General features: G+C 72.4%; 105 protein-coding genes, 2 pseudogenes and 1 riboswitch (1 of these 108 running past the window's edge). Of the genes and pseudogenes, 36 read left to right on the top strand and 71 right to left on the bottom strand.

All coding sequences use genetic code 11. From position 1 onward, the window contains the following. The 9 genes from ACFW9Z_RS26620 to ACFW9Z_RS26580 form a co-directional block, all read right to left on the bottom strand. On the bottom strand, window positions 1–882 hold the 5' portion of the coding sequence (locus ACFW9Z_RS26620) for an FAD-dependent oxidoreductase (RefSeq protein ID WP_384645080.1). Its footprint begins 771 nt before the window's first position; only the first 882 of its 1,653 coding nucleotides appear in the window; it begins with the start codon at window positions 880–882; its stop codon lies beyond the left edge, outside the window. Between the two features lie 97 nt (window positions 883–979). Next, on the bottom strand, window positions 980–1,894 hold the full coding sequence (locus tag ACFW9Z_RS26615; RefSeq protein WP_384645079.1) for a diiron oxygenase: 915 nt from the start codon (window positions 1,892–1,894) through the stop codon (window positions 980–982). A 464-nt stretch (window positions 1,895–2,358) separates the two neighbouring features. Then, the gene (locus tag ACFW9Z_RS26610; protein ID WP_384645078.1) at window positions 2,359–3,507 is read right to left on the bottom strand and encodes an AI-2E family transporter; all 1,149 of its coding nucleotides are present in this window, start codon (window positions 3,505–3,507) and stop codon (window positions 2,359–2,361) included. A gap of 149 nt (window positions 3,508–3,656) precedes the next feature. Then, on the bottom strand, window positions 3,657–3,734 hold the full coding sequence (locus tag ACFW9Z_RS26605; RefSeq protein WP_370454205.1) for a 50S ribosomal protein bL37: 78 nt from the start codon (window positions 3,732–3,734) through the stop codon (window positions 3,657–3,659). Between the two features lie 137 nt (window positions 3,735–3,871). Next, window positions 3,872–4,297: a DUF4190 domain-containing protein gene (locus ACFW9Z_RS26600; protein WP_384645077.1), complete on the bottom strand. Its 426-nt coding sequence runs from the start codon at window positions 4,295–4,297 to the stop codon at window positions 3,872–3,874. Between the two features lie 97 nt (window positions 4,298–4,394). Further along, window positions 4,395–4,943 carry an FABP family protein gene (locus tag ACFW9Z_RS26595; protein WP_384645076.1) on the bottom strand — a complete coding sequence of 183 codons (549 nt, stop codon included), beginning with the start codon at window positions 4,941–4,943 and terminating at the stop codon, window positions 4,395–4,397. A 125-nt stretch (window positions 4,944–5,068) separates the two neighbouring features. After that, window positions 5,069–6,784, bottom strand: a complete 1,716-nt coding sequence (locus tag ACFW9Z_RS26590) for an ABC transporter ATP-binding protein (RefSeq protein ID WP_384645075.1) — start codon at window positions 6,782–6,784, stop codon at window positions 5,069–5,071. Continuing rightward, complete coding sequence (locus ACFW9Z_RS26585; protein WP_384645074.1) at window positions 6,777–8,525, bottom strand: ABC transporter ATP-binding protein; 1,749 nt, start codon at window positions 8,523–8,525, stop codon at window positions 6,777–6,779. Before ACFW9Z_RS26585 ends, ACFW9Z_RS26590 begins: the two co-directional genes overlap by 8 nt. Then, entirely contained in the window at window positions 8,522–9,409 is an 888-nt protein-coding gene (locus ACFW9Z_RS26580; protein ID WP_384645073.1) for an alpha/beta fold hydrolase, read from the bottom strand. The genes ACFW9Z_RS26585 and ACFW9Z_RS26580 overlap by 4 nt, the downstream gene beginning before the upstream one ends. Before the next feature lie 250 nt (window positions 9,410–9,659). Here ACFW9Z_RS26580 and ACFW9Z_RS26575 point away from each other — a divergent pair, with 250 nt between their 5' ends. Next, window positions 9,660–10,649 (top strand): ABC transporter substrate-binding protein, encoded by a 990-nt coding sequence (locus ACFW9Z_RS26575; protein ID WP_384645072.1) that lies wholly within the window; start codon window positions 9,660–9,662, stop codon window positions 10,647–10,649. A 127-nt stretch (window positions 10,650–10,776) separates the two neighbouring features. On the opposite strand, the gene ACFW9Z_RS26570 is transcribed toward ACFW9Z_RS26575, so the two are convergent. The 6 genes from ACFW9Z_RS26570 to ACFW9Z_RS26545 all read right to left on the bottom strand — a co-directional run bounded on the left by ACFW9Z_RS26570 (window position 10,777) and on the right by ACFW9Z_RS26545 (window position 16,434). Beyond that, window positions 10,777–10,995: an MbtH family protein gene (locus ACFW9Z_RS26570; RefSeq protein WP_384645071.1), complete on the bottom strand. Its 219-nt coding sequence runs from the start codon at window positions 10,993–10,995 to the stop codon at window positions 10,777–10,779. Between the two features lie 118 nt (window positions 10,996–11,113). After that, complete coding sequence (locus ACFW9Z_RS26565) at window positions 11,114–12,265, bottom strand: FecCD family ABC transporter permease (protein ID WP_384645070.1); 1,152 nt, start codon at window positions 12,263–12,265, stop codon at window positions 11,114–11,116. Next, the gene (locus ACFW9Z_RS26560; RefSeq protein ID WP_384645069.1) at window positions 12,262–13,335 is read right to left on the bottom strand and encodes a FecCD family ABC transporter permease; all 1,074 of its coding nucleotides are present in this window, start codon (window positions 13,333–13,335) and stop codon (window positions 12,262–12,264) included. The genes ACFW9Z_RS26565 and ACFW9Z_RS26560 overlap by 4 nt, the downstream gene beginning before the upstream one ends. A gap of 95 nt (window positions 13,336–13,430) precedes the next feature. Next, a complete protein-coding gene (locus ACFW9Z_RS26555) occupies window positions 13,431–14,312 on the bottom strand; it encodes a siderophore-interacting protein (protein ID WP_384645068.1) in 882 nt (293 codons plus the stop codon). A gap of 137 nt (window positions 14,313–14,449) precedes the next feature. After that, window positions 14,450–15,133: a response regulator gene (locus tag ACFW9Z_RS26550; protein WP_384645067.1), complete on the bottom strand. Its 684-nt coding sequence runs from the start codon at window positions 15,131–15,133 to the stop codon at window positions 14,450–14,452. 98 nt (window positions 15,134–15,231) lie between these two features. Then, window positions 15,232–16,434 carry a sensor histidine kinase gene (locus ACFW9Z_RS26545; RefSeq protein ID WP_384645066.1) on the bottom strand — a complete coding sequence of 401 codons (1,203 nt, stop codon included), beginning with the start codon at window positions 16,432–16,434 and terminating at the stop codon, window positions 15,232–15,234. Window positions 16,435–16,633: 199 nt separating this feature from the next. Between ACFW9Z_RS26545 and ACFW9Z_RS26540 the strand changes: the two genes are divergently transcribed. Next, window positions 16,634–17,287, top strand: a complete 654-nt coding sequence (locus ACFW9Z_RS26540; RefSeq protein ID WP_384645065.1) for a hypothetical protein — start codon at window positions 16,634–16,636, stop codon at window positions 17,285–17,287. Window positions 17,288–17,479: 192 nt separating this feature from the next. Here the strand turns inward: ACFW9Z_RS26540 and hypE are convergent, their stop codons facing one another. From hypE to ACFW9Z_RS26510, 6 genes are read right to left on the bottom strand one after another with little or no spacing between them, the layout of a single operon-like run. Further along, window positions 17,480–18,571, bottom strand: a complete 1,092-nt coding sequence (hypE, locus tag ACFW9Z_RS26535) for a hydrogenase expression/formation protein HypE (RefSeq protein WP_384645064.1) — start codon at window positions 18,569–18,571, stop codon at window positions 17,480–17,482. Beyond that, the gene (gene hypD / locus ACFW9Z_RS26530; protein ID WP_384645063.1) at window positions 18,564–19,727 is read right to left on the bottom strand and encodes a hydrogenase formation protein HypD; all 1,164 of its coding nucleotides are present in this window, start codon (window positions 19,725–19,727) and stop codon (window positions 18,564–18,566) included. The genes hypE and hypD overlap by 8 nt, the downstream gene beginning before the upstream one ends. Next, the gene (locus ACFW9Z_RS26525; protein ID WP_384645062.1) at window positions 19,724–20,074 is read right to left on the bottom strand and encodes a HypC/HybG/HupF family hydrogenase formation chaperone; all 351 of its coding nucleotides are present in this window, start codon (window positions 20,072–20,074) and stop codon (window positions 19,724–19,726) included. Before ACFW9Z_RS26525 ends, hypD begins: the two co-directional genes overlap by 4 nt. Before the next feature lie 14 nt (window positions 20,075–20,088). Beyond that, the gene (gene hypF, locus ACFW9Z_RS26520; protein WP_384645061.1) at window positions 20,089–22,476 is read right to left on the bottom strand and encodes a carbamoyltransferase HypF; all 2,388 of its coding nucleotides are present in this window, start codon (window positions 22,474–22,476) and stop codon (window positions 20,089–20,091) included. Next, window positions 22,473–23,234: a hydrogenase nickel incorporation protein HypB gene (gene hypB / locus ACFW9Z_RS26515; protein WP_384645060.1), complete on the bottom strand. Its 762-nt coding sequence runs from the start codon at window positions 23,232–23,234 to the stop codon at window positions 22,473–22,475. The genes hypF and hypB overlap by 4 nt, the downstream gene beginning before the upstream one ends. Next, complete coding sequence (locus ACFW9Z_RS26510; RefSeq protein ID WP_384645059.1) at window positions 23,218–23,757, bottom strand: hydrogenase maturation nickel metallochaperone HypA; 540 nt, start codon at window positions 23,755–23,757, stop codon at window positions 23,218–23,220. The genes hypB and ACFW9Z_RS26510 overlap by 17 nt, the downstream gene beginning before the upstream one ends. A gap of 23 nt (window positions 23,758–23,780) precedes the next feature. Between ACFW9Z_RS26510 and ACFW9Z_RS26505 the strand changes: the two genes are divergently transcribed. After that, window positions 23,781–24,206, top strand: coding sequence for a helix-turn-helix transcriptional regulator (locus ACFW9Z_RS26505; RefSeq protein WP_384645058.1), 426 nt, complete (start codon window positions 23,781–23,783; stop codon window positions 24,204–24,206). On the opposite strand, the gene ACFW9Z_RS26500 is transcribed toward ACFW9Z_RS26505, so the two are convergent. The 11 genes from ACFW9Z_RS26500 to ACFW9Z_RS26450 form a co-directional block, all read right to left on the bottom strand. Beyond that, the gene (locus tag ACFW9Z_RS26500; RefSeq protein WP_384645057.1) at window positions 24,182–24,286 is read right to left on the bottom strand and encodes a DUF6893 family small protein; all 105 of its coding nucleotides are present in this window, start codon (window positions 24,284–24,286) and stop codon (window positions 24,182–24,184) included. The two genes, ACFW9Z_RS26505 and ACFW9Z_RS26500, sit on opposite strands and share 25 nt — an antisense overlap. 23 nt (window positions 24,287–24,309) lie before the next feature. After that, window positions 24,310–24,894, bottom strand: a complete 585-nt coding sequence (locus ACFW9Z_RS26495; RefSeq protein WP_384645056.1) for a hydrogenase maturation protease — start codon at window positions 24,892–24,894, stop codon at window positions 24,310–24,312. Continuing rightward, window positions 24,891–26,321: a hypothetical protein gene (locus ACFW9Z_RS26490; protein WP_384645055.1), complete on the bottom strand. Its 1,431-nt coding sequence runs from the start codon at window positions 26,319–26,321 to the stop codon at window positions 24,891–24,893. Before ACFW9Z_RS26490 ends, ACFW9Z_RS26495 begins: the two co-directional genes overlap by 4 nt. Window position 26,322: 1 nt before the next feature. Next, entirely contained in the window at window positions 26,323–27,003 is a 681-nt protein-coding gene (locus tag ACFW9Z_RS26485; protein ID WP_384645054.1) for a DUF6084 family protein, read from the bottom strand. Continuing rightward, entirely contained in the window at window positions 27,000–27,689 is a 690-nt protein-coding gene (locus tag ACFW9Z_RS26480) for a DUF5947 family protein (protein WP_384645053.1), read from the bottom strand. Before ACFW9Z_RS26480 ends, ACFW9Z_RS26485 begins: the two co-directional genes overlap by 4 nt. Next, window positions 27,686–28,597, bottom strand: coding sequence for a NifU family protein (locus tag ACFW9Z_RS26475; RefSeq protein WP_384645052.1), 912 nt, complete (start codon window positions 28,595–28,597; stop codon window positions 27,686–27,688). Before ACFW9Z_RS26475 ends, ACFW9Z_RS26480 begins: the two co-directional genes overlap by 4 nt. Before the next feature lie 39 nt (window positions 28,598–28,636). Further along, entirely contained in the window at window positions 28,637–30,427 is a 1,791-nt protein-coding gene (locus tag ACFW9Z_RS26470; protein WP_384645051.1) for a nickel-dependent hydrogenase large subunit, read from the bottom strand. A 94-nt stretch (window positions 30,428–30,521) separates the two neighbouring features. Continuing rightward, window positions 30,522–31,604: a hydrogenase expression protein HypE gene (locus tag ACFW9Z_RS26465; protein ID WP_384645050.1), complete on the bottom strand. Its 1,083-nt coding sequence runs from the start codon at window positions 31,602–31,604 to the stop codon at window positions 30,522–30,524. A 224-nt stretch (window positions 31,605–31,828) separates the two neighbouring features. Further along, window positions 31,829–32,392, bottom strand: a complete 564-nt coding sequence (locus ACFW9Z_RS26460) for a type 1 glutamine amidotransferase domain-containing protein (RefSeq protein WP_384645049.1) — start codon at window positions 32,390–32,392, stop codon at window positions 31,829–31,831. 114 nt (window positions 32,393–32,506) lie between these two features. Next, a complete protein-coding gene (locus tag ACFW9Z_RS26455; protein WP_384645048.1) occupies window positions 32,507–33,622 on the bottom strand; it encodes a glutamate--cysteine ligase in 1,116 nt (371 codons plus the stop codon). Between the two features lie 7 nt (window positions 33,623–33,629). After that, complete coding sequence (locus ACFW9Z_RS26450; RefSeq protein ID WP_384645113.1) at window positions 33,630–33,857, bottom strand: DUF5133 domain-containing protein; 228 nt, start codon at window positions 33,855–33,857, stop codon at window positions 33,630–33,632. 186 nt (window positions 33,858–34,043) lie between these two features. Here ACFW9Z_RS26450 and ACFW9Z_RS26445 point away from each other — a divergent pair, with 186 nt between their 5' ends. Beyond that, window positions 34,044–34,295 (top strand): hypothetical protein, encoded by a 252-nt coding sequence (locus ACFW9Z_RS26445; protein WP_384645047.1) that lies wholly within the window; start codon window positions 34,044–34,046, stop codon window positions 34,293–34,295. Between the two features lie 74 nt (window positions 34,296–34,369). Here the strand turns inward: ACFW9Z_RS26445 and ACFW9Z_RS26440 are convergent, their stop codons facing one another. The 8 genes from ACFW9Z_RS26440 to ACFW9Z_RS26405 form a co-directional block, all read right to left on the bottom strand. Continuing rightward, window positions 34,370–34,573, bottom strand: coding sequence for a cold-shock protein (locus ACFW9Z_RS26440; RefSeq protein ID WP_015613078.1), 204 nt, complete (start codon window positions 34,571–34,573; stop codon window positions 34,370–34,372). A gap of 222 nt (window positions 34,574–34,795) precedes the next feature. Continuing rightward, entirely contained in the window at window positions 34,796–35,191 is a 396-nt protein-coding gene (locus ACFW9Z_RS26435; protein WP_384645046.1) for a hypothetical protein, read from the bottom strand. 212 nt (window positions 35,192–35,403) lie between these two features. Further along, on the bottom strand, window positions 35,404–35,802 hold the full coding sequence (locus ACFW9Z_RS26430; RefSeq protein ID WP_384645045.1) for a DUF6221 family protein: 399 nt from the start codon (window positions 35,800–35,802) through the stop codon (window positions 35,404–35,406). A gap of 140 nt (window positions 35,803–35,942) precedes the next feature. Then, entirely contained in the window at window positions 35,943–36,398 is a 456-nt protein-coding gene (locus ACFW9Z_RS26425) for a VOC family protein (protein WP_384645044.1), read from the bottom strand. Next, window positions 36,340–37,992, bottom strand: a complete 1,653-nt coding sequence (locus ACFW9Z_RS26420; protein WP_384645043.1) for an MFS transporter — start codon at window positions 37,990–37,992, stop codon at window positions 36,340–36,342. Before ACFW9Z_RS26420 ends, ACFW9Z_RS26425 begins: the two co-directional genes overlap by 59 nt. A gap of 159 nt (window positions 37,993–38,151) precedes the next feature. Next, the gene (locus ACFW9Z_RS26415; RefSeq protein WP_384645042.1) at window positions 38,152–39,162 is read right to left on the bottom strand and encodes an NAD(P)/FAD-dependent oxidoreductase; all 1,011 of its coding nucleotides are present in this window, start codon (window positions 39,160–39,162) and stop codon (window positions 38,152–38,154) included. Next, window positions 39,159–39,686, bottom strand: coding sequence for an isoprenylcysteine carboxyl methyltransferase family protein (locus tag ACFW9Z_RS26410; RefSeq protein WP_384645041.1), 528 nt, complete (start codon window positions 39,684–39,686; stop codon window positions 39,159–39,161). Before ACFW9Z_RS26410 ends, ACFW9Z_RS26415 begins: the two co-directional genes overlap by 4 nt. 61 nt (window positions 39,687–39,747) lie before the next feature. Next, window positions 39,748–40,800 carry a type III polyketide synthase gene (locus ACFW9Z_RS26405; RefSeq protein ID WP_384645040.1) on the bottom strand — a complete coding sequence of 351 codons (1,053 nt, stop codon included), beginning with the start codon at window positions 40,798–40,800 and terminating at the stop codon, window positions 39,748–39,750. Window positions 40,801–40,927: 127 nt separating this feature from the next. Between ACFW9Z_RS26405 and ACFW9Z_RS26400 the strand changes: the two genes are divergently transcribed. From ACFW9Z_RS26400 to ACFW9Z_RS26385, 4 genes are all read left to right on the top strand, one after another. Further along, window positions 40,928–41,788 (top strand): UbiA family prenyltransferase, encoded by an 861-nt coding sequence (locus ACFW9Z_RS26400; protein ID WP_384645112.1) that lies wholly within the window; start codon window positions 40,928–40,930, stop codon window positions 41,786–41,788. Between the two features lie 177 nt (window positions 41,789–41,965). Then, window positions 41,966–44,917, top strand: a complete 2,952-nt coding sequence (locus ACFW9Z_RS26395) for a CARDB domain-containing protein (RefSeq protein ID WP_384645039.1) — start codon at window positions 41,966–41,968, stop codon at window positions 44,915–44,917. A gap of 122 nt (window positions 44,918–45,039) precedes the next feature. Next, the gene (locus tag ACFW9Z_RS26390) at window positions 45,040–46,119 is read left to right on the top strand and encodes a dihydrodipicolinate reductase (RefSeq protein WP_384645038.1); all 1,080 of its coding nucleotides are present in this window, start codon (window positions 45,040–45,042) and stop codon (window positions 46,117–46,119) included. Continuing rightward, window positions 46,116–46,595, top strand: a complete 480-nt coding sequence (locus ACFW9Z_RS26385; RefSeq protein ID WP_384645037.1) for a carboxymuconolactone decarboxylase family protein — start codon at window positions 46,116–46,118, stop codon at window positions 46,593–46,595. Before ACFW9Z_RS26390 ends, ACFW9Z_RS26385 begins: the two co-directional genes overlap by 4 nt. A gap of 66 nt (window positions 46,596–46,661) precedes the next feature. Here the strand turns inward: ACFW9Z_RS26385 and ACFW9Z_RS26380 are convergent, their stop codons facing one another. Together ACFW9Z_RS26380 and ACFW9Z_RS26375 are read right to left on the bottom strand one after the other, a co-directional pair. Continuing rightward, the gene (locus tag ACFW9Z_RS26380) at window positions 46,662–48,305 is read right to left on the bottom strand and encodes a GMC oxidoreductase (protein ID WP_384645036.1); all 1,644 of its coding nucleotides are present in this window, start codon (window positions 48,303–48,305) and stop codon (window positions 46,662–46,664) included. A gap of 157 nt (window positions 48,306–48,462) precedes the next feature. Continuing rightward, window positions 48,463–49,305 carry a transglycosylase SLT domain-containing protein gene (locus tag ACFW9Z_RS26375; protein WP_384645035.1) on the bottom strand — a complete coding sequence of 281 codons (843 nt, stop codon included), beginning with the start codon at window positions 49,303–49,305 and terminating at the stop codon, window positions 48,463–48,465. Between the two features lie 3 nt (window positions 49,306–49,308). Continuing rightward, a riboswitch (cyclic di-AMP (ydaO/yuaA leader) is annotated at window positions 49,309–49,499 on the bottom strand. A gap of 449 nt (window positions 49,500–49,948) precedes the next feature. On the opposite strand from ACFW9Z_RS26375, the gene ACFW9Z_RS26370 reads away from it, so the two are divergent. Beyond that, complete coding sequence (locus ACFW9Z_RS26370; RefSeq protein WP_384645034.1) at window positions 49,949–51,340, top strand: FAD-dependent oxidoreductase; 1,392 nt, start codon at window positions 49,949–49,951, stop codon at window positions 51,338–51,340. Between the two features lie 127 nt (window positions 51,341–51,467). Here ACFW9Z_RS26370 and ACFW9Z_RS26365 read toward each other — a convergent pair whose 3' ends face one another. Next, entirely contained in the window at window positions 51,468–54,083 is a 2,616-nt protein-coding gene (locus tag ACFW9Z_RS26365) for a SpoIIE family protein phosphatase (protein ID WP_384645033.1), read from the bottom strand. 238 nt (window positions 54,084–54,321) lie between these two features. Between ACFW9Z_RS26365 and ACFW9Z_RS26360 the strand changes: the two genes are divergently transcribed. Next, entirely contained in the window at window positions 54,322–55,329 is a 1,008-nt protein-coding gene (locus tag ACFW9Z_RS26360; protein ID WP_384645032.1) for a PHP domain-containing protein, read from the top strand. 152 nt (window positions 55,330–55,481) lie between these two features. On the opposite strand, the gene ACFW9Z_RS26355 is transcribed toward ACFW9Z_RS26360, so the two are convergent. Together ACFW9Z_RS26355 and ACFW9Z_RS26350 are read right to left on the bottom strand one after the other, a co-directional pair. Then, window positions 55,482–55,673: a DUF6381 family protein gene (locus tag ACFW9Z_RS26355; RefSeq protein ID WP_384645031.1), complete on the bottom strand. Its 192-nt coding sequence runs from the start codon at window positions 55,671–55,673 to the stop codon at window positions 55,482–55,484. 96 nt (window positions 55,674–55,769) lie between these two features. After that, on the bottom strand, window positions 55,770–56,975 hold the full coding sequence (locus ACFW9Z_RS26350) for an aromatic acid exporter family protein (protein WP_384645030.1): 1,206 nt from the start codon (window positions 56,973–56,975) through the stop codon (window positions 55,770–55,772). Window positions 56,976–57,112: 137 nt separating this feature from the next. On the opposite strand from ACFW9Z_RS26350, the gene ACFW9Z_RS26345 reads away from it, so the two are divergent. Both ACFW9Z_RS26345 and ACFW9Z_RS26340 read left to right on the top strand, forming a co-directional pair. Further along, a complete protein-coding gene (locus ACFW9Z_RS26345; RefSeq protein WP_093687876.1) occupies window positions 57,113–57,295 on the top strand; it encodes a DUF6480 family protein in 183 nt (60 codons plus the stop codon). Beyond that, the gene (locus ACFW9Z_RS26340; protein WP_384645029.1) at window positions 57,292–57,960 is read left to right on the top strand and encodes an endonuclease; all 669 of its coding nucleotides are present in this window, start codon (window positions 57,292–57,294) and stop codon (window positions 57,958–57,960) included. The genes ACFW9Z_RS26345 and ACFW9Z_RS26340 overlap by 4 nt, the downstream gene beginning before the upstream one ends. A gap of 148 nt (window positions 57,961–58,108) precedes the next feature. On the opposite strand, the gene ACFW9Z_RS26335 is transcribed toward ACFW9Z_RS26340, so the two are convergent. The 11 genes from ACFW9Z_RS26335 to ACFW9Z_RS26285 form a co-directional block, all read right to left on the bottom strand. Further along, on the bottom strand, window positions 58,109–58,288 hold the full coding sequence (locus ACFW9Z_RS26335) for a hypothetical protein (RefSeq protein ID WP_384645028.1): 180 nt from the start codon (window positions 58,286–58,288) through the stop codon (window positions 58,109–58,111). A gap of 89 nt (window positions 58,289–58,377) precedes the next feature. Next, window positions 58,378–58,770 (bottom strand): hypothetical protein, encoded by a 393-nt coding sequence (locus ACFW9Z_RS26330; protein ID WP_031124971.1) that lies wholly within the window; start codon window positions 58,768–58,770, stop codon window positions 58,378–58,380. 72 nt (window positions 58,771–58,842) lie between these two features. Next, the gene (locus ACFW9Z_RS26325; protein WP_384645027.1) at window positions 58,843–60,432 is read right to left on the bottom strand and encodes a hypothetical protein; all 1,590 of its coding nucleotides are present in this window, start codon (window positions 60,430–60,432) and stop codon (window positions 58,843–58,845) included. Between the two features lie 199 nt (window positions 60,433–60,631). Continuing rightward, window positions 60,632–61,375 (bottom strand): hypothetical protein, encoded by a 744-nt coding sequence (locus tag ACFW9Z_RS26320; RefSeq protein ID WP_384645026.1) that lies wholly within the window; start codon window positions 61,373–61,375, stop codon window positions 60,632–60,634. Window positions 61,376–61,463: 88 nt separating this feature from the next. Further along, the gene (locus ACFW9Z_RS26315; protein ID WP_384645025.1) at window positions 61,464–61,658 is read right to left on the bottom strand and encodes a hypothetical protein; all 195 of its coding nucleotides are present in this window, start codon (window positions 61,656–61,658) and stop codon (window positions 61,464–61,466) included. A gap of 117 nt (window positions 61,659–61,775) precedes the next feature. Further along, the gene (locus ACFW9Z_RS26310) at window positions 61,776–62,690 is read right to left on the bottom strand and encodes a phosphatidylinositol-specific phospholipase C/glycerophosphodiester phosphodiesterase family protein (RefSeq protein ID WP_384645024.1); all 915 of its coding nucleotides are present in this window, start codon (window positions 62,688–62,690) and stop codon (window positions 61,776–61,778) included. Between the two features lie 149 nt (window positions 62,691–62,839). Beyond that, a complete protein-coding gene (locus tag ACFW9Z_RS26305; RefSeq protein ID WP_384645023.1) occupies window positions 62,840–63,514 on the bottom strand; it encodes an ABC transporter ATP-binding protein in 675 nt (224 codons plus the stop codon). Next, on the bottom strand, window positions 63,507–64,442 hold the full coding sequence (locus ACFW9Z_RS26300; protein WP_384645111.1) for an ABC transporter ATP-binding protein: 936 nt from the start codon (window positions 64,440–64,442) through the stop codon (window positions 63,507–63,509). The genes ACFW9Z_RS26305 and ACFW9Z_RS26300 overlap by 8 nt, the downstream gene beginning before the upstream one ends. 128 nt (window positions 64,443–64,570) lie before the next feature. Further along, window positions 64,571–65,428, bottom strand: a complete 858-nt coding sequence (locus tag ACFW9Z_RS26295) for an ABC transporter permease (protein WP_384645022.1) — start codon at window positions 65,426–65,428, stop codon at window positions 64,571–64,573. Further along, the gene (locus ACFW9Z_RS26290) at window positions 65,421–66,386 is read right to left on the bottom strand and encodes an ABC transporter permease (RefSeq protein ID WP_384645021.1); all 966 of its coding nucleotides are present in this window, start codon (window positions 66,384–66,386) and stop codon (window positions 65,421–65,423) included. The genes ACFW9Z_RS26295 and ACFW9Z_RS26290 overlap by 8 nt, the downstream gene beginning before the upstream one ends. A 23-nt stretch (window positions 66,387–66,409) precedes the next feature. Further along, window positions 66,410–68,029 (bottom strand): ABC transporter substrate-binding protein, encoded by a 1,620-nt coding sequence (locus ACFW9Z_RS26285; RefSeq protein ID WP_384645020.1) that lies wholly within the window; start codon window positions 68,027–68,029, stop codon window positions 66,410–66,412. A 447-nt stretch (window positions 68,030–68,476) separates the two neighbouring features. On the opposite strand from ACFW9Z_RS26285, the gene ACFW9Z_RS26280 reads away from it, so the two are divergent. The 4 genes and pseudogenes from ACFW9Z_RS26280 to ACFW9Z_RS26265 all read left to right on the top strand — a co-directional run bounded on the left by ACFW9Z_RS26280 (window position 68,477) and on the right by ACFW9Z_RS26265 (window position 73,142). Continuing rightward, the gene (locus ACFW9Z_RS26280; RefSeq protein WP_384645110.1) at window positions 68,477–68,725 is read left to right on the top strand and encodes an aspartate 1-decarboxylase; all 249 of its coding nucleotides are present in this window, start codon (window positions 68,477–68,479) and stop codon (window positions 68,723–68,725) included. A gap of 470 nt (window positions 68,726–69,195) precedes the next feature. Beyond that, window positions 69,196–70,812: an ABC transporter transmembrane domain-containing protein gene (locus tag ACFW9Z_RS26275; RefSeq protein ID WP_384645019.1), complete on the top strand. Its 1,617-nt coding sequence runs from the start codon at window positions 69,196–69,198 to the stop codon at window positions 70,810–70,812. Continuing rightward, a complete protein-coding gene (locus tag ACFW9Z_RS26270; RefSeq protein WP_384645018.1) occupies window positions 70,809–72,569 on the top strand; it encodes an ABC transporter ATP-binding protein in 1,761 nt (586 codons plus the stop codon). The genes ACFW9Z_RS26275 and ACFW9Z_RS26270 overlap by 4 nt, the downstream gene beginning before the upstream one ends. 127 nt (window positions 72,570–72,696) lie before the next feature. Then, window positions 72,697–73,142, top strand: a pseudogene (locus ACFW9Z_RS26265) (transposase). A 27-nt stretch (window positions 73,143–73,169) separates the two neighbouring features. On the opposite strand, the gene ACFW9Z_RS26260 reads toward ACFW9Z_RS26265, so the two are convergent. The 6 genes from ACFW9Z_RS26260 to ACFW9Z_RS26235 form a co-directional block, all read right to left on the bottom strand. Beyond that, window positions 73,170–73,571: a hypothetical protein gene (locus ACFW9Z_RS26260; protein ID WP_384645017.1), complete on the bottom strand. Its 402-nt coding sequence runs from the start codon at window positions 73,569–73,571 to the stop codon at window positions 73,170–73,172. Between the two features lie 137 nt (window positions 73,572–73,708). Further along, window positions 73,709–74,854: an acyl-CoA dehydrogenase family protein gene (locus ACFW9Z_RS26255; RefSeq protein ID WP_384645016.1), complete on the bottom strand. Its 1,146-nt coding sequence runs from the start codon at window positions 74,852–74,854 to the stop codon at window positions 73,709–73,711. After that, window positions 74,851–76,041 (bottom strand): acyl-CoA dehydrogenase family protein, encoded by a 1,191-nt coding sequence (locus ACFW9Z_RS26250; RefSeq protein ID WP_384645015.1) that lies wholly within the window; start codon window positions 76,039–76,041, stop codon window positions 74,851–74,853. Before ACFW9Z_RS26250 ends, ACFW9Z_RS26255 begins: the two co-directional genes overlap by 4 nt. After that, window positions 76,038–77,003 (bottom strand): NADPH:quinone oxidoreductase family protein, encoded by a 966-nt coding sequence (locus tag ACFW9Z_RS26245; RefSeq protein WP_384645014.1) that lies wholly within the window; start codon window positions 77,001–77,003, stop codon window positions 76,038–76,040. Before ACFW9Z_RS26245 ends, ACFW9Z_RS26250 begins: the two co-directional genes overlap by 4 nt. Before the next feature lie 126 nt (window positions 77,004–77,129). Beyond that, entirely contained in the window at window positions 77,130–77,729 is a 600-nt protein-coding gene (locus ACFW9Z_RS26240) for a helix-turn-helix domain-containing protein (protein WP_384645013.1), read from the bottom strand. Between the two features lie 88 nt (window positions 77,730–77,817). After that, on the bottom strand, window positions 77,818–78,552 hold the full coding sequence (locus tag ACFW9Z_RS26235; RefSeq protein ID WP_384645012.1) for a PIG-L deacetylase family protein: 735 nt from the start codon (window positions 78,550–78,552) through the stop codon (window positions 77,818–77,820). A 302-nt stretch (window positions 78,553–78,854) separates the two neighbouring features. Here ACFW9Z_RS26235 and ACFW9Z_RS26230 point away from each other — a divergent pair, with 302 nt between their 5' ends. Further along, window positions 78,855–79,427 carry a rhodanese-like domain-containing protein gene (locus ACFW9Z_RS26230; protein ID WP_384645011.1) on the top strand — a complete coding sequence of 191 codons (573 nt, stop codon included), beginning with the start codon at window positions 78,855–78,857 and terminating at the stop codon, window positions 79,425–79,427. Window positions 79,428–79,465: 38 nt separating this feature from the next. Here ACFW9Z_RS26230 and ACFW9Z_RS26225 read toward each other — a convergent pair whose 3' ends face one another. Continuing rightward, entirely contained in the window at window positions 79,466–80,761 is a 1,296-nt protein-coding gene (locus ACFW9Z_RS26225) for an alpha/beta fold hydrolase (protein WP_384645010.1), read from the bottom strand. A 126-nt stretch (window positions 80,762–80,887) separates the two neighbouring features. Here ACFW9Z_RS26225 and ACFW9Z_RS26220 point away from each other — a divergent pair, with 126 nt between their 5' ends. Beyond that, window positions 80,888–82,051, top strand: coding sequence for a betaine/proline/choline family ABC transporter ATP-binding protein (locus tag ACFW9Z_RS26220; RefSeq protein ID WP_384645009.1), 1,164 nt, complete (start codon window positions 80,888–80,890; stop codon window positions 82,049–82,051). 143 nt (window positions 82,052–82,194) lie between these two features. Here the strand turns inward: ACFW9Z_RS26220 and ACFW9Z_RS26215 are convergent, their stop codons facing one another. Further along, the gene (locus ACFW9Z_RS26215) at window positions 82,195–82,398 is read right to left on the bottom strand and encodes a hypothetical protein (RefSeq protein WP_384645008.1); all 204 of its coding nucleotides are present in this window, start codon (window positions 82,396–82,398) and stop codon (window positions 82,195–82,197) included. A 61-nt stretch (window positions 82,399–82,459) separates the two neighbouring features. Beyond that, complete coding sequence (locus tag ACFW9Z_RS26210; RefSeq protein WP_384645007.1) at window positions 82,460–82,756, bottom strand: DUF2087 domain-containing protein; 297 nt, start codon at window positions 82,754–82,756, stop codon at window positions 82,460–82,462. A gap of 385 nt (window positions 82,757–83,141) precedes the next feature. On the opposite strand from ACFW9Z_RS26210, the gene ACFW9Z_RS26205 reads away from it, so the two are divergent. After that, window positions 83,142–84,068 carry a nitroreductase/quinone reductase family protein gene (locus ACFW9Z_RS26205; RefSeq protein ID WP_384645006.1) on the top strand — a complete coding sequence of 309 codons (927 nt, stop codon included), beginning with the start codon at window positions 83,142–83,144 and terminating at the stop codon, window positions 84,066–84,068. Window positions 84,069–84,075: 7 nt separating this feature from the next. On the opposite strand, the gene ACFW9Z_RS26200 is transcribed toward ACFW9Z_RS26205, so the two are convergent. The 3 genes from ACFW9Z_RS26200 to ACFW9Z_RS26190 form a co-directional block, all read right to left on the bottom strand. Beyond that, a complete protein-coding gene (locus ACFW9Z_RS26200) occupies window positions 84,076–85,032 on the bottom strand; it encodes an ABC transporter substrate-binding protein (RefSeq protein ID WP_384645005.1) in 957 nt (318 codons plus the stop codon). Continuing rightward, window positions 85,029–85,700: an ABC transporter permease gene (locus ACFW9Z_RS26195; RefSeq protein ID WP_384645004.1), complete on the bottom strand. Its 672-nt coding sequence runs from the start codon at window positions 85,698–85,700 to the stop codon at window positions 85,029–85,031. The genes ACFW9Z_RS26200 and ACFW9Z_RS26195 overlap by 4 nt, the downstream gene beginning before the upstream one ends. A gap of 85 nt (window positions 85,701–85,785) precedes the next feature. Continuing rightward, a complete protein-coding gene (locus ACFW9Z_RS26190) occupies window positions 85,786–86,463 on the bottom strand; it encodes an ABC transporter permease (protein WP_384645003.1) in 678 nt (225 codons plus the stop codon). A gap of 266 nt (window positions 86,464–86,729) precedes the next feature. Between ACFW9Z_RS26190 and ACFW9Z_RS26185 the strand changes: the two genes are divergently transcribed. The 14 genes from ACFW9Z_RS26185 (at window position 86,730) to ACFW9Z_RS26120 (ending at window position 101,602) form a co-directional block, all read left to right on the top strand. Beyond that, window positions 86,730–87,650 (top strand): thermonuclease family protein, encoded by a 921-nt coding sequence (locus ACFW9Z_RS26185; RefSeq protein ID WP_384645002.1) that lies wholly within the window; start codon window positions 86,730–86,732, stop codon window positions 87,648–87,650. A 123-nt stretch (window positions 87,651–87,773) separates the two neighbouring features. Continuing rightward, window positions 87,774–88,139 carry a VOC family protein gene (locus ACFW9Z_RS26180; RefSeq protein WP_384645109.1) on the top strand — a complete coding sequence of 122 codons (366 nt, stop codon included), beginning with the start codon at window positions 87,774–87,776 and terminating at the stop codon, window positions 88,137–88,139. A gap of 249 nt (window positions 88,140–88,388) precedes the next feature. Next, entirely contained in the window at window positions 88,389–89,525 is a 1,137-nt protein-coding gene (locus ACFW9Z_RS26175; RefSeq protein ID WP_384645001.1) for a hypothetical protein, read from the top strand. Then, window positions 89,522–90,571 carry a polyprenyl synthetase family protein gene (locus tag ACFW9Z_RS26170; RefSeq protein WP_384645000.1) on the top strand — a complete coding sequence of 350 codons (1,050 nt, stop codon included), beginning with the start codon at window positions 89,522–89,524 and terminating at the stop codon, window positions 90,569–90,571. The genes ACFW9Z_RS26175 and ACFW9Z_RS26170 overlap by 4 nt, the downstream gene beginning before the upstream one ends. Before the next feature lie 67 nt (window positions 90,572–90,638). After that, a complete protein-coding gene (locus tag ACFW9Z_RS26165; protein WP_384644999.1) occupies window positions 90,639–91,241 on the top strand; it encodes an isochorismatase family protein in 603 nt (200 codons plus the stop codon). A 329-nt stretch (window positions 91,242–91,570) separates the two neighbouring features. After that, window positions 91,571–92,746, top strand: a complete 1,176-nt coding sequence (locus ACFW9Z_RS26160; protein ID WP_384644998.1) for a glycosyltransferase — start codon at window positions 91,571–91,573, stop codon at window positions 92,744–92,746. After that, the gene (locus ACFW9Z_RS26155) at window positions 92,743–94,248 is read left to right on the top strand and encodes a sugar transferase (RefSeq protein ID WP_384644997.1); all 1,506 of its coding nucleotides are present in this window, start codon (window positions 92,743–92,745) and stop codon (window positions 94,246–94,248) included. Before ACFW9Z_RS26160 ends, ACFW9Z_RS26155 begins: the two co-directional genes overlap by 4 nt. Before the next feature lie 2 nt (window positions 94,249–94,250). After that, the gene (locus ACFW9Z_RS26150) at window positions 94,251–95,645 is read left to right on the top strand and encodes an O-antigen ligase family protein (protein WP_384644996.1); all 1,395 of its coding nucleotides are present in this window, start codon (window positions 94,251–94,253) and stop codon (window positions 95,643–95,645) included. Beyond that, entirely contained in the window at window positions 95,642–97,381 is a 1,740-nt protein-coding gene (murJ, locus tag ACFW9Z_RS26145) for a murein biosynthesis integral membrane protein MurJ (RefSeq protein WP_384644995.1), read from the top strand. The genes ACFW9Z_RS26150 and murJ overlap by 4 nt, the downstream gene beginning before the upstream one ends. Then, entirely contained in the window at window positions 97,371–98,183 is an 813-nt protein-coding gene (locus ACFW9Z_RS26140) for a polysaccharide deacetylase family protein (protein WP_384644994.1), read from the top strand. The genes murJ and ACFW9Z_RS26140 overlap by 11 nt, the downstream gene beginning before the upstream one ends. Next, window positions 98,180–99,316 (top strand): glycosyltransferase, encoded by a 1,137-nt coding sequence (locus ACFW9Z_RS26135; RefSeq protein WP_384644993.1) that lies wholly within the window; start codon window positions 98,180–98,182, stop codon window positions 99,314–99,316. The genes ACFW9Z_RS26140 and ACFW9Z_RS26135 overlap by 4 nt, the downstream gene beginning before the upstream one ends. Beyond that, window positions 99,313–100,038, top strand: coding sequence for a lipopolysaccharide biosynthesis protein (locus tag ACFW9Z_RS26130; RefSeq protein WP_384644992.1), 726 nt, complete (start codon window positions 99,313–99,315; stop codon window positions 100,036–100,038). Before ACFW9Z_RS26135 ends, ACFW9Z_RS26130 begins: the two co-directional genes overlap by 4 nt. Beyond that, the gene (locus ACFW9Z_RS26125; RefSeq protein WP_384644991.1) at window positions 100,035–101,180 is read left to right on the top strand and encodes a GNAT family N-acetyltransferase; all 1,146 of its coding nucleotides are present in this window, start codon (window positions 100,035–100,037) and stop codon (window positions 101,178–101,180) included. The genes ACFW9Z_RS26130 and ACFW9Z_RS26125 overlap by 4 nt, the downstream gene beginning before the upstream one ends. 140 nt (window positions 101,181–101,320) lie before the next feature. Continuing rightward, window positions 101,321–101,602: a chaplin gene (locus tag ACFW9Z_RS26120; protein ID WP_384644990.1), complete on the top strand. Its 282-nt coding sequence runs from the start codon at window positions 101,321–101,323 to the stop codon at window positions 101,600–101,602. A 67-nt stretch (window positions 101,603–101,669) separates the two neighbouring features. Here the strand turns inward: ACFW9Z_RS26120 and ACFW9Z_RS26115 are convergent, their stop codons facing one another. Further along, window positions 101,670–102,533: a tyrosinase family protein gene (locus ACFW9Z_RS26115; protein WP_384644989.1), complete on the bottom strand. Its 864-nt coding sequence runs from the start codon at window positions 102,531–102,533 to the stop codon at window positions 101,670–101,672. 37 nt (window positions 102,534–102,570) lie between these two features. Next, the gene (locus tag ACFW9Z_RS26110; protein WP_384644988.1) at window positions 102,571–103,041 is read right to left on the bottom strand and encodes a tyrosinase family oxidase copper chaperone; all 471 of its coding nucleotides are present in this window, start codon (window positions 103,039–103,041) and stop codon (window positions 102,571–102,573) included. A 212-nt stretch (window positions 103,042–103,253) separates the two neighbouring features. Here ACFW9Z_RS26110 and ACFW9Z_RS26105 point away from each other — a divergent pair, with 212 nt between their 5' ends. The 3 genes from ACFW9Z_RS26105 to ACFW9Z_RS26095 all read left to right on the top strand — a co-directional run bounded on the left by ACFW9Z_RS26105 (window position 103,254) and on the right by ACFW9Z_RS26095 (window position 108,831). Further along, window positions 103,254–104,534: a cytochrome P450 gene (locus tag ACFW9Z_RS26105; protein WP_384644987.1), complete on the top strand. Its 1,281-nt coding sequence runs from the start codon at window positions 103,254–103,256 to the stop codon at window positions 104,532–104,534. A gap of 123 nt (window positions 104,535–104,657) precedes the next feature. Beyond that, the gene (locus ACFW9Z_RS26100) at window positions 104,658–105,929 is read left to right on the top strand and encodes a glycoside hydrolase family 26 protein (RefSeq protein ID WP_384644986.1); all 1,272 of its coding nucleotides are present in this window, start codon (window positions 104,658–104,660) and stop codon (window positions 105,927–105,929) included. A 241-nt stretch (window positions 105,930–106,170) separates the two neighbouring features. Then, complete coding sequence (locus tag ACFW9Z_RS26095) at window positions 106,171–108,831, top strand: SpoIIE family protein phosphatase (RefSeq protein ID WP_384644985.1); 2,661 nt, start codon at window positions 106,171–106,173, stop codon at window positions 108,829–108,831. Here the strand turns inward: ACFW9Z_RS26095 and ACFW9Z_RS26090 are convergent. Then, window positions 108,820–109,724: pseudogene (locus ACFW9Z_RS26090) on the bottom strand (ABC transporter ATP-binding protein); the annotation flags it as partial. The gene ACFW9Z_RS26095 and the pseudogene ACFW9Z_RS26090 sit on opposite strands and share 12 nt — an antisense overlap.

Genomic DNA, 109,724 nt, shown 5'->3' with positions numbered 1-109,724 from the left:
CGACTCCCGCAGCGCCGCGAGCGCGTGGTCGGCGATGTCGGTGGCGGCCAGGGTGTCCGGGTCCGTGACGAGGATGCGCGCGACATCGAGGGCGACATTGCCGTTGCCGACGACGACCACGCGTTCCGCGCTCAGGCGCACGGAGTCGGGCGCCACTTCCGGGTGGGCGTTGTACCAGGAGACGAACGAGGTGGCCGAGCCGCTGCCGGGCAGCTCCTCACCCTCGATGCCGAGCCTGCGGTCGGTGGAGGCGCCGACCGCGTAGATCACCGCGTCGTGGTGCGCGGCGAGCTCCTGGGCCGTGATGTCCTTGCCGATCTCGACGCCCAGGTGCATCCGTACCCGGGGGTGGGAGTGGAACCGGGCGAAGGTCTCGCCGACCTTCTTCGTCGCGGGGTGGTCGGGCGCTACGCCGTAGCGGACCAGGCCGCCCGCCACCGGGAGCCGGTCGACCAGGGTCACTTCGGCGTTGGTGTGCAGCAGCAGGTCCTCGGCCGCGTACATGCCTGCGGGTCCGGTGCCGACGACCGCCACCCGGATGGGGGCGAAGTCAGCGGGCAGGCTGCGCTCGAAGGAGGGTTCGCCCCAGGCGTGGAAGTTCGGCCCGGCGGGGGCCAGTTCGGGCTCCCGGTCCGTGAAGTAGGCCGCGTTGATGGCCGCGTACTCCTTCTGCGCCCCGAAGAGGCTGTCCACCGGGAAGATCGCGTCGACCGGGCAGGCATCCGCGCAGGCGCCGCAGTCGATGCAGGTCTCCGGGTCGACGTACAGCATCTCCGTACTGCCGAACGCCCGCTCCTCGGGGGTCGGGTGGATGCAGTTGACGGGGCAGACGGCGACGCAGGTGGCGTCGGAGCAGCAGGTCTGGGTGATGGCGTAGGTCATCTCGTCGTCTCGGGTCGTGGTGAGGGACCGGGCCGGCCTCGGGGCCGTACCGGTGAAGGAGCGGGCGGGTCGGCCGGGCGCGGGCCGGCGGCCGCGGTCAGATCAGCGAGGCGCGCTTGTAGAAGAAGAGGGCCGGCCGGGTCAGCAGGCCCGCCGAGGCCAGGAACTCCATCAGTCCCGAACAGCTCGACCGCATCAGCGACTTGTGGTGCTCGTTGGTCCTCGCCTCGGCTCGGGCCCGCGCGGAGTCCAGACCGGCGTTGGCGTAGACGTCCCGGTTCACCATGCTGGTGACGATGTAGTACGAGGCGATGGCCACCACGACGGCGTTGAGCTGCCGCCGTACCGGGCCCGCGCCGCGCAGCCGCTTGCGGGTCTCGTCGCGGGCGAACTTCATGTGCCGCGACTCCTCCACGACATGGATGTTGTTGATGGTGCGGACGAAGGGCGCGACCCGCTCGTCCCGCATCCAGTCGCGCTGCATCACGTCGAGGACTTCCTCGGCCACAAGTATCGCCGCGTAGGCCGCCTCCCCGAAGGCCAGGGTCTTGAAGGCGCGCCCCAGCTCCACCACCGGGCGGCGCGGCCGGTAGGCGGGTGCGCCCAGTTTCGCGGCGCCCCGGGCGAACATGATCGAGTGGCGGCACTCGTCGGCCACCTCGGTCAGCGCCCACTGGAACCGGGGGTCGGTGGGGTCCTTGGCGTACATGTCGCGGAGCACCATCTGCTGGAGGATCATCTCGAACCAGATGCCGGTGCTGGCGACGGACGCCGCTTCCTGACGGGTGAGCGCCTTGCGCTGCGCCTCGCTCAACTCGGCCCAGTAGGCGGTGCCGTAGAGCGTGGACCACTCGGGGCTCGCGCCGTGGTGGTCCGGGTCGAGCGGGGTCTCCCAGTCGACCTGCGTGGCCGGGTCGTACGAGAGTTTGGCGGACGAGTCGAGCAGTCGCCGGGCGACGTCCTGCTCGGCGCGCCGGTCCTGGTCCTCCGGCCGAACGGTGCTGCTGGACATGGTGCGGCTCCTTGACTCGAGAGATCGGCCCGGCGCCACCCGAGCCGCCTCCCATCGCGTTCCCGCCCGATGAGATCGATGGCCGCCGAGCGCCGCCCTCGCTTGTTAGACGCGGTGTCTAGCAAGCTTATTAGACGCAAGGTATAGCAAGAGGGGAGTGCGGGCCTAGACCCGTGCGGGGAATCTGTACGAGCTCTCCACGATCCGGCGCGTCGGGGCCGGGAGCCGGGGGCGGGGGCGGGGGCGAGGGCAGAGAACCGGCCCGCCTCGGTGATACGAGACGGGCCGGGCGTGGTGCTATGCGCGCAAAGGGGCCAAGGAGCCCGCTGGGGAGGGTGGTTACGCCGTCACACCCGACGGCCGTACGGGGATCACACCGTCAGACCCACGACCGTACGGGGATCACCGCCGTCACACCCGACGACCGTACGGAGTCGTCGCCGTCCCCGCCCGGCCGTACGGCGTCACGCGGGAGCAGGCGCGTCCACGTGGGACCCGCCCGGGGCCGTTCCCGGCTCCGGCCCCTCGTCCTGCTGCTCCGGCGCCTCCCCCGGGTCGCTGAGCTGCTCGCGCAGATAGTTCCAGACCACGGCGACCAGGGCTGCCACCGGGACCGCGAGCAGGCTGCCCACGACTCCGGCCAGGCTGCCGCCGAGCGTCACGGCCAGCAGGACCACCGCCGCGTGCAGGCCGAGTCCACGGCTCTGGATCATGGGCTGGAAGACGTTGCCCTCCAGCTGCTGCACCGCGACGATGATCGCCAGGACGATCAGTGCGTCCGTCAGACCGTTCGAGACCAGCGCGATGAGCACCGCGACGAGACCGGCGAAGACCGCGCCCACGATCGGCACGAACGCGGACACGAAGGTCAGCACCGCCAGCGGAAGCACCAGGGGAACGCCCAGGATCCACAGGCCGATGCCGATGAAGACGGCGTCGAGCAGGCCGACGAAGGCCTGGGACCGCACGAACGAACCGAGCGTGTTCCAGCACCGCTCGGCCACGGCCGGGACATCGGTGGCGAGCCGGCCGGGCAGCTGACGGCCGAGCCAGGGAAGGAAGCGCGGGCCGTCCTTGAGGAAGAAGAACATCAGGAAGAGGGCCAGCACGGCGGTGATCAGGCCGCTGAAGACGGTGCTCACCCCGGTGACCGCCGTGGTGACCACGCTGCCGACGCTGTTCTCGATACGGTCCACGGCGGCGTCGAAGGCGCCCGTGATCTGGGCGTCGCTGATGTTGAGCGGCGGCCCGGCGGCCCATTCGCGCAGTCTCCCGATGCCCTGGATGACCCCGTCGGCCAACTGGCCGGACTGGGAGGCGACGGGGATCGCGATCAGCGCGACGATGCCGGTGCCGACGAGGAGGAACAGCACGGTCACCAGCGCCGCCGCCGGGGCGGGCCGCCATCCCCGGCGGCGCAGGAAGCGGGCGGGCGGCCAGGTCAGGGTGGTGAGCAGCAGACCGACTATCAGCGGCCAGACCACCGCCCACGTCCGGCCCAGCAGCCACAGGACGACGGCGGCCATCAGCAGGACCAGCAGCAGTTCGAGCGAGACGCGTGCCGATCTGCGGAGCGCGGCCGCGGTCTTTTCGGAGCTCAACGTGGCAGACATGGGGTCACCCTATGAGGGGCCCGGCCCCTCGCCCGCATCCGTGCGGGGGTGGCGGACCGGGCGGCGCCCCCTGAGCCCATGGCACCCGTCCGTAACGCACGCGAGGGGCAGCACCGTGCGGTGCTGCCCCTCGGACCCGCGGACCGGCCTCAGCTCTGCGGGCGCTTGCCGTGGTTGGCGCCGTTCTTGCGGCGGGCCTTCTTCTTACGACGTCGCTTCGAGGACATCGAACCCTCTTCCCTCTGCTTCGTTACGGACAGATGATCCGCAGGACCGTCGGATCCGGCGGTGAGGGAGACCACTCCCCACTTCCCACCGTCACAAACTCGCAGCGCGGTGGCAAACCGCCGAGCCGCCGTTCGGGTCAGCGGGACAGGTTCTTGCCGAAGTCCTCGGCGCAGCGGTCTTCCTCGGCCTTGCTGTTGGCGCTCTGCACGCACTCCCCGAAGTTCTTGAACTCCTCGGAGTTGAAGAGGGAGAAGCTGAGGAAGAGGACGAGGACGGAGCCGATCAGGCCGAGCCCGCCCAGCACGGCGCCGATGATCGCCATGACCCGGCGCGGAGCCCGCCCCTGCCGGGCGCGGAGCGCCCCGAGTATGCCGAACACGATCGCGAGCAGGCCGAGAAGAAGCCCTCCGATGACCGTCCAGAAGAAGACGCAGGCGAGCAGACCCAGAACAAGAGCGGTGACCGCGAAGCCGTTGCTCGCGGCGGGTGCCGGGGCGCCGTGCGGTGCTCCGTACGGGGCCTGACCCGCGTTCGGCTGCTGAGGATAGCTGGGCATGGACATCGGTCGAACTCCTTTTGCCAAAAGTTGTCCTGTCCATATGCACTGGAAGACCTCTGATATGCAAATCCGGCCGGATCGGCGCCTTCCGGCCAGCGGGCTACTCCCTGCCGTCCCGTCGAAGCTCCGCCGACAGGTGGTGCTGCAACTGCTGTCCGACCGCCGCGAGTTCATGGACGAACGCGAGCGTGTCCCCGTCGGTCAGGGTGTAATGGCGGCGGGTGGCGTCGACCTGCTTGGCCGTGGGCGCGAGAGCCACCTCGTGCGTGGCGAGATCCACCGTGCCCCCGTCGGCCCGCCCGACCGCGATCTCCGCGATGCCGGTGGGCTGGGTGATCAGCGCCTCCACGCGCCCCTCCGGCTGCAGCCGCCACCAGCCGCTCTCCCGGGCCGAGGGCCGCAGCGGGGCGCCGTCCGGGTCGAGCAGCCAGGCGCGCGAGGCGTAGTGGAGGAAGGGCCGCCCGTCGTGGCTGAAGGTGACCTCCTGCGCATAGGTGAACGCGTCGTCCAGCGTCGGGTACCCGCCCCGCCCCCGGCCGGTCCACCTCCCCAGGAGTCCGAGCACCGGCGTGAGGAGCGGGTGCGGGGCGGGGGCGTCGTCCGGCGCGAAGGCGTCGGGGTAGGGATGGTGCGGGGCGGGGTCGGACATGGGGTGTGCTCCAGGGTCGCTGCCGGTTCTCGTGTTCTCGTGCCGGGTCGCAGCCTAGGGGCATCGCTTCCCTCCGAGGGGCAGCCACGGGCCCGTTGGTGCGGCGGTTACGGAGCAGCCGCAGGTCAGTTGTGGGGCAGCAGGGTCTTCCCGTCCAGGCGGATGACGCGCGGGAGCCGTTCGATGGTGGCTTCCCGGTGGGCGATGACGATGAGGGTCCGGTCGGCCCGCAGGGTGTCGAGCGCGGCTTCCAGGGTCCGGGCCGTCCCGGGGTCGATGTCGGCGGTGGCTTCGTCGAGGACGAGGACGGCCGGGTCGAGGAGTGCGGCGCGCACCAGGCCGATCAGCTGGAGTTCACCGGCCGAGAGTCTGCCGCTGCCCCGGCCGAGGTCGGTGTGGAGCCCTTCGTCGAGCGAGCCGATCCAGCCGGTGAGGCCGAGGTCTCCGGCGGCCCGGGCGACGGTCTGCTCGTCGGGGTCGCCGGGGACGAGCCGGAGGTTGTCGAGCAGGGTCCCCTCGATCATGTGGACGCGTTGCGGGATCAGGACGATCCGGCGGCGCAGCTCGTCGGGCGGGAGGCTCGCCAGGTCGTGGCCGTCGTAGCGGACGGTGCCGCTGTCGGGGGCGTACAGACCGGTCATGAGCTTGGCGAGGGTGGTCTTGCCGGAGCCGGTGGGGCCGACGAGCCCTACGCGTTCGCCCGGTTCGACCCGTACGGAGAGACCGCGCAGGACCTCGTTCCCCGCCACGTACGCGTAGTGGACGTCCTCCAGGTCCAGCGGGCCGCGTTCAGCGGTGACCGGGTGCGGTCGGTCCCCGGACGCGGGGCGGGGCGGGCCGAGTGCGGGGCGGGGTGCGGTCGTGGTGAGCAGGTCGAGCAGGCGCGCGAGGCCGACGAGGGTGCTCTGTACCTGGCCGACCAGGTTCGATGCCTGGGTGGCGGAGTCGAAGAGCTGACGGGTGGCGAGGATGAAGACCACGACCGTGCCGACGCTGATGGAGCCCCGGGTGGTGAGCCAGCCGCCGACAAGGAGGAGCACGGCGGTCGTCACGCTCTGGACGATGCGGGAGAGGCTGATGAGGAAGAGGGTGCGCTGGCTGCGCCGGGCCGCGCGGTAGCGCCGTTCGTTGTCCGCGAGGAAGCGCGTCCGCCAGAAGCCGGTGCCGCCGCCGGTCCGGAGCATCTCGCGGGACTGGACCAGTTCGCGGTAGGTGGTCGCCACCTTCCCGGCCGCGGCGGCCTCGGCGGCGAAGGCCGGGTCGGCGGCCTTCTTGAAGAGCCGCAGCACTGCGACGACGGCGGGCACGAACACGGCGGCCAGGGCCAGGGTGAGCAGCGGCGAGTAGGTGAGCAGCAGCACGGTGGTGAGGACGAGGTACCCGGCGACGGTGAGGACGTCGGGGAGCTGGCTCCGGACGAAGGTGGCGAGGTCGGCGATCTCGGTGGTGGTCCGGCGCAGCAGATCCCCGGAGGGGTGGGCTTCGAGGAAGCGGAGGGGGGCGCGGGAGAGCCGGGTGACGGCCAGTTCGCGCAGGGCGCGGACGACCCGTTCGCCCACGGTGATGAGCAGGAGCTCCGACCGGCGGAACAGTACGAGTCTGAGCAGGGCCAGCACGGTGAGCGCGGCGACGGCGGCGAACAGGCCCGTACGGTCCCGCTCCAGGAGCTGGTCGACGCCCGCGCCGATGACGGCGGGGACGGCGACGGCGGTGGCGGTCGCGGCGGCGCTCGTGGCCAGGGCGAGGGCGATCCCGCGCCTCTCGGGGCGCAGATGGGGCCAGGCGCGGCGCAGCACGCGGCGCTGGTCGGGGGTGGCGGTCAGGAGCGGGTGTTCAGCCACCGGTGCTCACCCGCTCCGCCGTTACGTCGTCGGCTCCGGCCGGCCGGGCCGGTGTCAGGGCGAGGGTGCGGTCGGCCGCTTCGATGACGGTGGGACGGTGGGTGGCGCAGACGATCGTGGTCGTCCCCGGCCGGGCGCGGAGCCGTTCCAGCAGGGTGCGTTCGGTGGTGGCGTCGATGGCGGAGGTGATGTCGTCGAGCAGCAGGACGGCCGGTCGGCGCAGGAGGGCCCGGGCGAGGGCGAGGCGTTGGAGCTGGCCGCCGGAGAGGGTGTTCCCGCGTTCGCCGACGGGGGTGTCCAGGCCCTCGGGGGCGGAGGCGAGGGTGTCGTCGAGTGCGGCGGTGCGGCAGGCCTCGCGCAGTTCGTCGTCGGTGTAGGGGGCGCCCAGGCGGAGGTTGTCGGCGAGGGTGCCGCTGAGGGTGACGGGGCGCTGGGGCACGTAGCCGATCCGGGCGTGGAGTCCGGCGGTGTCGGCCGCCTCCAGCGGGAGACCGCCGAACCGTACGGTGCCGGTGGTGGGCGGCAGGAGTCCGGCGAGGATCCTGAGCAGGGTGGTCTTCCCGGAGCCGGTGGGTCCGGTGACGGCGATCAGCTCGCCGGGGCGGACGGTGAGGTCGACCGGGGCGAGGGTGAGGTGTCCGCCGGAGCGGTGGCTGACGCCCTCGGCGGTGAGGTCGCCGGTCGCGGGTAAGGGTTCCGTGCCCTCGGGGCGGTCGGTGGGCCGGGGCAGCAGGACGTCCTGGAGGCGGCGGGCTGCGGTGGTGGCCTGGCTGAGCTGGCTGATCCGCAGGGTGATGACGCCGACCCACAGCACGAGCATGCTCATCCAGCCGGTGAAGGCGACGATGCCGCCGACGGAGAGGGTGCCACGCAGGACCGCGACGCCGCCGAGGCCGAGTCCGGCGCCGATGGCGAGGGCCGGTACGAACGGTGAGAGCGCGGCCCAGTCGGCGGAGATCCGGCCGGTGGCAAGGGTGTGCTCGGTGACGGTGGCGCTGCGCTCGTGGTGCCGTCGTACGAGGGCGGGCTCGCCGCCGAGTCCGCGTACGGCGGCACTGGCCGAGAGCAGCTCCTCCACCGCGTCGGCGCGGCTGCCGTGGGCGGCGGAGAGCCGGGCGTTGGCGGCGCCGAACCGCCGGGGGAACCGGTAGGTGTTGATCCACACCAGAGGCGGGACGCAGAGCACGCAGAGGGCGGCGAGCAGCGGGTCGAGCCGCATGATGGCCCCGACCATGACGGCGAACCCGGCGACCCCGGTCACGAACGAGGCGAAGCCGGAGAGCCAGTTCCGCACCAGGTCCACGTCACGGGTGCCGCGCAGGGCGAGGTCCCCTTCGCCGAAGCGGGTGAGTGTACGGGTGTCGAGCCGGGAGACCCGGTCGGCGAGGGCGATGTAGAGGCGGTTGCCCTGGGTGGTGGCGAGCAGGGTGGAGTACCAGCCGAGGGCCATCTCGGCGAGGGCGGCGAGGAGGCCGGCCCCGACCACGACGAGGGCCCAGCGGTACAGGGCGGAGGTGTCGCCGTCCACGATGCCCTGGTCGACGGCGCGTTCGACGAGCCAGGGCAGGGCGATGAGCGCGAGCTGGTAGACGAGGCCGCCGAGTACGGCGAGTGCCGCGAGGGCGGGGCGGTCCCTCAGGCAGGACACCAGGAGCCGGAGGCCGTCCCGGGTCGTAGGGTCGGTGGGCTCGTCCGGACCGGCGGCCGGGGGCTTCGGGGCGATGGTGGTGCGGCGGATCATATGGCTCCTCGCCCGGCACCGATGAGCCCTTCGCCGCGGGCGGGTCGGTGGGGTTCGGCGGGCTGGGCGGACCGCTCCAGGCGCTCCGCGAAGAAGTCGAGCAGGGCCGCGTTGACCTCCGCCGGGCGTTCCAGATGGCCGAAGTGGCCGGCGCGTTCGATCTCGGTGTAGCGGGCGCCCGGAACGGCGTCGGCGATCTCCCGGGTGGCCGCCGCCGGCACCAGGACGTCGTCGGCGAACCCGATGCACAGGAGCGGGACGTCGATCGCGGCGTACCGGGACAGCCGGTCGGTGTCGCCCACGACGTCCCACTGGGCGCGGATGCCCGGCCCGCTCTCCCCCGGTGCGTAGGTGAAGACGTCGAGCCAGTCCTGCACCGCCCGCGGATCTCGCAGGGTGTGGGGCGAGAGGTAGGTCAGGGCCGCGAAGACGGCCCGGTGCGAGGCGGGGAGGTCGACCCCGCCGTCGTACAGGTCGCGGCGGGCCCGGCGGAGGGCGGAGCCGAACGGGTGGGGCCGGGCCCAGCCCGCCATCAGCACCGCCCGGCCGACGAGTTCGGGGCGGGCGAGGAGGAGTTCGGCGACGACGGAGGCGCCCATGGAGAAGCCGACGATCCGGCAGGGGCCGAGGGAGAGGTGGTCGATCAGGGCGGCCACATCGGCCGCCATGGCGTCCAGGGTGATGCCTCCGGGCGGTGACACGTTCGGCGCGAGGCCCCGGTTGTCCAGGGCGACGACCCGGTAGCCGGCCGCGTTGAGGGCGGAGGTCTGACGGGCCCGCCAGGTGGTGCGGCCGGCGGCGGCGCCGTTGACGAGCACGACGGGTTCGCCCTCGCCCGTGTCGTCGTAGGTCAGGCTGATGCCGTTGAGGGGTACGGAAGGCATGGCGGGGTCAGACCTCTCTGTCCTGGGATGCGCCCCCGGTCCGGTGGGCGGTGGGGCGGATGCCGGTCGTGAACGGCCTCGGGGCGCGGCGCCCTTCGGTCGTGGTCCTGCCCATCTTCCCTCTTCTCGCTGATCGTTGAGGTGGCCGGTTCCCCGCATCCCGTACGGAGACGATAGGTTAGGCATACCTTACTTCCCGGCCGCTCCGGCGCGTCCGGGAGATCTTCCATTCCTCGACGAAGGAGCGAACATGGCACGTTCACGCGTCCTGTCCGGCCCGGTGGAGCGCAGGCGGTTCCTCGGCGGACTCACGGGTGCCGCGGCGGCGTTAGGGCTGACGGCCTGTGGCGTGGGCGAGTCCGGCGGGAAGGGCGCGGACGACGGTTCCACGGCCCCGTCCGGAGCGGCGACCCGCACCCTGGCCACGGACAACGGCACCGTACGGGTGCCGGAGAAGCCCGAGCGGGTGGTGGTTCTGGAGAACTACGACGCCCTGATGCTCCTCGATCTCGGACTGGTGCCCGTCGGGGTCCCCGACGGGGCGGCCAACGCGCAGCTGCTGCCTCCGGAGGTGTACGCCCAGCTCAAGGACGTCGACACCGTCGGAGCCTCGGGAGCCCCCAACTCCCAGGCCATCGCGGCCCTGAAGCCGGATCTGATCATCGATCAGTTCTACAAGGAGAAGTCGGCCCCGCTCAAGACCATCGCGCCCGTCGCGTTCTTCGACTGGCACACCAGCGGATCGCTCTGGCACCAGCAACTGGCAAAGGTCGCCACGGCGGTCAACCGGGAGAGTCAACTCGCCGAGAAGAAGAAGGAGTACGAGCGGCGGCTGTCGGAGGTGCGGGCGGCCTACCGCAAGCAGATCAGCACGACGACCTGGGCGCCGCTGAGCGGCGGGCCGAACGGGAAGTTCTTCCTCGGTACACCGCTGGTGACGGTGATGCGTGATGTCGGGCTCCGTATCGGTGCCGGACTGCCGGAGAAGGAGGCGGGCTTCGTGGCGAAGAGCTACGAGGAGATGGATGTCCTCAAGGACTGCGACGCGCTGATCTACTCGGTGCAGTACGACGGCAGGGCGACCCCCACGACCCAGCAGTTGCTGGACCACAAACTGTGGAAGGGGGTACCCGCCGTCAAGGCCGGGCGCGCCTTCCCCTCGAAACACTTCGTGATGGCCAACTACAGCTTCGCCATCGGCACGGTCGACGAGATCGAGGCCATGCTCAAGCAGATGTGACGGGCTCCGGCAGCCGGAGCGGGCTCCAGCAGATGTGGCGGACTCCGGCGGTCGGAGCGACGGCGGACGGGAGCTGTCCGTCGGTGCCGTGCGGCGCCGACGGGCAACCCCGGGCGGCGGCGGCCTCTCAGGCCGGGTCGGCCGCCGCGTTCTCCAGCAGGCTCTTGGGCCGCAGGTCCGTCCAGTTCCGCTCCACGTAGTCCAGGCAGTCCTGGCGGCTGCTCTCCGGGTGGGCCACGGTCCAGCCGCCCGGCACCTCGGCGAAGGCGGGCCACAGGGAGTGCTGTCCCTCGTCGTTGACGAGCACCAGGTAGGTGCCGTTCTCGTCCTCGAAGGGGTTGGTCACCGGTCCTCCTTGCGTAGGGATGAAGCGCGTACCGAGGCAAGCCTATCTTCCGTGCCCGCTCACGACCTCCTTTCCCGTCCGCCCACGAACCCCCTTGCCTGCCCGCCCACTTGGCCGCTCACGCGGTGCCGGTGCCACGCCGTTTGAACAGGACCCAGGCCAGGTAGACACCGCCGAGCACGGCCGTGGTGACGCCCACGGGAAGCAGGTTGTTGCGCTGGGACTCCTCGACCACCTGGATCCAGCCGATCTGCCGGTCGGTCCACACCAGTACGGTGAAGAACTGGCCGGAGGCGAGGTGCGCGGCCGACAGCAGTCCGGCGCCCACCGCCCCCGCCGAAACCAGGCTGCCCCCCGGGCTGCGGCTGACCATGACGGCGATCTGGGGTGCGGCCAGCGCGATGAACGGGATGGGCCCGGCGCTCGCCACCGCGACCCCGCACAGCCCGATGCCGAGCACGGTCAGGGCGAGCCGCGAACGGTTCACCCGTACGCCCAGGCCGGTCGCCAGGTCGTCGCCCAGTTCCATCATCCGCAGCCGCCTGCCGAACAGCAGCGTCAGGGGCAGCAGCACGGCCAGCGCCACGGCCATGGTCTGCACCGAGCTCCAGCCCCGCCCGTTCAGCGTGCCGACGAGCCAGATGTGCGCGTTCTGGGCGTCGTTGAGCGAGGACCGGGTGAGCAGATAGGAGTTGACCGAGCCGAGCATGGCGGTCACCCCGAGCCCGATGAGCACCAGCCGGATGCCGTGCAGCCCTCCCCGGCTGGCCAGCACGGAGACCACCAGGGCGGTGACCAGTCCCCCGGCGATCGCCCCGGCCGCCACCGAGGCCGCCGCGCCGCCGAACGTCACGATGACCAGGATCGCGCCGGTCGCCGCACCGCTGTTGAAGCCGATCACATCGGGGCTGGCCAGGGCGTTGCGGGAGACGCTCTGGAAGATCGCGCCGCTGACGCCCAGCGCGCAGCCGACCAGGACCGCCAACAGCGCCTGCGGAAGGCGTTCCTGGTTGACGAAGTGGACGGCGAGCCGGTCGCCGGTCCCATGGAACAGGGCCTGGGCCACCTCGGCCACCGTCACCGGGTACGCGCCGAGGCAGAGGCTGACCAGCAGGAGCACTCCGGCCAGCAGCAGCGCGCCGGCGCTCACCGCTCCGGTCCGCCGGTGCATCCGGAAGCTGACCCGTCCGGCCCACAGCCGCACCGGCCGGGTCGCGTCCGCCGTGTCCCCGGGCGCCTTGCGGGCGGGCCGGAGTTCGGTGGCCGTCACAGCGACGCCCCCTTGCGCCGGCACACCATGGCGATGAAGACCGGCGCCCCGATGAGCGCGGTCACCGCGCCGACCTCCAGCTCGTCGCCCGGCAGCGCCACCCGGCCGATGATGTCCGAGACCAGCAGGAGCACCGGGGCGAGCACCATCGAGTACGGCAGCACCCACCGCAGATCGGGCCCGGTCAGCCACCGCGCCACCAGGGGAACGACCAGTCCCACGAAGGCGATCGGCCCCGCCGCGGCGGTCGACGCCCCGCAGAGCAGGGTCACCACGACCACGGCGGCGATCCGGGTCCGGGCGATCCGCGCCCCCAGCGCCCGCCCCAACTCCTCGCCCAGGGCCAGGGAGTTGAGCGAGCGGGCCAGCAGCAGGGCGATCACCAGGCCGGCCACGATGAACGGCAGGAGCTGCACGACGAGTTGAGGTTCCCGCCCGGCGAGCGAGCCGACCATCCAGAAGCGCAGGTAGTCGTAGGTGGCGGAGTCGAAGACGGTCAGTCCGGCGATGACCCCGCTCAGGCTCGCGCTCACGGCGGCCCCGGCGAGCGCGAGGCGTACGGGGGTGGGTCCGGCTCTCCCGGAGGCGCCGAGGACGTACACGACGATGGTGGTGAGCGCCGCGCCCGCGAAGGAGAACCACACCAGCGAGCCGAAGCCCGCGAGCCCGACGACCCCGATGCCGAACACCACGGCGGCGGAGGCACCCGCGTTGACACCGAGGAGCCCGGGGTCGGCCAGGGGGTTACGGGTGACGGCCTGCATCACCGCTCCCGCCACGCCGAGGGCCGCGCCGGCCATCAGCCCGACGAGGGTGCGCGGCAGCCTCAACTCCCGGACCACATCGGTGGTGTAGGAGCCGTCGTCGTTCCAGAGCGCCGACCAGACCTGGCCGAGCGAGGTGTCCTTGGTGCCGATCCAGGTGCTCAGCGCGACGAGGAGCAGCAGGAGCGCCGCGAGGACGAGCAGTCCGCCGCCGCGCAGGGCGGTACGGGCGGGGGTGGCTTCCTGGGGTGTTCGGGTGCGGACCGCCTGGGCAGGAGGGCGGCCGAGAGTGGACTGACCGGGCACGTCGGCCTCTCACCCGCCCGTCCGGGAGCGGCGGCCGGGCGCCGCTGACCCGCCCTGCGCACAAGGCCCCGACGGCCCGGCGGCGGACGGAGCCGTCACAGTCCGAGGTCGCTGAGGCGCGCCTCGTACCGGATGGTGAGGTCTTCCTCGTCGTCGGCCGGGGCGTCCCAGAGGGCGACCAGCTCGGCGCGCACGGCGTCGGGAAGGGCCTCGTACCGCTCGTTCCAGCTGTCGGCGTCCGGTATCCAGTAGCCGACGACCTTGAACCGGGTGGCGGGGAGCCCCAGTTCCTTGCGGAGGTAACGGCGTACGGTACGCAGCGCGTTGGTCTCGCCCGCGACCCAGATGTAGCCGCCGGTCATGTCCGTGCCGGGCGGGATCGCTGCGCTCACGAGCTCGGCCAGCCGGCTGGCCCCGTGGCCGTTGCCGCCGTAGGTCCAGGTCACCTTGGTGTCGGGCAGCGGCTGGACGGCCTCGGGCCCGGGCAGTTCGACGACCACCCGGGTGGCGACCTCGTCCGGGGTGTTCTCCAGCAGGCGCGCCACGGCGGGCAGCCCGGTCTGGTCGGCGATCAGCACCTGCCAGGCGAGGTCGTCCGGGGGGCTGTAGAGGCCGGTGGGGTCGTTGACGCCGATCACGTCTCCGGGCTGCGCCCCGGCCACCCAGGTGGACGCCACGCCGTGGTCGTGCAGGACGAAGTCGATGTCGATCTCACCGGCCTCGGGGCGCACCGCCCGCACGGTGTACGTACGCATCGGGGCGACGGGCCGGCCCTCGGGGGTCTCCCAGCCCTTCTCCGTCGTGATGGGCAGCGAGACGTCGTTGCGGTCCGGGCCGTGCGGGAAGAAGAGGCGTACGTATTCGTCGCCGACCCCGGTGGACTCGAAGCCGGCGAGCCCTTCGCCGTGCAGCGTCACTCGGGTCATGGTCGCGGTGAGCGGATCGACTCGGGCGACGACGGCTCGGTGGATCGTCATGGACACTGCCCCTTCGTACGCGTGGTCGGCCTGATCGCGGGGGCGACAGGACGCGGATACGCCCATCGGACACGACACTCCGATCGACTTAGGCCAGCCTAACCTTCCATGGCCCCTTGTTCGATACCGCCTCAGGCCTACTGCCCGCCGCCGTCCTCGATCAGCCCGGTCTCCCAGGCCCATGCGGCGATGCCGACCCGGTTGCGTACGGCGAGCTTCGCCCGGACGTTGGCGATGTGGGTCTTGGCCGTGCCCGCCGCGATGTGGAGCCGGGCCCCGATCTCCGCGTTGGTGTGCCCCTGGGCGACGAGCCGGGCGATGGCCTGCTCCCGTTCGGTGAGCGGGGAGCGGCCGGGGGGCGGTGGCGTGGCGCGGGAGGCCAGGCCGCTCAGGAGGCGGACCGTCACCTGCGGGCTGATCAGGAGGTCGCCCGCCATCGCGGCCCTGACTCCCTCGATGAGCAGCCCGGGGCCCGAGCGCTTGAGGAGGAATCCGCAGGCGCCGCCCGTCAGGGCGGTACGGACGTACTCGTCGTCGTCGAACGTGGTCACCACGAGGACCCGCACCGGGTCGACGGCCTCGGGGCCCGCGAGCCGCCGGGTGACTTCGAGACCGTCGAGGCCGGGCATCCGGATGTCGGCGATGACCAGGTCGGGACGGAGGGCGCGGGCGAGTCCGACGGCGGTGACACCGTCCGGCGCCTCCGCGACGACCGCCATGTCCGGCTGGGAGTCGAGAACGAGCCGGAACCCGCTGCGGATGTCGGCCTGATCGTCGGCCAGCAGGATGCGGGTCACACCCGGGGGCTGGGGGGCGGTCATACAGGTCTCCCTGGTGGGTTGGGGGGCGGTGGGCGGAGAGGCACTGGACGGCGGACGGCCGAGGACGAGGGGCGGGGGCACAGGCGCACAGAGCCTGGTCAGGGCTCCTCGACCGGCAGTCGGGCGACCAGGCGCCAGCCCTCGCCGTACGGCCCCGCCGACAGCGTCCCGCCCAGCGCCCGGACCCGGTCGGTCAGGCCCGGCAGCCCGTACCCCGAAGGGCCCGTGCGGCGGCGGAGCGGGAAGGCGGCCGACCGGCCCGCCGAGCGGGGGCGGTCGTTCGTCACCCGTACCTCCACGGCCCCGTGGGCCAGGGCGAGGGTGACATCAACGCGGGTGGCGGTGGGGGCGTGCCGTCGCACGTTGGTCAGCGCTTCGGCGACGACGCGGTAGGCGGTGGCACCGGCCTCACGCGACAGGGCGCGCTCGGCGCCCGGCTCCAGGACGAGAGCGGCCCCGGCGCCACCGGAGAAGGTGAACTGGTCGACCAGATAAGGGAGTTGATCCGCCCCGGGGAGGGGTTCCGACGTTCCCGGACCCGGACCGTGGAGCATGCGGATCGTCCGGTCCATCGCGGCGAGCGCGCTGAGCCCGGCCGTCTCGATGCGTTCGAGAGCCTGTACGGCCTGCCCGGGGTCGGTCGCGGCGACGAACCGGGCGGCCTGGGCCTGTACGACCATCCCGCTCACATCGTGGGCGACGAAGTCATGGAGGTCCCGGGCGAGTTGGAGCTGCTGGGCGCGGCGCGCGGCAGCGACCGCGTCCCGCCGTCGCACCTCCGCCCGGCGCAGGGTCCAGCAGGCCCCGCCCACGAGGAGCGAGGGCAGGAACCAGAACGAGGCGGCGCCCGAACGCTCCAGGAAGGAAGCCCCGGTCAGCAGCGCCGCAGGCCAGAGCGCCAAGGCCGGAACGGCGACCCGTAACCGCCAGAGCGGCGACCAGCGCACCACCGCGCCGAGCAGGGCCAGCAGCAGGGCTGCTTCGAGGAGCTTCCACGGGCCGGGGCCGGTGACGGTCGTCGTCAGCGAGAGACCCGCGCAGGCCGTCGCGGGCAGGGCGAGCCACCTGCGGGAAGCCGGACGCCCGGCAGCGGCTCCCACCAGGGTGGCGACGGCCGCCACGGCCGGGACGGCGGCGGCGACAGGAGCCGGTGCGAGGAGGGCGGCGACCAGCGCCGGACCGGTGGCGCCGAGCAGGACGGCCCTGATCACGGGAGGGACTCCGGACGGCACCCCGGCGTCGGCGGGAGGTCGGCCCGCGCCCCCAGGTGACGTACTGGACCGCTCGTTCGGTATACGCACGGGCGTCAGCGTACGGGGGCGTCCAGAGCCGGTCCCAAGGGGCCGCCGGACCCCATCTGCCCCGAACGGCAGAGGCCGGAGCCGCACGGGATGCCTCTTCCGTGCCGATCGGCCGATGGATGCCGGGCCGGGTCCGCACGAGGCTGGTTCCACGGCAACACGCACCCGGCAAACACGCACACCGGACCAGGAGTTCATCATGCGACGCATTTCCCTCACCGCCCTCGGTGCCGCCCTGCTGACCACCGCCTGTGTGGCGGCGGCACCGGCACCGGCGGCGGACACGGCGAAGAAGCCGCCCAGGACCGCGAGCGTCCACGGCTCGGCCCGCGTCCACTACGTCTTCAGCCCTCAGGACGACATCCGGTTCACCGTCGACGCCGTGGCGGCGCCCTACTCCCGCCCGCTTCCCGGGCTGCCCGGCGGGCTGCCCACCGACGCCCGGGGCACGGTGCGGTTCACCCACCACGTGGACAGCACCGGTGAGACCGTGTCGGCCGAGGCCCGGGTGGACTGCCTGGTCACGGGGGGCCGCACGGCCACGTTCACCGCCGTCGTCACCCGGTCGGACACGGGCCCCGTCGGTGAGCGGCTGGGCTTCAGTGTCTACGAGGGGCGCGCGGGCGAGCCGGACCGCCTCGGGTTCTCCTGGGGAGTCGCGAACGTCGACCCGGACACCCCCGACGAGAAGGGCAACCCGACGCAGCCCACCGTGGGCACATGCATGGCGCCCGCCCCCTTCGCCCCCGCCGTCCACGGCGGCTTCACGGTCCGCCACACCGAGCTGCCCCCGGAGCCGAAGACCCGGGCCTCGCGGGCCCCGCGGGCCCCGCGGGCCCCGCGGTCAAACTGACAGCACGGTCGTTCGTGGCAATGTTCTGGCTCCTGGGACCCCCGACGAGGAACAACGGGGCCCTGCTGCGGGAGCAGTACCAGGATCGAGGGGGCGCAGGGGTACCGGACGGCGGGGAAGGAACATCCGCAGCCGAAGGGCGCGGCGGAAGCCGGTATCCACCCGAGTTGTCCCGCACGACGGCAACGGGCGTCAGCAGATGCGTGGCAGTTGCTCGCCGAGCGGCATGTCCACCACCCGGGTGCCGCCGAGGCCGGTGGCGGCCACGACCATGCCCGGGTGGTCCGCCACACAGGTGCCGATCCGCACGGACTCCTTGCCCAGCGGGTGGGCGCGCATCGCCTCCAGGACGGCGTCCGCGTGGTCGGGCGGGACGAACGCGACGAGCTTGCCCTCGTTGGCGACGTACAGGGGGTCCAGGCCGAGGAAGGAGCAGGCGTTGGCGACGGTGTCGGGTACGGGGAGCGCCCGCTCGTCGAGCGTGATGCCGACGCCCGCGGCTCCGGCGATCTCGTTGAGCGAGGTGGCCAGTCCGCCCCGCGTCGGGTCGCGCAGTACGTGGAGGTCCTGGCAGGCGGCGAGCATGTCCGCGACCAGTCCGGCCAGCGATGCGGTGTCGCTCTGGATCTCGACGCCGAACTCCAGCCCCTCGCGCACGCTCATGATGGCCACGCCGTGGACCCCGATCTGCCCGCTGACCAGCACCGCGTCCCCGGGAGCGGCACGCTGCGGGCGGATGTCGACGCCGTCGGGAACCAGGCCGATCCCGGCGGTGTTGATGAAGATCCCGTCCCCGTGCCCGGCGTCGACGACCTTGGTGTCGCCGGTCGCGACGGTCACCCCTGCGGTGCGGGCGGCGTCGCCCAGCGCCTGGGCGACCCGGCCGACGACGGAGAGTTCGATGCCCTCCTCCAGGATGAAGCCGCAGGAGAGGTAGGCCGGGACGGCTCCGGCCATGGCAAGGTCGTTGACCGTCCCGTTGACGGCGAGGTCGCCGATGGACCCGCCGGGGAAGAACAGCGGGCGCACGACGAAGGAGTCGGTGGAGAAGGCGAGCTTCGCACCTCCCATCGTCAGATGTGCGGAGTCGCCCAGTTCGGCGAGGACATCGCTGCCGAAGGCGGGGGCGAAGAGGTGTTCCACCAGCTCGGCGGAGAGCGTTCCGCCGCCGCCGTGGCCCATCACGATGCGTTCGTGGTCGCGCAGGGGTGCGGGGCAGGTCCAGCCGGAGAAGTCGGCGGGGGCCGCAGCCGGGGAGGAGGGAGCGGGGGCGATGTCAGCCAACGGAACTCGCCTCCTTCGCCGGGGCGTTCGCCGCCGGAGCCTTCGCGGCCTTGGCGTTCGCCGTCGGCGCTTCGAGCCGCCGGTACAGGTAGTACGCCGCGCACGCGCCCTCGCTGGAGACCATCGTGGCGCCCAGCGGGTTGCGCGGGGTGCACTGCTTGCCGAACGCGGCGCACTCGTGCGGCTTGATCAGCCCCTGGAGCACTTCGCCGCTGCGGCAGACCGTCGACTCCTCGGTCTCGATGCCGGTGACGGAGAACCGGTGCTCGGCGTCGTACTCCCGGTACTTCGGCGACAGCCGCCAGCCGCTCCGCGGGATCATCCCGATGCCGCGCCAGGACCGGTCGGTGACCTCGAAGACATCGGCCAGCATCGCCTGGGCGGCCGGGGAGCCCTGCTCGTTGACCGCGCGCGGGTAGGCGTTCTCCACGGTGTGCTCGCCCGTCTCCAGCTGCCGCACCGCGCGCCGGATGCCTTCGAGGATGTCCAGCGGCTCGAAGCCGGTGACCACGATGGGGACCTCGTGCCGGTCGGCGAGGTCCGGGTACTCCTTGGTCCCCATGACCGTGCAGACGTGCCCGGCGGCGAGGAACGCCTGGACCTGGCAGTCCGGCGAGTTCATGATGGCGTCGATCGCCGGGGGCACCCGTACGTGGGAGACCAGCAGGCTGAAGTTGGGGATGGAGAGCTTCTTGGCCTGGTAGACCGTCATCGCGTTGGGCGGGGCGGTGGTCTCGAAGCCGATACCGAAGAAGACGACCTGCTTCTCCGGGTTCTCCTGGGCGATGCGCAGGGCGTCCAGCGGCGAGTAGACCACCCGGACGTCCGCGCCCTCGCTCTTCACCTGGAACAGGTCGCGGCCGCTGCCCGGGACGCGGAGCATGTCACCGAACGAGCAGAAGATCACGTCGGGTCGGGAGGCGATCTCCAGGGCCTTGTCGATGATCTCCAGCGGGGTGACGCAGACCGGGCAGCCGGGGCCGTGGATCAGCCGGATCCCGTCGGGGAGCAGCTGGTCGATGCCGTGGCGGATGATCGAGTGCGTCTGTCCGCCGCAGACCTCCATCAGGGACCAGGGCCGGGTGGTGAGCGCCCGGATGTCGTCGAAGAGCCGTTCGGCGAGGACGGGATCGCTGAATTCGTCGAGATACTTCATGACCGCGCCTCCTTCTCGCTTCCGTGAGTGGGGAGTTCGTCGGCCGGGAGTTCGGTCCCGGCGGGGCGTTCGGCGCCCGCGTCCTTGGCCGCCTTGCCCCAGTGGTCGCCGAACTCCTCCTCCAGGACGCCGAGGTTCTCGAAGAGTTCAAGGGTCTGGCGCGCCGACTCCTCGTCGAGCCGTTGCAGGGCGAATCCGACATGGACGATGGCGTAGTCCCCCACCCGCATGTCGGGGACGTACTCCAGGCACACGTCCTTGACGACACCGCCGAAGTCGACCTTGGCCATTCGTGTGGCGTCGCGTTCCTCGATCTCCAGCACTCGGCCGGGTACGGCCAGACACATGGCGCTCTCCTCCCTCACTCCTTCGTCCGGGCGGCGACCATCAGCTGTCCGAGGGCGAGCCCGCCGTCGTTGGGGGGCACCTTGCGGTGTCGCAGTACGGTGAAGCCGTCCTCCGCGAGGCCGGCCGAACAGCCCTCCGTCAGCAGGGCGTTGCAGAACACACCTCCGGTCAGGGCCACGGTGGCGATGCCCGTACGCTGCCGGGCCGCCGCGCACACGTCACGGACGAGGCCGGTCACCGCCCGGTGGAAGCGGCGGGCCACGGTCGGGGCCGGGGCCCCGCCGAGGACGTCCTCGGCGGCGGCGGCCAGGACCGGTGACGGGTCGGCGATCAGGGGCGTCGCGGGCCCGCCCGGCTCTGCTCCCAGGATGAACCCGTACGCGCGTTCGCGCCCGTCGTCGCCGGAGCCGGGGTCCGGACCGGGGGCGTCCAGCGCCGCGTTCTCCAGGCGCATGGCCGCCTCGGCCTCGTACTCCACCCGGTGGCAGACGCCCGCGAGCGAGGAGACCGCGTCGAAGAGGCGGCCCATGCTGGAGGTCGGGACGCAGTTCAGCCCGCGCTCCAACTGGCGCTCCAGCAGCCGCCGTTCACCGGGCGGGGCGATGGCCGCGCAGGGCAGCCCGTCCGACCACGGCACATGGGCGGCGCGCAGATGGGAGAGCGCCATCCGGTACGGGTTGCGGACGGCGGCGTCCCCGCCGGGCAGCGGTACGTAACGGAGGTGGGCGAACCGCTGGAAACCGTCGTAGTCCGCGATCAGGACCTCGCCGCCCCAGACCGCCCCGTCGTCGCCGTACCCCGTCCCGTCGAAGGCGATACCGATGACGGGGGCGGTGCCGTCGAGCCCGTGCTCGGCCATGGTGGAGGCCACATGGGCGTGGTGGTGCTGGACCTGGCGCAGCGGGAGGCCGCGCTCCTCGGCGGTGCGGCGGGCCCACTGGGTGGAGCGGTAGCCGGGGTGACGGTCGGCGACCAGGAGGCGCGGGGTCACGGTGGTGAGGTCGGTGAGGTGGGCGGTGGCCTTGGCGAAGGCGGTGAGGGTGGCGAGGTCGTCCATGTCGCCGACGTGGGCGGAGAGCCAGGCGTAGCGGTCGTCGGCGGCACAGAAGGTGTTCTTCAGGTCGCCGCCGACCGCGAGCGCCGGGAGGACGGGCAGCGGCAGGGCCAGCGGCAGCGGGGCGTAGCCGCGCGAGCGGCGGACCGGGAGTTCGGCCCCGGCACAGATCCGGACCACGGAGTCGTCGCAGGGCACATGGATGGGCCGGTCGTGCCGGAGCCAGGCGTCGGCCAGTCCGTCGAGCCGGGTCAGGGCCTCCTCGTCATCGGTGACGATGGGCTCGCCGGAGCGGTTTCCGCTGGTCATGACGAGGACGGGCGGTCCGGGCGGGTCGCCGGGCAGGCCCAGCAGGAGGCGGTGGAGCGGGGTGTACGGGAGCATCACGCCCAGGTCCGGGCTGCCGGGCGCGACACCGGAGACCACCTCGGGGGACGCGGAGACCCGGCGGCGCAGCAGCACGACCGGTTTACGGGGGCCGGTGAGGAGCTCCTGTTCGGCCTCGTCCACGTAGGCGAGGCGCTGGACCGTCTCCAAGGAGTCCGCGAGGACGGCGAAGGGCTTGCCACCCCGGTTCTTGCGCTTGCGCAGGGTGCGTACGGCGGCGGGGTCGCCCGCGGCGCAGGCCAGGTGGTAGCCGCCGATCCCCTTCACCGCGACCACCGCGCCGTCCGCCAGCAGCCGCCGGGCCTCAGCCAGAGCGTCCTCGTCGTGGCGCGTGTCCGGACCCCCGGGTCCCCGGCACAGGGTGAGCCGGGGCCCGCAGGACGGGCAGGCGATCGGCTGGGCGTGGAAGCGGCGGTCGGCGGGGTCGGCGTACTCGCGGGCGCAGTCGGGGCACATCGGGAAGCCGGACATGGTGGTGCGGGGCCGGTCGTAGGGCAGGCCGGTGACGACGGTGAACCGGGGGCCGCAGTGGGTGCACGTGATGAACGGGTGGCGGTGGCGCCGGTCGGCCGGGTCCGCGAGTTCGGTCAGGCAGGCGTCGCAGGTCGCGGTGTCCGGCGGGATCAGGGTGCGGCCGGTGCCGGTGCCGGAGGAGGCAGAGGCGGAGGGGCGGATGGTGAAGCCCGAGCCGTCGTTCAGGACGGGCACGGCGCGCGGCTCGACCGACTCGACGACGGCGAGCGGGGGCGCCCGGGTGCCGATCGCGTCGGTGAAGGCGTCGACGGCCGCCGCCGGGCCCTCGACCTCCGTACGGACGCCGTCGGCGTCGTTGGTGACCCAGCCGGTGAGGCCGTACTCCTCGGCCAGCGTGTAGACGAACGGGCGGAAGCCGACGCCCTGGACCGCGCCGCGCACGGTGAGGTGGCGGCGGATGCGGTCCTGCGGGGTGGCCGGGGTCATCGCGGGGTTCCGGCGGGTGCGTGGGAGTGCTCGGCGGAGGGATCTTCATGGTGGTGCAGGTGCTTCTCGTGCTGCCGCGCGAGGACCGGCGTATGGTTCTCCCCGCCGTCCGCCGCCCGCAGCACATGGGCGAGGAGGTCGTCGACGCCCTCGCCGGTCCTGGCCGAGGTCTCGATGACGGGCACGCCCGGGTTGACCTGCTGGACTCCGCTCAGGAAGTCCTCCCGCCGGAACTCCACCGCCTCCGCGAGATCCGTCTTGGTGATCACGACCAGATGCGCGAGCCCGAAGGCCGCCGGGTACTTCACCGGCTTGTCCTCGCCCTCGGTCACCGAGGCAAGCGCGATCCGCAGGGTCTCGCCGAGGTCGTAGGAGGCGGGACAGACGAGGTTGCCGACGTTCTCGACGAAGAGCAGCCGGGTCCCCTCGGGCAGCCAGCCCGCCAGCTTGGCCCCGAGCATTCCGGCCTCCAGGTGGCAGAGCCCGTCGGTGAGGATCTGCTGTACGGGGGCTCCCGAGCGGGCCAGGCGCGTCGCGTCGTTCTCCGTAGCGAGGTCGGCGGTGACAGCGGCGGCCGGGGTGCCCCCGGCGACGGCCCGGGTGAGCAGCGCCTCCAGCAGGGCCGTCTTGCCGCTGCCGGGGCTGGACATGAGGTTGACGGCCGTGGTGCCGCGGTCGTCCAGGGTGCGGCGCAGCTCCACCGCGTTGGTGTCGTTCTTCGCCAGCACGGCCTGGTGCAGGTCAACGGTGCGGCACATGGCTCGCCTCCTTGTCCCGGGCGAGGGCATCGGCGTTCGCATCAGCGTCGGCAGCGGCATCGGCGTTCACATCAGCGTCAGCAGCGGCATCGGCGTTCGCATCGGTCACGCCCGGTACGTCGTCCCCGTGCCGGTCCCCGTCGTGGTGGGCGTCCTCCGGGCGGACGTCGTCCAGGACGACCCGGGCGATCTCCAGTTCGCGCCCGCCGGTCAGGCTCATCGCCCGTGAGCAGGCGCCGCACCACAGGTCCGGGGGCATCCCGGTCGCGGTGTCCCGGCCGCAGCCCTCGCAGCGGGCTCTTCCCTCAACAGTCTCGATCAGCAGCCGGGCGTCCGCCAGCACAGTGCCCTCGGCGGCCACCCCGAAGGAGAAGTCCAGCGCCTCGGGCACCACCCCGGACAGCTCCCCGACCCGCAGGGTCAGCGACCGGACCGGGACCCGTTCCGCGCCGCGTTCCCGCAGCGCGCCGTCGACCTGGTCGACGACGGCCATCGCGATCGACAGCTCATGCACGGCGCTCACCCCCTCGCTACCCTGGGAGGACCATGCCTGGTCACGAGGTCGAACGGCGAGCGCTGCTCACCCCGGTCCTGCTCCTGCTCCTGGCCGAGCGCCGGGGTCACGGCTACGAGCTGGTGCAGCGCCTGGGGGCGTTCGGCTGGGAGGAAGCCGAATCGGCCCATGTCTACCGGCTGCTGCGGTCCATGGACAAGTGCGGCGAAGTCACCTCGCAGTGGTGTGCCTCGGCCTCCGGCCCCGCGCGCCGCGTGTACGCCATCACCCCGCAGGGCGCCATGAATCTCGCCCTCTGGTTCGTCCGGCTGGGAGAACTGCACAGCACCCTCCATCTCTTCCTGGAGCGCTACGTGCAACTGGAGGACGCCGGGGGCGGGGACGGGCCTCCGCACCACCCGGGACATCCTCCGCACCACCCTGGACACGCGGACTACATCCGGCGCATGCGCAGGTAGCGCCGGGCATCGGGCAGGTTCCGGGCGACGCCGTACAGGGCCACCAGGCCCGCGGCGACGCCGATCCATATCCAGTGCATCCTGTGCCTCCAAGGTCGTGGTCTCAGTTCTTCTGCGGTACGGCATTCGGTACGGTCCCCTGCGGTACGGGATCGGATACGGGATCCGGTACGGGGGCGGCGCGGCGCGACAGCAGGCCGAGCACCAGGTCCACCGCAGGGTCCACCGCCTCCTCGACCGGCGAGCTGAGCCCGATCCCCTCCCCCGTGTCCCGGGGCTCGCAGCCGATGACGTACACCTCGTCGGGGAGCGTGCCGCCCGCTCCGGCGTGCAGGTCGTGGAGCAGGGCGAGCACGGTGGCGGGGTCCATGGCGTGGGTGTCGAGCGGGCCGGGCCGGTGCCCGGTGTCCGGGGGGTGCGGGCCGACGTCGATCGTGTACAGGGTGCCGGGCGGGGAGCCCCGGCTCACCAGGTCGACCAGGACGAGGGTGCGGTAGCCCTCCAGCAGCCGGTAGGCGAGGTGCACCCCGCGGATTCCGGCGTCCATCAGCTCGGTGCCGGGCGGCAGCCGGGACGGGTCGAGGCGGCCGAGCCGCCGGACCGTCTCCACGCCGAAGCCGTCGTCCTGGAGGAAGATGTTGCCGACCCCGGCGACGAGGGTGCGCTCAGGTGTCTCCGTACCGCTCATGGCTCCTCCTCCCGCAGCGGCGCCACCTCGTCCGGCTTGAAGTAGAGGAAGCGGCCCTGCCCGCGGCGGATGTCGCCGCCCGGGTCGTCGTCCAGGACGACGGCCAGGTGCAGCTCCCCGTCCAGGTCCGCGACCACGGCTTCGACGGTGGCCCGGCAGCCCCGCAGGAACGTGTCCTGGGCGTCCGTGCGGCGGGCCCCCGGAGTGAGGAGGACCCGGGAGCCCTCGCCCACGGCCTCACCGTCGATGGAGACGGTGGAGGGGGCGTCGGCCGCCTCGGGATCCTGCTGCGGGTCCCACCAGGGGTGCCCGGGGCCTTCGGGGAGGGTGAGGCCGGAGGGCGCGCCCTCGCCCGTCACCTCCCGCAGCCCCCGGATCGCTCCGTGCAGCCGCTCCCGTACCGCCTCGGGCATGGAGTCCACCAGGTCGATGACCTCGGCGGCCCGGTCGTCGGTGCCGCGTGCCTCGCGCTTCTCCCGCTCGGTGAGGGCGGCGGTGCGCAGCGAGAGGATCTCGTCGATCTCGGTGGCGTCGTACAGCGGGCCGGGGCTCTCCTCCGCGAGGACCGGGTGGTCCTCCAGGATGATCGGCGAGGAGAGGACGAGGTCCGCGCGGTCCGCCGGGCCTGCGAGGACCGGCCAGGTGTGGTCGTTGCGCAGCTCGGCGACGGCGGGGCGGGCCCACTCGGGCGGGTCCGTCATGGAGAGGAACCGGCCGCCCTCGACGGCCAGCAGCAGATGGGCGCCGATCATGCTGTGCGGGAGGGCCGCCGTCCGGTCGCCGGCCGGGGCGTCGGTGGTGTTGTGCACGGTGACGGTGAGGCGGGAGACCCGGTAGGGGCCGGGAAGTTGTTCGACGTACGGCCGGATCTCGCCGGTCAGCCGCGCCCGCCGCCGTACGAGCCGTCCCAGGGTCCGGCCCTCACCGTCCAGCACCGGTTCGTGCTCGACGGCGGGCGGCAGGTCGAAGGTGACGGTACGGGTGTGGGCCTGCTCCCCCGTCAGTTCGGCGAGGGGTGCGTGGAGCCGGACGCGTTCCTCGTGGCCCTCGTCCCAGGGGACCAGGACCCGGTCGGGCAGCTCCAGTTCGGGCACTTCGGTGTACGTGCCGTCGGGGCCGAGGCGCTCCACGGTCCGCCGCCGGACGTGCAGGAAGCGCAGTTCGGCGTGGAGGCGGTCGGCGGTGCGGGGTTCGAGGAGGACGTCGGTGCGCTGCTCCGCGTACTCGCCGCCCTCGGCCGTGCAGGCGGGCGGCACGAGGACGCCGAACTGCCAGCGCATCCGGTTCTTCGCGGACGAGGCGCGGTACGGGTAGAGGACGTACCCCTCGAAGAGCACGGCGTCGGCGACCGCGCGCGCCTGGCCGAAGGCGTCGTCGAGAGCGTCGTCGACGGCCCCGGGCAGGGGCAGCAGATCCGGGTCCGTCATCTCACTCGGCCCCCTTCGCTTCCGTCGCTTCCGTCGCTTCCCTCGTCGGTTCCCTCGCTTCGGCGGTGGCGAGCAGTTCCTCGAAGACCTGCTCCCACGACGGCAGGGCGCGCGCGGAGCGGTAGCGGCGCAGGGACTCCAGGCAGTCCTTGCGCAGCCGCAGCCAGCCCGTATTGGGGAAGTAGGACTCGATCAGCTCCCGCCAGACGTCCACGGGCATCAGGCAGGAGGCTTCCTTGTGCCAGGGGATCGGCTCGGCGCGGAAGCCGTTGCGGCCGGTGAAGACCGTGCCGGAGAAGAGCATCAGCAGCGGGATCTCGCCGCGTGCGAGGGCCCGGAAGTACGAGGCGGAGGCGACCTCGGTGTCGTAGGTGCAGGGCACCGGGAGGTCGACGTGGGTGGTGCCGGTGAAGGCGGGCACGGTGATGGAGGCGTGGGCGAACTGGAGCGGTTTGAGGGTGCTGCTCCAGCGGCTGGGCTCGCCGAACAGGTCGCCCAGCATGTCGACCTCGTCGGGGTCGTAGGTGCGCTGGGCGGGCTCGACGCGGATCTGGCAGCGCAGGGCGACGGCGTGCACGGGCTGGTGGTCCAGCTCCTCGATGCGCAGGCCGAACAGGAGCGTGGGGCTCGCGCCGAAGGGCTCGGGCCGTACGCCGGTGCAGCGGAAGTCGAGATCGGTCACGGGGCGCCCCCGGGATTCCCCGCGTTTCCGGCCGGGGCCTCGGCTCCGGGCCCCGCCCCTGAGGCCTCGGCCTCCGCCGGCAGGGGCCGTGCGCGGGCCGCGACGCGTTCGAAGAACTCCTCGATGTCCGCGCGGGCCTCGGCTCCGCCGTCGAAGCCCTTCCAGTGGAGCCGCATCCGGCCGACGAGTTCGTAGCAGACGTCGATCGGGACGAGGGTGCAGCTCGCGGGCTGCCCGCGCTCGGCGTGCAGCAGCAGCGCCTCCACGTCCTCCTGGAGCAGCCCGGCGAGGCGGGTGCGGCCAAGGACCGCGTCCCAGGTGGCGGGGTCGAGTTCGCTCTCGGTCGCCCCCGCGGGGCTGGGGTAGAAGGCGGCGAACCGGTCGAGCGCCGCGTTACGGAAGAAGAAGGCGAGGCCGACCGGGATCTGGAGCCGGTTCCAGCCGGTGTCGTCGAGTGTGAAGGCGGGGTCAGTGAGGTAGCGGTCCGGGACGGCCCGGAAGCGGCCCTGCCCCGCGCCGGGCCGGGTGAAGAGCAGGTGGCAGGGCGGGCAGGAGCACTTGAGGGAGCGCCGGGTGGTGTCGACGAGGTGCCGGTGCCCGTCCGGCAGCGGCTCCCCGCACAGCTCGCACCGCTCCCCCGGCGGCGGGGGCCGCCGGGTGAACTGGGCCAGCACGTTCGCGCTCACGGTCCGGCCCCCAGGAGTTCGGGCAGCGCGACCCGGACGGCCCCCTCCTCCTCCAGCAGCGGCAGGGGCTCCAGATGCGTGCGTTCGCCGCGCCCCGCGTGCCGTACGTCGAACCGGGCGGCGCACTCGGCGCAGCTCAGGAACTCCCCGTCGAGGGGTGCGGTGCGCAGGTCGGCCCCGCAGCCGGGGCAGCGGTCGCGGTAGGCGTACAGGTTGCCGGGGAGCCGGACGAGCAGGAGGGCGTTGCCCTCGACGTCGGCGACGCGGGTGGCGTGGTCGCGGGCGGGCAGGGCGGGGGTGGCGAGGGTGTGCCAGTGGGGCGGTTCCCCGGCGGCGGCCGGGGGTGGTGCGCCCGGGGCGTCGGCGGGCGGGTGCGGCAGGATCTGGAGCAGGGGCTGTCCACCGGCGGCAGGCTCCTCGGCGACCCCCTCCACCTCGATGTGCGCGATCTCCGGCGCGAGGCGGGCGACGGCCTCCTCGATGGTCCAGCGCACGGTCTGGGTGGAGGACGGGCAGCCGTCGCAGCTCCCGCGCAGCCGAAGCCGCAGGGTGGGCCCTTCGGAGGCGTCCGTGTCCAGTCCGGCGACCTCGACGTCCCCGGCGTGCGAGCCGAGGTAGGGGCGGACCTTGTCGAGCGCGCGGCCGACCCGGGTCATGGTGTCCTCGGGGTGCAGGTCGTGCAGGATCAGCAGGTCCCCGACGAGTTCGTCGGCGGTGAGCACGGCCAGCGGGTCGGACCCGGCCGGGGCGGCGCGCAGCAGCCGTACGGTGCGGGCGAGGCCCTCCCCGTAGAACTCGACGATGCTGCGCACGAGTTCGTCGGCGGTCTCGCGGGCCTGGGGCCCGGCCTCGCGTCCCAGTCGGTCCAGCAGTTCACCGATGCGTGCACCGGGGTCGGCTCCCGCCATGGTGGGCCCCTTTCCGAAGTATGCGCCCGGAGTGCGGCGTCAGCCGCCCGCCAGTCCGCTGAGCCCGGTCGGCATATGGGTCTGTTCGACGGTCCGGCCGCCGCCGACGTACATGTGGACGCCGCACGGCAGGCAGGGGTCGAAGCTGCGGACGGCCCGCATGATGTCGATGCCCTTGAAGTTCTCGGGCGGGTTCTCCTCGAAGATGGGGGTGTTCTGGACGGCGTCCTCGTACGGTCCGGGGGTGCCGTAGCTGTCGCGGACGCTGCCGTTCCAGGGGGTCGGCGGGTAGGGGTGGTAGTTGGCGATCTTCCCGTCCCGGATGACCATGTGGTGGGAGAGGACGCCGCGTACCGCCTCGGTGAACCCGCAGCCGATCGACTCGTCGGGGACGTCGAACTGCTCCCAGGTCTTGGTGTTTCCGGCCCGGACCTCCTCCATCGCCTGCTCGGCGAAGTGGAGGGCGGCGGCGGCCGCGTACGCCTGGAAGTAGGTGCGGGCCCGGTTGCGTTCGATGGCGTTGGACCACTGGGGGATCTTCCACTCCAGGGCCATCTCCGGCTTGGTCATGGTGCGCGGGAGGTTGATCTCGACGCTGTGGCCGGTGGCCTTGATGTAGCCGATGTCGACGAGTCCGGACAGGGCGGTGGACCAGAGCCGGGCGATGGGGCCGCCGCCGGTGTCCAGGGCGAGGTGGTCGGTGCCGTCGAACCAGCGCGGCGACATGACCCAGCTGTACTTGTCGTCGAAGTCCCGCTTCTGCGGGGCCGGGATGGTGTGCTGGTTCCAGGGGTGGCGTTCGTCCAGCTCGTTGCCGAGCGGGTCGCGCTCCACGAACTTGCCCATGCCCGCCCAGTCCTCGTAGTACGAGGAGCCGAGCAGGATGCGGATGCCCAGGTTGATGTCGACGAGGCTGTTGGTGACGAGCTTGCCGTCGACCACGACGCCCGGGGTGACGAACATCCTGCGGCCCCAGTCGGCCATGTTGGCGTAGGTGAAGTCGCAGTACGCGGGGTCGTTGAGCGCGCCCCAGCAGCCGAGCAGGACGCGTCGGCGGCCGACCTCCTCGTACCCGGGCAGCGCCTCGTAGAAGAAGTCGAAGAGGTCGTCGTGGAGCGGGACGACCCGCTTCATGAACTCCACGTAGCGGGTGAGGCGGGTGAGGTAGTCGGTGAAGAGCTGGATCGTGGCGACCGTGCCGACGCCGCCGGGGTAGAGCGTGGAGGGGTGCACATGGCGGCCCTCCATCAGGCAGAACATCTCCCGGGTGTAGCGGCTGACCTGGAGCGCCTCGCGGTAGAACTCGCCCTCCAGCGGGTTCAGGGAGCGCATGATGTCGGCGATGGTGCGGTAGCCGTGGTCGGCGGCGTGCGGGGCCTCGGTACGTTCGGCCAGTTCGAGGACGCCGGGGTTGGTCTCGCTGACCATCCGCTCGCAGTAGTCCACGCCGACCAGGTTCTCCTGGAAGATGTTGTGGTCGAACATGTACTCGGCGGCCTCGCCGAGGTTGATGATCCACTCGCCGAGGTGCGGGGGCGCCACGCCGTACGCCATGTTCTGCGCGTAGACGGAACAGGTGGCGTGGTTGTCACCGCAGATGCCGCAGATACGGCTGGTGATGAAGTGGGCGTCGCGGGGGTCCTTGCCCTTCATGAAGACGCTGTAGCCACGGAAGATCGACGAGGTGCTGTAGCACTCCGCGACCCGCTTCGCGGCGAAGTCGATCTTGGTGTGGATGCCGAGGCTGCCGACGATGCGCGTGATCGGGTCCCACGACATCTCCATGAGGCCGTCAGCGTCGACGACGGGTTTGCCGGTCGCAGTCGCCATGGTCCCGCGCCGCCTTCCTGATAGGTCGTGCTGCGTAGGCCGTGCTGCTCGCCCTGGCCCTACGGCCCTTCCGGGGTCTGCCGGTCGGCGTGGGTCACCAGGGCGGCCGGTAGCCGGTCTTGATGGTGTCGGTCTTGGTGCGCCACTTCGGTTCCTTGTCGGCCGTCTTCTCGGTGAAGTGCCGCAGCCTGCGGATGACGGAGCCGTAGACGCCGCTGGCCGCCGCCGAGACATGGCCGCCGGGTGGTTCGTCCATGAACGGCATGAACTTGTCGGGGAAGCCCGGCATGGTGCAGCCGATGCAGATACCGCCGACGTTGGGGCAGCCGCCGACGCCATTGATCCAGCCGCGCTTGGGTACGTTGCACTTGACGACCGGGCCCCAGCAGCCGATCTTGACCAGGCACTGCGGGGAGCCGTACTCCTCGGCGAACTGGCCCTGCTCGTAGTACCCGGCCCGGTCGCAGCCCTCGTGGACGGTGGCGCCGAACAGCCAGGTGGGCCGCAGCTCCTCGTCCAGCGGAATCATGGGCGCGGCGCCGGCGGCCTGGTAGAGCAGGTACAGCAGGGTCTCGGAGGCGTTGTCGGGGTGGACGGGACAGCCGGGGATGCAGACGATCGGGATGCCCGCCTTCGACTTCCACTCCCAGCCCAGGTAGTCCGGTACGCCCATGGCTCCGGTCGGGTTGCCCTCCATCGCGTGGATGCCGCCGTAGGTGGCGCAGGTGCCGATGGCGACCACCGCGAGGGCCTTGGGGGTGAGCCGGTCGAGCCATTCGCTGGTGGTGATGGGCTGGCCGGTCCCGGGGTCGTCACCGAAGCCGCACCAGTAGCCCTCGGGCTTGATGCGCTCGTTCGGGATGGAGCCCTCGACGACCAGGACGAAGGGTTCCAGCTCGCCCCGGTCCGCCTTGAAGAACCAGTCGACGAAGTTGTCGGCGCCCTGGACGGGCCCGCACTCGTAGTCGATCAGGGGCCAGTGGACGGCGACCTTGGGCAGGCCGGGCAGGGCGCCGAGCGCGAGTTCCTCGATGCTCGGCTGGGTGGCGGCGGTGAGGGAGACCGAGTCCCCGTCGCAGCTCAGCCCCGCGTTGATCCACAGAATGTGAACGGTCGGGTCTTCCTGAGGTGTGTCCAGTACGTCCGTATCGGCCGTAGTGGCGGTCGGGGCGTCCATGAGCCCTCCTCGGGTCGGCCCGCTGCAGGATCTCTGGCCGTCGGCCTGTCTCCTGGATACCGCGAGGGCGCCGGGGGCGGTAAGTGCGTGGTGGCCCTATTGCCTCCGTGCACCTGTGCCCCCGGTGCCGTACGAGGGCGTACGGAGGCCCCCGCCGCGACACACAGGCGGGGCGGGGGCCGTCGGCCGTACGCGTACGGCACCGGGGGCACAGGTGCACGGGTTCAGGACTCGGTGAGCACCGCGTCGATCTCGCCGAGGAAGTCCGTCAGGTCGTCGGGCGTCCGGGACGTGATCAGCGGCCAGCCGCCCTCGTCGTCGCGGACCACCGGCTTGTCGACCCAGGTCCCGCCCGCGTTGGTGATGTCGGTCTTCAGCGACGCGTACGAGGTCAGGGTCTTGCCCCGTACGTACCCTCCCTCGACCAGCGCCCACGGGCCGTGGCAGATCGCCGCGACGGGCCTGCCGGAGGCCGCGAAGGAGCTGACGATACGGGTGGTGGCGTCCTGGAGGCGGAGCGTGTCGGCGTTGAGCGTGCCGCCCGGGACCAGCAGGAGGTCGTACGCGGCGGGGTCGACGTCGGCCAGGGTGAGGTCGGGCCGTACGGTCTCGCCGGGGTCCCGGTCGCCCACGAGGGTACGGATCCCGTCGTCGGAGACCGCCGCCACGCTCACCTGTGCCCCGTGGTCGCGCAGGTGGTTCAGGGGCACGACGAGTTCGTCCTGCTCGACCCCGTAGTTGGTGACGATCGCCAGGATCCGGCGCTCGCCGAGATCGGTGGTGGCCATGTGCTGCTCCTTTCCTCTCGCGTCATACGGTCTCGGGACGTCGTACGGCCGTTACGCGCCCGTACGGTCCTTCCTTCGCCGGTCGTCCCGCTCGTCCCCCGTCATGCGTCCCGCTCATCCCCCCGTCATACGGACGCACTCCGCGACGGTGTCGCGGAGGCTTCCCGTCCGCTCCAGGATCCGGCGCTGGATCCGGGCCCCGGTCCCGCGCCGCTCCACGGCGGCCAGGGCCTTCTCCGTGGCCTTGAGGTCGCCGCTGTCCTCCAGGGCGTCCCGCACCTGGGCCAGGAGAGCCCGCAGCACCGCGGCGGCGGGCTCCGGGCGCAGGGTGCGCGGGTGGATCAGCCGGTCCTCCAGGCCCGAGCGGGCCGCCTGCCAGGACGCCACCCGCAGCAGCGCCACAGGGGTGCCGAGCGGCTCCACCCCCGCACGCCACTCCCGCGCGGCCGTCTCCACCAGCGCCCGCGCCAACGTGGCCAGCAGCACCGTGTCCGCCGGGTCCAGGCAGACGTCCGCGATCCTGATCTCCACTGTGGGGTAGCTGTGCGAGAGGCGCGCGTCGAAATAGACCATCCCCTCGTCCTTGAGCACTCCGGTGGAGACCAGGGCCGCCACCTGCTGGTGGTAGCGCCCGGCGGAACCGTGGAGTTCCACCGGGCCCGCCGACGGCCACCTGCCCCACACCCGGCTGCGGTAGCTCGCGTACTGGGTGTCCTGCCCCTGCCAGAAGGGCGAATTGGCGCTCAGGGCGAGGAGGACCGGCAGCCAGCAGCGCACCCGGTCGAGCACGGCGACGCCCTCCTCGTCGGACGCGACCGAGACGTGTACGTGGCATCCGCAGGTCAGCTGCTCCTGGGCGGTCAGCCCGAAGCGCTCAGCCAGCCAGCGGTACCTCTCCCCCGCCCCGATCCTGGGGCTGACCGGCAGCGGCGAGGTGGCCAGGGCCGCCACCGAGGCCCCCGCGTCGGCCGCGTGGCGGATCGCCTCGGCGCGCCACCGGTGCACCGCGTCGGCGATGTCGTCCATCTCCCGGCAGGGGTGCGTGGCGAACTCCAGCTGCTGGCGGTGGAGCTCCGGCTCGAAGGCCGACTCCCCCGGCGCGTGCTTCTCTGCGAGGGCCAGCACCGCGGAGGAGAGGGCACGCGCCTCCCCGCTCTCCGGGTCGACCAGCAGCAGCTCTTCCTCGACGCCCACGGTCCGCACGGCGGCTCCCACCCCTTCGGGGGTCATCCGGCGGTCAGGCCGGGAGGACGGAGTCGTCCTCGGGGCGGGCGCCCGGCAGCCGGTGCCGGGCGGCGACCAGCGCGCTGTCGACATCGCCCGTGCCCGTCGAGACGCAGAGGGTGTAGGAGACGTCGTCCATACGCTGCCGGGCCTCGGTGGATCCGCTCCCCGCGTGGAGGAGGCGCAGGGCCTCGTACTGCTCGACGAGGTTGCTCAGCACGGTGGGGTGGGCCATCAGCATGCGGGGGTCCTTCCGCGCGGTCATCGGGTGCCTGTCCTGGTCCCGGTCCGGTTGCCCGGGCACAGCCCCGGGTACCCCCCGAGGGCCCCTGCCACACCTATGTGAATCGTTCGCTCCGCAAGGGGTACCCAGCAGGACGGACCATCCCTCCCCGGGCGCTCCGGGGCACCACGGAAGGACGCTCCCATGACCGACCGCAGGCCAGAAGGCACCGCCTACGACGGGGCTTCCCCCAGTCCGCCCCCGGTCGGGGCGGATCTGCCGGACCAGCAGGCGAAGGAGGGCGAGGACCCTCTCGACATACCGGTGCCGGAGCGCGTCGCCCGCGAGAGCGGCGACGGGCCGGACCCGGACGAGGCGGGCTCCGGCCAGGACGAGCCGCGCAACGCCGGTGCGCACCCCGACGAGCACCCGACCCCGGACGAGTCACCGGGATAGCCGCCGGTCGCGCGAACGCCCTCGGCCCCCGGGACGCGGTGCGTCCCGGGGGCCGAGGGGTCGTTCAACCCGGATCAGGCGGCGGTGATGTTCTCCGCCTGCGGGCCCTTCTGGCCCTGGGTGATGTCGAAGGTCACCGCCTGGCCTTCCTGGAGCTCACGGAAGCCGGTGGAGTTGATGTTGGAGTAGTGCGCGAAGACGTCGGGGCCGCCGCCGTCCTGCGCGATGAAGCCGAAGCCCTTTTCCGAGTTGAACCACTTGACGGTTCCGCTGGCCATGCCTGTACCTCTCAGCAGTAAACGGATCCGCACCGCGCGGACCCGGAGGTGATCGCCCTGGTTCTCAGGCACTGCACAGCAAAACGCCCGCGCCAGGCGCGGGCAGGTACTGCGAACCACGACATCTGTCGGCGACGCTACACGGCGGGATCACTCCTCACCAGAGAGCAACGCCATTTTGCCGACGATCACTCTCACAGCCGTTGGCTCGAACCGTACCGACTACGCCCTGTTCAGGGCGTATCGACCCCCCCGGGCGACACTGCGCGCCCACAGCACCAGGGGCAGCTGAAGCGGCAGCCTGACGAGGGCGGCGGCCCGCTGCGGCCGGGGCCGGTGGCGCCAGTCCACGGCCATCTGCACATTGGCCGGAAACACTCCGACGAAAAATCCCGCGGTCGCGCGGGCGGCGGCGCCCCGTGTGCGCGGGTGCGCGAGGCCCGCGGCGAGGGCGAGTTCGACCACTCCGCTCGCGTACGTCCAGGTTCGGGGCTCGCCGGGCAGGATGCGGGGGACGGTGGCGTCGAACGCCTTCGGGACGGCGAAGTGGAGCACCCCCGCTCCCGCCATGAGTCCGGCGAGCAGCAGGGGCGAACGCGTCCGGGAGGACGGGGACATGGGGTCTCCTTCGGCGGGACGACGGGAGCGGGGAACCGGCGAGCGGGAACCGGTGAGCAGGAACCGGTGAGCGGGGAACCTGTAGGCAGGGAACCTGTGAACAGGAAACCGGCATGGCCCCGGGAACCAGTAACTTACCCTGAAGTAAGTTACTGGTTCCCAGGGCCCCACGCTCCCCCGGGTGCCCTCGCACTCCGCTGGAGGGACCGCCGCTACTGGATGAACCGGGGCAGCCACCGCGCCTGGTAGTCCGGGTGCCCGGCGTACTCGGCGGCCAGTTGGCGTACGGCGAAGCCGAGGCCGACCGCGCGGCCGGAGCGGAAGTCCTGGGCCGGGCGGTCCGTGTCCAGCTCGGCGACCTCCACGTACTCGCCCAGCAGCACCCGGTGTGTCTCGATGCGCTCCAGCGTGCGGGCCGGGTCCTGGAGGGCGATGTGGTGGTCGAAGCCGAGGTCGCGCACCGTGAACGCGACCCCGCCCCGGCGGTCGTGGACCTCGCCGGGGACATCCGCCGGGCACCGCCACCGGTCCCCGCCGGCAGCCTGGGCGACCTGTTCCTCATCGGCGAGACGCGCCCGGACGAAGGCCACCATGTCTGCGTTGCCGGCCATTGGATGCTGCTCCCTCGTGTCCATGGATCACTGCGGTGATACGGGGAGCATTGTGGTGGACCGGGGCGGTGCGATCCACCGCGGCAAGCGGTGCGTGCCACGGTGAGCGGGTGTGCGAGCGGTACGGGGGACGAGTGGGGTCAGTCCGCAGTCTCCCCGCTCCCCTTGGCCGCCTGGTCGGCGAGGACCTGGTGCAGGGGTTCGGTCAGCCGACGGCGGTACTCCTGTACGGCCCAGCCGTTGCCGTCCGGGTCGGTGAAGTGCATGAAGGTGGCGCCGTCCTCGGGGGCGTACCGCTGGGGCTCCGAGACCTCGACCCCTCGGCCGACGAGCTCGGCGTAGGCGGCGTCGATGTCGGTGACGCAGAGCTGGAGGCCGTGGTACGTGCCCGGCTGCGGTTCCCCCGTCGGGTTGGGCAGGCCGTCGGTCAGGGCGATCGAACAGCCCGATCCGGGCGGGGTGAGCTGGACGACGCGCGCGCCCGGCATCACCTCGCCGTCGATGTCGACGTGGAATCCGAGCTTGTCGCGGTAGAAGTCACGGGCCCGGTTCAGGTCGGTCACCGGGAGCACGATCACTTCGAGCGTCCAGTCCATGGCTGGGTGTCCCTTTCACTTCGTCGGAAGGTGTACGGGTGGCGTCGTCGGCCGGTCCGGGCGGCGGGCCGCCCTGGAGCCGGGCCAGGTCGGAGGGGCGGACCTGGATGACCACCAGGGCCACCAGGGCCGCGAAGACGGCGAAGCAGGCGGCGACGACGAAGGCGCTGGAGACACCCGCGGTGAGCACCTCGTCGCCCCAGGGCGGTGGCAGCTGCCCGGTCCTCTCGTACAGCTGCTGCTGCGCCGGGGTGGCCTGTTCCAGGAATCTCGGCACCTGGTCGGTGGCCTCGTGGCGGCTGGCCGTGCCGAACATGGTCACCAGGATCGACAGCCCGAGGGACCCGCCGACCTGCTGGGTGGCGTTGAGGATGCCGGAGGCGGCCCCCGCCTCGTGCTGGGCGACACCGGAGACCGCCATCAGGGTCAGCGAGACGAACTGCATGCCCATGCCGAAGCCGAAGACGAGCATCGGGCCCAGGATCGAGCCGAGGTACGAGCTGTGGACATCGGTCAGCGTGAGCCAGCCGAGCCCGATGGCGGCCAGCAGCGCGCCCGTCACCATGAAGGGTTTGGGGCCCCACTTGGGGAGCAGCTGGGAGGCCAGGCCCGCGCCGACCGCGATGATGGCGCTGACCGGCAGGAAGGCCAGTCCGGCGCGCAGCGGGCTGAAGTCGAGCACGTTCTGCACGAAGAGGGTCAGGAAGAAGAACATGCCGAACATCGCCGCCGCGAGGCTGAGCATCATGGCGTAGGTTCCGGCGCGGTTGCGGTCGCGGAACATCCACAGCGGGGTGATCGGCTGCCGGGAGCGGCGTTCGATGGAGATGAACAGGGCCAGGAGCACGACGGCGGCGGCGAAGGAGCCGAGGGTGAGCGGATCGCTCCAGCCGTCCTCGGAGGCACGGATGAAGCCGTAGACGAGCAACACCATGCCGACCGTCGAGGTCAGGGCGCCGATGACGTCGAAGTGGCCCGGGTGGCGTTCGGACTCCGGGATGTAGCGGGGCGTGGCGAACGCGATGAGCAGGCCGATGGGGACGTTCACGAAGAGGACCCAGCGCCAGTCGAGCCATTCGACGAGCAGCCCGCCCGCCAGCAGCCCGATGGCGCTGCCGCCCGCCGAGACCGCGGCGAACACCCCGAAGGCCCTGTTGCGTTCGGGGCCCTCGCGGAAGGTCGTGGTGATCAGCGACAGGGCGGTCGGCGAGGCGATGGCGCCGCCGACGCCCTGGAGCGACCGGGCGGCCAGCAACTGCCAGGACTCCTGCGAGAGTCCGCCGAGCAGCGAGGCGAGGACGAAGAGCAGCACCCCGAAGATGAAGACCCGGCGGCGGCCGAGGATGTCACCGAGCCGCCCGCCGAGCAGCAGCAGTCCGCCGAAGGTCAGCGTGTAGGCGTTGACCACCCAGGACAGGTTCTCGGTGGAGAAGCCCAGGGACTTCTGCATATGGGGAAGCGCGATGTTGACGATGGTGATGTCGAGGACCACCATCAGCTGGCACGAGGCGATGACCAGGAGTGCCAGTCCGCTGCCACGGCTCCGCTGATCGGACCGGGCTGTCTTGCCGGGTGTCGCGTGGGAGCCCGTCATGGGTGGGTTCGTCTCTCGTTCCGAGGGCGCTGCGCCCCGCAGGGGCGGTCGGTCTCTCCGTCGGCCGGATGAACGCGGGCGTTCACCCGACCGACGTTATGACGGAACCCGGAGCGCCGCCATTCGATCAACCGGGGGCCTCGGCGGGGGCGTGGCCGGTCACTGGAGCGCCCGGACCGCCGTGCGGAAGAGGGCGGGTGCGCGGTGGGCCGCCGCGACGATCAGCCGGCGCGACACGGGGTGGCCCGCGGCGCCCAGCAGGGCCTGGGTGAGCAGCCGGTAGCGGCGGGTGGCCCGCGCCCAGTGCGCCGGGTAGTCCTCGGGGCGCCCGGCGGCCAGGCAGCCGACGGCGGCGGTCGCGGTGGCCACGGCGAGGGCGATGCCCTCCCCGGTCAGCGCGTCGGTGTACCCCGCCGCGTCACCGACCAGCAGGACCCGCCCGGCCCGTGGCCCCGTCGCCCGCTGCCGCAGCGGACCGGCCCCGCGTACGGGGGTGGCCTGCGGGCCGAGCCGGGCGGCGAGGGCCGGGAAGGCGGCCAGATGGCCGGCGTAGGGGCGGCGGTCGCGGCTGAGCACGGCCACGCCCACCAGGTGCTCGCCGACGGGGGTCACGTACGCCTCTCCGTACGGCGACCAGTGCACCTCGACCAGGTCGCTCCACGGGGCGGTGCGGTAGTGGCGGCGCAGCCCGTAACGGCCGGGGCCCGGGACGGGGCGGTCGAGCCCGAGGTGGCGGCGCAGGGGTGAGTGGAGCCCGTCGGCGGCGATGAGCCAGCGGGCGGTCAGCCCGGCGGCGGTGACGGAGTGCTCGTCCTGGTGGACCTGGGCCGCCTTGCCCTCCACGATGCGTACGCCGAGGGCTTCGGCCCGCTGGTGGAGGGCCGTGTGCAGTTCGGTGCGCCGGACGCCGAGCCCGTACGCTCCCCGGAACGGCGCCTCCGCGCTGCGCCGCCCGTCGGTGTACCGGATGCCGCGCAGGGGGTGCCCGGCCGGGTGCACACCGAGGGCGTGCAGGGCCGCGAGGCCGCCGGGCATGATGCCCTCACCGCAGGCCTTGTCGACGGGGGCAGTGCGGGGTTCGACCACCACCGCCTCCAGGCCCGCCTGAGCGGCCCGGATCGCGGCGGCCAGTCCGGCCGGGCCGCCGCCCGCGACCAGGATGTCGATCACGCCCGCGCTTCCGCCACCGGGAGCCGGGCGAGCGCGCCGTCCTCACAGCGGATGCGGACCGCCATCAGTACGGCGTTGAGCACGGTGAAGACCACGGCGGTCACCCACGCCCCGTGGACGAGGGGCAGTGCGATGCCCTCGGCGGCGACGGCGACGTAGTTCGGGTGGCGCAGGAACCGGTAGGGGCCGCCGGTCACCAGGGGCAGTCCGGGGACGACGATGACGCGGGTGTTCCACCGGGGGCCGAGTGCGGTGATGCACCACCAGCGCAGCGCCTGGGCCGCGACGACGACGGCCGCCATGGTCCAGCCGAGGGCGGGCAGGAAGGGGCGGTCGGCGAAGTGGGCCTCGGCCAGGCACCCGGCCAGGAGGGCGGTGTGCAGGACGACCATCGCCGGGTAGTGGCCGCTCCCCGCCTCGATGCCGCCCCGGGCCAGGCTCCAGCGGCTGTTGCGGCGGGCGACGACGAGTTCGGCGAGGCGTTCGGCGGCGACGGCGAGCACGAGGGCGGTGTACCAGATCATGCGGCGCTCCAGTTCACGGGCGGGCCGGGCGGTTGCCGGCGGGGCATCGGGGCGCTCCCTCCTACCAGCGCAGCAGCACCAGTTCGCAGCAGAAGCCCGGGCCCATGGCCAGCAGGAGTCCGGGGGTGCCCGGTTCGGGGCGGCGGTGTTCGATGGTGTCCCGCAGGACGTGCAGGACGGAGGACGAGGACAGGTTGCCGACGTCGGCCAGCGAGCGCCAGGTGACGTCGAGGGCCCCCTCCGGCAGGTCGAGGACCTCGGTGACGGTCTCCAGGACCCTGGGGCCGCCCGGGTGGCAGACCCAGTGCGCGATGTCCTTCGGTTTCAGGCCGTGTTCGTCGAGGAACTCCCGTACGTCGTCGGCGAGATACTGACGTACGACGTCGGGCACGGCGGGATCGAGGACCACGCTGAATCCGGTGGAGCCGATGGACCAGCCCATCACCTGCTCGGTCTCCGGGTACATCCGGCTGCGGGTGGCCACGATCTCGGGCCCGGCGACGGCCCGGCGTCCGCCGAGGGCGACCACGGCGGCGGCCCCGTCGCCGAACAGGGCGGTCGCCACCAGGTTGGCGGGCGTCACGTCCCGGCGCTGGAAGGTGAGGGAGCACAGCTCGACCGAGAGGAGTACGGCGACGTCGTCGGGCCGGCCGAGCAGGTAGTCGTGGACGCGGGCCACCCCGGCCGCTCCGGCCACACAGCCGAGGCCGAAGACGGGGAGCCGCTTCACATCGGAGCGCAGACCGAGGCGGGCCACCAGCCGGGCGTCGACGGAGGGGGCCGCGATGCCGGTGACGGAGGTGAACATCAGCAGGTCGACATCGGTGGGGCGCAGCCCCGCCGAGCGCAGGGCGCCGCGTACGGCCTGGCCGCCGAGGTCGACGGCCGAGCGGATGAACACGTCGTTGGCGGCGCCGAATCCGTCCAGTTCGCGGTAGTCCTCCAGCGGCAGCACGGTGTGGCGGGTGCGGACGCGGGCGTTCTCGTGGAGCCGGTCCAGGACGCGGCGGTCGGCGCCGGGCGGCAGACAGGTCGCGGCCACCATGTCGGTGACCTCGCGCTGGGTGTGGCGATGGGGCGGCAGGGCCCCGTGGACCGCGGCGATCCGGGTCATTGCGGCTCCTGCGTCGGGGGCGTCATCACCCCATCCTGCCCACAAATATGAGCGAAACCCGGCAAAAGAGTCGCGCGGTTGCCGTGTTGACGGGGCGACAGGTCCCTACGATCGCCGGATGGAGGCCATGGACGGGGCGAGGACGGCCACGGCAGCGGTCCGGTGGCCGGGCCGCGCGGTGGGGCTGGCTCTCGCCTGCCATCCGGGGCCGGTGGTCGCGGTGACCGCGCTCGCCTGCGCGCTGGGTGTCGGGGCGGGCCTCTCCCCGGCGCGGCTCGCGCTGGTCGGGGCGGCGGTGCTGACCGGGCAGCTCTCGGTGGGCTGGTGCAACGACGCGTTCGACGCGGGGCGCGATGCCCGGGCGGGCCGCCGGGGGAAGCCGGTGGCCGCCGGGGTGGTGACCGTCCGCGCGGTGTGGGGTGCGGCGGCGGTCGCGCTCGTCCTGTGCGTACCGCTCTCCCTGGCCTGCGGTCTTCTCGCCGGTACGGTGCATCTGGCGGCGGTCGCCGCCGCCTGGCTCTACAACCTGCGGCTGAAGGCGACGGCGTTCTCCTGGGTGCCGTACGCGGCCGGATTCGCCGCGCTCCCCTCGCTGGTGACGCTCAGTCTGCCCGATGCGCCCTGGCCCCGGTGGTGGACGGTCACGGCGGGGGCGCTGCTGGGGTGCGCGGCCCATCTGGGCGACACGCTCCCGGACATCGAGGAGGACCGGGCCGCCGGGATCCGGGGGCTGCCGCACCGGCTCGGCGCCACGGGGACCCGGCTGCTGCTGCCGGTGCCGCTCCTCGCGGCCACGGCCGTCCTGGTGCTCGGTCCGCCCGGCCCGGTGGACGCGGGGTCCGGGGCCGTCCTCGTCCTGGCCGGGGCGGCGGCGCTCCTGGGGCCGGTGGCCGGCCGGTGGTGGCGCAAGGCCGCGCTGGCGGGGGCGGTGGCCGTGGCGGCGGCGGACCTGGTGCTGCTCCTGGGGCGCGGCACGGCGCTGTCCTGAACCACGCGCCGCACCAGGCTTCCTGACGATGCGTCGGCCAGCACGCCTTGATGACGTGAACATGCGAGAACCGTTGACAAATCAGAAACAGACCAGAAATCTGTGAACTGCCGCTTGCAAAACATTGACTGCATGACTCAAATCCCTGTGGAACAACCTGTGGAACAAGAGGACAGCATGAGATGGAAGCGACTCACCCAGAGATCGGTCACCGGCCTGCTCATAGCCGGGCTGGTCACCGTCGGCCTCCTGCCGCTCCAGGCGGCAGCCGCTGAGCCGACCCACCTGGCCCGGGGCAAGAGCGTCACCGCCAGCGGTTCGCACGGCGGCTACCCCGCCGTCAACGCCAACGACGGCCAGGTGAACACCTACTGGGAAGCCGACGGGCACCCCTCGACCCTCACGGTGAAGCTGGGCGCCGACGCGGAGCTCCACTCCGTGGTGATCAAGCTGAACCCGGATCCGGTCTGGGCCACCAGAACCCAGGAGTTCGAGGTGCTCGGCCGGACCCAGGACGGCACCGGCTTCACCTCGCTCAAGGCCCGCGCCGGCCATGTGTTCGACCCGGCCGCCAACCGGAACACGGTGACCGTCCCGGTCAGCGGCCGGGCCGCCGACCTCCAGCTGCGGTTCTTCTCCAACACCGGGGCGCCCGGGGCCCAGGTGGCCGAGATCCAGGTGCTCGGGGTGCCCGCGCCCAACCCGGACCTGACGGTGAGCGCGCTGTCCTGGAGCCCGTCGGCGCCCTCGGAGACGGACGACGTCACGGTCGACGGGACCGTCCGCAACATCGGTACGGCCGCCTCGGCCGCGACCACCGTCAATGTGAGCCTGGGCGGTGTGGTCGTGGGCAGCGCCCAGGTCGGCCCGCTCGCCGCCGGGGCCTCCGCCCCGTTCTCGGTCCCGGTCGGCAAGCGGCCGCAGGGCTCGTACACCGTCTCGGCGCTGGTGGACCCGACCGACACGATCGTCGAGTCGGACGAGACCAACAACAGCCGCGCCACCGCGTCCCCGCTGGTGGTGGGCCGGAGCCCCGGCCCCGACCTGGAGGTCCGCTCCATCACCTCCAGCCCGTCCAACCCGGCCGTCGGCGCGGCGGTCACCTTCACCGTGGCCGTGCACAACCGCGGCACCAGCGCGGTGAGCGCGGGCACGGTCACCCGGCTGACGGTGGGCTCCACCACGCTCGACGGCACGACCCCGGCGGTCCCGGCGGGCGCCACGGTCGACGTGCCCGTCAGCGGCAGTTGGACGGCGGCGAGCGGCGGGGCCACCCTGACCGCCACGGCCGACGCGACGAACCTGGTCGCCGAGACCGACGAGGCCAACAACGTGCTCGCCCGCTCCATCGTCGTCGGGCGCGGCGCCGCCGTGCCGTACACGGAGTACGAGGCGGAGGACGCCACGTACCGGGGCACGCTGCTCACCTCGGACGCCAAGCGCACCTTCGGCCACACCAACTTCGCCACCGAGTCCTCCGGCCGCAAGTCGGTGCGGCTCGACTCCACGGGTGAGTACGTGGAGTTCACCTCCACCAACGCCTCGAACTCCATCGTCGTACGCAACTCGATCCCGGACGCCCCGGGCGGGGGCGGCCGCGAGGCGACCATCAGCCTCTACGCGGACGGCCAGTTCGTCCGCAAGCTCGACCTCTCCTCCAAGCACAGCTGGCTGTACGGGAACACCGACAGCCCCGAAGGGCTCACCAACACCCCCGGCGGCGACGCGCGTCGGCTCTTCGACGAGTCGCACGCACTGCTCGCCCGGACCTACCCGGCGGGCACCCAGTTCCGCCTCCAGCGCGACGCGGGCGACAACGCCGCGTTCTACATCATCGACCTGATCGACCTGGAGCAGGTCGCCCCGCCCACCGCCCAGCCCTCGGGCTGCGTCTCCATCACGACGTACGGCGCGGTCCCCGACGACGGGATCGACGACACCGCCGCGATCCAGCGCGCGGTGACCGCCAACCAGAACGGCCAGATCGGCTGCGTCTGGATTCCGGCGGGCCAGTGGCGCCAGGAGCAGAAGATCCTCACCGACGACCCGCTGGACCGGGGCCAGTGGAACCAGGTGGGCATCCGTGATGTGACGATCCGGGGCGCGGGCATGTGGCACTCCCAGCTCTACACGCTGACCCCGCCGCACGAGGCGGGCGGGATCAACCACCCGCACGAGGGCAACTTCGGTTTCGACATCGACGAGAACACGCAAATCTCCGACATCGCGATCTTCGGCTCCGGCACGATCCGCGGCGGTGACGGCAACCACGAGGGCGGGGTGGCGCTCAACGGCCGGTTCGGCAAGGGCACGAAGATCAGCAACGTCTGGATCGAGCACGCCAACGTGGGCGTCTGGGCGGGCCGCGACTACGACAACATCCCCGCCCTCTGGAACCCGGGCGACGGCGTCGAGTTCACCGGGATGCGCATCCGCAACACCTACGCCGACGGCATCAACTTCGCCAACGGCACCCGCAATTCAACGGTGTACAACTCCTCGTTCCGCAACACCGGGGACGACGCGCTCGCGGTCTGGTCCAGCAAGTACGTCAAGGACCAGTCCGTCGACATCGGCCACGACAACAGCTTCCGCAACAACACCATCCAGCTGCCGTGGCGGGCCAACGGCATCGCGATCTACGGCGGTCACGGCAACAGGATCGAGAACAACATCATCTCGGACACCATGAACTACCCGGCCATCATGCTGGCCACCGACCACGATCCGCTGCCCTTCTCCGGGCAGACGCTCATCGCCAACAACGCCCTGTACCGCACGGGCGGGGCCTTCTGGAACGAGGACCAGGAGTTCGGCGCGATCACCCTCTTCCCGCAGAATCTGCCCATCCCCGGCGTCACGATCCGCGACACCGACATCATCGACTCCACCTACGACGGCATCCAGTTCAAGACGGGTGGCGGCCTGATGCCGGACGTGAAGATCCAGAACGTCCGGATCGCCACGTCCAACAACGGCTCCGGCATCCTCGCGATGGGCGGCGCCCGCGGCAACGCGACGCTGACCGACGTGACGATCACCGACTCCCGTGACGGCCATGTACTGATCGAGCCCGGCTCGCAGTTCACGATCAGCGGCACCCCGAACAGCGCACGCGCCCAGCAGTAGTCCCCCTGTACGGTTCCCGGGCCCGGCGGTCGCCGCCGGGCCCGGGAACGCCCTTGCGCACGGCCATATTTGATGCCTTCACGGCTCTGGGAAGTACAGGGTCCGGCCGCTACCCTCCGCGCATGATTCCCACGGTTGTCTGGGGTACCGGCAACGTCGGCCGCGCGGCGATCCGCGCCGTCGAGGCCCATCCGGCACTGACACTCACCGCCGTTCTCGTCCACGATCCCGCCAAGGTCGGCCGGGACGCGGGCGAGTTGGGCGGAGTCGGCCGCACGCTCGGCGTCGCGGCCACCGACGACATCGCCGCCGTCCTGGCCGCCCGCCCCCGCGCGGTGGTCTACGCGGCCTCCGGCGACATCCGCCCCGACGACGCCCTCGCCGACATCGGCCGGGCGGTCCGGGCCGGAGCGGTCGTCGTCACGCCCTCCCTCTATCCCCTCTACGACCAGCGCAACGCCCCGCCGGAGCTGCGGGACCCGGTCCTGGCCGCCGTCGCGGAGGGCGGCGGCTCCCTCTTCGTCTCCGGGGTCGACCCCGGCTGGGGCAACGACGTGCTGCCGCTGCTGGTCAGCGGGCTGGGCACCGAGGTGGACGCCATCCGCTGCCAGGAGATCTTCGACTACTCCACGTACGAGCAGGAGGAGTCCGTACGCCATCTGATCGGCATGGGGCACCCGCTGGACTACCAGCCGCTGATGCTCGCCGAAAGCGTGCCGACGATGGTGTGGGGCGGTCAGATACGGCTGATGGCCCGGGCGCTGGGTGTCGAGCTCGACGGGATCCGCGAGACGCTGGATCGCCGGGCGCTGGAGACGACGGTGTCCACCCGCACGATGGGCGCGTTCGCGGCAGGCACTCAGGGCGCGGTGCGGTTCGAGGTGCAGGGCATCGTGGGCGGGGAGCCGCGCATCGTGATCGAGCACATCACCCGGATCCACCCCTCGTGCGCACCGGACTGGCCCTCGCCGCCCGACGGGGTGGGCGCGCACCGGGTGGTGATCGAGGGCCGCCCCCGTATCGAGGTGACGGTCGAGGCCTCCGACGAGGGCGAGAACCGGTCGGCGGGCGGGAACGCCACGGCGGTCGGGCGGCTCGTGTCGGCGATCGACTGGCTGGTCGACGCGAAACCGGGGCTGTACGACGCACTCGATGTCCCGCTGCGGCCCGCCGTCGGCAGGCTGGGAAGGAGAACGGCATGATCATCGACATTCCGGAGGGCCAGGAGCCCATCGGTTACGTGTGGGGGGAGATGGTCCCCGGCATCGGCATGGCCGCCGCCACGTTCTCGATGTCCGTGTACGAGCACACGACGCTGGGCCTGCGGGAGTTCGAGGCGGCCCGGCTGCGGATCGCGCAGATCAACGGGTGCCTGTTCTGTCTGGACTGGCGGACCGAGCGGGACGGGGCGAAGGTCGAGGAGGAGTTCGCCGGGGCGGTGACCCAGTGGCGTACGACGGACGCCTTCGACGAGCGGACGCGGCTGGCGGCGGAGTACGCGGAGCGGTACGCGCTGGACCATCACGGGCTCGACGACGCCTTCTGGAAGCGGATGACCGCGCACTACAGCCAGGTGGAGATCGTGGAGCTGTCCATGAGCATCGGCTCCTGGCTGGCGTTCGGGCGGCTCAACCATGTGCTGGGGATCGACGCGGTGTGCGTGCTGCCGGGTCACTGACGGAGTCCGGGGCCGCCGGGTTGGCACTCCCGGCCCCGGGCTCTCCGTACGCCCTGCGGATACGCCCTACAGATCGGTGGCGATGATCCGTTCGATGTTGCGTTCGGCGAGCGCGGTGATCGTCACGAACGGGTTGACGCTGGTGTTGCCGGGGATCAGTGCGCCGTCGATGACGTACAGGCCCGGATAGCCGTGCAGCCGCCCGTAGTTGTCGGTGGCCTTGTCCAGGACCGCGCCGCCCAGGGGGTGGTAGGTCAGATGGTCGCCCCAGATCTTGTGGACGCCGAAGAGGTCCGTGCGGTAGATCGTCCCCTCCTTCTTGTTGATCTTGTCGAAGATGGTCCTGGCGGCGTCGATGGACGGCTGCTTCCACGCCGTCTGCCAGTTCAGCTCGGCCCGGCCCGCCGCCGCGTTCCAGGTGAACCGGGCGCGGTGCGGGTTCTTGGTGATCGAGAGGTAGAACGAGGCCCAGGTCTCGATCCCGGTGGGCAGCGGGGCGACTTCGGCGAACGCGCCTCCGGCGTCCCAGTTGTCGATGCCCCCGGTGGGGATGGAGGACTGCACCTTCCCGGTCGGGTCCCAGAGGTGGTTGGCCCGGCCGCACATGACGTTGCCGTTGTCGCCCCAGCCCTTGCCGACCTCGTCGTTGAGGAGGGGCAGGGCTCCGGTGGCCTTCAGTCCGACGAGCAGCTTGCTGGTGCCGACGCTGCCCGCGGCGAAGAAGACCTTGTCCGCCGTGACGGTCTTGGTGAGGGTGGTCCGGCCGGTGGTGTCCAGCTGGTCGATGAGGACCGTGTAGCCGCCGCCGGAGGCCGGGGAGACCGAGGTGACCTGGTGGAGCGGGGTGATGGTCACCCGGCCGGTGGCCCTGATCCGGTCGATGTAGGTCTTCTGGAGTGACTTCTTGCCGTAGTTGTTGCCGTAGAGGATCTCCGCGTCCAGCGCGGACCTGGGGACCGTTCCGGCGGCCTCCTGCTTCATGTAGTCCCAGTCGTACACGGCGGGTACGAAGAGGAACGGGAAGCCGGAGCGCTGCGCGTGCTTCCGGCCGACCCGGGAGTACTGGTAGCAGTCGACGGTGTCGAACCACGCGGGGTCGATGGTGGTGACGCCGAGGCCCGCGTTGGCGCGCGGGTAGTAGGTGCTGTACATCTCCTCGGCGTTGACCGACGGGAGGATGGCGGCGAAGTTCTCCCGCCGGGGCGTGACGGCCATGCCGCCGTTGACCAGCGAGCCGCCGCCGACGCCGCGCCCCTGGTAGACGGTGATACCGGAGAACTCCTCGGCGTCCAGGATGCCGGTGTAGCGGTTGACGTGTCTGTCCAGCGGGAAGCCGAGGAAGTTGCTGAGTGGCTGTCTGGTCCTGGTGCGCAGCCAGAAGGACCGGTCGTCCGGCCTGGTGGTGTTGGCGAAGATCTTGCCGTCCGCGCCGGGGGTGTCCCAGGCCATGCCCATCTCGACCATGTGCACGTCCGTGCCGGCCTGGGCGAGCCGCAGGGCGGCCACGGAGCCGCCGTACCCGGTGCCGACGACCAGTACCGGCACATGGGCACCGGACCCGATCGGCGCCGCTGCCGCGCGGACCGAGGCCCAGGCGGGTGCGGTGGGTCCGGCGAGCGCCGCGACCCCGAGAAGAGAACCTGTTCCAGCGATGAATCTTCGACGGGAGACACCCTTGGATGCGTCATCCCGCAGGGTAGTGTCGGTCATGTGACATACCTCACTCTCGACAGAGTGCAACAGGTTCTACTGTCGATCGCGTGGTAAGGAAAGAGGAACTTGGGGGTAACTTCCCGGCGCGCCCACCACGCCCGAGGGGCCCCGGACCGTGTGGTCCGGGGCCCCTCGGGCTGATGTGCGGGCGGGATCAGTAGGCGCCGAAGACGTTGTCGATCGAGCCGTACCGGTCGGCGGCGTAGTTGCACGCGGCGGTGATGTTGGCGACCGGGTCGTAGCTGTTGGTCGAGGTGCCGGGCACGTGGTACGCCCGGAAGGTCGGGTCGATGACCTGGAGCAGCCCCTTGGAGGGGATGCCCTTGGCGGCGTTGGAGTCCCAGTTGTTGATGGCGTTCGGGTTGCCCGAGGACTCGCGGATGATGTTGCGGTGGATGCCCTCGTAGGTGCCGGGGATGCCGTGCTTGGCCATGACCGCCAGCGACTCCTTGATCCAGCCATCGAGGTCGTTGGTGTACGTGGTGGGGGCGGCGGCCGGGGCGGCCTTGGCGACGGGGGCGGCGGCGCGCTCGGAGCGGTCGGCACGCTCGGCCGTGGCGGCGCGGCCGACGGACGGGGCGGCGGCCTTGGCAGCCTTGCCGGCCTTGGCGTCTGACGGGGCGGCAGCCTTGGCGCCGATGGTCAGCGTGATACCCGGGTGAATGAGGTTCGGGTTCTCACCGATGGCCTTCCGGTTGCCTTCGTACAGCTTCTTCCAGCCGCCGCTGACGGAATGCTCACGGGCGATCTTGGAAAGCGTTTCGCCGGCCACCACGGAATGCTTGGCGGGTGCGGCCTTCGTCACGGAATTCGCCTGGGCGGTCACGGAGACCGGGGCCACCGCCTTTTCGGCGGCAACGGCGTGCGCGGGGGCGGCGGAGGCGGTGGTGGCGCCGAGCACCGGGAGGGCCAGAACGGCTCCACCCGTGGTCACAGCGGCGATGCCACGGCTCAGCGAGACGGACTTGGGACGGCGGTGCTTACCCTGTGCGGGCATGGGGAATTTCCTCTCCGGCGCCTACGAGGTGAGCTGTCGGGTTCAGACGGGAGATGTCTGGCCGCATGGGCATGCGACTTCACCCCTAGCCGTTCCGGATACCGGATCGGCGGCTTACCTGGGTCCCCCGCTCCTGCCGTACGTGAGTGGGTTTCGGATTCCCGGACGGCGGCAGGATTCGGCGTTCCATCCGGATTGGTCGTGACCGTAGGCGAAAAGGGCCGGGCGGAACAAGCCCTGAATTCCTGATCAGCTTTACCCGGAAGATCCAATAAAGGAATTCCCCGCCGCTCCCGTTCCGTCGCGGTGTCAACTTTCTTCGCGCAGAAGGGAACCGAACCCTCCGCATCTACGTCCGCGCCCCCGGAAGTGACGCTCACCACTTCGCGCGGAGGTGGCCGAAATGAGCAGGGTCAAAACATCCCAAGCGCCCCAATAGCCTTTTTATGGAATAGGGGGTGAAAAGACTAAAATCGCCCATACCACCCCACAGAAACGGACTTATCGGACAGTCCCACGGGCCGGGTCCACGGGCCCGCGGGGCGAGGGCTTACCGTGTGGGGTGGAGACTAGTAAGCCAAGCCTTACTTCCGACGTACGCTGTAACCTGCCCGCGTTCGCCCGCCTTAAGGATCACCACGCCATGACACGCCCCGTCCGCGTCGCCATTGTCGGAGCCGGCCCTGCCGGTATCTACGCTGCGGACGCGCTGCTCAAATCCGAGGTCTGCCAGGACCCGGGCGTCTCCATCGACCTCTTCGAGCGCATGCCCGCGCCCTTCGGCCTGATCCGTTACGGCGTGGCCCCCGACCACCCCCGGATCAAGGGCATCGTCAAGGCACTGCACCAGGTGCTGGACAAGCCGCAGATCCGCCTCTTCGGCAACGTCAGCTACCCGAACGACATCGACCTGGACGATCTGCGGTCCTTCTACGACGCGGTGATCTTCTCCACCGGCGCGGAGGCCGACCGGGCGCTCGACATCCCCGGCATCGAGCTGGACGGCTCCTACGGCGCGGCCGAGTTCGTCTCCTGGTACGACGGCCACCCCGAGGTCCCGCGCACCTGGCCGCTCACCGCGGAGAAGGTCGCCGTCCTCGGCGTCGGCAACGTGGCCCTCGACGTGGCCCGGGTCCTGGCCAAGACGGCGGACGAGCTGCTGCCCACCGAGATCCCGGACAACGTGTACCAGGGCCTCAAGGCCAACAAGGCGCTGGAGGTGCATGTGTTCGGGCGGCGTGGCCCGGCGCAGGCCAAGTTCAGCCCGATGGAGCTGCGGGAGCTGGACCACTCCCCCAACATCGAGGTCATCGTCAACCCCGAGGACATCGAGTACGACGAGGGCTCGATCGCCACCCGGCGGGAGAACAAGCAGGCCAACATGGTCGCGCAGACCCTGGAGAACTGGGCGATCCGCGATGTCGGCGACCGCCCGCACAAGCTCTTCCTGCACTTCTTCGAGTCGCCGGTCGAGATCCTCGGCGAGGACGGCAAGGTCGTCGCGCTGCGCACCGAGCGCACCGAGCTCGACGGCACCGGCAACGTCCGGGGCACGGGGAACTTCACCGACTGGGACATGCAGAGCGTCTACCGGGCCGTCGGCTACTACTCGGAGGAGCTGCCCAAGCTCCCCTTCGACGTGGCCTCCGGCACCGTCCCGCACGAGGCGGGCCGCGTCATCGCGGGCGACGAGCACATGGCCTCGGTCTACGTCACGGGCTGGATCAAGCGCGGCCCGATCGGTCTGATCGGGCACACCAAGGGCGACGCCAACGAGACGGTCGCCTGCCTCCTGGAGGACCGCGCCGCCGGCCGTCTGGCCGAGCCGGCGACGCCCGCTCCGGAGGCCGTCGAGGCCTTCCTGGAGAGCCGGAACGTCCGGTACACCACCTGGGAGGGCTGGCACAAGCTGGACGCGCACGAGCAGGCGCTCGGTGCCGCGCAGGGCCGCGAGCGGATCAAGGTCGTGGAGCGCGAGGGCATGCTGGAGGCGTCGGACGCCTTCGTCCCGGCCGAGCGGCCCGCCGAGGCCTGAGCAAGGACCTCGGCCGAGGACGAGGCCGAGGTCTCGGCCTGAGCAGAACCGGTATCCGGTACGGGCCCGGTCGGCACCCGAGAACGGGTTCCGACCGGGCCCGAGGTCTGACCGGCCCCACCGCCCTTCAGGCCGGACCCGGGGCACCCTCCGTGCCGCCGCCACCCGACCCCGGCCCCCGGAACGTTCGCCACAGGTCCGGCGGGGCCGTGTCACGGGGCGGTGGCGGAGGCTTCTCCGGGATGCTCGTCCAGCGGGCGGCGAGCAGCAGCGCGATGTCGTCGGGGCGGTCCGTGGCCTGTCTCGCCTCCCCGATCACCCGGTTCGCCGTCTCGGCCAGCAGGACCGAGCCGACCCCGGCGATGGTGGCGCGCAGCCGTTCGATGCCCTCGTCGATGTCGGTCCCGGGCCGTTCGATGAGGCCGTCGGTGAACAGCGCGAGCATGGCGCCCGGCTCCAGTTGCAGCTCGGTGACCGGATAGGTCGCCTGGCCGTCGATGCCGAGCACGATGCCGCCGGGCAGGTCCAGCACCTCGGTCCGCCCGTCCGGATGCCGGAGCACCGGCTGCGGGTGGCCCGCGCGCACCGCCCGGGCCCGGCCCGTCAGCGGGTCCAGGACGATGTAGCAGCAGCTGGCGAACTGTCCCGGGTCGAGATCGATGAGCAACCGGTTCGTACCGCTCACCACCTCCTGCGGGTCATGGTTGCTGAGGGCGAACGCCCGTACCGCACTGCGCAGTTGCCCCATGGTGGCGGCCGCGGCGACCCCGTGCCCCTGGACGTCGCCGATGACCAGGGCGAGTTCGTCACCGGTCTCGATGACGTCGTACCAGTCGCCGCCCACCTCCATGTCCTGGGTGCCGGAGAGGTAGCGCCCCAGGGTGTCGACCCCCTCGGCCTCCGGCAGCCGGTGCGGGAGCAGGGCGTCCTGAAGTCCCCGGGCGAGGGCCGACTCGCTGTCGTACCGCTGGGCTCGTTGCAGGGCCTGGGCGATGAGGCCGGCGAGCGCGGTCAGGACGGTGCGCTCCTCCGGGCTGAACCCCCGGGGCCGGTCGAAGCCGAGGATGCACGAGCCGACGGGCCGCCCCGAGGCGATCAGCGGCAGGAACGCCCGCGCGCCGACATCGGTCTCCATCGGGATGCCCGGGTAGGCGTCGGCCAGGCGCTGCATGGACTCGAAGAAGATCGGGCGGCCGGTGGTCAGGGTCTCCACACCGGGGATGGAGACATCGAGCCCGACCCCGTCGAAGCGGTCGAGGAACCCTTTGGGGAACCCCGTCTCCCAGGCGAGGTGGAGGTGACGCTCGCTCAGCAGGTAGATGGCGAGCTGCCGGCCGCCGAACGCGGGCAGCAGCTCCTCGGTGACCACGGCGGAGACCTGACGGGCCGTGACCGCCTCGGTGAGGGCGATGGCGAGGGCCACCGGGCGGTAGAGCGCGGAGGAGCGGTCGGCGGTGGAGCCGATGCCCAGCCCCGGCGAGGTGACGGAGCCGGGGGTGTACGCCGGCTGCTCGGTGGCCTGGAACACCACGCTCAGCCCGTCGTGGCCCGGGTACAGCGAGACCGAGAGCCAGACGGACGGGGCCCGCCGGGCCAGGAAGTGGACGGGTTCGTCGGAGATCAGGGCGGCCCGGCAGTGGTCCTCGTACGCCGGGTGCCCGAACCACGGCAGCACCTCCCACACGACATGGCCGACCAGCTCCGAGCGCGGGAGGTCCAGCAGCTCCTCGGCGAGCCCGTTGGCGTACGTGATGCGCCCGATCCGGTCCAGGGAGACGATCCCCCGGGGCAGCCGGTCCGCCGCCTCCGCGACGACGGGTCCCGCGCCGAAGTCGACCACGAACCCGGTGAGCCGGCTCTCGGCGCTGTCACCGTCCGGGTGCGTCCACCGGCCCGAGAGCTCCAGCAGGTGGTAGCGGCCGTCGGGGCCGCGCAGCCGCATCCGGCGGACGACCGGGTCGGCGGACTCCACCGCCTGCCGGGCCAGCGCCCACAGTCCGTACACGTCCTCCGGTACGAGGCGTCCGGCGAGGGCGTCGACGGTGCCGGGGAACTCCTCGGGTGCGGTGCCGAAGATCGCGCACAGGTCGTCGTCGGCGGTGAGGGCGCCGGAGTGCAGGTCCCAGTCGAAGCGGCCGACGCGCACCGGGGGCGCGGGGGCGGCCGGGAGCTGGACGGGGATCGGTTCGCTCTCCCAGACGACGGGGATGGACCGGGACTCCAGGTCGGTGAGCGCTTCGCCGAGGCGGCGGGCCAGCCGGTGCAGCCGCTCCCCGTCGGCGGGGGCGACCTCCTCGCCCGGGGTGGCCTGGCGCAGGACGGCCACCACTCCCATGCTGCCCTGCGGGCCGGTGATCGGGACCCAGAGCGAGCCGAACGGGAACGGCAGCCCCGCCATGAGCTGCGGAAACCGCCGCATGGCCTCCTCCGCGTCGGCGAGCAGCACGGGCCGTCCGCTGCGGTACGCCTCCGAGACGGGGAACGGGCGGTTCACATGCATCCGCCACCAGGGCCGGAACAGCGGTCCCGGCAGCCCGGCGAGCACCGCCAGGCGCAGCAGCCCGGGCGTCCCGGAGCGGAGGTAGATGCCTCCCGCGTACCCCCCGGCGGACTCGACGGCGCTGACCACCCCCTGGGCGAGTACGAGGGACAGCTCGTCCGGTACTCCGCCGCCGTCGTCTCGCCCGGCCGCGGCCCCGCTTCCGGGGGACGGGGTGGGCCGGGTCGCATCGTGCCGGGTCACACAGCCAGCATGCTCCCCGCCGAGGGGGCGGCGCACTTCGGCGGAGCGGCGGGGAGCCTCGCCGGGCGCTCCGCCGACGAGGTCTCCGTACCGTGCCGACGGGACAGTGCCGACGAGCTCTCCGTACGGGTGCCGGCAGCGGTGCGGTGGCCGTTCGGGGCCCGCTGCGGCCATCCTGGTGACAGGCGGCCCGGACGGGTGACCTGCGCGGCGGCCGACGCTCCCTGGGGAGGTGCCGATGGATCCCGTCACCGCGCTGCGGCGGATCGCGTTCCTGCTGGAGCGCTCACAGGCCGACACCTACCGGGTGAAGGCGTTCCGGACGGCCGCCGAGGTCGTGACCGCGATGGCCCCCGGGGAGGCGGCCGAGCGGGTGGCGGCCGGGACCCTGGAACGGGTCTCCGGGATCGGGCCCCGCACGGCCGGGGTGATCCGGGAGGCCCACGCGGGCGAGGTACCCGGCTATCTGGAGCGGCTGGAGGAGGAAGCCTCCGCCGAGCCCGCGCCCGAGCGGGGGCAGAAGCTCCTCTCCCGGCTGCGGGGCGACTGCCATCTGCACTCCGACTGGTCGGACGGCGGCTCCCCGATCGAGGAGATGGGCCGGACGGCGGCGGAGCTGGGGCACGCGTGGGCAGTGCTCACCGACCACTCGCCCCGGCTGACGGTGGCGGGCGGCCTGTCGCCGGAGCGGCTGCGGGAGCAGCTCGCGGTGGTGGCGCGGCTCAACGAGGAGTGGGCGCCGTTCCGCCTGCTGACCGGGATCGAGTGCGACATCCTGCCGGACGGTTCGCTCGACCAGGAGCCGGAGCTGCTGGCGGAGCTGGACGTGGTGGTGGTCTCCGTCCACTCCGAGCTGCGGATGGACCCCGCCCCGATGACCCGGCGCCTGGAGACGGCCGTCCGCCATCCGCACGCCGATGTGCTCGGCCACTGCACGGGACGGCTGCTGTCGGGGCGCTCCAGGCCGGAGTCGCGGTTCGACGCGGACCGGGTCTTCGCGGCGTGTGCCGAGGCGGGGACGGCGGTGGAGATCAACTGCCGGCCCGAGCGGCTGGACCCGCCCCGCCGGCTGCTGCGCGGGGCCGTGGCGGCGGGCACCCTCTTCGCGATCGACACCGACGCGCACGCTCCGGGCCAGCTCGACTGGCAGATCAACGGCTGCGCACGGGCCGAGGAGTGCGGCGTACCGGCCGACCGGGTGGTGACGACCTGGCCGGTGGAACGGCTGCTGGAGTGGGCGGGGTGACGGGCCCGCCCGCGTGGGCCCGCCCGCCCCGGAAGGAGCCCGGGGCGGGCGGGTACCGCGTAACTCTTCCTGCCGGTGCACTCTTCCTGCCGGTGCACTTTTTCCTGCTGTTGCGCAGCTACCTCTGTTGCGCAGCTGCCTCTGTCGCGCAGCTACTTCTGGGGATAGACGTCTCCGGCGGCCATCCCGCTCTGCTGCTCGCTCCGGTCCCGGATCGTCCGGGACTTCTTCTCCAGCCGCTGCCGCTCCTCGGGGTCGGTCGCGCGCTCCGCGGCCTCGGCGAGCTGCTGGGCCTTCTCACGCATCTGCCGCGCCAGGTCGGCGGGTTCGTCCGAACCGCTCATCACCACTCCTCGGGCCTGTCGAACATAAGGGACCACTGCCCCCAGCGAACCAGTGACCGGGGGCTTCCGCATCCCGCGTACCCCACCGGGAGGGTTTCACGTCGCGGCCCGGCTCAGCCGCCGGATCATCCCGCGCACCCTGGGGTGGCGCTCATGGGCCTCGGAGGACCGCCGGTCCAGCTCCTCCCCCAGCCGCTTGGCGCGCTCGTCGATGTCGAGCTCGGCCAGCACCCGGTCGATCTCGGCGAGGAGGGCCCCGTGCAGCTGCCACTGTCGCGGATGCTCCTGGACGTCCTCCAGGAGGAGGTCCGCCACCCGGTCCCGGGTGGCGCGGCTGCGGGCGAGCGCGTCGGCGAGCCGGTCCTCCGCCGCCTCGCCGTCGGCGGCGAGCGGGGTCGTGACCAGTTCGGCGAAGCTCTCCACGGCGTCGGCGAGCTGGCCGAAGAGCTCCTGGAGCAGGCCCGCCACATCGGCGGGGAACAGCGTCTCCTCGGTGCGGGCCTTCGCCAGGTCGGTGAGGGTCCGGGACAGCACGCGCAGGACGACCGCGCAGATCTCCAGGGTGTCGAGCCCGGTGCGCAGGACGACCCGGTAGAGCAGCCCCTGTCTCACCCTGGGGTTGAGGGTGAGACTTTCCTCCGCCTGACGGAGGGAGGCGTCGACCTCGACGATGTCGTGGTCGAGTCTGCGGGCCTCGTGGAGCCGGGCCGCCGCCCGGGGAACGGGGTTGTTCCCCACCACCTCCTCACCCATGCTGCGGAGCATGGTGCCCATCCGGGTGGCCAGGGAGCCGATGGCGGTACCCGCCGACCCGACCCAGACGGGCGGGGCGAGGACCAGGTTGAACAGCAGCCCCGCCACCGCCCCGATGAGCGTCTCCCAGACCCGGTCCCAGGCGGTGTCGGCGACCTGGGAGACACCGAGCACGAGCATCGCGCTGATCGCCACCTCGGGCACGAACTCGTTGACCCGCACCAGCCGCCCGATCAGCAGCGAGGTGAAGATGGTCAGGCCGAGGCTCCACCAGCTGAGCCCGACCAGGGAGCTGAAGGCGATGGCGATGAGGACGCCGACCACGACGGAGTTCACCCGGCGGATGCCGGTGGTGAGGGTGGCGTAGAGGGTGACCTGGACGACCAGGAGCGCGGTGAGGGGTGCGGTCAGCGGAGCCGGTTCGGGCAGGGTCCAGACGGCCACGGAGTAGGCGATGACGGCGGCTGCGGTCGAGCGCAGCGTCTGTACCCCCGCGGGTTCGGTGGTGCGCTGTACGAGCTTGATGACGGGCGCGGCAACTGCTGGCATTCCTTGACGGTGCCCCGATCTCGCGGCGCGCAGCGCTCAGTCCCCGGGGTGCCTCCGTACGGCCCTGTACGGGTGGCCGGACGGAGGGCGGGCCGGTACGGCGTGCGCCGGAGCGTGGACCGGGGGACCCTGGATCCATGGCTGTTCTGCTGAATCCCCCGACAGAGACGCCCCCCGCCGAGGGCTCGATCGGCGACGCCCACGAGGAACGCCCCGACGGAGGCGTCTGGGAGCACCCGGCCGTCTGGATCGGCCTGATCGTGCTCGGGGCGCTGCTGGTCGCCGGGTTCTTCGTCGCCCGGGTCTTCGGCCTGGCATGAGCGGGAGGAAGACACCCCCGGCGCGCCGGATCGCCGACGCGCTGGTGGAGCGGTGCGGGCAGACGTACGCCGAGGAGGCGGGCATCCGCCTGAAGAACACCCCGCAGCCCCTCTACCAGCTCCTGGTGCTGAGCCTCCTGCTGAGCGCGCGCATCCGCGCCTCGGTCGCGGTGGCGGCCGCCCGGGCCCTGTACGGCCACGGCATGCGCACCCCACGCCGGATGGCGGACGCGACCTGGCAGCAGCGGGTGGACGCGCTGGGCGAGGGCCACTACCGGCGTTACGACGAGCGCACCGCCACCCAGCTCGGGGAGGGTGCGCAACTCGTCCTCGACGCCTGGCGGGGCGATCTGCGCCGACTGCGCGAGGAGGCCGACGGCGACCACGACCGGCTGGTGGAGGGGCTGCGGCGCGTCCCGGGCATCGGTCCGGCCGGGGCCGACATCTTCGTACGCGAGGTGCAGTCGATCTGGCCGGAGACCGGCTTCCGGGCCGGGCCGAAGGCGGTGCAGGGGGCCGAGCGGCTGGGCCTGCCCACCTCCCCCGGCAGGCTGGCCGAGGCGGCGCGCGGGCACGACGACGCGAGGTTCGCGGCGGCGCTCGTGCGGGCCGCGCTGGACAAGGACATCGTGGACGAGGTCACGGAGGCGGCGCGGTCCCGCTGAAGCGGCCCGGCGCTGCCCGTACGAGGAGACTCGCACAGGGCCCAGCCCGTACGCGGAGAGGGCGCGGGTACGCCGCGACAGGCACCGTCACACCGCGAGGCGCCCGCACCGCGCGCGGTGAACGCGACGGTACGGGCGCCCCACCGCCTCAGCGGCCGGAGGTCTCCGGCAGTGCGCGGGCCCGCTCCTCCTGCCGACGGGCCGCGTCCTGCTCCTGCCTTCCCTCGGCCTTCATCCGCTCGTCGCCGAGGGCGATGCCGTCCGACTCCTTCTTCATGCCTTTGAGCCGCCGCGCCTTCGCGCGGGCTATGTCGGTGCTCTTACCCACAGCTGCCTCCGTACCGCGAGGAGATTCACGCTTCTCCCTCCACTATGCCTACGCATACCGGAGAACGCAGGAACCCGGAGCGGGCCCTGCTACAGCACCGGGCCCTCGTCCTCGTCGTCCGGCCCGCCGGCCTCGACCCGCAGGGCCAGGTCCTGGAGGACGTCGGCCGACGAGACGTCCGTCTGTCCGGAGTCGTGCACCTGCGCCAGCATCGTGAAAGCGAGGGTGAAGGCGCTCACCAACTGCTCGACCGCGCCGCCGACCTCGCGCCCGACCACGGTCACCACCTCCTCGACGGAGAAATCGTCGGGGATGGCGATGTGGGGCATCGTCTCGTTCAGCAGGGCGGTGACCGCGCCCGCTCCCGCGTCCAGGTCTTCCCGTTCGAGGTCCGCCTCCAGCAGGCGCTGCATTTCGCGCGCCTCTGTGAGGATGCCGATCACGCGCTTCACGACTTCCCGTTGCTCCATGGCCGCGAGCATAGGGCGTTCGGCCCGGTCACCACATGCGCCGGTGCCGCACTTCTGCGCGGCACCGGCGTCCTGCCCGGTGGTTCAGCGGGTGTCGCGTACCGCCACGATGCCGTTGAAGACCCCTGCGTACGCCGTCCCGTCCGGGCCGATGGTGATGGGCGCCCAGTTGTTGTCGTACGCGGGTCCGGTGCCGGTCAGTTTGCGCCAGCGGCGTTCGCCGGTACGGAAGTCGACGGCGGTCAGGTACCAGGCGTCGATGCCGAGGGCGTTGGGCTCCTTTTCGTAGAAGTAGAGCAGTCCGTTGGCGGTGGAGAGCTTGGGCACGGTGGAGGGTGAGCGGACGGCGCTCTCCCACACGGTGTCGCAGCCGCTGCCGTCGGGCCGTACGTCGATGCGGGTGACACCGCCGACGACGCTGCGTCCGAACAGCAGCGAGGTGGGGTTCTCGTAGCCGTAATTGTTCTCCACGACCAGGCTGTTGCCCCAGCTGATGAGGGAGTTGTCGGTGGTCGACTGCCCGGAGCCGAAGACCGGGACCGAGCAGACGAGGCGGCGGTCGGCGTCCACGTCGACGCCCCGGCGGTAGACGAGGACGTTCATCCGGTCGTCCGCGTTGTCGGTGATCGCCACGTACTCCTCACCCGTGCCGAAGAGGTCCGGGGTGGTTCCCGAGCCCTGATTGACCGAGCCGGGCTTGGTGCCGGTGCCCCGGTCGTAGGTCTGGCGCCACTGGATGCGCGGGGTGCCGTCGGGGTCGGCCGTGAAGCTGTACAGGGCGTGGTCGGAGACGATGGAGACGCCGTCCCGGGCCACGGAGAAGGAGTTCTGGATCTCCTCACCGGCCAGCCGCACCGAGCGGATGACGGAGGTCTCCGGGTCGACCGTGCCGACCCGGCCGAGCCGGGTGACCCACCAGATCCGGCCCTGCCAGTCGGGCATGACGGAGGTGACGGGGTCGCAGGTGCCGCTGGGGAAGAGGTTGGTCCAGCTCACGCAGTCGTGCGGGACGTGCCCGGTGAGGTCCCAGTCGTTCTCGACGACGAACTCCCAGCGGCCGTCCGGCTTCTGCCGGTGGGCGATGCGCAGGACGTGCTGACGGGAGTCGGCGAGGACCACGCGGTCCTGGTCATCCAGGTAGAAGTAGGCGCCGCCCGAGGTGTCCTTGAAGATGCGCGAGAAGTCCAGACGCGTGATCGCCTCGACCGTGGAGGAGCGCTGCGGCAGCTTGTACTCGGCGAGCGTGTCGAGCGTGCGCGGGTCGAGCAGCTTGAGCAGGAAGCCGGTGAAGGTCCCGCAGACGGTGATCAGCCGCCCGGCCGTGTCGAAGGTGGCCGTGGCGCACTCGCCGCCGACCGGGGCGATCCTCTCGCTGACCACCTCGGGGGACCGGCCGAGCGGCCCGGAGTAGGGGTGGGTGCCGCTGCCCGCCGCGTCGGCGTGCATCCCGCTGCGGCCGTTGGGGGCCAGATACGGGTGTTGCGGGGGCGCCTGCCCCGGCACCGGGGACGCGGTGGCGGGCGCGCCCTGGTAGTCGCTGACCAGGCGGTGACCGGGAGCTTTGGGGATCTCCTGCGCCGCCGCCGGGGCCACCGGCCCCAGCAGGGTGACGGAGGCGACGGTGAGCGTCAGGGCCAGGACGCGGGTGAGCGCACGGCGGTACGGCGGGGACATCGGGCTCCTTGGTTACGGACGGGGGTCGCGCCGCCGCCCGACGTTAGGGCGCACCCCTTGAGGTGTCCATGGAAAGCGGGAGGGTTCGCACGGACGACATGCCGCCGCAACACCGCGCCACGTACGGCAACGGCCCGCAACACACCCGGCCGCACCCGCCCGCGCCCAGCCACACCCGCCCGCGCCCGGCCGCGCCCGCTCAGCGCTGCGGGGGCTTCCTGTGTGAGCGGTTCTCCAGCATCGCCCGGCGGATGCGGGCCGCCGCCGCGTGGGCGTGCTCCGGGGTCGCGGTGTGGTCGGCGACCGAGGTGACGAAGCGGTGCAGGGGCTGACGGCAGCGGGTGCACGGGGTGTCGGTGGTGATGAGGTAGCCGTCCTCGCAGTCCCGGTCGGAGCAGGAGCCGGGCATCAGCAGTTGCTCGGCGATGTCCTGGGCGCTCCAGCGGCGGCGGCCGTCCTCGTCCTTCTCGTTGAGGGCGTGGGCCCAGCGGAGGTGCCAGCGGCGTTCGATGCGCTCCCTGAGGAGGCCGGCGCTGCGGTTCCTGGACAGCTCCTGGTGGATCAGGTCGTGGACGGTGCTCGGGACCCGGCCGCCGAGCGCCTGGAGGAGCTGGTGGGGCAGCGCCTGGAGGACATAGCCGCGTGGGTTGCCCTTGGCGTTCTCCCGCCAGCGGTCGCAGGCGCAGGACCCGTCGGGCCGCTTGGGGACGTGGCAGCGGTCGCAGAGGCCGCGGCACTCGGCGCACAGCCCGCCGTCGAGCCCGTCCAGATGGGGCGCGGGCGCCCGCCCGCACTCCTGGCAGCAGGCGGCGCACGGCCCGCAGAGCCGCTCGTTGCCCGCCTTGGTGGTCCAGGTCCGCATCTGGCACCGGCAGCAGAGGCCGGTGTTGCAGTACTCGTGGTGGGCGGCGCCCGAGTGCCGTCCGGGGGGCGGGAAAGACATCTGCCCATTGTGCGGGATCGCCGGGCGCCGCGCGGACGGCCGACGGGGACGGCCGACGCGGACGGCCCCGGCGACCGGGGCGTCCGGGTCAGGGATTCAGGCTGCTGACCAGGTTGGCGGTGGCCCCGATGCCGTCGTGGATGGTCGGTGCCATGCTCGTACTGGCCAGGAGGAAGCCGAGCAGCGCGCAGACGATCGCGTGCGAGAGCTTCAGTCCGCCGTTGCGCAGGAAGATCACCGCCAGGATCGTCAGAAGCAGCACCAGTGAGATCGAAATGGCCATGGCCAACCTCCTCCGCCGCGCCGGATTTGCGGCATTCGGCCGCCAGTGTGGCGCAGCGGGGCGGCCGTTCGGCGCACTGGCATGTCCGCCGAACGGGTAAGACCCGGCCGGGAGGTGTTACGGGGTCGGGGCCGCCCGGTCGCGGAGGAAGCGTTCGAGCCCGGCCAGGTCGTCGGTGTTCAGGTGGTCGGCCCCGGCGGCCAGCAGCTCGCCCCAGACCGCCTCGCGCTCGGGTCCGGGCAGGTCGGGGGTGGCCCAGAACCGGATGCGGCGGCCTTCGCGGTGGGCGGCGGTGACGAGGGAGCGGAGCCGGTCGCGCTCGGCGCGGGGGAAGGGTCCCGCGCCGCGCCAGCCGAAGGTCTGGGTCCAGTTCGCGCTGATCAGCGGGGCGAACGAGGCGGGCGACGAGGTGCCGAGGTCGTCGAGGCGCCCGTCGTAGAAGGCGAGGCGGCTGCGCTGGGCCTCCATCGGCGCCCGGGCGGCACGGTCGCCCGAGATGACGGCGGTGACCGCTCCGGGGCGCACGCGGCCGTGGTCGTAGCGGGTGAGGAGGGAGCGGTGGCGGGCGAGCTGCCGGTCGAGTTCGCGGTAGGCGGCGACGCCGTCGGCCTTGATGTCGATGAGCAGCTGGAGGGGGGTGCGGTGGTGCGGGTACACGCTGCCGTGGCCCGCCCGGACCAGCGCGCGTAACGGTTCGAGGTAGAGCGCGGTGAGCGTGCGCCGCGGGTCGAGTTCGGCGGGCTCGTGGGCGACGAGCAGCTCACCGTCCACGAGGAAGATGTCCGCCTCGACGCTGGTGAACCCGTGCGCGAGGGCGTCGTACAGGGGGCGCGGGTGCAGGTAGTCGTTGTGCGCGTGGGCGTGACGGAGGGGGCGCGGGCGGGGCGGGCGGGGCGACCGGGTGGCGGCGGCCGGGGACGCGGCGGCCGCGGAGGCGACGGCGGGAGCGGCGATCACCGCGGCGGCGGTGGCGAGGGTGACGGTGAGGGCCCGGCGGCGCGTCGGGGCCGAAGGGACGGGCGGGGCGGCCATGGGGTCTCCCTGGCAGTCGTCCGGGCCGGGGGCCCGGGGCGGGCCGGACGCGAACGAGTATGGGGCCGGACGCCCAGACATCATCAGGTACCTGCCAACTGTTGGGTTGATGGACTCCGGCCCGTCGTCCGCCGTCCTTCCGGCCGCCGTCACCCCACCGGGACGCGCTCCACGCTCTGCTCGCCCCAGCGGACCGTCCGGTCGCACCAGCGTTCCAGGAGGACCCGGTCGTGGCCGACGGCCAGCAGGGCCGCCCCGGACTCGGAGCGGTAGCGCTCGACCACGGCGACCAGGGCGGCGGTCGTCGATGCGTCGAGCATCGCGGTCATCTCGTCGCAGATCAGCAGCCCCGGCCGCAGCACGAGGGCCCGGGCCAGGCAGGCCCGCTGGAGCTGTCCGTCGCTCACCGCGTGCGGGCGGCGCTCCAGCAGTTCGGCGGAGAGGCCGACCAGCGGGGCCAGCTCCGCCACCCGCGCCGGGACCTCGGCGCGGCGGCCGGTGGCCCGCAGCGGCTGAGCGATGAGTTCGCGGAGGCTCAGGCGGGGGTCGGCGGAGAGCCGGGGCTGCTGGAAGACGACGCCCACGGACGTGCGCTGCTCGCGCGGGGCCCGGTGGCGCCAACCGCGTACGACCGTGCCGTCCAGGGTCATGGTTCCGGCGTCCGGGCGGTGCAGGAGGGCGGCGACCTTGGCCAGGGTGGACTTGCCGCAGCCGCTGGGGCCCAGGAGTCCGACCGCCTCGCCGTGGCCGACGCTCAGGGAGACATCGCGGACGACCGGGGCGCGGCGGTCGTACCCGGCGGTGATGCCGGTCAGCTCAAGCATCGGCGGCCTCCTTCGTGAGGGAGTGGACGCGGCCGGTCAGCCCGTGGTGGCAGGCGAGCCGGTCGTCGAAGGCCGGGCGTTCGGCGGTGCAGCGGGCGTCCGCGCGGGCGCACCGGGCGGCGAAGGCACAGCCGTCGGGGAGCGCGCCCAGCTCGGGCGGCATCCCGGGGATCGGGGCGAAGTCCCGTTCGGGCAGGGCGTCCAGCAGGCCCTTGGCGTACGGGTGGCGGGGGCCGGGTGTGCCGAAGAACGGGCCCGCGTCGGCGATCTCGACGATCCGGCCCGCGTACATCACCGCGACCCGGTCCGCGATCCGCTCGGCCGCCGCCAGGTCGTGGGTGATGATCAGCAGCGCCCGGCCCTCGTCGGTGTGGCGGCGCAGTTCGTCGGCGGTCCGCTCCACCAGGTCCCGGTCGAGTCCGGTGGTCGGCTCGTCCGCGAGCAGCAGCGGGGCGTCGCCGATCAGGGCGAGCGCGGTGGCGGCGCGCTGGGCGAGGCCGCCGGAGAGTTCGTGCGGGTAGCGGTCCAGGTGGTCGGCCGGGAACGAGGCGCGGGCTGCGGCCTTCTCCGCCGCCTCCCGGACGGCCGCGGACCCCCGCACCCCGGTCAGCTCGCGCAGGGTCTCCTCCAACTGGGCGCGGACGGTGCGCACCGGGGTGAGATGGGCGGCGGGGCTCTGCGGCACGAGACCGATGCGCCGTCCCCGTACCGTACGGGCCAGCGTCCGCTCCCCCGCCGTCAGCAGGTCGGTCTCCCCGCCGAGCAGCGCGCTGCCGGTGGTCTCGGCGTTGGCCGGGAGCAGCCCGAGCAGGGCGGAGGCCAGGACGGACTTGCCGCAGCCGCTCTCGCCGACCAGGGCGAGGCATTCGCCCGGAGCGACGGAGAAGCGGGCGCCGGTGACGGCCGCGATGTCCCGGCCGCCGCGCATCCGGAAGCGTACGGAGAGGTCCCGGACGTCCAGGACAGGAGCCCCGGGGGCGTCAGGGGTCTGGGGGGCCTCAGAGGCCTCAAGGGCCCCGGAAGTCCCGGGCGTCTCGGGCGTCTCGCGGTCGGCGGTCACAGCATCAGCTCCGATTTCCGTCGCGGGTTGATCCGGTCGCGCCAGGCCCCGGCCAGTCCCGCCAGGGCAAGGGTCGGAATGATCAGGAAGAGGCCGGGGAAGAGCGTCGGCCACCAGTCCCCCGCCAGCAGCGAACCGCGTGCGGACTGGACGAGGTTGCCGAGGCTGGCCTGGTGGGAGGGGAGCCCGAGCCCGAGGAAGGAGAGCGCGGACTCGTGCCACATGGCGTGCGGCACCATGAGGACCGCCGCGAGCCCGGCCTGCGGAAGCACCCCGGGGAGCAGATGGCGCACGATGACCCGGCCCCGCGAGGCGCCGCCGGAGACGGCCGCGTCGATGAAGGGCCGCGAGCGCAGCGAGAGCACCTCGGAGCGGACGATCCGGGCGGTGGAGATCCAGTGGGTGAGGGCCACCGAGATGACGACCGGCCAGACACCGGGCCGGAACATCGCGACGATGAAGATGCCGAGCAGCAGGTGCGGGATGGAGGACAGGGTGTCGACGACCCGCATCACGATCCGGTCCGGCCAGCCGCCGAACGCCCCGGCGAGCGCGCCGATCGCGGTACCGATGACGGTGGCGGTGAGGGCCGCGACCAGTCCGACGAGCAGCGAGACGCGGAGCCCGTAGACACAGCGCAGCAGCAGGTCACGGCCGACGTCGTCGGTGCCGAAGGGGTGCGCCCAGGACGGCGGGTGGAGCTTGTTGGAGAGGTCGACGGCCTGCTGGTCGAGCTGGGCCAGCGGCGGCACGATCAGCACCGCGAGCGCGACGGCGACGACGATGGTCACGGAGGTGGCCACCCGGATGCGGCGGCTGGTGCGGCCCGGGAGGGCGAGGGTCGGCTCAGCCATCGAAGGCCACCCGGGGGTCGGCGAGCCCGTAGAGGAGGTCGGAGAGGAGGTTGCCGAGCAGGACGGCGGCGGTGGCGAGCACCGTGAGCGCGGCGAGCAGGGAGAAGTCGACCGAGGTCGCGGCCTGCACGGTGGCGGCGGCGATACCGGGCCAGCTGAAGACGGTCTCGATGAGGAGTGCCCCGGTGATGAGTTCGGGGACGCGGGAGCCGATCAGGGTGAGCATCGGCAGCATCCCGGAGCGCAGGGCGTGGCCGAGGAGCACCGTGCGCTCGCTCAGTCCGCGGGCGCGCGCCCCGCGCACGGGGTCCTCGGCGAGTGCGTCGGTGACCCCTTGGCGTACGTACAGGTAGAACCACGGCAGCTGGGAGATCCCGAGGACCGCCGCGGGCAGCACCAGGTGGGAGGCGACCTGGCCGAAGGTGACGGTCTCGCTGCCCGCGTCGGTGAGCCCGCCGGCCGGGAGGAGGTCCAGCTTCAGGGCGAAGAGCCAGATCGCGAGGAGGCCGAGCCAGAAGGCGGGGGCGGCTTCCAGGGTGTACGCGGCGGAGCTGACGCCCCGGTCGAGCCAGCCGCCGGGCCTCCGGGCGGCGAGGACGCCGAGTGAGGTGCCGAGCAGGATCGCGATCAGGAAGGCGGAGGCGGCGAGCAGGACGGACCAGCCCATCCGCTCGACGATCACGTCGGCGACCGGCTGGCGCATCACGGTGGAGTCGCCGAGGTCGCCCTGGAGCGCCGAGGTCAGCCAGGTCCACCAGCGGGTGAGCAGCGGCTGGTCGGCTCCGAGGTTGGCCCGGAGCTGGTCCAGGTTCTCCTGGGACGCGGTGAGGCCGGCGGTGCCCGCGTACGCCTTGACCGGGTCGAAGGGGGACGCGGCGGCAACGGCGAAGACGCCGAAGGTGACGGTGAGGAGGACCGGGACGGCGAACAGGGCCCGCCGTCCCGTCATCCGTGCCATCGGCCCCCAGGGGAGGCGGTGGCTCACTTCTTCTTGTCTCCCGTGCCTTCGGGCTTCCACTGCTCGACGTTCCACCAGGGGCCGGAGGCCAGCCCGTGGTCGTGCGGCTCGACCTGGGTGGTGAGGGGGCCGAAGCGGTCGTCGATGACGTAGATGTGGTCGATGTGGGTGAGGAAGGTGTAGCCGGGGTTCTTCACCAGCTCGCGCTGGACGGTGTCGTACGCCTTCTTCCGCTCGGCCTTCTTCCCGCTCTTCCGGCCTGCCTCGATCGCCGCGTCGACGGCCTTGTTGTCGTACCAGGCCATGTTGTTGAAGCCGTCGCCCGCGAGGGAGGACTTCAGCAGGGTGTACTGGTCGAAGTCGGGGTCGGCGGGCGAGCCGCCGCCCGCGAGCACGGCGTCGTGCTTCATCCGGGGCTCGATGACCTCCCAGGTCCCGGCCTCGACGGTGATGGCGATGCCCGCCTTCTTGGCGTCGGAGGCATAGGCGAGGGCGTGCTCCTGGCGCAGCTTGTCCCCGGTGACGTACCAGAGCGGGAACGCGGCGCGGACCCCGTCCTTGGTGCGGATGCCGTCCTTGCCGGGCTTCCACCCGGCCTCGTCCAGGATCTTCTTCGCGGCGGCGAGGTCGTGGGTGCGCTCGGTGCCCTGGGTGAACCACTCGCTGTCGGTGGGGACGGGGCCGTAGGCGGGCTTGCCGCTGCCGTTGAGGATGGCGTCGACCATCGTCTGACGGTCCACCGCCACATCCAGGGCGCGGCGCACGGCGGTGTCACCGGCGACCTTGTTGTTCGTGGGCAGCGTCACGGTGCGGTAGTCGTAGCTGCTGGCCGCGTACGTCTTCTTGCCCTTGTCGTTCGCGAAGCCCTTGGCCAGGTTGGGCGGGAGGATCGCGCCGTCGAGGTCGCCGGAGCGCAGCCGGGTGGCGCGCACGTCGTCGTCCTTGATGACGGCCATGGTGAACTTGTTCACCTCGGGCTCGCCGCCCCAGTAGTGGGGGTTGGCGGTGAAGCTGAGCTTCTCGCCCTTGGACCACTTGGTGAGGACGTACGGTCCGGTGCCGACGGGGCGGGTGGTGAAGGGGCCGGTGTTGACGTCCTGCTTGCCCGCGATGTGCTCGGGGGCGATGGGCAGGACGGTGCGCTGGGCGAAGGGCGCGTAGGGGTACTTGAGCGTGAAGACGACGGTGTCCTCGCCCTGGGCCGTGACGTCCTTGACGGCGTCCAGCTCGTTGCGGGAGGGGTTGTTGGTCTTCTCGTCCAGGATGGTGCGGTAGGTGAAGACGACGTCCTTGGCGCCGAACGCCTTCCCGTCGCTGAACTTCACGCCCGGGCGCAGCTTGTACGTGTACGTCAGCCCGTCGGCGCTGACGTCGGGGAGGGCGGAGGCCAGGGCCGGCCGGAGCTTCAGCTCCTCGTCCAGGGCGAGCAGCCCGTCGAAGATCTTGGAGTTGCCGTCCTTGCCGTAGCCGAGCAGGGGGCTCAGGCTGTCGGGCTCGTAGGCGATGCCCACGACGGCCGAGGTGGAGCCGGTGCCGGAGCCGCCGCTCTTGGGGCTGTCCGGGTTGGAGCAGGCTGCCGCGGTCAGGGACAGTGCGGTCACCAGTGTGGCGGCGACCGCCCCCCGTATCGATCGGGCCGTCATACTCTGCACATCCCTGTTCAAGATCGACTGTTATTGCGAACAACATGCAATTAAACAGCACGTTTCCGCTGCACCGCTTCGACCTGTGCCGACACTCGCCGGATCATGCCGTGAACTGCGGGAACAGGGTGCGGAGGGGGTCGGAGGGGGGCACCTCCGGTTCGACCGGATTCGCCCTGAGCCGCTAGCCGCTCGGGCGATCGGAGCGAGTCTCTGAACTGGCTCGGGCGACGGGTCGGTCCGGGGGCCTGTCCGGCCGTGTCCTTCTGTCGAAGTGATCACCTGGCAGAAGCCGCCCACTGCGACCCATCGTTGGGACGCGAAGCGCAACGGCACCCATCGCCACGGCTGCAGGCACCTCATGCCGCTCGCGGGCAGCCGTGAGCAGCCAGGGGGGCAATCCCGTCGCCCAAGAGCACGCTGATTCAGGCGTAGCGCCGGTCAGCACTGATCCAAGGACCATGCGACTCGAGTGTCATCGGCATCAACGGCGCCGCGGTTTGGCTCATCAGCCCCGGAGACCTTGTCATCATCATCGCCTACGCCCAGGTGACGCAGGATGAGGCCCGCGAACTCAAGCCTCGCGTGGTCTTCGTCGACGAGCACAACCGCGTGGTGCTGGCAGGCGACGATCCCGCAGAGGTGACCAAGGGCAGCGGACTCATACGTGGAGACCTTCCGGCCCCGTCAGCGTGATGTCTTCACCCGTCCCGGCCGTATTCGCACATCCCGCCGAAGCCCGGCGTGAAATCGAGCATTGACAAGCCTGCGAACCTCATATGAATATGAATCGCACGTTGGCGCAGTGTGCGCATCGTGACTTCGCTCCGTACGGTCGTTCCAATCGTGCGGAGCTTTCTTATGCCCCGCAGGCGTCGGGCAGTCCTCCAAACCGCCGAGGGAATCCCGGCTGCGGCACCCCGCGGGGACACGACGCGTCACGAGGATTCCTTCCGCCCCGGAATGCCGCCCATCGGATCTATCCAAGGACGACCGAGATGACCGACGGACCAGACCTGCCCGCAGGAACGCGCAGGGTCCCCTACAGCGACCCCGGGCTCCCGGATCACCGGAGCCCTTTGCGCTTCCTGTGGTGGCTGGTGACGAGGCAACGCAAACGTGTTCTCCTCGGGGCCACTTGGGGCAGCGCATGGATGTGCGCGCTCATGCTGCCGCCGTACCTGATATCGAGGACGATCGACGAGGGGCTACGAGCACGTGATACCGGAGCACTTTTCCTGTGGGTGGGTGCGGTTCTCCTCACAGGAGCGGCGATCGCGATCCTGGGAATCCTGCGGCACCGCACGATGACGTTCATCCGCGTGGACGCGGCCTACCGGACCGTCCAGGTCGTCACCCACCATGTCACCCGCCTGGGTTCGACCCTGCCCCGCCAGGTTTCAGCGGGTGAGCTCACGCATCTCCAGGCCGGCGACATCAGCCGGATCGCCCAGACCCTGACCGTCACGGGGCCGGGAATCGGCGCGGTCATCGCATACATCTCAAGCGCTGTACTCCTGTTCAACATCTCGGCCGTCCTGGCTGCGGTAGTTCTTCTCGGAGTTCCCGCCCTGGCAGTGACGGTCGGTCCCCTGCTTGAGCGACTGCACGGCGCCGAAGGCGACTACCGGGAGGACCAGGGAGCTCTGACCGCCCTCGCCGGAGACATGGTGGCCGGTCTGAGTGTGCTGAACGGCATCGGCGGAAAGCCCATGTTCGCCCGGCGATACCGGGAACGCTCCCAGGCCCTGGTCCCGCTGGGTTACAGGGTCGCTTCCCTCACCAGCTGGGTCCAGGCGCTCGCCGCGTGCCTTCCGGTGATCTTCCTCGCCGTCGTGACCTGGATCGGTGCGCGCATGGCAGCCAGTGGTTCGATCACGGTGGGCGAACTGGTCGCGGTCTACGGATACGTCGCCGCGCTCCTGGCACCCGTCTCGTTCTTCATCGAGGGCGCGGACGACCTGCCACGCGGGCTCGTCTCCGCGCGCCGGGTGATCGACATCCTGGCGCTCGCCCCGGAACCCGAGGAGCACCGGACCCGGAAGACTCCGCCGGGCTCCCCCGGCCCGCTCCGTGACCCCGTCTCGGGCCTGGTGGTGGCCCCCGGCAGGGTGACAGCTCTTGTCGGGGAGAGGCCCGACGAACCGCGCGCCGTGGTGAAGCGGCTGGCCGGCTACACGGACTCCGAGGCCACCTGGGGCGACACGAGGCTGTCGGACTGGGACCGCTCCGCCTTGCGGCGCCTTGTCCTGGTCGCCGACAACGACGCCTACATGTTCGGCGGCCCGCTGCGGTCAGCCATATCCGTCCATGACGACCACAGCGCCGAGGACATCGGCCGGGCCCTGCACGCCGCTGCCGCCGAGGACGTCATCGAAGCACTCCCCGACGGACTCGACACCCGTCTGGACAGCCAGGCCCGCAATGTCTCGGGCGGGCAGCGTCAGCGTCTGCGCCTGGCTCGGGCACTGCTGGCCGACCCCGAAGTGCTCCTGCTGGTGGAGCCCACATCCGCGCTGGACGCCCATACCGAGGCCAACGTCGCCACCCGGACAGCAGCTCACCGCCGGGGCCGGACCACCGTGGTGGTCAGTACGTCCCCGCTGCTGCTCGGCCACGCCGACGAAGTCGCCTACCTCGTGGACGGCAAAGTGAAGTCCACCGGCACTCACGGCGAACTCCTCGCCGAACAGCCCGGATACGCGGCGCTGGTGTTCCGCGGCAGCACCGACAGCCGTACGGAAGCCGTCTCGGCGAAGCCAGTGGAAGGACACACCCAATGAGCCGTTCCGAAGAGATGCCGCGCCTGCCGGTGGCCGATGCCTCTACGGTACGCCGGGCCAGCTGGCAGCTGTTGAAGGACGACGGACGGGCCATGGCCGCGATCCTCGTACTGACCTGCCTGGCCGCGCTGGCCGGCGTGGCCGGACCATGGCTGCTGGGCCGGATCGTCACCCGGGTCGAAGCGGGAGAACTGACCACCTCCCAGGTCGATGTCCTGGCCGGGTCCGTCCTTGTCTTCGCAACTCTCCAGTTGGTCCTGACGCGATACGCACGCTGCCTGTCCCACCGGTTCGGGGAGCGCGCCCTCGCCCGTCTCCGCGAAGAGGTCGTAGACCGCTCGCTCGCCCTGCCAGGACGGATCGCGGAACAAGTGGGCACCGGTGATCTGGTCACCCGTTCAACCGTGGACGTCGGGACCGTGGCGGCCACGCTGCGCAACGCGGCCCCCGACGTCCTCATCGCGGGCGTCCAGATCCTGTTCATCTTCGCCGCGGTATGCCTGCTGGACCCGCTCCTCGGGCTCTGCTCCCTGGTGGGCCTGCCCTTGGTGTGGGCGGCGAGTCGCTGGTACCTCGCCCGGGCTCGGGACGCCTACCTCGCGGAAGGCGCCACCGCCGGCGGTGTCTCCGAGGTCCTGAACTCCACCGCGCACGGTGCGCGCACCATCGAGGCCTACGGAATGCGAGCACGGCAGAACCTCGCGGTCGACAAAGCCATCGACACCACCTATCGCGCCGGAGTCCGCACTCTTTTCCTGCGGACCGTCCTCTTCCCCATCACCGAATTCGCCCACGCCCTGCCCATGGCTCTCATTCTGCTGGTGGGCGGGCTCGGTTACCTTCATGGGTCGATCACCCTGGGGGTCGTGGTGGCAGGCAGCCTGTACATGTGGCAGCTGGTCGACCCTCTCGACCGCGTGCTCAGCTGGGTCGAACAACTGCAGCGCAGCGGCGCGTCATTCGCCCGGATCAAGGGCATCGGCATGGTGTCGCAGGAGCCGAATCCCCGTGTGCCCACTCCGGTCGACGACCGCATCGAGGTCAGGGGCGTACGGTACTCCTACACCCCCTCGCACGATGTGCTGAAGGACGTCGAACTGCTGGTTCGGCCCGGTGAGCGGCTGGCAGTGGTCGGACCGTCGGGGGCCGGCAAATCCACGCTCGGAAAGCTGATGTCCGGTGTGGACGTGCCGGACACGGGTGACATTCTGGTCGGCGGCGTCCCCGTTGCCGACCTCGCGGCCGCCGGTGAGCTCGGAAACCGGATCGCCCTCATCACCCAACAGCACCACGTATTCCTCGGCACGCTCCGGGAGAACATGACCATGGCCGCCCCGGACGCGGACGATGCGGCCATCCGGGCGGCCCTGTCCCTGGTGGAGGCAGATTGGGTCACACAGCTGCCGGACGGGCTCGACACCCCGCTGGGGGTGGGCGGACTCGACCTGGACCCCGCGCAGGCTCAGCAACTCACACTGGCCAGGGTTCAGCTCGCCGACCCGCACACCCTGATCCTCGACGAAGCCACATCGCTGCTGGATCCGACGACTGCCCGGCAGGCGGAGCGAGCCATGGCAGCGGTCCGGTCGGATCGCACCGTCATCGCCATCGCCCACCGGCTGCAGAGCGCTCATGACGCCGACCGCGTCGCGGTCATGGAGTCCGGCCGCATCGTCGAACTGGGCACCCACGATGAGCTGGTGGCCGCGGACGGGCCGTACGCGGCTCTCTGGCGGTCGTGGAAGGGCGAAGGCTGAACCTGCGCCGCTGTGGACGCCTCCCGGGATCTTCCGGGAGGCGTCCCTCCTGTCTGATCCCAACACGCCCCCGGTCACGCCTGTTTGCGCACTGTGGCGGGACGGCTGCCATCGGCACTACCGAAACATGCCTCGCCGACAGCGGCCGTACCCCCGTGACCTGTCCGATGCCCGTTGGGAACTGCTCGAACCAACCCTGACAGCCTGGCGAGTGGAACGCAGAGGGAAGGGCCTGGACATCGGGCGGCCGCCCGAACACGACCTGCGCCGGATCATGGACGCCACTCTCCACGTCGACCGGACCGGGATCCCCTGGGCGTCGACACCGTCGGCCTCCTCCTGGGCATCGACGTCGAAGCCACCCGCCGCAACCCCGCCCGGAAAGGCTTCAAGGCAATTCCGCGGCGCTGGGCCGTCGAGCGGAGATTCGGCTGGCTCATGCACCACCGCAGCCTCGCCCGCGACTACGAAACCCACCCCCACCGCTCCGAAGCCATGATCGGCATAGCGATGATCGACCTCATGAGCCGCAGACTCACCCGCGAATCGACCCACGACGGGCGCGACAACTGAACGGCGGCAGCGCCCGGCTCCCATGAATCACAGCAGGTAGGGCCACAGGCTGACGCTGTTCCGCTCCACACTGATCTCGACCCACGTTCCATCGACAGCAGTCGACGGCGGCGGGGCGGCGAGGTCGAACAGGATAGGGGTTCCAGCTACTTCCAGCATGGCTCCGCCATCGCCCGTCAGGCCCAGCCGCCCCCGAAAGACAATCCGACCGGCTTCCTCCTCGTCCACCCCGGGTGACAATGAAGTGGCCGGTCGAATGTTGCCGTCCCAGGCCACGTCCTCTTCAACGGTCCACTCCACATGATGTTCGCGGCCCACTTCCGTCGGATCGCCGCACCAGAACGCCGCAGCGGCACCCACCTCCGAGCGCACCCGAACCATCGCGCGCCCGTCGGCGACCTGCCCCACCGCTTCCACTCGGACCAACACCCCGCAATCATCCACGGCAGCACTGCGTTGCCAAACACTCCTGCCAGGAAGAAACGCTCTTTAAGGCCCTGGGTACCCCGCCTCCACAGGGAGGACGGGGTACCCAGGGCCTTTGGCCGGGATGTGCACCGGGAGGCTTACGGGGCCGGCAGCTCCACCAGCTCCGCGAGCGCCTCGCGGTGGCTGCCCGCCGAGCCGTACGCGAGGGAGTCGGCCTTGGCGCGCTTGAGATAGAGGTGCGCCGGGTGTTCCCAGGTCATCCCGATCCCGCCGTGGAGCTGCACGCACTCCTCGGCGGCGTGGACCGCGACGCCGGAGCAGTACGCCTGGGCCACCGCTACCGCGAGCGGGGCGTCGGGGCTGTGGGTGGCCAGCGCGTCGGCGGCGTTGCGGGCGGCGGCGCGGGCCGAGACGACCTCCAGCCAGAGCTGCGCCATCCGGTGCTTGAGCGACTGGAACGAGCCCACGGGCCGGTTGAACTGGTGCCGTTCGCGGGTGTACCGGACCGTCTCGGCCAGGCACCACTCCGCGATCCCGAGCTGCTCGGAGGCGAGCAGTCCGGCCCCGGCGAGCAGACCGCGCCGTACGGCGGTGGCGCAGGCGTCCGGGGCGGCGAGCAGGGTCCCGGTCGCGCCGGAGAGGGTGAGGGTGGCGAGGGGACGGGTGAGGTCGAGCGGTACGAGGGGTTCCACCGCCACTCCGGAGGCCGCCGCCCCGACCGCGTACAGGCCCTCGGCGGTCGGCACCAGCAGGACGTCGGCCACAGCGGCGTCGGCGACTCCCCGTACGGTGCCGTCGAGTGAGGTGATGGCCGCCGCCCGCGCCCCCGCGGGCGGGGTGGCGAAGGGCACGGCGAGCACCGCCGTACGGGCGCCGGAGGCCAGCTCGGCCAGGAGTGCGGCGGCCGGTCCCGCGTCCCCGGCCGGGGCGAGTCCGTCCTCCCCGGCCAGCGCGAGCAGGGTCTCGGTGGCCACGACGGAGCTGGTCAGGTACGGGGCCGGGGCCACGCTGCGGCCCAGCTCCTCCAGCACCACGGCGGCCTCCCGGTGGGACGCGCCCTGGCCGCCGAGCTTCTCCGGTACGAGGAGTCCGGCGGCGCCGATGCAGGTGGCCAGCGCCTCCCAGAGCCGGGGGTCGTACGGCGTGTCCGCCTCGGTCGCCGCGATCACCGTCGGCGCGTCGGCCCGGTCGGCGAGGAGGGCGCGCACCGCGGAGCGCAGGTCCTCCTCGTCCTGGGAGTAGAGGAGGTCGGGGGTGGCGGGGGGCTGGGCGGGCGTGGTCATCGGCTCAGGTCCTTCCAGGCGACGTCCTTGTCGTTGCGGGGTTCGGCGGGCAGCCCGAGGACGCGCTCGGCCACGATGTTCAGCAGGACCTCGCTGGTGCCGCCCTCGATGGAGTTCCCCTTGGAGCGCAGGTAGCGGTAGCCGGCGTCCCGGCCGGTGAAATCGACCAGCTCCGGGCGGACCATGGTCCAGTCGCCGTACAACAGGCCCTCGTCACCGAGCAGTTCGACCTCCAGACCGCTGATCTCCTGGTTGAGCCGGGCGAAGGCGAGCTTCATGCCCGAGCCCTCGGGTCCGGGCTGTCCGGCGACGAGCTGCTGACGCAGCCGCTCCCCGGTGAGCCGGGCCACCTCGGCCTCCACCCAGAGGGTGAGCAGGCGTTGGTGGGTGTCGTGGGTGCGCAGTTCGGGGCGCTCGCGCCAGGTCCGGGAGACGGGGCCGATCATGCCGCCCTCGCGGGGGATACGGGAGCCGCCGATGGAGATGCGCTCGTTCATCAGCGTGGTCTGGGCGACCTTCCAGCCCTCGCCGACGGGGCCGAGCCGGTGGCTGTCGGGAATGCGTACGCCGGAGAGGAAGACCTCGTTGAACTCGGCCTCCCCGGTGATCTGGCGCAGCGGCCGGACCTCCACGCCCGGATCGGTCATGTCGCAGATGAAGTAGCTGATGCCCCGGTGCTTGGGCAGGTCCGGGTCGGTACGGGCGATGAGGATCGCCCAGCGGGCCACATGGGCGCTGGACGTCCAGACCTTCTGCCCGTCGACCACCCAGTCGTCGCCGTCGCGGACGGCCCGGGTGGCGAGGGCGGCAAGGTCGGAACCGGCGCCGGGCTCGCTGAAGAGCTGGCACCAGACCTCCTCCCCCACCCACAGGGGGCGCAGGAAGCGCCTCTTCTGCTCATCGGTGCCGAAGCCGAGGATGGTGGGCGCGGCCATGCCGAGGCCGATACCGATGCGGCGCGGGTCGTTGTCGGGCGCGTCGGCGGCGGCGAGTTCGGCGTCGACGGCCTGCTGGAGTGAGCGGGGCGCGTCGAGCCCGCCGAGCCCCACCGGGTAGTGGACCCAGGCGAGGCCCGCGTCGAACCGGGCCTTGAGGAAGTCGGTCCGGCCGGTGGTGGCGGGCGGGTGCGCGGCCAGCAGCTCGCGGGTGCGGCGGCGGACCTCGGTGACGTCGACGGCTGGGCTCATCGGGCACCTCCGGGCAGCACGACGATCCGGCCGGTGCTGGTGCCGTCGGCGACACGCTGGACGGCCTCGGCCGCTCCGGCCATCCCGACACGCTCACTGATCAGGGGTTTGACGATCCCCCGGTCGGCCAGCTTGGTCAGCTCGTCGTGGCAGGCGCGCACGGCGGCCGGGTCCTTGGTGTTGTAGAGGCCCCAGTGCAGCCCGACGATGGAGTAGTTCTTCACCAGGGCGTGGTTGAGCGCCGGGGCGGGGATGTTGCCGCTGGCGAAGCCGACGACGAGGACGCGGCCCTCGAAGGCGATGCACTTGACGGACTTGGCGTACGCGTCGCCGCCGACCGGGTCGTAGACGACGTCGGCGCCGCGCCCGCCGGTCGCCTCCTTCACCGCGCCCACGATGTCCTCGCTACGGCGGTCAATGACCAGGTCGCAGCCGAGCTCACGGGCGACGGCCGCCTTCTCCGGGCCGCCGACGACCCCGATGACGGTGGCGCCCGCCGCCTTGCCGAGCTGGACGGCCGCGCTGCCGACCCCGCCCGCCGCCGCGTGGACGAGGAGGGTTTCGCCCGCCCGGAGGTTCGCGCGGCGGTGCAGGCCGAACCAGCCGGTCTGGTAGCCGATGTGGAGGGCAGCCGCCTCGGCGTCGTCGAGTGCGTCGGGGGCTGGCAGCAGGGCCGCCTCGTCCGCGACGACGTACTCGGCGAAACCTCCGTACGGCAGAGCGGGGGTGGCGAGGACGCGCCGCCCGTCCTCCGTCGTGCCGCACACCTCGACGCCCGGGGTGAACGGCAGGGGCGGCCGCACCTGGTACTGGCCCCGGCAGAGCAGGGCGTCGGGGAAGTTGACGTTCGCCGCGGTGACCCGGACGAGCACCTGCCCGTCACCGGGGGTGGGCCGGTCCGTCTCCTCCAGGCTCATCACCTCGCCCGGCTCGCCGTTCCGGTGCACTCGCCATGCCTGCATGAGGGGCCTCCACAACACTGTCGGAATCAACCGCTGCCGCTGTCGGCATTTCCACTGCTCCGGCGCATACTAAGCGGTCGCTTGCCTACCTGGGAACACCCCGGCGGCCCCGGCACCAGGACCCTCTCAGCCCCGCTTCGGCTTCGCCCTCACATGCATGCGCTCGCCCTGCGGGCCGAAGAGGCTGAGGAACTCCACCGGCTTGTCCTCCGCCGGTCCGAACCAGTGCGGCAGCCGGGTGTCGAACTCGGCGGCCTCCCCCGGCTCCAGCACCAGATCGTGCTCGGCCAGCAGCAGCCGCAGCTTCCCGGAGAGCACGAACACCCACTCGTACCCCTCGTGCGTCCGCTGCTCCGGCTCCTCGCCGCTGCCCGCCTCCTGCACCATCTTGTACGCCTGGAGGCCGCCGGGCCGGGCGGTCAGCGGCACCATCGTCCGGCCGTGCCGCACGATCGGCTTGGCCCGCACCCGGGGGTCGCCGACGGGCGGGGCGCCCACGAGGTCGTCGAGCGGGACCTCGTGGGCGCGGGCGATCGGGAGCAGCAGCTCCAGGCTGGGGCGGCGGCCGCCGGACTCCAGCCTGGAGAGCGTGGAGACGGAGATCCCGGTGGCCGCGGAGAGCGCGGAGAGGGTGACCCCGCGGTCCTTGCGCAGGCGGCGCAGCCGGGGGCCGACTCCGGTGAGTACGGCGTCGAGTTCGGGATCGTCCCGGTCGTGTTCCTTCATCCACCCATTGCAGAATCGGCAAGCGGGATTGTCAATCCAGCTTGCCATTCCCGGTATCGCTCATTCCCGGTGTCGCCCATTCCCGGTGTCAGTGGGCGAAGACCTCGAAGGTGACGGCCGGGCGCCCGCCGAACCGGTCGGCCCCGGACTCCACCATCTCCTTCAGGAAGGAGCGGCAGTACGTCTCCGGCGCCTCCTTGGTCAGCGCCTGGATGTACGTCCGGTGCGCGAGCAGGGACTGCACCGAGCGCTCGAACCCCGCCGTCGCGTCGACCGCGTGCGTGGGCCGGTCGCTGCCCGCCACGGCGGTCCAGCGCACCCCGTTCCACGGCTGGAGCCCCTGTTCCGTCAGCTCCGGGAAGATCCATCGGTTGCCCGCGTCGGCCACGGCATCCAGGGTGGCCCGGCCGACGGCCCGGTGGTCGGGGGTGTTCCAGGCGACTCCGCCCCAGGTGTCCCGGTGGTTCAGGGTGACCACCAGCTCCGGGCGGTGGCGGCGGATGGCGGCGGCGATGTCGCAGCGCAGCCCGGTGCCGTACTCGATCACCCCGTCCCGGTGGTCCAGGAACTCCACCGTGCGGACACCGACCACCGCCGCGCTCGCGCGCTGCTCCCGCTCACGCAGGGGGGCGCACTCCTCGGGCGGCAGGGTGTCGATCCCGGCCTCGCCCCGGCTGGCGAGGAGGTACACGACCTCGCGCCCGCCGTCGGTCCAGTCGGCCACGGCGGCGGCCGCCCCGTACTCCAGGTCGTCGGGGTGGGCGACCACGGCCAGGGCGCGGCTCCAGTCGGCGGGCAGGGGTTCGAGTCGCTGCTGCGTCATACCGGCAGGCTACCGACGATCAGGGCGGCGGGCCGGTATCCGGGGAGTCCGCGGGTACGGAGCCGGTGGGCGGGGAATCCGCGGGCGCGCAACCGGAATCCGAAGAGGCCACGGGCGCGGAACCGGAAACCGGAGAGGCCGCGGGTGCGGGACCGGAAACCGGAGAGGCCGCGGGTGCGGGACCCGTATCCGGGGAGTCTCCGGGTACGAGGGGGAATGCGGGCCCGCCCTTCGGTGCTGGAGACACGTGTAGAGTCCCAGCCCTCCCGCGCGCCGCCCCGGTCGACGAAAGGACCCCGCTCGTGACCAGCCCCGCCTCCCTCTCCCCCGCCCAGGCCGCAGCCCGTCTGGAGGAGTTCACCGTGATCGACGTGCGGGCTCCCGGCGAGTACGCGGCGGGCCATGTGCCCGGCGCCCTGAACATCCCGCTGGACAAGCTGCCCGACGCCCTGCCCGCCCTGAAGTCGGCCTCCGCCCGGGGCTCGCTGCTGGTGGTGTGCGCCTCCGGGGTCCGCTCCACCCGGGCCTGCGAGATCCTGGCCGGTGCCGACATCGACGCGGCCACGCTGACCGGCGGCACCTCCGCCTGGGAGGGCGACGGCCGTGGCCTGGACCGGCCCGAGGGCGCCCGCGCCACCTGGGCCATGGAGCGGCAGGTGCGGCTCGCGGCCGGTTCGCTGGTGGTGGCCGGCCTGCTGGCGGGCACCCGCTTCCCGGCCGCCCGCTGGCTCGCCGCCGGGATCGGCTCGGGCCTGGTCTTCTCGGCCGTCACCAACACCTGCGGCATGGCCTCGGTCCTCTCGAAGCTCCCGTACAACCAGGCCCAGCGCTCCGGCACGGACCTGGACGCCACGCTGGAGGCGCTCCAGCGCTGACGCCCGCCACGGCGCCGGGCGTCGGTCCCCGACTGGTGTCAGACGTCGTCCCTGACCAGCGCGAGCAGCCGGTCCAGTACGCGCGGCCCGCCCGCGCGCACCCCGTCGTGCTCGTACTCGTTCGTCACCCAGGTGCGCAGCCCCCGGATCGCCGCAGCCGTCCGCAGTGAGTCCTCGACGTTCACGTACATGTCGTCGTGGTAGACGGCGGCGGCCACGGGCACCTCGTTGGCGGCGAGCCGTTCGGGGTCGTACAGCACGGGCCAGTCGGTGCGCTGCGCGAGGAGCTCGGCGGTCTCGCGCAGCGGGCGCAGCGCCGGGTCGACGTCGAAGTGCCAGGGGTGGATCGTCTCCCCGGTGAACAGGACCGGCCCGTCGCCCGCCAGCGTCTTCGCCGCGTCGAACTGCGGGAACTCGGCGCGTACGCGTTCGGCGGCCCAGCCGGTGGGGGACTCGCCCTGCCCGTAGATCGCCTCGTGGACCAGGGCGTAGAGCGGGTGCCCGGCAAAGGAGGTGGCGGAGCGCAGGGCCTCCTGGAAGGTGTCGGAGAGCTCGGTGCCGTGCGGGGTGCGGACGAAGGCGTTCTCCAGGAGGTAGTGGAGCTGGTGGCTGCCGCTGCCGCTCCCGAGCAGGATGCCGAGCGACTGGAAGAGTTCGGGGGTGAGCCGGTGACCGGCGCTCTCGGGGCGGTGCTCGGCCAGGTGCGCGGCGATGGCGCGGGCGCGTTCGATGTCCTGCGGGTAGCGGGCGTAGTGCGCGGCGACCTTCCGTTCGATACGGGGGTACGCGGCCCGGTAGACGTCGTCGGCGTGGGCGTCCAGCGAGGGCAGCCCGCCGGTGATGAGGACCGCCGCGAGCCCTTCGGGCGCCGTGGAGAGGTAGTGGACCGCGCAGAAGCCGCCGAAGGACTGGCCCAGCACCGTCCAGGGCGCACCGCCGGTCAGCCGCTGCCGGACGATCTCGCAGTCCCGGACGATGGCGTCGGCGCGGAAGTGGGTGAGGTAGTCGGCCTGTTCGCGCGGTCCGCCGCGCAGCGGGAGGGTCTGCCGGTTGGCGGGGGTGGACAGGCCGGTGCCGCGCTGGTCGAGCAGGAGGACCCGGAACTCGCGCAGCGCCCGGCCGAGCCAGGCCTCCGTACCGACGAACCGGCGGGCGCCGAAGCCGGGGCCGCCCTCCAGGTAGACCAGCCAGGGCAGCTCCTCGCCCGCGCGCCCGGAGGCCACGGCCTCGCGCCCGTACACATCGATCTGCTCGCCGCCGGGGTCGCTGTGGTCGAGGGGAACGGTGAAACGCCGGTCGGTGAGAACGACGCCGGGCTGACGGTAGCTGTTCACTGGGGCTCCTGTGTCGGAGGTCGGGAGTCGGGGCCAGTTCAGCACATGGCCTCGGAGGAAGGGGCGGGTGCCCCGGACGGTCCCGGTCGGTGTGCGGCGCGCCCGGGGCGCTCCTACTGTGCGGAGATGATCCGGTTCGAGCAGGTCGGCAAGGTCTACCCGGACGGTACGACGGCGGTCGACGGGCTCTCCTTCGAGGTGGCGGAGGGCGAACTCGTGACGCTGGTCGGGCCGTCCGGCTGCGGCAAGACGACCACCATGATGATGGTCAACCGGCTGATCGAGCCGACCTCGGGCCGCATTCTGGTGGGCGGCGAGGACATCGCCGGGATCGACCCGGTGAAGCTGCGCCGCCGGATCGGCTATGTGATCCAGCAGGTCGGCCTCTTCCCGCACCGCACGGTCCTGGACAACACCGCGACCGTCCCCGCGCTGGTCGGCTGGAAGCGGGCGCGGGCCAGGGAGCGGGCGGCGGAGCTGCTGGATCTGGTGGGCCTGGACCCGAAGACGTACGGCTCGCGCTATCCGGCCCAGCTCTCCGGCGGCCAGCGCCAGCGGGTGGGCGTGGCCCGGGCGCTCGCCGCCGACCCGCCGGTCCTGCTGATGGACGAGCCGTTCGGGGCGGTGGACCCGGTGGTGCGGGAGCGGCTCCAGAACGAGTTCCTGGCCCTCCAGGAGCGGGTGCGCAAGACGGTCCTCCTGGTCACGCACGACATCGAGGAGGCGGTGCGGATGGGGGACCGGATCGCGGTGTACGGGGACGGGCGCATCGAACAGCTCGACACCCCGGCCGCCGTGCTCGGCACCCCGGCGACCCCGTACGTGGCCCGATTCGTGGGCTCGGACCGGGGGTTGAAGCGGCTCTCGGTGACCGCGATCGAGGCGGAGGACCTGGAGGAGCCGCCGGTGGCCCGGCTGGAGGAGCGGGCCGCCGTGGCGGCGGAGCGGCTGCGGGCGGCGGGGGCCCGGTGGGCGGTGGTGCTGAACGGCACGGGCGAGCTGCACGGCTGGGTGTCGGCGGACGCGCTGCGGAACGCCGGGGAGCGGGGGACGGTGGGCGCGCTGGCCCGCCGGATGGAGGCGTGGGTGCCGGTGGGCGCCCCGCTGAAGCAGGCGTTCAGCGAGATGCTCCAGCATGACGCGGGGTGGGTGGCGGTGCTGGACGGGGCGCGGTTCCTGGGGGTCCTGACCCCGGCGAAGCTCCATGAGGCGCTGCGCCGGTCGGTGGACGCGGACGCGCAGGGCGTGGGGCGCGAGGAGGTGGACTTTGACTCGGTCGCGGACGCGTGAGGGGGCGCCGGACGGCTCGGGTCAGGCTGCTCGGGCCGGACGCAGGCTGCCGCCGCCCGCACCTGCGGACCGGGCGGCGGCCGACCGGTGTACGAGCGCTCGCGAGCCGCCGCCACCCCTCCCCATCTCCCTTGCGCTGCTGGTCAGTTGAACAGCGCACGGGCGATCGCGCCGAACACGCGCCCCACCGCCCCCAGCGCACCGGCCTCCACGGCGACCTCCGCCACGTCGACTCCGACGTCGGCCGCATCGGCGCCGTGCTCCTTCAGCCGGCATCGGCGGCACTCGCCCCCTCGCAGCCGGGCCCGTTTCTTGCAGCGCTTGCACTTCTTGCGCAGAATCCCCATGGGGGAAGGATCTCACCCCGGGCCGCAGGGGCGGGAGGTCACCTGGGCGCGGGGCGGGAGATCACCTGCCGCGCCGGTAGCTGCTGCCGTCCCGGGGGCGGACCAGCAGTCCGGCGACGACCAGGTGGCGGCGCAGCGCGGAGCAGTCCTCGTGGACGGTGAGCAGCGCCTCGTTGACCTCCCGCTCGGTGTACGAACGGTCCCGCTCGAACAGCGTCTCGGCGAGGTGAACCAGCAACTGCTCCAGCCGGGCCTGCTTGCGCGGGATCGTGACCAGTCGGCCGTGCGCGAAGAGGGTGGCGACCTGGTGCATTCGGGGGACGGACTGCTGCTGCGGAAGGGTCTGCTGTTCAGGCATGGGCCCGAGCGTCCCAGGCTCCGGACGGGCGGGCAACGCGTTTTCCGCGCGCCGGAAGCACGTCGAGGACTCTGGGAGAGCAGGTCGGGGGCGGGCGGGAAGAACTGAGGGCTCGCGTTGACAGCACGGGACACTCTCGCTCTAATGGTCCGCGTGCAGCGTGACGTCGGCCAAAGAGATCCGGGCCGGCCGACGGTCAAGCCAGCACCTTCTTTCAGGGACGACGTGATGAGTCCACTCACCGCCCGCTGCTTCTGACGCCCGACGCCCTCGCGACTGCGCGTGCCGCCGCTCCGGCCGCACCCGCGCACCGCGCCGCGCCGTGCCTTTCCACACTTCCCCACTTCTTCGCTTCTTCACTTCTTCCGGGAGACCCAGAACACCCATGCCCTCTGCCTTCCAGCAGTCCGTCATCGATGAGTTCCGTGCCAACGCGGGGAAGGTCGGCGGCCCCTTCGCCGGCTCCGACCTCCTCCTGCTGACCACCACCGGCGCCCGCACCGGGCAGCCGCACACCACCCCGCTCGGCCATGTCCGGGACGGTGACCGGCTGTTGGTCGTCGGCTCCAACCTCGGCGCGCCGCGCCACCCCGCCTGGTACCACAACCTCCTGGCCCACCCCGCCGTCCAAGTGGAGCTGGGTGAACAGGAGTTCCAGACCATCGCCGTACCCGCCGAAGGGCCCGCGCGCGACGAGCTGTTCGCCCGGGTGGTGGCCGAGGCCCCCGGGTACGCGGAGTACCAGGCGGCGACCGAACGGAAACTGCCGGTCGTGGTCCTGCGACTCCCCGACCCGCAGACCTCACCGGCCCCCGAGATCACCTCCCTGGCCGACAAGCTCACCGAGGTACACACCTGGCTGCGCGGCCAACTGGCCCAGGTGCACGCGGAGACGGAAGCCCACTTCGCCACCCGCGCCGCCCACCGGGGCGCGGGCGCACCGCCCCCGCCCGGCCTCGGTCTCCAGATCCGGCAGCGCTGCCTGGCGTTCTGCCAGGCGCTGAAGTTCCACCACACGGGCGAGGACGGCCATGTGTTCCCGGTGATGGAGGGGTACCACCCCCACCTGCGCCCCGCCCTCGACCGGCTCCGGGACGAACACCGGTCCATCGCGGCCGTACAGTCGGCGCTCGCGGCACTGCTGGCCGACGTCACCATCGCCGAACCGGACCGATTCCGCACCGAACTGGCCAGGATGACGGAGCAGTTGACCGCCCACCTCGACTACGAGGAGGCCGAGATCCTGCCCCTGCTGTCGGACGTCCCCTGGCCGCCGCCTGCACCGGCACCGGCACCGGCACCGGCACCTTAGGACCCTGTCAGCCCTTCGGGATCAGCTTATTCGACTCCAGGTAGGTGCGTGCGACGTCCTCGGGGAGCCTGCGCCAGCTGTCAACCTGTTCGTTCATGGACGCAAGGTCGGCGGTGGTCAGGACGGTGTTGAGCCCGCCGAGGGCGTCGCGCACCCCGTCGCTTCCGGCCCGGGCGCGGTTGACGACGGGGACCACGTAGTCGGCGTTCTGGAGCTTCTTGTCGTCCGCCAGGAGAACCAGCCCGAACCGGTCGAGCGTGGCGTCGGTCGTGGTGGTCAGCACCATCTGGTCCTGACCGTTCTGGACGGCTTGCTTGGCCTGGGTGGTGCCGACGCCCTTCGGGTCGACGGCGACGATGTCGATACCGTACGTCTTGCGCAACCCGGGTGCACAGTAAGGCCGTTGTACGCATTCGTCGCCCGCCGCGAGCCGCACCGGGAGCTTCGCCCGGCCGAGGTCGCTGAGGGTCTTCAGGCCGTGCTCCTTCGCATAGGAGGCGGCGACCGCGAAGGCGTTCTGGTCGACGGCCCGGCCGGGGTCGAGCACGGTGAGCCCGCGCGGGGCGGCCAGGGCGCGCAGCGCCTTCATGGTGGCGGCGAGGTCGGGCGATCCGACGGGGTCGGCGTCGGCCCCGTTGGCCTTGGCGTTCAGCCAGTCGGCGAAGGTCGCCGCGTACTCCGGTACGACATCGATCTGGCCGCTCTCCAGGGCGGGTTCGTAGATCTCGCGGTTGGTCACGGAGATGATGTCGGTGGCGTATCCGGCGCGCTCCAGGAGCAGGGCGTACATCTGGGCCAGCAGATCGCTCTCGGTGAATCCGGCCGATCCGATGGTCAGTTCCCTGCTGTCGCCGGGCGGTGCGGTGACCTCGCCCTGGTTCTCCAGGCTGGGGCCCGTGGTGCAGGCGGTGGCGGCGAGCAGAACAAGCGCGGCGAGGGTCCGGCGGGCGCGGGCGGGGCTCATGTGGCCTCCCGCCCCCGGCTGGGCGCCATGCGCTGCCCCGCCTCGAAAAGGCTCTCGACGAGGAGGGCGAAGACCGCCACCAGGATCGCCCCGGCCACCACCTGTGGGGTGGAGGCGAGGTTGAATCCCGCAGTGATGATCCGGCCGAGACCGCCGCCGCCGGCCAGGGCGGCGAGGGTGGCGGTGGCGACCAGTTGGACGGCGGCGATCCGGACGCCCGTGACGATCAGCGGGAGGGCCAGCGGCAGTTCGACGCTCCACAGCATCTGACGGCCGGTCATACCCATCCCCCGGGCTGCCCGCACGACGTCCCGGTCGACCTCGCGCATCCCCACGTAGGCGTTGGTGAGCAGCGGCGGCACGGCGAAGAGGACGAGGGCGATGATCGTCGACCACTGGCCGTACGTGCCCACGGGGGTGAGCAGCAGCAGGACGAGGACGGCGAAGGTGGGCACGGCCCGGCCGATGTTGGAGATGTTGACGGCGAGCGCGCCGCCCTTGCCGAGATGACCGAGGACCAGCGCGACGGGCAGGGCGATCAGGCAGCTGATGAACAGGCAGACGACGGTGAGGAAGAGGTGTTCGCCGAGCCGGTTCCAGATCCCGTCGGGGCCGGACCAATGGGCGGCGGTGGTGAGCCAGGACCAGGTGCCGGAGAGCATGTTCATGCCCGCCTCCTCTTCTGCGGCGGCTTCATGCCCGCCTCCGCGTACAGAGCCGTCCGCATGCTCGCCTCCGCGTACGGAGCCGTCCTCATCCCCGCCTCCGCGTCCAGGGGGTCAGCAGCCGCTGCGCTCCCAGGAGGAGCAGGTCGGCGGCGACGGCGATGACGACGCAGAGGACGGAGGCGGTCAGCACCTGGGCCTTGAAGTAGGTGTTCATCCCGGAGTAGATGAGGTTGCCGAGCCCTCCGTAGCCGACGATCGCCCCCACCGTGACGAGGGAGACGGCGGAGACGGTGGCGATCCGCAGTCCGGCCATGGCGGCGGGCAGGGCGAGCGGGAGCTCCACGGCGAGCAGCAGACGCAGCGGCCCGTACCCCATACCGCGCGCGGCCTGCCGGGTCTCCTCGGGGACGGCCCGCAGCCCGGCGAGGATGTTGCGGACGAGCAGGGTCAGTGAGTAGAGGACGAGCCCCGTGACGACGAGCGCGGCGGAGAGTCCGTACACCGGCAGCAGCAGCGAGAACATGGCGAGCGACGGGATGGTGTAGAGGACCGTCGTCAGCCCCAGCACGGGACCGGCGGCCCAGCGCCAGCGGCGGGCGGCGAGGGCCAGCGGGACGGCGAGCGCGAGCCCGATGAGGACGGCCAGGGCGGTGAGCTGGAGGTGCTGGAGGGCAGCGTCCCAGAGGATCTCCCGGCGGCTGGAGAGGTAGGCGCCGCAGATCCACTCGTTGCGTGCGAGGCAGTCGTCCGGGGGTGCCGTCACCCGTCCATTCCAGCGCGGCCGGGGGCTCCCCGCCCTTCCTGTTCGCCCGTACGGGCCCCGGTACCGGCACGGGTGGACGGCAGCTCGCCGGAAGGCGGCCGGGCAGGGGCGGTGCTGTACTGGATGGGCAGTGTGTTCCACACCCTCCGGAGGGCTCCATGTGCCCTTCTCCGCCGCCTGACCCGAACGCCTGGCGCAACCAGCCCTGGCGATCCCGCTCGGATCCGCGCGATCCCGGCGGGCCCGGGCGCTTCCGGCATCCCTGGATGGTCGCGGTCCTGGTGATCCTCGGTCTTCTGGTGGGGCTGGGCGGATTCGGGGCGCTGCTCGAAAGAGGCCAGGAGCGCACCTCCGGCACGGCCGCGCCGACGGAGACCGCCACGCCCCCGCCGTCCGACGAACCTGATGACGGCTCACCCGCGGCTTCGGCGAAACCGTCCGCCGAGCCACCCGTCGAGCCGTCCGACGCCCCTGTGGCCACGCCGACCACACCAGCGACAGCGGCAACACCGACGAAGCCGACCGCGAAGCCGTCGACCACGAAGCCCAAGCCGCCCTCCAAGGCTCCGCCGGGCGTGGTGGTGCTGCGCATCATCGACGGAGACACCCTGGAAGTGCGTGGCGACGGCAAGGTCCTGCCGAAGGGCACCGTGTCCCGGGTGCGCCTGCTGGAGATCGACGCCCCGGAGCGCGGTGCCTGTTTCGCCGATGACGCCACCGACCGCACGGCCGAGCTCCTGCCTCCGGGCAGCCGCATCCGCGCCGAACGCGACGCCGAACTCACCGACCGCTACGACCGGTACCTGCTGTACGTGTGGAACGAGAAGGGCACCTTCGTCAACGAGTCCCTTGTCCGCAGCGGGCACGCCGAGGCGGTCCTCCACCCGCCCAACGACAAGCACTGGAACAGGATCTCCGACGCCGAGGACGCCGCCCGGCAGACCGGAGCGGGCCTGTGGAGCGCCTGCCCCGAGCCGCCGAAGACCTCCGCCCCTCCCCCGGACCCGCCCGACCCGCCTGCTTCACGTGCCCCGGACACCCCGGCGCGCCCGGACCTTCCGCCCGGGCCTCCCGCCGGTGTCCCCGATGTGGACTGCTCGGACCTGCCAGGCCCGGTGCGGGTCGGCCCCGACGACCCGCACCGCCTCGACCGGGACGGTGACGGTATCGGCTGCAATGCCAACTGACCCGCTGTCGTGGGCCCCGGGCGGCGCTGCGCGGGCCGATCCGTCGCCGTACGGTGGGAAGGAGCGTGCGTGCGCCTCCCCGCACGGCGCGTGCAGCCCCCGCAGAGATGGCAGGTGCCCGTGATGGCCGGTGAGATCTCCTTCTTCGAGCTCGGGGTGGACGATCCCGAGAAGGCCAGGACGTTCTACGGGGCACTGTTCGGGTGGAACTTCGAGCCGGGCCCCTCGGGCGAGGGCGGCTACGCGATCGGGACGCCCAGCGGGCAGGGCGGCGTCCATGGCGGTGACCCGGGGGCCGGACCGTACCTCTTCTTCCGGGTCGACGACCTGGATGCCGCGGTGGCGCAGGTGCGTGAACTGGGCGGCAGTGTGACCGATGACGACCCCGGCGAGGACGAGGCGTCGGCCGCGCGGTTCGGGCGGTTCCGGCTCTGCCGCGACGACCAGGGCTCCCCCTTCGGCCTGCACGAACCGCCGCGCGTCGGCTGACACCTCGGGCGTCCGGTGACGCCCTTTCGGTTACGCCCGGGGGATGTTCCGGAGAACGTCCTGCGCGGTACGAGCAACCCTGGGCGCCCCGGTTCCGTCTTGATCACTGACAGAACGGTTCGCCGCGCGGAACGAGCGGCGGCCGCCCCCACCTGTACCGGGCTCGGAGAACCGGTCCACTATGCGCTTCATGTATACATGGCGCGTATAGTGGTTCGGCGCGAGTCCGGCATCGCGCGGAAGGCACCCATGCAGACCAAGGCACTGGCGCCCGAGTACCAGGGCGCGCTCACCAAGATGTCGGTGAACGCCTCCCTCACCGACGTACTGGCCGAGGGCATCCGGCACCTCAAACAGGCCGAGCTCTCCGGCTCCCAGGAGGAGGTGGCGCGGACGGGGCTCGCGGTGGCCGAGGCGCACCGCCGGCTGGGGCAGGTCGAGGAAGCGGACCGGGCCTGGAAAGCGAGCTACCGGGCCGCGCGTTCGGCCGGGGCCACGGGGGCGATGGCCTGGGCGCTGTGGAGCGGGGGGACGCTGGCGCGTCAACGGGGTTCGCTGCGCCTCGCGTTCCGGCTGCTGGGGCTCGCCGCCGAGCTGGGCAAGCGCGGCGGGGACGTGGTCGCGCGCGGCTACTCGCTCGCCGGACTCGCCGAGACCGGGCGCATCCAGGGCGACTACGCGACGGTCGCCACCCTGCACGAGCAGTTGCTCGCCGAGGCCCGCGCCCGGGGCGAGGCGCGCCACACGGTGTGGGCCCTCGAAGGCATCGCGCAGATCCACCGCAACACCGGGCAGCTCGACTCGGCCCTGGAGATGTTCGAGGAGGCGGCGGTCCTCGCGGGCGACGCCGACGACCGGCGGGGCCGGGCCTGGGCCCTGCGCGGCATCGCTGACATCGTTTCCCTGCGGGACGGGGCGACGGAACGCGCGCTCGGCCTGCTCGCCGAGGCCGAGGTGACCTGCCGGGAGATGAAGCTCTCCAGCGCGCTCGCCTACAACCACAAGATGCGCGCCAACGTGCTTTTCCGCGCCGGGCGGTACGGGGAGGCGCGCGCGGTCTACGAGGAGGCGCTCGCCGAGTTCCGCGCGATGACCGAGCCCCGGGGCGAGGCCCTGGCAGCCCTGGGCCTGGTCAAGGCCCGCGCCCGACTCGGCCGCGACCGCGCGGCCACCGTCGCGGAGCTGGACGAGCTCCGGGGCAGGCTGAGCCGGATCGGACTGCTCAACGCCCGGGAGATGGTGGAGAAGGCGTACGCGGAGCTGGGGGTGGCACCGGTCGCGGAGCGCGCCGCCTCCGCCCCCTCCGCCACCCACAAGGAGGCTCCGCCGACGGCCGCCCCCGGCACCGGACCGGTCGCCGCCCACCAGGAGGCCGAGGCCCGATGACGTTGTCAACGACCCGTCAGGCGGCCGCGCCGCAGATACTGGACCGGTGCCGCGCGCTGGTCCGGCCCGCGCTGGTGGAGTCGGTGCGGCGGCTGCACCCCTGGCACGCCGAGACGGCCGCCTTCTCGCTGGGGTGGAGCGGGGTCGACGGTGAGCCGGTGCCCGGTTCGCAGGGCAAGGGGGTGCGGCAGGCGCTCGCGGTGCTCGGTGCGGAGGCCGCCGGGGGCAGCGGCCCGGACGGGGTCGCCGGGGCGGTCGCCGTCGAGCTGGTGCACACCTTCTCCCTCATCCACGACGACATCATGGACGGCGACGAGACCCGGCGCCGCCGCCCGACCGTGTGGAAGGCGTACGGCACCGGGCCCGCGGTTCTGGCCGGGGACGCCCTGTTCGCGCTGGCCGTACGGACGCTGGCGGAGGTCCCCGGGCCCACCGGAGCCGCGGCGGTGCGCCATCTGTCGGGGGCGCTGGGCGATCTGGTGCACGGTCAGGCGCAGGACCTGCTCTTCGAGTCCCGGCCCTGGACCGGGCCCGAGGCGGTCCTGCCGCGCGAGTACCGGGCGATGGCCACGCAGAAGACGGGCTCCCTGCTCGGCTGCGCGGCCGCGCTGGGCGCGCTGCTGGCCGGGGCCCCGGCGGCCACGGCCGGGGCGCTGGACCGGGCGGGGCGCCATCTCGGCGTGGCGTTCCAGGCGGTGGACGACCTGCTGGGCATCTGGGGCGATCCGCAGATCACGGGGAAGCCGGTCCACAGCGATCTGCGGCGGCTCAAGAAGACCTTCCCGGTCCTGGCCGCCCTGGCGTCCGGCCGGCCGGCGGCCCAGCGGCTGGAGGCCCTCCTCACCGGGCCGGGCCCGCTCGACGGTGCCGCGCTGCGCCGGGCGGCCGAGCTGGTCGACGAGGCGGGTGGGCGCCGGGCCACGGTCACCGAGGCCCGGGACCACCTGCGGGCCGCCCGCATCTGCCTGGACGGGGTGGAGCTCGCCGAGGGCGCACGGGGTGACCTGCTCACCCTGATCCCCTTCCTCGTCGACCGCACCGGGTGACCCGGGGCGACGGCAGCCCCGAGGCCGTCGGCTGAAATGATGGACGCTCACGAGAACTGGAGCCGGTATGACCCCCTTTCCCGCCCCCGTACACGCACTGATCGTCGTCGACGTCCAGTCGGCCTTCGTCACGGGCGGCAACCCCGTGCCCGACGCGCCCCGGCTGCTGGACCGGGTGGACGGCCTCGTCCGCCGGGCCCGGGCCGCCGGGGCGCTCGTCGTCCACCTGCAGAACGACGGTCCGGCCGGGCAGCCCGACGAACCGCACACCCCCGGCTGGGAGTTACACCTCCCGGTCCTCGACGGCCCCACGGAGACCGTGATCCGCAAGTCCGAGGACGACGGCTTCGAGGACACCACGCTGGAGGCCGAGCTGACGGCCGCCGGGGTCCAGGCGCTCGCCGTCTGCGGGGTGATGTCGGAGATGTGCGTCCTGGCCACCGCCCGCCGGGCGCTGGAGCTGGAGTACCGGGTGGTGCTGCCGCACGACGCCCACGCCACGTACGACATCCCCGCGGCGCCGGAGATCAGTGAGACAGTTCCGGCGGCGATGGCGTCCCGGGTCGCCGAATGGGCCCTCGGTGACGAGGTGGAGATCATCGCCCGCGCCGAGGACGTCACCTTCACCGCCACCCGGGCGGCCCCCTTGAGCGACAATAGAACTGCGTGACCGTCAGATGGATGCCGCAGTGGATGGTGACGCCATCCACTGCGGCATCCGGCCGTTCGGGATATACGGCGAACAGGGTGACACCTGACCGGACCAATTCCACCGGCCCACCCCACAATTGCGCCACGAATTCTCCGCGAAAGCCCTTTCGCCGACTCATTCCGACGGGTGCGCGAAGACACGGCACGGCAGCACGGACCACCTGATCAGCCGTGTCTCCCGGGTAATCCCCGCGTGGTCGTATGAGCGAGTCACGCGCACGATTTCGCCACATGTCTGCCAAAGTGCACTTCGGCTTTACTCACCGGATTGAGCGAAGAGAGCCGTACGTGCTGCACATGCGTCGTGCCGAAGAAAGACAATTGACGGTCCTTCATTTGGTTCAGCCCGTGGACGGCGGAGTGGCCCGGGTCGTCACCGACCTCGTCCGGGCCCAGGCCGGCGCCGGGCTGCGGCCCGTGGTGGCCTGTCCGCCCGGGAGCGCGCTGGCCTCCGGGGCGGCCGCCGCGGGAGCCCAGGTCCGGGGCTGGTCCGCCACCCGCGCCCCCGGGCCCCGGCTGGCGGGCGAGGTCGCCGCCGCGCGGCGGATCGTCCGCGACTGCCGCCCGCATGTGGTGCACGCGCACAGTGCCAAGGCCGGGCTCGCGGGCCGGATCGCCGTACGGGGCAAGGTGCCCACGGTGTTCCAGCCGCACGCCTGGTCGTTCGAGGCCGTCGGCGGCCGTACCGCCGAACTGGCCCTGAACTGGGAGCGGTTCGGGGCGCGTTGGGCCGATCAGATCCTGTGCGTCAGCGAGTCCGAGCGGCGCACCGGCCAGGAGGCGGGAATCGCCGCCCGCTGGTCGGTGATCCACAACGGCATCGATCTCGACCGCTTCCGCCCCGGCGGGCAGGCCGACCGCACGGCGGCCCGGGCCTCGCTCCCCTTACTGGACGGCACGGATCCGCGGGCCCCCCTCGTCGTCTGCGTCGGCCGCCTGACCCGGCAGAAGGGCCAGGACGTCCTGCTGGCGGCCTGGCGGCTGCTGCGGGTACCGGGCGCCCGGCTGGTCCTGGTGGGCGACGGGCCCGACCGCGCGAGCCTGGAGGGCGCGGCTCCGGCCGGTGTCCTGTTCACCGGGGCGAGCGGCGATGTGCGGCCGTGGATCCACGCGGCGGACGTCGTCGTCCTGCCGTCCCGCTGGGAGGGCATGGCGCTGGCCCCGCTGGAGGCCATGGCCTGCGGCCGGGCCGTCGTGATGAGCGAGGTCAGCGGGGCGCGGGAGAGCGTGGCGCCGGGCGACGCGGACCACCTCCTCGTACCGCCCGAGGACCCGGCGGCGCTGGCCGCCGCGCTCACCGCTCTGCTGACCGATCCCGCGCTGCGCGAGGCGGTCTCCCTCCGGGCCCTGCGCCATGCCCGGGCGACGTTCGACGTCCGACGGACCGCGGGGGCGGTTGCCGGTCTCTACCAGGAACTTGTCTCCCTGTCCGGCCCCACGATGAGGAAGCGCACCGAGCGATGACGATGGAGAGTGCACCGGTACCCGGCGCCGGCCAGGCAACAGCCGTACAGGCTCACACGGTTCATCCGCCGCGAAGAAGCGGCGGCCGTACGCGGGAGCTCGGCGGTGGCCGCGCCGCCGTCCGGTTCCCGCCCGCCGCGCACCTCCTGGGTGCCGACGCGGCGGCGCTGGCCGTCACGTTCGCCCTGTGCGCCCCGGCCGGCCTGCCCCGGGCCGTGGTCGCCGCACAGGCGGTGGCACAGGTGCTGCTCCACGCCTACCGGGGCCTCTACCGGCTCGGCCTCTCCCCCTCGGTGCTCTCCGAAGTGCCCGCGCTCCTCGGTCTCGCCCTGCTCCAGTGGTACGTGACCATGCAGGTGGTCGCGGCCTGGGCGCCCAGCCACGAGTTCGGCTGGGCCGCGCTGGCGTACGCGGCGGCCGCGCAGACCGTGCTGTGCGCCACCGGGCGCGCGGTGGTGCACCGGCTCCGGCACCGGGCGGCGGTCCGCAACCCCCTCTCGACGCTGATCGTGGGCCACGGCCCGGTGGCCCACCAGGTGACGGCGGCACTCCACGACCACCCCGAGTACGGGCTGCGCCCCGTCGGCCGGGTCGCCGCCCCCGCCGCGCCCGACGCCTCCGCAGCCTCCGACGAGAAGCCCGCGGCGGCCCGGACGGACGGTGGTGTGCCGCTGCCGGTCCTGGTCACCCCGCAGGAGGTGGGCCGGGCCGTCGTGCAGAACAGTGTCCGGCACGCGGTGTTCACCGCGCCGCCCGAGGCCACCCCCGACGGTGCCGCCCTCTTCGCCCTGCTCACCGGGCACGGCTGCCGGGTGTGGCTGGTCACCGGTGACACCGCCGTCGCCGCCCGCCCCGCCGGGGGCCGCCCCGACCACCTCTGGGGGTTCGCCGCCCAGCCGCTCCTGGACGGCACGCACCGGCCCGTGAGCCACGCGGCGAAGCGGGTGATGGACGCCGTACTGGCAGGGGTCGGCCTGGTGCTGGTGTCCCCGCTGATGGCGGTGTGCGCACTGGCGGTGCGGCTCTCGGACGGTCCGGGTGTCATCTTCCGGCAGGAGCGGGTGGGGCGGCACGGCCGTCCGTTCGTCCTGCTGAAGTTCCGTACGCTGCGGCCCGCCGACCCCCAGGAGTCGGCGACCCGGTGGAACGTGGCGTCCGACGGGCGGATGAGCCGGGTCGGGCGGCTGCTGCGCCGCACCTCGCTGGACGAGCTGCCGCAGCTGTGGAACGTCCTGCGCGGCGATATGAGCCTGGTCGGCCCCCGGCCCGAACGCCCCTTCTTCGTCGACCGGTTCAGCCGCGCCCACCCCGGCTACCAGGCCCGCCACCGGATGCCCGTCGGCATCACCGGGCTCGCCCAGGTGAACGGGTTGCGCGGGGACACCTCGATCGAGGAGCGGGCCCGGTTCGACAACCACTACATCGAGACCTGGTCCCTCTGGCAGGACGCGTGCGTGCTGGCGCGGACCGCGGGCTCCTTCTTCCGGCTCGGAGGCAGCTGACCATGGCCGCCACGCTCACTCCCCCGGCGCCCGAGGCCCCGGCCCGTACCGCCTCCCGCCCCGGCACCGGCACCGGCGGATGGCGCGGCCGCTGGCCGCTGCTGCCGCTGATCGCCGCCGTCCTGCTGCCCGCCCTGCCGTACGGCACCGGGGGCGACGGCCCGGCGGCCGGACCGGCCGATCTGGCCTCCGGCATCGCCGTCCTGGTCTGTGTGGGACGGCTGCTGTACCTGCGGCAGCGCCCGCTCGGCGTGACCGCCGCCCTGGTGCTGGGGCTGCCCGCCCTGGGCTTCGCGGTGGCGACGGTGACGGCCGCCGACCCGGCCGCCGCGCTGCCGGGCCTGGTCCGCTACCTCCAGGTCTTCGTCCTGGTCCCGACGGCCGTCTACCTCCTCCTCAAGGACGCCCACGGCTTCCGGATCGTCGCCGGGGCGCTGGTGGTGCTGGCCGTCGTCCAGGGCGCGGTGGGGGTCAAGCAGTACGTCACCGGGACCGGCGCCTCGTACATGGGTGAGGAGATCCGGGCGGTCGGCACCTTCGGGCCCAGCGACATCATGGGCATGGCCACGGTCGTCGCCTACGGGCTGCTGGCCGCCGCCGCGTGCGCCCTGCGGACGCCCCGCAACGCCCCGGCCTGGCTGCGCCCGTGCGCGGCGGTCCTCGCCGTCGTGCTGATCGTGCCGCTCGCGCTCTCCTTCAGCCGGGGCGTGTGGATCGCCACCGCCGCCGCCCTGCTCGTCGCCCTGGCCCTGTCCGGCCGCAGGCAGGCGCTGACCTCGCTGGCCGTGCTCGGTGCCTCCGGCGTCGTTCTGGTCGGCGGGTTCGGCATCGGCTCGGAGATGATCGCGGAACGGGCCGCCAGCGTGACCCAGGTGACGCGGGCCCCGGACCGGTCGGTGAGCGACCGGTACGCCATGTGGAGCGCGGCGGGCTCCATGTGGCGCGAGCAGCCGGTGACCGGAGTCGGCCTCAAGGGCTTCCCCGCCCACCGCGACGCCCACGCCTCGATCGGCCTCTCCTCCGGCAGCGACACAGCCGGGGCAGGCCAGGAGTACCGCAAGCAGGCCCTGCTCTCGCCGCACAACATGTACCTGCTCATCCTCAGCGAGCAGGGCCTCATCGGTCTGACGGCGGTCGTGGGCAGTTGGGCGGCGATCCTGGTCGGGGCCGTACGCAGGCTGGTGCGGGAACGCTCGCGCGGCCATGCGGCCCTGGACTGCGGTCTGGTGGCGGTCGCCCTGATGACCTGGCAGTGCGTCAACTTCCTGTACTCCGACATCGGCGGGCCCACCACCGTACTGAGCGGTGTCATCCTCGGGCTCGCCGCCTGGTGGGCGCTGGCCGGGCCGGAGCAGGCGGATGTCCCGGCCGGGCCGGCGAAGGCGGGCGCCGCGTGAGGGACACCGGTACGGGAACGGAGGCGGCGGCCCCCGCCCACGACGAGGCCGCCCCTCCCCTGCTGCCCGGCCCCGGGCAGCCCCCCGGCCCCGGGGGGACCACAGCCTCCGGCACCGCACCGGAACCGGCGGGCGGCGGCGAGGCTCCCGGACTGGGCTCCTTCCTCGCCCGTGCGGCGGCGGCCACGGCGGTGCTGACCGTGCTCGGGGCCGCACTCGGCCTGGTGCGGGACCAGGCGATCGCCCGGTACTTCGGCGCGAGCGACGCGAGCGACGCGTTCCTGATCGCCTGGACCGTGCCGGAGATGGCGGCGACGCTGCTGATCGAGGACGGGATGGCGCTGCTCCTCGTCCCGGCGTTCAGCCTCGCCCTCACCCGGCGTGCGGCCGCCGAGGGGACCGGAGCCGCCGGGGAGCCGGGCGCCGACCCCGTACGCGAGCTGGTGGCGGCCACGCTCCCCCGGCTCTGTCTCCTGCTCACGGCCGGGGCGGCGCTGCTGATGGCGGGCGCCCCCTGGGTCGTCTCCGTCCTGGCGCCCGGGCTGGCCGACCCCGGGCTCGCGGTGGACTGCACCCGGCTGACCGCCGTCACCGTGCTCACCTTCGGCATCACGGGCTACTTCAGCGCCGCCCTGCGCGCCCACCGCAGCTTCCTGCCGCCCGCCGGGGTCTATGTCGCGTACAACATCGGCATCATCGGCATGACGCTGGCGCTGCACTCGGTGTGGGGGGTGCGGGCCGCAGCGGCGGGTGTCGCCGTCGGCAGCCTGCTGATGATCCTCACCCAACTCCCCACGTTCCTGCGGTTCCTGCCCCTGGCCCGCCCCCGCCCGCCCCGCCTCGGGCGGCTGAAGCGCCGGGCCGTGCGCACCGCCCCGCTGCTGGGGATGACGGTGCTCGCGCCGGTCGTGCTGTTCGTGGTGAGCCGTCAGTCACAGGTGCTGGTCGAGCGGTTCCTGGCCTCCACGCTCCCGGCGGGCGCCATCTCGCATCTCAACTACGCGCAGAAGGTCGCGCAGATGCCGATGGTGCTCTCGCTGATGATCTGCACGGTGACGTTCCCGGTCGTCGCGCGGGCGATGGCCGACGGGAACCGGGAGAAGGCCCGGCAGCGGGTCGAGCGGGACCTCGCGCTGGCGGGCATGGTGGTGCTGCTCGGCACGGCGGTCGTGCTCGGTTACGCGCCCCAGATCATCGAAGTCCTCTTCCAGCGCGGCGCGTTCGACACCGCCGACACCGAGGCCACCGCCCAGGTCATGCGGGTCTACGCGGCGGGGCTGCTCGGCCACTGCCTCGTCGGCGCCCTGAGCCGGCCGTTCTTCTCCTCCGGGCGGCCCACCTGGTTCCCGGCGTTCGCGATGGGCACCGGGCTCCTCGTCACGATGGGCGCCGGGTACGCGCTCACGTACCGCTTCGGCGTCGACGGCATCGCCACCGCCAACGCACTCGGCATCAGCACCACCGCGCTGCTCCTGCTGATGGGGCTCGGCACCCGGGTCGTCCCGATCCGGGCCCGCGCGGTCACCCTCGCGCTCGGCCGCCTCACGGGGGCCGCGCTGGTGGCCGGGGCGGTGGGCTGGGCGGCCGCCCCCCTGCTTCCCGACGCCGTGCTGAGCCTGGCCGCCGGATGTCTCCTCGTCCCCGCCGTCTTCTTCCTCACCGGGCTGGCGCTGCGCTCGCCCGAGGTCGTCTCCCTGCTGGCACTGATCCGACGGAGGTTTACTGATGGCCGCTGATACCCCGGCCCATTGCGCCGAAGCTCCCTCGCCCCCTCGCCGCCCCCACGCCCGCCGTCAGCCGTGGATCCTCACGTACCACTCGGTGTCGGACGACGGCGACGACCCGTACGGCATCACCGTCACCCCCGAGCGCCTGGGCGAGCAGCTGTCGTGGCTGCGCAGCCGGGGGCTGCGGGGGGTGGGGGTCGCTGAGCTGATGCGGGCCCACGCGGCGGGGCGGCGCGGGCTGGTCGGGCTGACCTTCGACGACGGGTACGCGGACTTCCTCCACGAGGCGCTGCCGGTGCTGCGCGCCCACGGCTGCACCGCGACGGTCTTCGTGCTGCCGGGGCGGCCGGGCGGGGTCAACGAGTGGGATCCGCTGGGTCCGCGCAAGCCGCTGCTCACCCACGAGGAGATCCGCCGGATCGCCGCCGCGGGTGTGGAGATCGGCTCGCACGGTCTGCTCCACCAGGACCTCACCACGCTCTCGGACGCGGAGCTGCGCCATGAGACGGGCCACAGCCGGGAGTTGATCGGTGAACTGACCGGCACGGTCCCGGCGGGCTTCTGCTATCCGTACGGGGCGCTCGACCGGCGGGTGAGCGCCGCCGTCGGCTCCGCGGGCTACGCGTACGGCTGCGCGCTGGCGCCCGGGCCGCTGCTCAGCCGGTTCGCGCTCCCCCGCACCCACATCAGCCAGGCGGACCGGGGCGTCCGGCTCTGGGCCAAGGACCTGCGGCACGGGCTGCTCCACGGGGCGGTCCCCGGCGCGGGCTCCCGTACCGCGTCCCCGGTCTGGGCGGGCGGTACCCGGTGAGGGCGCTGCACGTCATCACCGGGCTCGGGGTCGGCGGCGCCGAGCAGCAGTTGCGGCTGTTGCTGCGCCATCTGCCGGTGGAGTGCGACGTGGTCACGCTCACCAACCCGGGTGCGGTGGCGGACGGGCTGCGGGCCGACGGCGTACGCGTCATCCATCTGGGGATGCGCGGCAACCGGGACCTGTCGGCGGTCGGGCGGCTGGCCCGGCTGATCCGCGACGGCCGCTACGACCTGGTCCACACCCATCTCTACCGGGCCTGTGTGTACGGCAGGATCGCGGCCCGCCTCGCGGGGGTCCGGGCGGCCGTGGCGACCGAACACTCCCTGGGGCGCGCCGAGATCGAGGGCCGCCCGCTGACCCGGGGCATCCGCGCGCTCTACCTCTCCACCGAACGGCTCGGCTCGGCCACGATCGCCGTCTCGTCCACCGTCGCCGGACGGCTGCGGGACTGGGGGGTGCCCGCCGACCGGATCCGGCTGGTGCCCAACGGCATCGACGCCGACCGCTACCGCTTCGACCCGGACCGGCGGCTCGCCGTCCGGGCGGCCCTGGCCATCCCCGACGACGCGTTCGTGGTCGGCGGGGTGGGCCGGCTGGTGCCCGGCAAGCGCTTCGACGTGGCGGTACGGGCCGTCGCCGCGCTGCCGGGGGCCCGGCTGCTGCTGGCCGGTGACGGGCCGGAGGCTCCGGCGCTGCGGGCGCTGGCGGCCCGGCTCGGCGCGGCGGACCGGATCACCCTCCTCGGGGGGTGCGGCGCGGGCGGGTCAGGCCCGGTCCCCGGGGTCCCGGCACTCCTCAGCGCGGTCGACACGTTCGTGTCGACGTCCCGCGAGGAGTCCTTCGGGCTGGCCGCCGTGGAGGCGCTCGCCGCCGGGCTGCCCGTCCTGCACGACGCCTGTCCGGCCATCGACGACCTGTCCCCCGCCCACGCCCCGGGCGCCACCCGGATCGCCGGGAGCCCCGACGAGCTGACCGCCGTGCTGCGGAAGCGGATACAGGCCCGGCCCGACCGCAGCCCGCCGCCCCGGGCCGTCGGCCACTACGACATCCGGCGCAGCAGCGAGCGCCTGATGGATGTGTACGCGTACGCCCTCGACACCGCCCCACCGAACCGGAGAGCCCTTTCATGACCGAGTCTCCCGAGCAGCAGCGTCCCGTCGTCCAGCGGCGCCGGCCGCGCACCGCCCTCACCCGGCTGCCCCAGTGGTGGCCCCTGCCCATTGGTGTACTGCTGGGCACGGCGGCAGGGCTCTCGCACGGCCTGCTCTCGTCCCCGCAGTACGAGGCCACCAGCTACGCCATGGCGGTCGCCGAGGAGGAGACGAACCCCGCCGCCGCGCTGGGGTTCGCACAGTCCTACGGGCGCCTCGTCACCAGCGACGCGACCCTCTCCTACGCCCAGGGCGCGGCCGGTGAGCCGATGCGCGAACTGCGTACCCAGGTCCGGTCGGAGACCTCCCCCGACTCGCCGATGATCGCGGTGACGGGCACGTCGGACCGGGCGGGCAAGGCGGCCGACATCGCCAACGCGGTGATCGAGGCCGTCATCGTCAGCAGCGGCCATGTCTCCAAGGACACCGGGGTGAAGCTGATCAAGTTCACCCACGCCATGAAGCCGGACCAGCCGGTCTCGCCGTCGGTGCCGCTGGGCACCGCCGTGGGAACGGCCGCGGGCGGTCTGCTGGGCGGCCTCGTGCTGCTCGTACGGCCCCGGCGTACGGACCGGAACGCCTCGGCCCAGGTGCCCGGACCGACCGCCGCCGAGGTCCCCGGACCCACGCAGGCCGAGGTCCCCGCGCCGAGCACCGCCGAAGACGGCGCCACCGCCGACGGACGGGAGCTCGTGCGATGACGGCCGGCCGGGGCAGCCTCTCCGTGACGCTCTGCCGGGACTTCCGGGAGTTCGGCGCGCTCGCCGGGGAGTGGGACGCGCTGCACCGCCGCTGCGCCACCGCCACCCCGTTCCAGAGCCACGCATGGCTCCACTCGTGGTGGATCTCCTACGGTCAGGAGGGGCGGCTGCGGGTCCTGCTGGTCCGCCGTTCGGGGCGGCTGATCGGTGCCGCGCCGCTGATGCTGGCGCACCGTCCGATGCCGCTGCTGGTGCCGATGGGCGGGGCGATCTCCGACTTCTTCGACATCCTGGTGGACCGGGAAGAGGCCGGGTACGCGGTCGGGGCGCTCCAGCGCGGTCTGGACCGGGCCGCCCGGCACACGGTGGTCGATCTGCGGGAGGTCCGGCCGGACGCGTCGGCGCAGTTGCTGTTCGGCCGGTGGCCCGGCGCCCGCAGCCGGCTCACCGATTCCACGTGCCTGGAGCTGCCCGCGCAGCCGCTCGGCGATCGTGTGGCACGGCTCACCGGTTCGCGGGGCCAGCGGCTGCGGGCCAAGCTGCGCAGGATCGAGGCCCTGGGCGTCGAAACCCGCAAGATCCCGCAGGACGGGGTCCCGGCGGCCATCGGCACGCTGCTGCGGCTGCACGAACTCCAGTGGCGTGACCGGGGGGTCAACCCCGAGCACCTGCGGGCCCGGTTCTCGGACCATCTGGTCCGTTCCGTGGGCCGGATGGTGGCGGACGGCACGGCCGCCGTCACCGAGTTCCGGATGGAGGGCACGGTCGTGGCGGCCAACCTCTCCCTGCAGTCTGCGCAGCTGGCGGGCGGATACATGTACGGGGCGGATCCGGCGCTGCGGGAGCGGAAGGTCGATGTGTCGACCATGCTGCTGCGCGAGGTGGCCCAGCAGGCCTCGGACACCGGCCGGGAGGTGCTGAGCCTGCTGCGCGGCTCGGAGGAGTACAAGAGCCACTGGCAGCCGGTCACGGTGGTCAACCAGCGGTTGCTGCTGGCCCGCCCGGGTCTTGAGCCGCTGCTGCGGCTGCGGGAGTCGCAGGTGGCGGTACGGGAGCGGGCGGTGGAGACCGTGAAGACCCGGTTCCCCGCCGCCCGGGACTGGCACGGGCGCCTTACCACTCTTCCCGTGATCGGGCGGTGAGGCGGGCCGCGACAGGCCGGAGGACAACACGGGCGATATCACCTCAACATTGATCCGTTACCGTCCGGCGTCTGCCGCGTTGTCAGAGCATGCGGGCCTCGTGCTCCGCAGAAACCCCCCTTTTCTCACAAGGAGTTCTGATGTCGCGTATGACGAAGGTTGCCGCTGTGATGGCGGGCACCGGTGCCCTGGTCGCCGGCGGGGCCGGCCTGGCCGTCGCGGACTCGGGTGCGCAGGCCGCAGCCATCGGGTCCCCCGGTGTCGCCTCGGGCAACATCCTCCAGCTCCCGATCCACGTTCCGGTCAACGTCTGCGGCAACACCATCAACCTGGTCGGCGTGCTGAACCCGGCCTTCGGCAACACCTGCGTCAACGTCTCCGAGGGCCACGACGACAAGGGTGACTACGGCTACGGCCACTGATCTCCCCGCTCCACGGCGACGGCCGGCTCCCTCCTTCCGGAGGGGCCGGCCGTCGCGCTGTGCGGGCTCAGGCGTAGCGGTAGACCTTGCTGTGGTCGAGAAGCTTGCGGGGGGTCACGTTCCACGGGGGCATCGGGTCGTCCAGCCCGAAGACGTGACGGCGGTCCCGGCCGGGTGTGTCGGGCTTGCGGCCCGGCAGGTAGGCCGACTTCGGGTGGGCCTGCTGCCAGCGGTCCCAGAGCAGGTCGATGAACGAGTGGTGGAGCCAGAAGACCGGGTCCTCGGGGGAGGCCGCCCCGGCCATCGGGCCGCCGACCCACTGGTGGACCCGGTTGTGGTTGCCGACCGTACGCACCCGGTGGATGCCCCAGCCCTCGGCGCGGTTGCGGAACCCCTCGGTGCTGATGCTGTTCCACGGCTCGGTGTCGTAGACCGGGTCCTTCAGCGCCCGGGCCACGTCGTCGGCGGTGGGCAGGGAGACCGGGTTGTTGCCGGGCCTGCCGAAGTTGCGGGTGAGCCAGTTCTGGTCGGTGACCCCGGCGCCCACCCTCCAGTTACCCGCGTCGAAGGCGAACGCCCCGGTGGTGACCCGCCGGTCGCCGGGCCTGCCGTTGCCACCGAGGAAGTCCTCCGCCCAGAGCGAGGACGTGGTCGAGCGGTCCTGGGTCCAGTCCCAGTACGGGACGCTCACCCCGGGGTCCACGGCCTGGAGGGCCTGCTCGAACTCCAGCAGGTAGCGGCGGTGCCAGGGGAAGAACGAGGGCGTCATATGGGCCGGGCGCGACCGGTTCTCGGTGTCCATGACGTAGTACTCGCGGTGCATGACGACGAAGTCGTCGTAGCGGCCCGAACGCTTGAGCTTCAGGATCGCGTCGACGAGGCGCCGCTTCTCGGTGCGCGTCAGATCGCGCTGGTTCTTGCGGGTGTACACCGGTTGTGGTCCTCCTGGTAGGCGTGCGCTGGTGCGTTCACGGGCGGTGCGGGGCGCGGAGCGCGAGCCGGGCGGTGCCGAGCTCGTCCACGGCGGCGCGGGCCGTCTCGCGGAGCGTCGGGAACGACTCGTAGTGCGTGACATCGCTGAGGTACGTGCCGTCCGCGCGCCGCATGACGTGCAGCGGGCGGCCGTCGATGCGGATCTCGGCGATGGGTTCCGCGTGGTGCGCCCCGCCGCCGCCCGGTCCACCGGCCGGTACCAGCACGTTCAGGCTGCCGCTGATCTCCCGGCCCCGGTACATCTCGGTGAACTCCTCGGCCCCGGCGGTGGTACGGCCGGGGCCCTTCGCCGGTGCGGCGGCGGGCCGGTCGTGGTCGCGCAGCGGGAGGAGGGCCACGGCGGTGCCCCCGACGGCGGCCGCGGTGAAGGCGGTGCGCAGGACGATCCGGCGCGACGGACCGCGTACCCCACGCGGTGCGCCGCCCGGATCCGTGATTCGGCTCATGGGTGACTGCCTCTCATTGACGTTCCAGGAGGTGTTGCTCGCGATGGTGGCAACGAGGCGGCGGTAAAAGGGTTCTCGTGGGCGCGGTGTCCCTCCCGTTCCGTCAAACGCGTGACTGTACGCGGCCATCCGCGCCGGAGGCCCGCGTCGGACGGCCTGCCGGGCGCACCGGACCGGACGATGGCCTCGCGAACTCGTGGAGGTGGATGGACATGACCGTTCCGAATCAGGTGTCCGGTGGCCGTACGGCACACGGCGACCTCGCCGACCCGGCCTTCTGGCAGCTGCCGCGCCCGGAGAGGCTCGGCGCCTTCGCCCGGCTGCGGGAGCTGGAGGCGCCCGTGCTGTTCACGCCCCGGCCGGGCACCGCCCGTACGTCCGGGAAGCCGTTCTACGCCCTGGTGCGCCACGCGGACGTAATGACCGCCAGCCGCACCCCGAAGGTCTTCGCGAGCGCTCCGGGGGCCACCACCCCGGAGCCGACCGGCTGGGCGAAGGCGCTGTTCGGGAACTCGATGGTCAACATGGACGGGCCCGAGCACGCGGCGCTCCGCCGGATCATCTCCCGGCGCTTCACCCCGAGGCTGCTGGCCGCCACCGAGGAGAACATCGGCCGGCTGGCCGGGCGGCTGGTGGACGAGATGATCGCCGAGCGCGCCGGCGACTTCATGCCGTCGGCGGCCTCGCGGCTGCCGCTGGAGGTGATCTGCGACCTGATGGGCATCCCGGCGCTCCACCGGCCGCGGATCGCGGAGCAGATCGACCACGCCTCGGAGCACGTCGGCGTCGAGCGCCGGGGCCGGGCCAGGCTGCGGATTCCCGGCAGCGGGACGGCGTCGCTGGCCCGGATGCAGCTCGTGATGGCCCGACTGGCACGTGAGCGCCGCCGCCGTCCGCAGGACGACCTGGTCTCGGCCCTGGTCCGTGCGGACGTGGACGGCGAGGGGCTGTCGTCGCGGGAGCTCGGCGCCTTCTTCTCGCTGCTGCTCGTGGCCGGTGTGGAGACCACCCGGAACGCGATCGCGCACGGGCTGTCCCTGCTGGACCGCCATCCGGAGCAGCGGGAACTCCTGCGGTCCGATTTCGACCGGTACATCGGCGGCGCCGTCGAGGAAATCGTCCGCCATTCGACGCCCATCATCCAGTTCCGCAGGACCGTCGTATCGGAATTCGAGCTGGGCGGCCGGACCTTTCTTCCCGGGGAGAAAGTCGCACTGCTCTACGCGTCCGCGAACCGCGATGAATCGGTTTTCACCCGTCCGGATCTCTTCGACATCACCCGGTCGCCGAATCCGCACCTGGGTTACGGGGGAGGCGGCCCGCACCACTGCCTCGGCGCCCATCTGGCCCGGCTCGAAATGACGGCCCTGTTCAGGGAGCTGCTCACCCGACGCACCGTCATCCGGCGGACCGGCGATCCGAAGCTGGTCGATTCGAATTTCGACAACCGGGTCGGCTCCCTGCCGTTCACCCTCGGCCCCACCGTCACCTGAACGGCCCGTTCGCAACGCCGAATAGGATAAATGGACCGCGTCTGATCGCGTGCGGTGCAGGATGATGAAACTCTCTTCCCAACGGGCCGAATCGGCCGGAATTCATTGCAGCCAGGAGGAGTCATGCCGGCCAAGCGCCGACTCATCACCACGTGCATCGCCGCGGCTGTCCTCAGTCTCCTGGCCGGCGCCGGTATCGCGGGGCAGTTGCCGCCGGGCACCGACTCCGTGGACAGCGCCGCCCCGGGACCGCAGGGCAGCAGGGGCGCCAACTCCACCGCACACGGCGCCTACCTGGACTACGGGCCCGCCGGGGTCCGCAGGATGGGCGAGCTGTCCCGCTGGCTCGGCGGCGCCGAGCTTCGGGTGGGCCACACCTACCTGCCGGGCGACCTGTGGGTGAACATCGAGGGCACCCCCGACTTCCTGGAGTCCTGGGCCACCTGGCGCAAGGCGGACGAGAAGCGGATGTTCGTCCTCAACGTCCCCATGCTGGAGCGGAACGAGGAGCGCGTCCCGGACGCCCAGGTCCGCCGGCTGCTGCGGGCGGGGGCGGCGGGCGACTTCGACCAGCACTTCACCAGGCTGGCCGAGCGCCTGGTGGACCTGGGCGTGCCGGACACGGTGATCGTGCTCGGCTGGGAGATGAACGGGACCACGTACACCCACCGCTGCGGGCCCGATCCTGCGTCCTGGAAGGCGTACTGGCAGCGGATCGTGGCGGCGATGCGCGAGGTGCCCGGCCAGGAGTTCCGTTTCGACTTCACGCCCAGCCGGGGTCTGGACGCGGTGCCCTGGACCGCGTGCTACCCGGGTGACGACGTCGTCGACATCATCGGGATGGACTCCTACGACCAGCCGCCCGGCAAGTCCTTCGACGACCAGATCAACGATCCGTACGGGCTCCAGAAGCACGTCGACTTCGCGGCGGAGCGCGGCAAGCCGATCTCGTTCCCGGAGTGGGGGCTCTTCCGCAACGGTGACAATCCCGAGTACATGCGGCGGATGCTCGACTGGATCGACCGGCACCAGCCGCTGTACCAGACGATCACGGACTACTGCCCGCACGGTGTGTGGCAGTGCCGGAGCAATCCCCGCTCCTCGAAGGTCTACCGGACGAAGCTCGCCGAGATGGCCGCACCGGTGAAGCCCGCCCCGAGCGTGCCGCCCACCACGGCCCCGACGCCGCCTCCGGCCCCGACCGCTCCTCCGTTCCCGACCCCGCCTCCGTTCCCGTCCTTCCCTCCGGCCGTACGGCCGTCGCCGTCCCCGTCGGTGCAGCCCACGCCCCTCGCTCCCGAGCCGCCGGCCGGCCGCGAGTGGTGCGTCACCGTGCCGTTCGGGGACTGGCTGAGCCAGTGGATGAAGGAACGCAAGTTCTGCTTCCGCTTCTGACCGTGCCCATGGAAACGGCTCCGGCTCTCCTCTCGGGAGCCGGAGCCGTCCACCCACACGGGTCCAGCGCGGGGGCAGGGGGACGAGCGGCCGCTCGTCACTCCCCCAACGGGGACACCGCCTGCCGCGTCACGCCGCCGAACGGGCGAAAGCAGGTGCACCGGGCCCGGCCGGGGAGCGGGCCGGTGCGTACTCGGGGGTGACGCGCGACCATGGAAACCTAGAGATGGTGGTGAGGTGCATGGCATCCGCCGACGAGGGCCCCCCGGCGGGGCCCGGCCCGCTGCCCTCCGCGGACCCTCGGGGCCCCGTGCGGCTGGGAGACGACGCGGTGGCGGTGATCGCCGGGGACGGCACGGTCATCGGCTGGACCCGCGGGGCTCAGGCCCTGCTCGGATACCCGGCCGCCGAGATCGTCGGGCGGTCCGCCGCCCTGCTGCTCGCCGGATCCCCCGACCCCCGGCGTACGGCGGCGGTCGCCGCCCGCAGCCGCGGTGGGTCGGGGTGGAGCGGCCGGATCGCCCTGCGCGACCGGAACGACCGGCAGCTCGACGTCGATGTACGGGTCTCCGCCTCGTTCCTGGTCGCCGGGCGCGAGGGCTTCCTGGTCTCCGGCCGGGAGCGCTCCCCGCAGTGGATCGTGGGCGGATCGGTGCTGGAGGGGTTCCTGACCCGGTCGCCGGTCGGAATGGCGGTGATGGACCCGGAGCTGCGCTACCTCTGGCTCAACGACACCCTGGAGCGGTTCGGCGGGGTCCCCCGGGAGCAGCGGCTGGGGCGCCGACCCGCGGACGTGCTGCCCGGGCTGCTCGCGGCGCCCATCGAGCGGCTGATGCGGCAGGTCCTGGCGACCGGTGTACCGGTCACCGACTACGAGTACCTGGGGTGGAGCTGGTCCGACCCGAACCGCCGCCGGGCCTACTCCAGCTCGTTCTTCCCGCTGGCCGACGCCGAGGAGAACCGGATCGGCATCGGCTACATGGTGCAGGACGTGACCGACCGGTGGAACGCGCGCAGACTGCTGGCGCTCGTGAACGAGGCGGGGGCCAGTATCGGCTCCACCCTGGACGTCCAGCGCACGGCCCAGGAGCTGGCCGATTTCGCGGTGCCCCGGTTCGCCGACTTCGTCTTCGTCGACCTGCTGGAGACACCGCTGGGCAGGGAGCGGCCGGGCGTCCCCCTGCTCGGTGCGGGGGTGCGGGACGGCAGGCCGCAGATGCGCCGGATGGGGATGAGCTCGGTCCGTGAGGGGTGTCCGGAGGCCGTGGTGCGGGTCGGGGAGAGCGTCGACTTCGTACCACCGCCGCACGACGCCCATTTCCTGCTCGACGGTGACCCGGTCCTGCTTCCGCTGCTCGACCCGGACAGTCACGCCTGGGCCGTGGAGCAGCCCGCGCGGGCCGCCCGGATCCGTGAGTTCGGGCTGCACTCGCTGATCTCCGTACCGATGCGGGCCCGGGACACGATCCTCGGCCTGACCACGTTCATGCGGTCGCAGAACCCGGTCCCGTTCGACGAGGACGATGTGGCTCCGGCCCGGGAGCTGGTGGCGCGGGCGGCGGTGTGCGTGGACAACGCCCGACGCTACACCCGGGAGCACACGGCGGCGCTGGTCCTCCAGGAGAGCCTGCTGCCGCACACCCTGCGCGGCGGGACGGCGCTGGACGTGGCCTCCTCCTACCTCCCGGCGGATGCGAAGGACGGGGTCGGGGGTGACTGGTTCGACGTGATCCCGCTGTCCGGGGCGCGGGTCGGGCTGGTGATCGGTGATGTGGTGGGCCATGGGATCAGCGCCGCCGCGACGATGGGCCGGCTGCGCACCGCCGTACAGACACTGGCCGACATGGACCTCGCGCCGGACGAGCTGCTGGCCCGCCTGGACGATCTCGTGCTGCGGCTGAGCGAGGAGGAGACCGCGGGCGGGAAGGACGACCGGGGCGCCACGACGGTGCTGGGCGCCACCTGCCTGTACGCCGTCTACGATCCGGCGAGCCGGTGCTGCACGATGGCCCGGGCCGGGCACCCGCCGCCGGTGGTCGTCACCCCGGACGGCACGGTCAGCTACCCCGACCTGCCCTCCGGCCCGCCGCTGGGCCTGGGCGGGCTCCCCTTCGAGGCCATGGACGTGGAGCTGCCCGAGGGGAGCCTGCTCGGGCTCTACACCGACGGCCTCATCGAGGGCACCGACAAGGACGTCGAGCAGGGGATGGACCGGCTGGGGCGGGCCATCGCGCGGGGCGGACTCCCGCTGGACGAGCTGTGCTCGGCGGTGGTCAAGGAGCTGCTGCCCGTACCGCAGCCGGACGACATCGCCCTCCTGCTCGCCCGCACCCACGCGCTGAGCCCGGACCGGCAGGCCTCGTGGGACGTGCCCCTGGACCCGGCGGCCGTCGGCGTGATCCGGAACAAGGTGGCCCGTCGGCTGGAGGCATGGGGTCTGGACGAGCTGACGATGACGACCGAGCTGATCGTCAGCGAGCTGGTGACCAACGCGATCCGGTACGCCTCCGGCCCCGTACGGCTGCGGCTGCTGCTCCAGTCGGTGCTGACCTGCGAGGTCTCCGACGCCAGCAGCACCACCCCGAGGCTGCGGCACGCCCGTACGACGGACGAGGGAGGGCGCGGGCTGTTCCTCGTCGCGCAGCTCGCCCGGCGCTGGGGCACCCGGTACACGCACCGGGGGAAGATCATCTGGGCGGAACAGAGTCTGCCGACGCCGCTGGCTGTGCCTGCGGCCGGGGCTTCTTCGGGGTCTCCTCCGGGGCCTCCATCGGGGTCTCCTCCGGGGGCTCCTCCCGGGTCTCCGCCCGGACCTCTTCCCGGGTCTCCGCCCGATCCTCCGTCCGGGTCTCCGTCCGGGGCTCTTCCCGAGCCGCCTCCCGGATCTCCGCCTTCCGGTTGAGCAGCCGGGTCAGTGCGCCGCCCGACCGGATCAGTTCGTCCCAGGTGCCCTCCTCGACGATGCGTCCCCCGTCCAGGACGGCGATGCGGTCGGCCCTGCGGACGGTGGCGGGGCGGTGGGCGATGATCAGCGTCGTACGGGTCGCGGAGTCGGCCGCGAGTGCCTGCGCGAGCTCCGCGTCGCCCCGGTGGTCCAGGTGGGCCGTCGTCTCGTCGAGGACGAGCACCCGGGGGCGGCCGAGCAGCCCACGGGCCAGGGCGACCCGGGCCCGCTGGCCTCCGGAGAGCGTCGTGCCGCGTTCGCCGACCGGGGTGTCCAGCCCGTGCGGCAGGGCATCGACGACGGGGCCGAGGCCACAGGTGCGGACCACGGCGGCCAGCTCCCGGTCGGTGGCGTCGGGAGCGCCGAGGCGGAGGTTCTCGGCGAGGGTCCCGTGGAAGAGGGGTGCCTCCTGCCCGACCACGCACACGGTGGCCCGCAGGTCCTTCTCGGTGAGCTGCCGCAGGTCGACGGGGTGGGCCGGGGGCGCCGGAGTCAGCTCCACCGTTCCCTCCTGCGGGTCCCAGTAACGGGCCAGGAGGTGGGCGCAGCTCGACTTCCCGGCCCCCGAGGCGCCGACGAGGGCCACCGTCTCGCCCGGCCGTACGGTCAGGTCGAGGCCGTCCAGGACGGGGGCGGCGCCGTAGCCGAACCGTACGCCGCGCAGCCGCAGGCCGAGCGGGCCCGGGGGTACGGGACGGGGAGCGGTGGAGGCGGGCGCTCCCGCGGGGGCGTGCACGGCGGCCCCGACCCGGGCGGCGGCGGCGCGCAGACCACCCGCGCGGCCGAGCGCGGCCGCCGATTCCGCGACCGGGGCGAGGGCCCCCAGGGCGAGTGCCATGGCGGCCGGGGCC

Source organism: Streptomyces sp. NPDC059452, assembly GCF_042750035.1.
Lineage (GTDB): Bacteria > Actinomycetota > Actinomycetes > Streptomycetales > Streptomycetaceae > Streptomyces.
Note: the sequence above shows the minus strand (reverse complement) of the source record. Positions and strands in the feature narration are given on the sequence as shown.

What these genes read in the sequence shown, in the direction of transcription:
- ACFW9Z_RS26615 (WP_384645079.1), bottom strand. Translation starts at nt 1,894, where the DNA reads ATGTCCAGCAGCACCGTTCGGCCGGAGGACCAGGACCGGCGCGCCGAG.
- ACFW9Z_RS26610 (WP_384645078.1), bottom strand. Translation starts at nt 3,507, where the DNA reads ATGTCTGCCACGTTGAGCTCCGAAAAGACCGCGGCCGCGCTCCGCAGA.
- ACFW9Z_RS26605 (WP_370454205.1), bottom strand. Translation starts at nt 3,734, where the DNA reads ATGTCCTCGAAGCGACGTCGTAAGAAGAAGGCCCGCCGCAAGAACGGC.
- ACFW9Z_RS26600 (WP_384645077.1), bottom strand. Translation starts at nt 4,297, where the DNA reads ATGTCCATGCCCAGCTATCCTCAGCAGCCGAACGCGGGTCAGGCCCCG.
- ACFW9Z_RS26595 (WP_384645076.1), bottom strand. Translation starts at nt 4,943, where the DNA reads ATGTCCGACCCCGCCCCGCACCATCCCTACCCCGACGCCTTCGCGCCG.
- ACFW9Z_RS26585 (WP_384645074.1), bottom strand. Translation starts at nt 8,525, where the DNA reads ATGATCCGCCGCACCACCATCGCCCCGAAGCCCCCGGCCGCCGGTCCG.
- ACFW9Z_RS26580 (WP_384645073.1), bottom strand. Translation starts at nt 9,409, where the DNA reads ATGCCTTCCGTACCCCTCAACGGCATCAGCCTGACCTACGACGACACG.
- ACFW9Z_RS26575 (WP_384645072.1), top strand. Translation starts at nt 9,660, where the DNA reads ATGGCACGTTCACGCGTCCTGTCCGGCCCGGTGGAGCGCAGGCGGTTC.
- ACFW9Z_RS26555 (WP_384645068.1), bottom strand. Translation starts at nt 14,312, where the DNA reads ATGACGATCCACCGAGCCGTCGTCGCCCGAGTCGATCCGCTCACCGCG.
- ACFW9Z_RS26550 (WP_384645067.1), bottom strand. Translation starts at nt 15,133, where the DNA reads ATGACCGCCCCCCAGCCCCCGGGTGTGACCCGCATCCTGCTGGCCGAC.
- ACFW9Z_RS26540 (WP_384645065.1), top strand. Translation starts at nt 16,634, where the DNA reads ATGCGACGCATTTCCCTCACCGCCCTCGGTGCCGCCCTGCTGACCACC.
- hypD (WP_384645063.1), bottom strand. Translation starts at nt 19,727, where the DNA reads ATGAAGTATCTCGACGAATTCAGCGATCCCGTCCTCGCCGAACGGCTC.
- ACFW9Z_RS26525 (WP_384645062.1), bottom strand. Translation starts at nt 20,074, where the DNA reads ATGTGTCTGGCCGTACCCGGCCGAGTGCTGGAGATCGAGGAACGCGAC.
- hypF (WP_384645061.1), bottom strand. Translation starts at nt 22,476, where the DNA reads ATGACCCCGGCCACCCCGCAGGACCGCATCCGCCGCCACCTCACCGTG.
- hypB (WP_384645060.1), bottom strand. Translation starts at nt 23,234, where the DNA reads ATGTGCCGCACCGTTGACCTGCACCAGGCCGTGCTGGCGAAGAACGAC.
- ACFW9Z_RS26505 (WP_384645058.1), top strand. Translation starts at nt 23,781, where the DNA reads ATGCCTGGTCACGAGGTCGAACGGCGAGCGCTGCTCACCCCGGTCCTG.
- ACFW9Z_RS26500 (WP_384645057.1), bottom strand. Translation starts at nt 24,286, where the DNA reads ATGCACTGGATATGGATCGGCGTCGCCGCGGGCCTGGTGGCCCTGTAC.
- ACFW9Z_RS26495 (WP_384645056.1), bottom strand. Translation starts at nt 24,894, where the DNA reads ATGAGCGGTACGGAGACACCTGAGCGCACCCTCGTCGCCGGGGTCGGC.
- ACFW9Z_RS26490 (WP_384645055.1), bottom strand. Translation starts at nt 26,321, where the DNA reads ATGACGGACCCGGATCTGCTGCCCCTGCCCGGGGCCGTCGACGACGCT.
- ACFW9Z_RS26475 (WP_384645052.1), bottom strand. Translation starts at nt 28,597, where the DNA reads ATGGCGGGAGCCGACCCCGGTGCACGCATCGGTGAACTGCTGGACCGA.
- ACFW9Z_RS26470 (WP_384645051.1), bottom strand. Translation starts at nt 30,427, where the DNA reads ATGGCGACTGCGACCGGCAAACCCGTCGTCGACGCTGACGGCCTCATG.
- ACFW9Z_RS26465 (WP_384645050.1), bottom strand. Translation starts at nt 31,604, where the DNA reads ATGGACGCCCCGACCGCCACTACGGCCGATACGGACGTACTGGACACA.
- ACFW9Z_RS26460 (WP_384645049.1), bottom strand. Translation starts at nt 32,392, where the DNA reads ATGGCCACCACCGATCTCGGCGAGCGCCGGATCCTGGCGATCGTCACC.
- ACFW9Z_RS26455 (WP_384645048.1), bottom strand. Translation starts at nt 33,622, where the DNA reads ATGACCCCCGAAGGGGTGGGAGCCGCCGTGCGGACCGTGGGCGTCGAG.
- ACFW9Z_RS26450 (WP_384645113.1), bottom strand. Translation starts at nt 33,857, where the DNA reads ATGCTGATGGCCCACCCCACCGTGCTGAGCAACCTCGTCGAGCAGTAC.
- ACFW9Z_RS26445 (WP_384645047.1), top strand. Translation starts at nt 34,044, where the DNA reads ATGACCGACCGCAGGCCAGAAGGCACCGCCTACGACGGGGCTTCCCCC.
- ACFW9Z_RS26440 (WP_015613078.1), bottom strand. Translation starts at nt 34,573, where the DNA reads ATGGCCAGCGGAACCGTCAAGTGGTTCAACTCGGAAAAGGGCTTCGGC.
- ACFW9Z_RS26435 (WP_384645046.1), bottom strand. Translation starts at nt 35,191, where the DNA reads ATGTCCCCGTCCTCCCGGACGCGTTCGCCCCTGCTGCTCGCCGGACTC.
- ACFW9Z_RS26430 (WP_384645045.1), bottom strand. Translation starts at nt 35,802, where the DNA reads ATGGCCGGCAACGCAGACATGGTGGCCTTCGTCCGGGCGCGTCTCGCC.
- ACFW9Z_RS26425 (WP_384645044.1), bottom strand. Translation starts at nt 36,398, where the DNA reads ATGGACTGGACGCTCGAAGTGATCGTGCTCCCGGTGACCGACCTGAAC.
- ACFW9Z_RS26420 (WP_384645043.1), bottom strand. Translation starts at nt 37,992, where the DNA reads ATGACGGGCTCCCACGCGACACCCGGCAAGACAGCCCGGTCCGATCAG.
- ACFW9Z_RS26410 (WP_384645041.1), bottom strand. Translation starts at nt 39,686, where the DNA reads ATGATCTGGTACACCGCCCTCGTGCTCGCCGTCGCCGCCGAACGCCTC.
- ACFW9Z_RS26405 (WP_384645040.1), bottom strand. Translation starts at nt 40,800, where the DNA reads ATGACCCGGATCGCCGCGGTCCACGGGGCCCTGCCGCCCCATCGCCAC.
- ACFW9Z_RS26400 (WP_384645112.1), top strand. Translation starts at nt 40,928, where the DNA reads ATGGACGGGGCGAGGACGGCCACGGCAGCGGTCCGGTGGCCGGGCCGC.
- ACFW9Z_RS26395 (WP_384645039.1), top strand. Translation starts at nt 41,966, where the DNA reads ATGAGATGGAAGCGACTCACCCAGAGATCGGTCACCGGCCTGCTCATA.
- ACFW9Z_RS26390 (WP_384645038.1), top strand. Translation starts at nt 45,040, where the DNA reads ATGATTCCCACGGTTGTCTGGGGTACCGGCAACGTCGGCCGCGCGGCG.
- ACFW9Z_RS26385 (WP_384645037.1), top strand. Translation starts at nt 46,116, where the DNA reads ATGATCATCGACATTCCGGAGGGCCAGGAGCCCATCGGTTACGTGTGG.
- ACFW9Z_RS26380 (WP_384645036.1), bottom strand. Translation starts at nt 48,305, where the DNA reads ATGACCGACACTACCCTGCGGGATGACGCATCCAAGGGTGTCTCCCGT.
- ACFW9Z_RS26375 (WP_384645035.1), bottom strand. Translation starts at nt 49,305, where the DNA reads ATGCCCGCACAGGGTAAGCACCGCCGTCCCAAGTCCGTCTCGCTGAGC.
- ACFW9Z_RS26370 (WP_384645034.1), top strand. Translation starts at nt 49,949, where the DNA reads ATGACACGCCCCGTCCGCGTCGCCATTGTCGGAGCCGGCCCTGCCGGT.
- ACFW9Z_RS26360 (WP_384645032.1), top strand. Translation starts at nt 54,322, where the DNA reads ATGGATCCCGTCACCGCGCTGCGGCGGATCGCGTTCCTGCTGGAGCGC.
- ACFW9Z_RS26355 (WP_384645031.1), bottom strand. Translation starts at nt 55,673, where the DNA reads ATGAGCGGTTCGGACGAACCCGCCGACCTGGCGCGGCAGATGCGTGAG.
- ACFW9Z_RS26350 (WP_384645030.1), bottom strand. Translation starts at nt 56,975, where the DNA reads ATGCCAGCAGTTGCCGCGCCCGTCATCAAGCTCGTACAGCGCACCACC.
- ACFW9Z_RS26345 (WP_093687876.1), top strand. Translation starts at nt 57,113, where the DNA reads ATGGCTGTTCTGCTGAATCCCCCGACAGAGACGCCCCCCGCCGAGGGC.
- ACFW9Z_RS26340 (WP_384645029.1), top strand. Translation starts at nt 57,292, where the DNA reads ATGAGCGGGAGGAAGACACCCCCGGCGCGCCGGATCGCCGACGCGCTG.
- ACFW9Z_RS26330 (WP_031124971.1), bottom strand. Translation starts at nt 58,770, where the DNA reads ATGCTCGCGGCCATGGAGCAACGGGAAGTCGTGAAGCGCGTGATCGGC.
- ACFW9Z_RS26325 (WP_384645027.1), bottom strand. Translation starts at nt 60,432, where the DNA reads ATGTCCCCGCCGTACCGCCGTGCGCTCACCCGCGTCCTGGCCCTGACG.
- ACFW9Z_RS26320 (WP_384645026.1), bottom strand. Translation starts at nt 61,375, where the DNA reads ATGTCTTTCCCGCCCCCCGGACGGCACTCGGGCGCCGCCCACCACGAG.
- ACFW9Z_RS26315 (WP_384645025.1), bottom strand. Translation starts at nt 61,658, where the DNA reads ATGGCCATTTCGATCTCACTGGTGCTGCTTCTGACGATCCTGGCGGTG.
- ACFW9Z_RS26310 (WP_384645024.1), bottom strand. Translation starts at nt 62,690, where the DNA reads ATGGCCGCCCCGCCCGTCCCTTCGGCCCCGACGCGCCGCCGGGCCCTC.
- ACFW9Z_RS26305 (WP_384645023.1), bottom strand. Translation starts at nt 63,514, where the DNA reads ATGCTTGAGCTGACCGGCATCACCGCCGGGTACGACCGCCGCGCCCCG.
- ACFW9Z_RS26300 (WP_384645111.1), bottom strand. Translation starts at nt 64,442, where the DNA reads ATGCGCGGCGGCCGGGACATCGCGGCCGTCACCGGCGCCCGCTTCTCC.
- ACFW9Z_RS26295 (WP_384645022.1), bottom strand. Translation starts at nt 65,428, where the DNA reads ATGGCTGAGCCGACCCTCGCCCTCCCGGGCCGCACCAGCCGCCGCATC.
- ACFW9Z_RS26290 (WP_384645021.1), bottom strand. Translation starts at nt 66,386, where the DNA reads ATGGCACGGATGACGGGACGGCGGGCCCTGTTCGCCGTCCCGGTCCTC.
- ACFW9Z_RS26285 (WP_384645020.1), bottom strand. Translation starts at nt 68,029, where the DNA reads ATGACGGCCCGATCGATACGGGGGGCGGTCGCCGCCACACTGGTGACC.
- ACFW9Z_RS26275 (WP_384645019.1), top strand. Translation starts at nt 69,196, where the DNA reads ATGCTGCCGCCGTACCTGATATCGAGGACGATCGACGAGGGGCTACGA.
- ACFW9Z_RS26270 (WP_384645018.1), top strand. Translation starts at nt 70,809, where the DNA reads ATGAGCCGTTCCGAAGAGATGCCGCGCCTGCCGGTGGCCGATGCCTCT.
- ACFW9Z_RS26255 (WP_384645016.1), bottom strand. Translation starts at nt 74,854, where the DNA reads ATGACCACGCCCGCCCAGCCCCCCGCCACCCCCGACCTCCTCTACTCC.
- ACFW9Z_RS26250 (WP_384645015.1), bottom strand. Translation starts at nt 76,041, where the DNA reads ATGAGCCCAGCCGTCGACGTCACCGAGGTCCGCCGCCGCACCCGCGAG.
- ACFW9Z_RS26245 (WP_384645014.1), bottom strand. Translation starts at nt 77,003, where the DNA reads ATGCAGGCATGGCGAGTGCACCGGAACGGCGAGCCGGGCGAGGTGATG.
- ACFW9Z_RS26240 (WP_384645013.1), bottom strand. Translation starts at nt 77,729, where the DNA reads ATGAAGGAACACGACCGGGACGATCCCGAACTCGACGCCGTACTCACC.
- ACFW9Z_RS26235 (WP_384645012.1), bottom strand. Translation starts at nt 78,552, where the DNA reads ATGACGCAGCAGCGACTCGAACCCCTGCCCGCCGACTGGAGCCGCGCC.
- ACFW9Z_RS26220 (WP_384645009.1), top strand. Translation starts at nt 80,888, where the DNA reads ATGATCCGGTTCGAGCAGGTCGGCAAGGTCTACCCGGACGGTACGACG.
- ACFW9Z_RS26215 (WP_384645008.1), bottom strand. Translation starts at nt 82,398, where the DNA reads ATGGGGATTCTGCGCAAGAAGTGCAAGCGCTGCAAGAAACGGGCCCGG.
- ACFW9Z_RS26210 (WP_384645007.1), bottom strand. Translation starts at nt 82,756, where the DNA reads ATGCCTGAACAGCAGACCCTTCCGCAGCAGCAGTCCGTCCCCCGAATG.
- ACFW9Z_RS26205 (WP_384645006.1), top strand. Translation starts at nt 83,142, where the DNA reads ATGCCCTCTGCCTTCCAGCAGTCCGTCATCGATGAGTTCCGTGCCAAC.
- ACFW9Z_RS26200 (WP_384645005.1), bottom strand. Translation starts at nt 85,032, where the DNA reads ATGAGCCCCGCCCGCGCCCGCCGGACCCTCGCCGCGCTTGTTCTGCTC.
- ACFW9Z_RS26195 (WP_384645004.1), bottom strand. Translation starts at nt 85,700, where the DNA reads ATGAACATGCTCTCCGGCACCTGGTCCTGGCTCACCACCGCCGCCCAT.
- ACFW9Z_RS26185 (WP_384645002.1), top strand. Translation starts at nt 86,730, where the DNA reads ATGGTCGCGGTCCTGGTGATCCTCGGTCTTCTGGTGGGGCTGGGCGGA.
- ACFW9Z_RS26180 (WP_384645109.1), top strand. Translation starts at nt 87,774, where the DNA reads ATGGCCGGTGAGATCTCCTTCTTCGAGCTCGGGGTGGACGATCCCGAG.
- ACFW9Z_RS26175 (WP_384645001.1), top strand. Translation starts at nt 88,389, where the DNA reads ATGCAGACCAAGGCACTGGCGCCCGAGTACCAGGGCGCGCTCACCAAG.
- ACFW9Z_RS26170 (WP_384645000.1), top strand. Translation starts at nt 89,522, where the DNA reads ATGACGTTGTCAACGACCCGTCAGGCGGCCGCGCCGCAGATACTGGAC.
- ACFW9Z_RS26165 (WP_384644999.1), top strand. Translation starts at nt 90,639, where the DNA reads ATGACCCCCTTTCCCGCCCCCGTACACGCACTGATCGTCGTCGACGTC.
- ACFW9Z_RS26155 (WP_384644997.1), top strand. Translation starts at nt 92,743, where the DNA reads ATGACGATGGAGAGTGCACCGGTACCCGGCGCCGGCCAGGCAACAGCC.
- ACFW9Z_RS26150 (WP_384644996.1), top strand. Translation starts at nt 94,251, where the DNA reads ATGGCCGCCACGCTCACTCCCCCGGCGCCCGAGGCCCCGGCCCGTACC.
- ACFW9Z_RS26140 (WP_384644994.1), top strand. Translation starts at nt 97,371, where the DNA reads ATGGCCGCTGATACCCCGGCCCATTGCGCCGAAGCTCCCTCGCCCCCT.
- ACFW9Z_RS26130 (WP_384644992.1), top strand. Translation starts at nt 99,313, where the DNA reads ATGACCGAGTCTCCCGAGCAGCAGCGTCCCGTCGTCCAGCGGCGCCGG.
- ACFW9Z_RS26125 (WP_384644991.1), top strand. Translation starts at nt 100,035, where the DNA reads ATGACGGCCGGCCGGGGCAGCCTCTCCGTGACGCTCTGCCGGGACTTC.
- ACFW9Z_RS26120 (WP_384644990.1), top strand. Translation starts at nt 101,321, where the DNA reads ATGTCGCGTATGACGAAGGTTGCCGCTGTGATGGCGGGCACCGGTGCC.
- ACFW9Z_RS26110 (WP_384644988.1), bottom strand. Translation starts at nt 103,041, where the DNA reads ATGAGCCGAATCACGGATCCGGGCGGCGCACCGCGTGGGGTACGCGGT.
- ACFW9Z_RS26105 (WP_384644987.1), top strand. Translation starts at nt 103,254, where the DNA reads ATGACCGTTCCGAATCAGGTGTCCGGTGGCCGTACGGCACACGGCGAC.
- ACFW9Z_RS26100 (WP_384644986.1), top strand. Translation starts at nt 104,658, where the DNA reads ATGCCGGCCAAGCGCCGACTCATCACCACGTGCATCGCCGCGGCTGTC.
- ACFW9Z_RS26095 (WP_384644985.1), top strand. Translation starts at nt 106,171, where the DNA reads ATGGCATCCGCCGACGAGGGCCCCCCGGCGGGGCCCGGCCCGCTGCCC.